Source organism: Burkholderia sp. lig30 (assembly GCF_000687455.2).
Lineage (GTDB): Bacteria > Pseudomonadota > Gammaproteobacteria > Burkholderiales > Burkholderiaceae > Burkholderia.
The window spans coordinates 1-91,541 of record NZ_JGVW01000072.1; the positions used below are offsets into that span (position 1 = coordinate 1).

Genomic DNA, 91,541 nt, shown 5'->3' on the forward strand with positions numbered 1-91,541 from the left:
GGGTTTGCCGAACGCTTACGTACCGACCGCCCGCACCGACAATAAACCAAAAAATTGCCCAGAGCATCGGCAATGCAAGTCGTCCGCCTACCGCCAACGCCAGGATGACCGAGGCTTGGTCAATGACGGTCGAAATTGCGAGTCGTGTGTGCGACGGAGCAGGCATAAATCGCACGGTAAGGTACGTGACAACACTAAATGCGACGTAAAATAAAAAAGCGGCGACCATCGCATTGGCCGCTGCCGTCGGATGAACTATGGCCACAATGCCATAGACGACGAGCCATAGCGGACTCAGTATCATTCGCAGCAGCGCTTGCTCCATCTCGGGCTGATGCTGATATTTCCCCAAGAATGATTGCCACGTTTTGGCATCCGACGTACCCACAGTCGTCGATTCGTTATCGTTCGTCGTAGCGTTGTGCATTTTTTTTGGCGGCTCGTGGCCTTTCGATGCCGCTTCTACGTTGTCTAGCTGAAGCGTGAGGGCGGGCAAATTCGGTGCCTGTCTATTACTCTCCGACGATTTTCACTCGCTATCGTCTCTCAAACCGAGCATCAAAGCCTGCCGCACCGGCACAACCACGTGCGCCTGCGGTCAGCCTCTTGACGATGTTCGGAGTGCGTGAGTGCACAACTTAATGCTCCGAATTTCCCGCAGGAATCCTGGCGGGCAGCCCATCGTACACTTTAACTGGCGATTAAGAACAGTGTATTTCAATCCTCGCAGGCAAGAAAAAAGCCCGCGCTCGGCGGGCCGAAAGCTGGAGGAGACAACGAGACTGCGCTTTGAGTGTATGACCTCGGCAGGGCACCGGTATGAGGGTATACGTGTGTTCTTGGCAAACTAGCGCCAGCGGCGCGGCTAGATACTATCGTCCTTCTCCTGACCGGCGTGATGAATCTACGCGCCTACGCAAGTGAGTTCGGCTTTGCTCGAAGGCACGAGGTCATCAGTGGATGACGAAGGCGGATGTCAGCAGACAAGGAAGTAATCCTGGATTGCAGTAAGGTTTTTGGGGTGTGTATGTCACGTCATGACATACTTTACGCTCTCTCAGGTTCTGGCAATGGCCCTCGGATTTGGCCAGAATCTTTTTGGCCGGCACCTCGTGGTGTCCGGCCTTTTTTCAGTCATCGTCTGGTCACGGTTCCAGAGAGCTCCCGCCCAATTCACCGGATTTCCGGTATGTATCGAAGTGCGGTTCTGCCACCTCGCTGCTATCGGCATCGACGAAACGTAGCGAGGATGCGGTGATAGCGGCGCTGGAGCACATCCCAATCGGCCTATAGGGGCGTATCGACCTCGGGAAACCCCTGCACGTGCCCGGCAGTCCTCAATACCCGATTCGCTCAAACAGATGGCTTGATGCATCCACTACCGACTTTGCCTCCGTCGCGTGCAGCCTGTTTGCTTGGATAAGTGCGTACCGCGCGTGAGCCAATCCTGCGCCGTACGCTTGCTGAGCCAATCGAACCGCATGGCAGAGAAGCCGCTGCGCGTACCAGTTCAGCAAATCGGCGCGCTATTCCATTTCGCCCGGTAGCGCATGGGCTGACAGCACAACATCCTGCCCCCATCAGCAGGGACAACCGCCCCCACAATCGGACCAGCGCCGCATCGGAAAATGCGCCATGACGGCATCGCTGTCAATGACCGTAGTCATGCAATAATTTGTGGAGAAAATTGGCGATATGGTGCAATAGAAAAATTAAATTAATTTAAACGTTTGCTTGTTCAACGAGCACAGCTCAAGCACTGTTAAACTTTGTCAAATTACCGTTAACCCGAACAAACGGTTGGTGTTGCTCAACTTCCCATCGACGCGTCAAGAGCGCGAAAGGTACTTGAAGGGTAGTCGCCGTTTGCCGAAATAGAGCAGCGGCGATTTCAACGCCGACAGAATCAGACGACGTACCGCTTTTGCTCACTCGCTAGAAGTGTCATCGACGGAGTCGAACGTTGCCGGCCGACGACGATAATTCGGCTGCCTATTAGGTGAATTTTCGTCCATGACCGCATCCATTGCCGAATGTATCGAAAGACAGCTGCTGCGTCCCGCGTTCCAGCCCATTGGCGCGCTCACTTCGGGTAACGTTATCGCTTTCGAGGCGCTGATTCGTGGGCCGGCGGGAACGTCCCTGGAGAGCGCAGCGGCATTGTTCGAACGTGCGCAGCTCGAGAGCGCCGCACTCGAGTTGGAGCGTGGCGCCGCGCAAATAGCGCTCACCGCATTCGGGCAAGCGCGGCTGCCAGGCAAGCTCTTTGTGAACTTCAGCGCAGACGCCATCCGCGAACTCGCTGAGCGTCGAGACGAGCTGCTTGCACATCTCTCAACGCTGCAGTTGAGCTCGGACCGTATCGTCATCGAGCTGACCGAGCAAGCGGCCATCGGTGACTTGAGCACCCTCGCGGCTGCCGTCAGCCACTTGCGAGCATCGGGGATGCAGCTCGCACTCGACAACTACGGTTCAGGCAACGCCAATCTGACGTCGTGGAAAGGTTTGAGGCCGGACTACATCAAGATTGCCCGCGCAATTGTTGATGGCGCGGGCAAGTCGCCGGTTCGCATCGAAGTGTTGCGCGCACTGCGCCAAATTGCAGAAGCTGCTCACACTCAGCTCATCGCCGAAGGAATTGAGAACGCAGAAGACCTGATGGCTTGTCGCGACTTAAGAATTGCCTATGGTCAAGGATTCTTTCTGGGCCGGCCAAAATGGGAGCCGGTTGAACACCTGGAGGAGGCCGCACGCTCTGTGATTCGCGACAGGGCGATAACCGTATTTCCGGACGCCACTTCGCAGACCACACGCGCCTTCTCGGTGGGGAAGCTGGTTACCATCGCCCCAACGTTGTCGCCCGATGCGACCAACAATCACGCGTTCGACCTGCTGACGCAATGCCCTGACCTGCACGCGGTTGCCATTGTCGAGGGCGGAAAGCCGGTTGGGTTGCTCAATCGTCGTGCTTTTCAGAATGCCTATGCGCGTCCGTTCCACCGGGAAATCTATGGCCGGAAGAGCTGTATGGCATATGCCAACTTGTCGCCCGTGATGGTCGAGAAGTCGGCCACGACGGATGACTTGGCCGAACTGTTGACGAATGATGACCAGCGGTATCTCGCGGAAGGCGTGATTGTCGTCGAAGACGGTCAATATGTCGGAGTGGCCACGGGAGAATCGCTGGTGCGGGCAGTCACTGAGGTTCGCATCGAGGCGGCGCGGTATGCCAACCCGCTTACCTCGCTGCCAGGGAATATTCCCATCGACATGCACATCAAGCGGCTGGTCGAACGCGGTGCTCCATTTCGAGCGTGCTATTGCGACCTGAACAACTTCAAGCCCTTCAATGACCAATACGGTTACTGGAAGGGAGACGAAATGCTAAAGCTCGCCGCATCCATTCTCAAGGAAGCCTGCGACCCGCGCCGGGATTTCCTCGGCCACATCGGCGGCGACGATTTCCTGATTTTCTATCAGAGCGAAGACTGGGAGTCACGGCTTCGGACTGCAATGCAGCGTTTCAATGAAGGCGTCAGGCAACTGTATACGCCTGCCGACATCAAGGCAGGAGGCATACATGCGGAAGACCGCCACGGCGACCTGCGCTTCTATCCGTTTGTGACCCTTGCCGTGGGTGTGGTGCCGGTCTCTGCGGGACTGGATGTTGATGGTGATGCGATTGCGTCACTCGCTGCAATCGCCAAGCGCGAAGCCAAAAAATCGGACGACAGCTTCCATGTTGCCGACTGTCCTCGTAGTGCCGCTTGCTGCGAGGTTCCGTCCACCTGTTGTAGCTGAGGGCCGGCGCGCCTAGATGGTGCCCAGGCGGACAACTTCAGACAATATGCGTGACATCGGTCAGCGATAGGCTGTTTCAATTTGCTCGCGCACGAGAAGTCGCATCTAATTGAACCTCTACTGTCCGGATACCGCGCATGGGAGGGCATCATGGCTCAGCACAATACGGAAGAACTCGTCCGAGCAATTGCAGCAGACCTGCATACGCCAACCGAAACCGTGTCCAAGATGTTTTCGGACGTGTGGACCGAATTCAGCGACGGTGCAACCATCACGGACTATCTTCCCTTGTTAGTCGCGCGACGCGTCCGTGAAAATCTGCGCTCTAATCCGCCAGACCGCCACTGAGTCGCCCGCCCACTTCGCGGGGCAAGTCAAACGACTGCCATGAGCGTGTTCTACGCTTCCCAGACAGGATGAAGCTGGTAGAGGCGTGCGTTAGCCGTTGGGGGCAGGCCACCGTGGTCTCCTCGCGGCAGGTCAAGATTTCCGCTTCAAGGAGCGAGCCATGAGCGATGTCGCGAAGAGACCCGAGGCTGTGGCGCAAAAGGCGGGGACCGATTTCATGGTCGCGCTATGGGCCACATCGTTCGATTGCCTCGAAAGGCTAGTGACGGCCAATGCGCGGTTTGCTGAATCATCCCTCTTGGCCAGTCACGACGCGCGAACCCTAGTCGGGGCAGCAACGCAGGCACATGCGTCACACCGACAGCTCGCCAATCACGCACTGCAGACCATCGACGGGATTCAGTCCTATTGGTCCGACGTTCGCGATTTGATGTGGGGAGCGCACGCCAAATTCATCGCCGCCGGGGAGGCGCTGCTTGCGCAACACCAATTCGATGCGCTCGATTTCATCGACCGGTTGAGAGAAACGACCGCTGCAGGCGGTCAAATCACCATGACGGCGTGGGGCGCGCTGTTGCGCCCCGCAAATACGAGCACGGCGACAGAGCACGAAATCCCGAACGGTGCCGCGAAACCGGTGCCGCATCGTAAAGCCGGCCATGCCAAGCTCGAGACGCCGGCAGACGACCCGCGCGCTTGATGGCGCACCTTGACGCGCCCACCGGTATGTTGGCGCGATGTCAGAGAGCGACCGAAGGGCTGCCAGATTATCTCGGTAACACCCCAACCATCGGCGTATCACCGGACTATCGGGCCGCCCGCAGCATCTCGTAGGCCCGGTGAATGCGGTGTTTCTTCTGGTCTTGCAAGTAGGCAATAGCTTCGTCGACGGCATCGGGCTGGCCGAATCGGGATGCGCATTCACGCAGCAACGCTTCGCTGGCGACGATGTCGTTCAGCGCGCCCAGTTCGTCCTGAGCATCCTTTAATCGCTCAATCGTTGCTTGATGGCTGACGCCGAGGACGGGCGAGAAAAATTCGAGCAAGTACCGCAACTTCTTTCCCGTAATCCGGACGTCGTGAAGCGCCGCGTAGCCGGACACTTCATGCGAGGTGGCACGTTTTACGCACTTTTCCAGGGCTTTTTCGGCCAGTTTCACCCGGTCCTTGGCGAATTCCGCCAACGGCGGCTTCGAGGCGGCAGAAGCCAGCTGACCGTTGGCGCTGTCCATTGCGCGTTCCAGTATTTCCTTAAGGCCGGCTTCCTGGATGGTGCGGCAACTGAACGAAACCGCTTCGCGACGACGGTCGTCCACACACGTCAGCAACGAAGTGCGTGGGTGCCGGGCCGATTCGTATGCGACGAGCAGTTCGCGCACGATATCCCAGTCGCGCGTTTTGCCGGCAGCGGCCGCGAGCACTTTGAATTGGTCTCGCCAACGCTCGGCATCGGTCTCGTCGAGCAGGGGGCGGTAGGCCCACCAGAGCGACCGCAACCGTCGCAGCGCAACACGCAGCTTGTGAAATACCTCTGGGTCGGCGTGCGAATCGACCTGGTCCGCCCGCCGCACAGCCTCCTGGGCGGTCGCGGTGGCCAATAGCAGAAACGCCTCGTCAACGGATGTGCCCGGCTTCTCCAGGCCCGAAAGCTGGCGGGCGGAGGACAGATGTCGGCAGGACGTTTCGTTCGATTCCCGCCCTGCCGGGCTCGCAGATGGCTGATTCATCGCGTGACCTTCCAGTAACTGGAAAGAGTGAGAAACGTGGAACAGCATCCAATGAGAAAGCCCACCGGCACTTGATGAGCGTCAAGCGCCCCTTTTACTTGGCCATGGAATCGGGGGCGAACCGGAGGTACGCGGGACGCCAGTTCATCCTCAAACACGGAATTCGAGCGCCTTCAATGACCCGAACAAGCGATGCCCGTCAATTCCGGCACGAATCTGGCGCGCCGGCGAGAGGGGGTAGGCCCATTCGGAAAAAGTCCCGCGAATTCCCCGGATTACGGCCCCAATTTACTGCTTATTGCCTTCACCTACCTGACAGTTTGACGAGGTAACTGTGTCCGTTGATTCGCGGAGCAGCGCCCACGACGTGTATTTAACTGTTTGGTGGCCGAAGAATGCTCCTGTCTTTTCCAACCAGGCTCCAGCCACTGTCCGCCGTGCTATTCGGATTTTCTTCCAGAAGCCACCACGTGCCGCACACGGAGCATCGATAGAAGGCGACCTTCACCCGTGCGCTGAACATTGGGCGATGCTTCCGGGCCTGACCGTCCTGAACCAAAGTGGGATGAGCATTGCCATTCGGCCCGGATTGAAGCAATTCTTCACATGCTTTGCAGTGCATTAGATGTTGTCGTGTCACCAAGTTGACACATTTTATATGTGCGCTCGCAATTGGTGTGGCACTTAATGCAGTTTTCGGTTGTTGAGGGCGCCGGCGCTCGGTAGAGGGTGGCGGAGTTTGGCTTAGGAGCCTGCGTCAACAGGTACCGGCGCGTCGGTTGAACCGGGCAACATGGGTCGAAGCATGTTCGCAATTGCGTCCTCGGAGACCGCTGCGCTGTACAGGAAACCCTGGCCTTCGACGCAGCCGTGCTTGATGAGAAAGCGCCGATGAATATCGAGCTCCACGCCTTCTGCGACCACATCGAATTTCAACGCGTTGGCGATTGCGATGACGGCAACCGTCAGCGCCTCGTAACCGGTGTCGCGGCCGATTTCCTGGACGAACGCCCGGTCAATCTTGACACGGTCGATACTGAAGCGTTTCAGGTAGCTCAAGCTTGAGTAACCGGTGCCGAAGTCATCAATTGCGATTTTCACGCCAAGCTCGCGCAAGTCGCGCAACACCCGCGCTACCGCCTCGGCATTGCGCATGAGTGCGCCTTCCGTCACTTCGAGTTCAAGCATTTCCGCCGGCCAGTCGGCGTCGTCCAGCGCGGAGCGCACGATGTTCAACAGGTCGGAATGCTCCAGTTGGAGCGGCGAAACGTTGACCGACACCCGGATGGGCGCCTGGCCCGCGTCGCGCCATTGCCCAGCCTGCAGGCACGCCGTGCGCAGCACCCATTCACCGATGTCCCGAATCATTCCCGTTTCTTCGGCGACAGGGATGAATACGGCAGGCGATACGTTGCCAAGCTCAGCGTCATGCCAACGCAGCAAGGCCTCGACGCCCACGACACGCCCGGTCATCATGTCAATCTGGGGCTGATAGGCTACCCGCAAGCCCTGGGCCTTGACCGTTTGTCTCAACCGGGTCGAAAGCTGCAGTTTCTCGGCGGCTGCACGATGCAACTCCGGTCGGTAGAACTGGTAGCCGTTTCGTCCATTCGCCTTCGCCAGGTACATTGCCGCATCCGCGTTTCGTATCAAGGTGTCGGCATCCTCTCCGTCGAGCGGATAAGTGCTGATGCCAATACTGGCTTCGATATACAGCTCCTGCTCGTCCACATGAAATGGCTCGGCCATCCCGGCAATCAGTCTGTCGAGCATCGGTATCAACTGTCCATCCTTCAACGGCTCGACAACGATGAGGAACTCGTCTCCGCCGTAACGCGCGACCAGGTCTCCGGAGCGTACCAGTCGCTGCAAGCGTTTCGCGACGCGCACCAGAAGCGCGTCGCCTACGCGGTGGCCGAGCGAATCATTGACCTCCTTGAAGCGGTCGAGGTCGAGAAAGAGCACTGATACCTGGTCATCGCTCCCGGCAGCACGCCGAATCATCTCCGTCAGGCGCTCGTCGAGATGAGTGCGGTTTGGCAGGTCAGTCAATGCGTCGTACCGCGCCTGATGCTGCAGGCGAGTCTGATATTCGACCAATGCCGTGACGTCGCTCATGACACAGACATGGTGAGTGACCGCGCCACTCTCGTCGCGCACCGGGGCGCCGAGGACATTGACCCAAAACTGTTCACCACTTTTGCGTGTACAGAACAGCGTGACGTTCGCTTCGGTGTTGCTGTCCATGGCCTGGCGCACGTGCTCCCACGTCTGCGCCTCACCTGCCCCCCCAAAGAGCGTATTGCAGTCGGCACCGGCTACGTCTGACGGCGAATAGCCGGTGATGCGTTCGAAGGCCCGGTTCGCGAACGTCACGATATGACGGTCATCCCGTCGTTCCGCGATGATAATTCCGTTGATGCTTGCGTCTATCGCCCTGGCTTGCAGGCGCAGAGCCAACTCGGCATTGCGTCGGGCCGTGATGTTTTCGTACGCGATAAGTACGCCAGTGATGGCGCCGCTCTGGTCTTTCAGCGGCAACTTGGTTTCCGAAATCCAGACTTCCGAGCCATCGACGGCAACCGCCGCACGTTCATAGTGCTTTTTGGTCACTCGGCCACGCATCACGCGCGCATCTTCATTCAGGACCTCCTGCGGGTCGTCACCCCAGTGCAACTCCCAGTCGGTCAGACCAATCAAGGCACTTCGGGACGGCAGCCCCGCATCCCGCGCATAAATCTCATTGCCGCCGGCATAGCGATGGTCGGCGTCTTTCCATGCAATGCCCTGCGGAATATGGTCGAGTACATACTCGAGGGTTTGCTTCGACTTGAACAACTCTGCCGTGGCCATCGTCTCGGTGGTGACATCCACCATGACAGCCATGGTGGACGGGGAACCTTCGAATTCCACGTTCAGGTAATGAACGTCCATCGAGCGACGTTCCCCCGCCTTCGTCTGATGCACCCATACGCCGATTGACTGCGTTTCGCCGTAGACCCCTTCAGGTTTCGATGCGCGAGCGTCGGTCAGGCGTGCGAGCTCATCTGCCGGGCACACATCCCGCATCGACATGTTCAATAACTCAGATTCGGAATAGCCGAATGCACGTAACGCAGCACCATTGACGGCAACGATGCCCAGAGAGGCATCGTCAAATATCCAGATAGGCAATGGATGTTCGTCAAAGAATCGCTGGTACTTCGCCCGAGACGTGTCGGCCGAGTGCAGGGCTGTTCTCAGTTTACGTGAGATGAGCGAGTTCCAGCGAATCAGTGCAAGCAGCAGAATCGACGCCGTCGCACCGCAGACCAGTACGGCATCCGTGACCCATTTTGCATCCGATGAGGACTTGCCTACAGTGGAGCCAATGGTGGCGTCGGCCGCCAACGTCCCCAAACATCCGGGCTTGCCAAAGAGTCGATAGGTGACGCCGTCGCTCGTCTTCGCGCGCATCACTTGACGGTTGGATGAGGCGAGAACCTCCATCGTTCTGCTGTATCGATGCGGTTGTCTCCAAGGGGAGTCGATGTGCGACAGCTCCTCGGAAGCATGCATCTTCCGCGAAGCGACTATTGTATACGTTTACGCAGTATATGTTTGTAAAGTATACGTTTGCGAAGTAGACGGAAAGGTCATGTTGCGCCAACCTCCGGGCCATGACCGAAACCGACAGCAAAGACATCGACCCGTACCTCCGACGCCGGCTGGCAGAACATGTCCGGCGCCTGCGCTCGGAAAAAGGCATCTCCCAGGAAGCGCTCAGCGTCCAGTGCGGCTTCCACCGAACGTATGTGAGCCATATCGAACGGGCTGCGACTAACATTACGCTTGACAACCTGCAAAAGCTCGCCTCTGGGCTCGGGGTAGACCCAGCGGAGTTACTTGGCCGTTAGGCGAGTCGTGAGTTCAGCTCGAGTGAGCTCGTCGAAATTGCTTGCTGGTGATGGGTTTCGGGTTCTCGGCAGAGAACGTTGTGTCGACTTCTCACGCGTAACAAGAACCGCTGCACCGGCGGCGCTCATACAAATGCCGTGTACCGAGTCCCGGCAACGCCGAACCTCCGGCTCCTTCGTGGCAAACAAGGCATGTCCCAAGAAAAACTTGCGGACCGTGCTGGCTTGCATCGCACTCAGGTCAGCGCAATCGAGCGCGGACGGTCGAACGTCATGGTCGACACTCTTGTATCGTTGGCCCCCCCGCTCGGCGTCGATTCGGTGGAGTTGATTATTGAGCGGGACGAAGAACCGGTGCCGAGGAAGGGGACCGCAAGAAGACGCGGGATAAGCGAGCTGGTGAGTAGGCGCGCAAACGGCTGGCACCGGTCGGCTGAATCGTAAAGTGGTGGATGCGACCTCGTGTCGAAATGGCCTGACGGTGGACTCCCGGTATCGCATCAATCCAACGGGCGAGACCCGCAAAAGTCGAAAAGTTCAGAAACGACTTGAAATTCTCGTTAGGAGCCGGTCGTGCCACTTCCCCGTGTGCACAACTCTGCTGCCCACACCAAAAGGTGTGGACAGCCGCCCTGCGGGCGGTTCCAGAGTTGCACACACTCGAACGTCTGACGCGCCGGCTTCGCCGGCTTGCCCCATTTATAAAAAAAGCACTGCAACCGTTGCCCGTAATTTCACGCTAGAAAGCGAACAGAGTCACAAAACCACTTGCTGTACCAGTTCCTGCCGAACGTCGCGAAGCGCGAGATCTCGTTGTGTCTGTACATCCGCAGCAATGACGTCGGGCTCGGCACGCCGTTCAACCTGACCGAAGGGGCCGCGCTGCTGTCGCTCGTCGGCCGCCTGACCGGCTACACGCCGCGCTGGTTCACCTACTTCATCGGTGATGCGCACATCTACGAGAACCAGCTCGACATGCTGCAGCAGCAGCTCGCGCGCGAGCCTTACGAGAGCCCGCGGCTCGCGATCGACGCGCGCGTGCCGGACTATGCGCAGACCGGCGTGTATGCGCCGGAGTGGCTGGAAAAGGTGGAGCCCACGGACTTCTCGCTCGTCGGCTATCGCCATCACGAGCCGCTGACCGCGCCGATGGCGGTCTGATCGCGCGTGCCGGCGCAGCGCGGCCGGCGATCCGCTGCATGCCGCGACGCGGCCCGATCGGCGTAAGCCGGCCGGGCCGCTTTTTCATGCGCCGGACCGGTTATTCGTGGTGCCGGTTCGCGTGGCTGTCGTCGTGCGCGGCTGGCGGAGGCGGTGTGGCTGGCGCGTGCTGTTGCGGCGGCGGTGGCGGCGGCGCAAGGCGTGGCGGTGGCGGTGGCGGCGCGGGGCGTGGTTGCGGCGGTGGTTGCGGCGGTGGTTGCGGCGCGGGGCGCGGCTCCACCCGGGGCGCCTGCATCTGCGGCCGGGGTTCCATGCGCGGCGCCTGAACTTGAGGTTGCGGCTGCGGGCGCGGCGCTTCATGAACAACCGGCGGCCGGTATTCGTTGTTCACGCGGGGCGGCGCATATTCCTGACGCGGGGCCGGCGCCGTGTACTCGGCGTGCGGGCGGGGTATCGGCGCGGCGGATTCCGGGCGCGGCTGCGGCTGAGGCGCCGGCGCGCTGTAGTCCGGACGAGGCTGCGGCCAGGTACGCATCGCGGGTGCTGCGCCGGCCTCGCGTGCGACCGGCGCAACCTGCATGCGTCCTTGAGGCGGGGGCGCGGCGTCCGGGTGCGGCATTGTCGCGTCGCGCGCACGCGGTGGTGGTGCGGCCGGTGCGGCCGGAGGCGCGGCTGGCGGCAAGCCGGACGGCCTCGTTGCCGGCTGTTGCCGGTCAAGCGGCGGGTGGGGTTGCATCCACGCCGGCGCGGAACGCGCGTCACCGCGGAGGGCGGGCGCGTCACCCGGAGACGGCGGGCGCGGCACGCCGCGCTCCTGCACGATGGCCGGGCGCGTTGCGCCGCCGTTCGCGGGCTGCCGTGCGTCCGGCATCGCGCCGCTCATCGGGCCGCTTGTGCCGGGAGCTGCGCCGTTCATTGGCCGGGCGCCATTCGGTATTTCGCCGGTCGCGGGCCGGGGCACGTTCGACGCGGCGCCGAGGCCGGGCTGCGGTGCGCCAGGCAGCCCGGCGTGCGCGCCGCCGGGCTGACCTTCGCGCGGCGCATGCGACGGCTGCATGACCGGGCCGTGTGGATTGACGAGCTGCACGTTGCGCATCGCCCAGCCGCCGGCCTGCGGATTACCGGGCACACGCACCGGGCGCGGCGTGTAGTCGGGCGGCGGCGTCGTCTTGACCACGGGGGCGCCCGCGCCGGGCACCTGCCTGCCTTGCCGGGCGAGGTGCGCGGCCGCCTCGTCGCGATAGGCGGGCGGCACGGCCGGATTGCGGGTCGCGACGACCGGCCGCTGCGCGACGACGGCCGGCGGCTGGTACGCGGCGGCGCGCAAGCCGCTCGTGAAGCTCTGGCGCACCGGCGCGATGCCCGGCGTGCCGGGCGACACGCGCGCACTGCGCCACTGTTGCGGATCGACGTGCTGCGAGAAGTGCGCGACCGGCTGGCCGTGCACGAACGCGGTGGCGGGGATCGCGGTGATCGCGCCGGGCGCGCGGTAGTTGACGTAGGTGTTGTGGATGTTGGTGATGTTCACGTTGTTCACCACCACGGTCCGGTTGACGCGGTCGTAGTAGTGCGGGCTCCAGCCGCCCCAGCCCGGCCGCCAGGGCTCGCCCGGGCCGAGCGGGAACCACGCGACGCCGGCCGCGGCCGCGCCGCCCACCGCGAGGCTCACGCTCCAGTCGGCGCCGTCGTCGCCTCCGCCCACGAATGCGACGAGCGCCGGCGCGTAGACCGGGGGCGCGCTGACGACGAGCGGGCCGGGCACCCAGGCCCAGCTGTCGTCGACGTATGCCCAGCGACCGTAGTGGTACGGCGCGAAGCCCCACGGCTCGTCGTCGACCCACGTCCAGCCCCAGGGCGCCTGCCAGATCCAGTGCCCCGTGTGGTACGGCGCCCAGTCCGACGGAACGTCGTTCGGCACCCACATCGCACCGTAGGCCGGGTCCTCGCGCCAGGTGCCGTTCACGTCGAGATCCTGATAGCCCGGGATGTCGCGCGACACGTAGCGGGCCGACACCGAGCGGTCCTCGGCCGCGTCGCGGCCCGCCGCCCACCGGTCGAACGGATCGTAGCCGGGGGCGGGCGACTGCTGCGCGACCTGCAGGCCGGTGCCGGTGAACGTGACCTGCTGGCCGGGCGACAGCGGGAACTGGCCGGCGTCGCCGTAGACGGTCGCGCTGCCGCGCCGCACCGTCACCGTCGTGCTGGCGCCGTCCGGCGCAACGTCGACGCGATAATCTCCGGGCGCGTCGATGCCGAGCGCGAGGTTCGGCGTGTCGATTTCGTATGACGTGCCGGGCGGCAACGCGCGCACATGCGTCGACAGCGTGCCGAGGCCGATCTTGAGTTGCGTCGTCGCGTCGTCGAGGTTCAGGATCGACAGGCTCGTCGATTCGCCGAGCCGCACCGCGGTCGAGCCGATGTGCAGCTCCGAGTGCGCGCGCGTGTCGTTCCAGAGTTGGTCGCCGGTCGTGAGCGGCCGGTTAACGGCCGCGTACGACCAGCTGTCGGTGCCGGCCGGCTCGGTCGTCACCGCGCCGGACAGGAAATTGAGCCGTGCGATGCGTCCGGGCGGATCGCCGCCCGGCTGCCGGGCAGCCGCATACGGCGGGCTCCCGGACGATTGCGCGAAGGCGGGAGGCAAGGCGGCCAGCACGGCGAACGCGAGCAGCGTGAAGCGGGTGGTGCGCTTGAGGGAGAACAGGGGGGCCATGATGAGCGTCTTCGTCTCGTGATCGCGGCGCGTCGATTCGTGCCGCTGAACTCACTCTATCCGTTCGGCCTGTTTCCGGAACCGGTGTTTTGTAAGGCGGGACGCCCACCGTGTAACAAATCTTGTCCGCGAACCGGCGCGTGTCGCGACGGTTCGGCACACGACGCACGGCCGATCGTGCACCGCCGTCGCTGCCGCGGTGGCTGAGCGGTGGCGGTCCGTGCCCATGCTCACGCGCTGCGACGCGATGCCGCAGCCCGCCGTATAATCGCCGCATCATACCAATCCCCGCGCAGCCTGGAGCCAAGATGTCCGTCTCGTCCCCCGCCCCCCTCGATCGCACCGAAACCGTATTCCGTTTCCTCGCCGAGCCTACGTCCGTGAATTTCGGCGGCAAGGTGCACGGCGGCGCGCTGATGAAATGGATCGACGAGGTCGCCTACGCATGCGCGGCGGTATGGTCGAGCCGTTATTGCGTGACGGTCAGCGTCGGCAACATCCGCTTCCAGCGGCCGATCCTCGTCGGCAACCTGGTCGAGCTGAAGGCGCGTGTCGTGGCCACTGGCCGCACCAGCATGCACATCCACGTGTCCGTGCACGCCGGCGACCCGAAGGGTGGCGTGCTGCGCCAGACGACCGACTGCCTCGTGGTGTTCGTCGCGGTCGACGAGAACGGCAACCCGGTGCCGGTGCCGCCGTTCGTGCCCGAGACCGACGAGCAGAAGCGCCTCGCGAAATACGCGGGGGACGTGCGCGCGGCGCTCGACAAGATCGTCGAGCTGAAGCCGGAGGAAGTCGCGAAGGGCGAAGTCTGACGCGCGCTGCGCGTTGTTGCCGCCGGGACGAAGCCCGGCGCCGCGCGTTGATCTCGTGAAGGTGCGCCGACGCGTGTTCGTGTGCGTTGCCGGCATGTTGCGCGCGCCGATGTCCGCCGCCGGCGCGCGTGTCAGCCGTCAGCGCGAGCCGGTCATCTGTTCCGGACGCACCCACGCATCGAATTCGGCGTCGGTCAGATAGCCGAGCGCGAGCGCCGCGGCCTTCAGCGTCGTGCCTTCCTTGTGCGCCTTCTTCGCGATCTGCGCGGACTTGTCGTAGCCGATGTGCGGATTGAGCGCCGTCACGAGCATCAGCGATTCGTTCAGCAGCGCGTCGATGCGCGCGCGGTTCGGCTCGATGCCCACCGCGCAGTGGTCGTTGAAGCTCTGCGCGCCGTCGGCGAGCAGCCGCACCGACTGCAGCACGTTGTGCGCGATCATCGGCCGGAACACGTTCAGCTCGAAATTCCCGCTCGCGCCGCCGACGTTGACCGCGACGTCGTTGCCGAACACCTGGCAGCACAGCATCGTCACAGCCTCGGACTGGGTCGGATTCACCTTGCCCGGCATGATCGAGCTGCCCGGCTCGTTCTCCGGGATCGACAGTTCGCCCAGCCCGCAACGCGGCCCGCTCGCGAGCCAGCGCACGTCGTTGGCGATCTTCATCAGGCCGGCCGCGACGGTCTTCAGTGCGCCGTGCGCGAACACCAGCGCGTCGGCTGCGGCCATCACCTCGAACTTGCTCGCCGCGGTCACGAACGGCAGCTGCGTCAGGCGGCCGATTTCGTCTGCGACCCGCACCGCGAATTCCGGATGCGCATTCAGCCCCGTGCCGACCGCGGTGCCGCCCAGCGCCAGCTCATATAAATGCGGCAGCGCCGATTCGACGTGGCGGATGCCCTGGTCGAGCTGCGCGACATAGCCGGAGAATTCCTGGCCGAGCGTGAGCGGCGTCGCATCCTGCAGATGCGTGCGGCCGATCTTCACGATGTCCGCGAACGCGCGTGCCTTGCCGTCGAGCGTCGTGCGCAGCGTGCGCAGCGCGGGCAGCAGATGGCCGACGATCGCGCACGCGGCCGCGACGTGCATCGCGGTCGGGAACACGTCGTTCGACGACTGGCCTCGGTTCACGTCGTCGTTCGGGTGGATCTTGCGCGCCTCGCCGCGCACGCCGCCCAGAAGCTCGCTCGCGCGGTTCGCGATCACCTCGTTGAGGTTCATGTTGGTCTGCGTGCCGGAGCCGGTCTGCCAGACGGCGAGCGGGAATTCGCGCGGATGCTGGCCGGCGATGATCTCGTCGGCCGCGGCGATGATCGCGCCGGCCTTGTCCTCGGCCAGCACGCCGAGCGACTGGTTCACCGCCGCCGCCGCGCGCTTGACGATCGCAAGCGCGTGAATCAGCTCCGGCGCCTGCTTTTCGGTCGAGATCCGGAAGTTCTGCAGCGAGCGCTCCGTCTGCGCGCCCCAGAGCCGGGCGGCGGGTACGGCGATCTCGCCGAACGTGTCGCGTTCCATCCGAACTGCTTCGTTCATGATGCACTCCTTCGTGAGAGAGGAAGGGCCGCGCATGCGCGGCAGCGGGTGTATCGGGGGAAAGCAGTCGCGCCGCTCGCGCGCGGCGTCTTCAACGGACAAGCATAGCGCCGCCGGCGGATTCGCGGCGGCCCGCGCTCACGCGCGCGCGGCGAGCGACGCGCTCTTGCGGTGGAACCGCCACGCCATCAGCGCGGCGACGCTCGCGAGCCCGGCGGCCAGGCCCCACCAGAGGCCGCGCGCGCCGAGGCCCGCGTGAAACGCGAGCCAGTAGCCAGTCGGAAAGCCGATGCCCCAGTAGCCGAAGGTCGCGGCGATCATCGGGATGCGGGTGTCCTTCAGGCCCCGCAGGCAGCCCGAGCCGACCGTCTGCATGCCGTCGACGATCTGGAACACCGCGGCGATGCCGAGCAGCGACGCGGCGAGCGCGACGGTGGCGGCGTTGGCCGGATCGTCGAGGTTCAGGTAGAGGCTGACGATCGCACGAGGCGCGGCGATCATCACGAGGCCGGACAGCGACATGAACGCGACGCCGAGCCCGAGCGCGACGAAGCCGGCGTGCCGCGCGGCCACGGGCGCGCCGGCGCCGACCCAGTAGCCGACCCGGACGTTGGCCGCCTGGCCGATCGCGAGCGGCACCATGAACGAGACCGACGCGACGTTCAGTGCGATCTGGTGCGCGGCGAGCGAGGTTTGCCCGAGCACGCCGACCGTCAGGCCGGTGGCGAGGAACAGCGTCGCTTCGACCCCGTAGGTGATCGCGACCGGCCAGCCGATGCCGAGCAGCTCGCCCATCAGCGGCAGCTTCGGGCGCGCGGCGGTCACGAAGTGCCGGAAGCGCGTGCGGCTGTGCAGCAGCCAGACGAGCGCGAGCGCGGTGAGCCAGATCGTGATCGTGGTGGCGACCGCCGAGCCGAGAAAGCCGAGGCGCGGCAGGCCGAACGCGCCGTGGATCAGCCCGTAGTTGAGCACCGCATTGATGCCGACGCTGCCGATCGAGACCCACAGCAGCCGGCGCGCGGCGCCGATCGCGGGCAGGAACGCGCGCATCAGGCCGACGCCGATCAGGCTGCCGAGCGCCGCGAAGCGCAGCACGTCCGAGTATTGGCCGACGTCGCGCGCGAGCGTCGGCGGCTCGTGGAACAGCAGCAGCATCGGCTCGGCCAGCGACAGCGCGACGATCGCGGGGATCGCGAGCAGCAGCGACAGCGCGAAGCCGGTCCAGTAGATGTGCGGCACGCGATGGTCGGCCTGTGCGCCGCGCGCGTGCGCGACGCTGACGCTGACCGACGACAGCACGCCTTGCAGCACCGTCACGACGACGAAGAACAGGTTCGCGCCGAGGCCGCCCGCCGCGAGCGCGTCGGGGCCGAGCGAGCCGAGCAGGATGGTGTCCGTGACGCTCATCGCCATTTGCGAGAGCTGCGCAATCGCGAGCGGGGCCGCGAGGCGCGCGGTGTCGGCGGCGTGACGGGAGAGCGACGGCGGCGTGGCGGCCGTCCGCGTGAGACCGGAATGCGACATGCGATGGGCTTGCGCGGGTGCCGGCCCGCGCTGTGGTTATTTTGAGAGAAAGCTAGCTTACGGTTTTCCGCGCACGCTGTCGATCAAGCGCCCGATGGCCCTGTCGCCGGGAGGGGCGGCTACGCGTCGTGCACCGCGATGCGCGTGTCGCCGAGCAGCACCACCTGGCCCGCGCGGATCTTGCAGGTCTTGCGAAGCTCGACCGCGCCGTCGACTTTCACCGCGCCGGACGCGACGATCATCTTCGCGGAACCGCCGCTGTCGGCGAGGCCGGTGATCTTGAGAAGGTTGTGCAACTCGACGAATTCGCCGGTCAGCGTGAAATCCAGATTGGGCATGACGCAAAGGGTGCGCGGGGCGCGAGACAAATCGTTTCGCATCATACGGCACGGCGGGCCGGTACGCGAGCGCGGTGGGGGCGGCGCGGGGGGCAGTCGGTCACGCGCGGACGGCCGGAGGTGTAAGCGAGTGTGAGCGATTCGTCAGCAAATGAAACGTCGGGTAACAGTCTGCGAGATTCGCGAACCGGCGGCGCAGCGGCCGGGTCTCTAGCCATACCTGCCGCATGTTGCGGCGGGGCAGGCGGCGGCCCGTGTTCCAGCGGGCCGCGCCAACAACTTCCAAGAGGAGCTTAGCGATGTCCAGGATTCATACGATGCTGATCGGTGCCGCGCTGGCGGCGTTCGCCACCTCGGCTGCCTTCGCGCAGACTGCCCAGACGGGCGCGCAGGGTTCGCTGGGCGCCGGCGCGCACGTTCAGACGCCGGTCGGCGGCGTGGGCGCGCAAGCGCAGGCGGGCGCGGGCGCCGATGCGTCCGGCAACGACGCCGGTGCCGCTACGGATGCGGTGAAGGACGGCGCATCGGCGACCACGCACGCGGCGAAGAAGCACGTCAAGCACGCGTCGAGCGCGGCGAAGCACCACACTGCGGCGGCGAAGGCGAAGACTGGCGAAGCGCTCGACGGCGCGGCGTCGGTGCAGGGTGGCGCGGCGGCCGGCGCGAACGGTGCGGCGCAGGCGCCAGGCGCCGCGCAATAAGTGCCGAAGCCGGTGCCGGCATGACGGTTCGCCCCGGAAGGCCCGTCGTGCCGGCGGCGGCTCGGCAACGGCCCGGTTCGCGTCAGGCGGACCGGGCCGTTTCGCATGCGCGGGCCGTCAGGGCCGGCGCTGCTGCTGCGTGCCCGGCCGGGCCGGCACGCTCGTGAACATGCTGCGCAGCCAGGAGGCGAGGCGCGCGAAGACGTCATCCGGCTCGTCGACGAAGATTTCCGGCTTCAGGAGCCGAAGGTATTCCATGATCTGCTGCGCTTCGGGCTTCTGGAACGAGCCGTGCGCGAGTCCCAGCCGCAGCAGGCCACGCAACTCGCCGAGCTTGTCGCGCGCGGTGCTGCCCGAGCTCATCTCGCATGCGAGCTTGGCTTCGTAGATCCGCTGGCGCAGCGATTCGGCGAGCCGCCACGCGGGCGTCTGCATCCGCTCCTCGAGCGTCTGGATATCCAGCACCGCGCTCTTGATCTGCGCGGCGAGGGGATCGACGAGCTCCTCCTCGCCCTGTGCCTCGGAGACGATTGCCCGCGCCCAGTCGCGGCACGCCTTCGCGAGTTCGTCCGGCGTCCATTCGGAGCGCGACGCGAAGCCGAAGCCGAATTCGCCGGCTTGCCGCATCAGGATGGCGACGACGTCCGGAAATTCCTTGTCGAGCGCGCGCTTCGCCCATGCGTACTGGCCGCCTTGCAGCATCCGCTGCACGGCGTGCTCGGTGAGCGGCACCATGTTGTCCAGCAGCTTGGCGCGCAGGAAGTCTTCGAACGACGGCGTCGCGAAATGCGGGTCGAGCTTCTGCGAGACGCGCACGAACGCGTCGTAATCCTTGCGCAGCGACTCAACAGTGTCGTCCTTGAGGGAAAGAGTGATCTGGCCCATGAATCGTCTCGATGGCGGCCCGGGTCTGCCGGATGCCGACGGATCGCCCGCCGGCGGCGCGGGGACGCGCCGGGCATGCGAGACGGGCCAGTGCGCCCGCAATCGTCGACAGACCGGAAGTCGCCAAGGCTGATGGCGGGTCTTCAATCGTTTATCGGCGGCGCGGCGCGAAACTTGAGCGGCGCGCGCACGGGCGGACATTCGGGGGCGCTGGCCCGGCCCGCGGACGTCGGAACGTCAGGACCTCAGGACCTCCGGACGTCAGGCCGGCAGCCAGCCGTGCGGCAGCACGATACCCTGCCAGAAGAAGAACACCGCGAGCCCGGCGGCGATGGTCACGAGCGGGCGGCGCGTCGCGGCCGACACCAGCACGGCGGCCAGCGCGCCGACGAGCTGCGGATTGCGCCAGGTCAGCTCGGCCGCGCCGCCGTGCGGCGAGACGGTCATCGGCACGATGATCGCGGTGAGCACCGTCACCGGCACGAAGCCGAGCGCGGTGCGCACGAGCGGCGGGAATGTCAGGCGCTCGCCGAACAGGAACAGCGTGGTGCGAATCGCGTAGGTGATGATGGCCATGCCGGCGATCAGAAGCGCGTAGCTCACGAGGCGGCCTCCGTGCGCGATCCGGCGCGCGAGCGGTCGTAAAGCGTCAGCGCGACGCCGACCGCGACGCCGGCGGCGACCGCGCCGAGCAGGCCGAGCTTGTACGGCCAGGCTTGCCAGAACCAGGCGAGGGTGCCGGCCGTCGCGGCGGCCGCGAAATAGCGCAGCGTCCCGAGCTGCGGGACGACGATCGCGATGAAGGTGGCCGCCATCGCGAAATCGAGACCGAGGGACTGGAGCCCCGGGAACGCCGCGCCGAACCACAGGCCGGCGATCGTCCAGAGCTGCCAGTTCAGGTACATCGCGACGCCGGAACCGAAGAAATAGTGCGGCCCGATCGTGCCGGGCGGGAAATGCCGGTAGTGCGTGTACGCGACGGCGAACACCTCGTCCGTCAGCAGCGCGCCGAGCGTCGCGCGCCAGCGAAGCGGCAGGTGGGCGACGTACGGCGCGAGCGTGGCGCTGTACAGCAGGTGCCGCAGATTGACGATCAGCGTGGTCGCGAGCACGACGGCGAAACTCGCGCCGCCCGCGATCAGGCCGAGCGCGATGAACTGCGCGGAACCGGCGAAGACGGCGACGGACATCAGCGCGCCATGCCAGCCCGTGAGCGGGCCGGCCGTGACCAGCGTGCCGAAGATCACGCCGAACGGCGCCGCGCCGACCATCATCGGGATCGTGTCGCGCGCGCCGTCGAGCCACTCGTTCAGTGGGCGGCGGGGGGACGGGTTGGACGGGTGATTCAAGAACTGCTCCTCCATGAGACATGGAGGATAGCCCCCGGAGGCGCGCGCGGCTTGTACGTTCTTGCGCCGAATGCGGGATTTTTCGTGGCGGCTACGATCGCGTGCGCGCGCCCGGCTCGTTGCGGAGTCGCGTTGCCGATGCGCGGCGCTCGAAGGCAGGGGGGATGGCCGTATCGGCATGGGCGCAGCCGGCACGCCAATCCGCGTCAGCGCGCCTGCCAGCGCCCGGGCGGCACGCCGAACATGCGCTTGAAATGCCGGGTGAAATGACTCTGGTCGACGAAGCCGCTCGCCGCTGCGACGTCGGCGACGGGCACGCCGGCACGCAGTGGCGCGAGCGCGCGCTGCAGCCGCAACTGGTTGCGCCATGCATGCGGCGGCATGCCGGTCGTGCGCGAGAAGAGGCGCGCCGCGTGGAACGGCGACAGGCCGGCCGCCTGCGCGACCTCGTCGAGCGTTACTGCGTTCGTCAGGTCCGCGGCGAGCCGCGCCTGCATCGCTTCGACGCGCGGCTCGTCGGTGGCAAGCGGGGGTGGCCGCGGATGCGTGTCGGCGTGGCGGACGATCAGCGTCGAGAACGCATCGAGCATGGCGGTCTGCGCGGCGAGGGGATCGTAGATTCGCCGCGCGCCGCCAACGGCCGCGTCGGCCACCGTTGGCCCATGTTCGTGCTCGTGCGACGCCGCCGCCCGCTCGCTGCCGGCTTCCATCAGCCGGTGCGCATGCGCGACGCGCGCGGCGAGGTCCGGATCGCGGATCACGTCCGGTGGAAACCACGGGGCGTCCTGCGGGTGGCCGGTGATTGCGCGCGCGAGCGAGCGGATGAATTCGACCGGCACGTAGCTGACCCGGTAGCGCCAGCCGTCGTCGGTCGCGCGCGAGCCGGTATGCACTTCGCCGGGATTGATCACGGGCACGGTGCCCGTCTCCGCGACGTAGCCGGTGCCGCGACAGGTGTAGCGCTCGGCACCTGCCTCGATGACGGGGATCGTGTACGCGTCGTGCCAGTGTGGCGCGAACGCATGGTCGCGATAGGTGGCCGTGACGAGATCAGCGCCCGGCAGGAGCGGGGTGCGCCAGTAGCGGGCGGAGTCTCGGGAGCGGGCGGCGGGCATGGCGGGGCGCGGAAACGGTCGGGCCGATAGTGTAGACCGGCGCGCGGCCGGCCCGCTTACTTGACCGGGATCGGCGTGTCGGCGGGCACCGGCACCGCGGTGACGCTGTTCTTCGGGCTGCCGCTGACGACCCGGTCGCTGTAGGTCAGGTAGACGAGCGTGTTGCGCTTCCTGTCGACGATGCGCACCACGTGCAGCGTCTTGAAGACGAACGACATCCGCTCGCTGAACACGTCGCTCTGCTGCCTGAGCGGCTCGCCGAAGCGGATCGCGCCGACCTGCCGGCAGGCGATCGATGCTTCGGTCGGATCTTCGGCGAGGCCGAGCGAGCCCTTGATGCCGCCGGTGCGCGCGCGCGACACGTAGCAGGTCACGCCGGCGACGAGCGGATCGTCATAGGCCTCGACGACCACGCGGTCGGAGCCCGTCAGGTGGAAATTGGTGTTGACGCTGCCGACGTCCTCCGCGTGCGCGAGCGGCGCGACGGCCAGCGCCGCGAGGACGGGGAGGGGCGACACGGCGGTCATGAGGCGGCTCTTCATCGGCGGGTCGGAAGCGAGGTCTGCGGGAGACAGACTCTAGCACGCGCGCGGCGGCATGCCGGAAAAACAAAAGGCCCGTCGAATGACGGGCCTTTCGCTGTTTGGCTCCCCGACCTGGGCTCGAACCAGGGACCTACGGATTAACAGTCCGGCGCTCTACCGACTGAGCTATCGGGGAATAAAAACGGTTCTGCGTCTGTCTACCATGTAAAAACCCGTCCAGCGGGCTTTTGCATTTTTTTGGCTCCCCGACCTGGGCTCGAACCAGGGACCTACGGATTAACAGTCCGGCGCTCTACCAACTGAGCTATCGGGGAACAAACAGCAGAGAAACGAGATTTTATTGGGTGTTGGCTAGCCTGTCAACACCTTTGATGCGTGGCCGCTCACTTTTTCGGGCGCGCGGCCGTGCGATCAGCGCTCGAGCAGGTGCAGCTTGTCCTGCACGTCCTTCCACTCGTCCGCGTCGGCCGGCGCCGGCTTCGTCTTCGTGATCGACGGCCAGGATTTCGCCAGCTCCGCGTTCAGCGCGGTGAACTGCTGCTGGTCGCCCGGAACGTCTTCTTCGGCATAGATCGCATTGGTCGGGCACTCGGCCACGCACACCGCGCAGTCGATGCACTCGTCCGGATCGATGGCGAGAAAGTTGGGACCTTCACGGAAGCAATCCACCGGGCACACATCGACGCAGTCCGTGTATTTGCACTTGATGCAGCCTTCGGTCACAACGTGAGTCATTCAAAACGCTCCTGCTTGGCGGTGTATATGGGGTGGCGTGGGCGCCAAAACGCGCATTGTAACTGATGAGCAAAACCCGTCTATCACACTCGGCTTTTCGGCTTATACCGTTTCGTGATTAGTTTATGGCCGCAGGCGTCAGCGACGGCCATCCGGATGGTCCGGCACGCATTCGGGTAACATGGCCGCAGGCCGGGCGGCGCGCGGTGCGCCGAGTCCTGCCCCGATTCTGGCGGTTCCGCAATCATGATCATCACTTCGCTGCTCGACACCGACCTGTACAAATTCACGATGATGCAGGTCGTCCTGCATCACTTTCCGGCCGCAAGCGTCGAGTACCGCTTCAAGTGCCGCACGCCGGGCATCGATCTCGTGCCGTACATCAACGAGATCCGCGACGAGGTGCGCGGCCTGTGCGCGCTGCGCTTTTCCGACGACGAGCTCGACTACCTGCGCCGCATGCGCTTCATCAAGAGCGATTTCGTCGATTTCCTCGCGCTCTTCCACCTGAACGAGAAATACATCTCGATCGCGCCGTCGCCGAACGGCAACGGCGAGATCGACATCGCGATCAGGGGGCCGTGGCTGCATACGATCCTGTTCGAGATCCCGGTGCTCGCGATCGTCAACCAGGTCTACTTCCGCAACACGCAGCGCGATCCCGACTACGGCGAGGGTCGCGAGCGGCTGCGCGAGAAGATCGCGCTGCTCGGCGCGCGTCCCGAATTCGCCGACTGCAAGATCGCCGATTACGGCACGCGGCGGCGCTTCTCGAAGGAGTGGCACGAGGAGGTCGCGCTCACGCTGCGCGACGGCCTCGGCCCGCAGTTCGCCGGCACCAGCAACGTGCTCTATGCGATGAAGCACGGCATCACGCCGCTCGGCACGATGGCGCACGAGTACCTGCAGGCATGCCAGGCGCTCGGCCCGAGACTGCGCGACTCGCAGACCTACGGCCTCGAGATGTGGGCGAAGGAATACCGCGGCGACCTCGGCATCGCGCTGTCGGACGTCTACGGGATGGATGCGTTCCTGCGCGACTTCGACATGTACTTCTGCAAGCTGTTCGACGGCGCGCGCCACGACTCGGGCAACCCGTTCGAGTGGGGCGAGCGGATGATCCGGCATTACGAGGAGAACCGCTGCGACCCGCGCACCAAGGTGCTGGTGTTCTCCGACGCGCTCGACATCCCGAAGGTCATGCAGCTCTACGAACGGTTCCGCGGGCGCTGCAAGCTCGCGTTCGGGGTCGGCACCAACCTGACCAACGACCTCGGCTACGTGCCGCTGCAGATCGTCATCAAGATGGTTCGCTGCAACGGCCAGCCGGTCGCGAAGCTGTCCGATTCCCCGGGCAAGAGCATGTGCGACGACAAGGCGTATCTCGCCTATCTGCGCCAGGTGTTCGGCATCGCGCAGCCGGCCGACGACGCGTCGCAGTAATCGCCCGCCGGCCGCCTGGCCGAGGGTGTGCGCGGGGAGGGCGGCCGGTATAATCCGGGCGGTATCGTTGGCCAACGTCACAAGGATCGTTCCATGGACACTTCCGCCGCCCGTCGCAACATCCTGGCGCGCATCCGTGCGGCGCAGGGGCGCACGGCCGAACCCGACGCTGCGGAGCGCGACAGTGCCGCCGATTACGTGGCCCGTCGTCCACAAGGGCCGCGCCCGCCATCGCCCGCCGATCTCGTCGCGTGGTTCGTCGACGAGGCCACCCAACTCTCGACCACGGTCGACGAAGTCGCGACCCTCGACGACGCGCCCGCCGCAGCGGCGCGTTACCTGTCCGCGCACGGCCTGCCCACGCGGGCGGCCGCATGGCGCACGCTGGCCGGCCTCGACTGGGCGCAGGCCGGCCTCGATGTCGAATTCCGCAAGCCCGGCGACGGCGATCTCGTCTGCGTTACCGGCGTTTTTTGCGCGACGGCGGAAACCGGATCGTTGGTTCTGCTGTCTAGTCCCGATACCTATGCGTCGGCCGGCCTGCTGCCGGAGACGCATATCGCAATCGTGCCCGCGTCGCGGATCGTCGCCGGCCACGAAGATGCGTTCGCGCTGATCCGCTCGGAGCGTGGCGAGCTGCCGCGCGCGGTCAACTTCGTGTCCGGCCCGTCGCGCACGGGCGACATCGAGCAAACCATCGTGCTGGGTGCGCACGGCCCGTATCGCGTGCACGCGATCGTCGTGCGCGGCGCGTGACGCGTTAGGCGCCTGCACCCGCCGCATCTCGAAAGGAAGTCACCATGAAACGACATGCCGCCTGGGCGGGCATGGCGTCGGGGGCTGCGCTTGGCGCGGCTCCCGCGCTCGCGTCGGCCGCGACACTCGACGGCGCCACCCTGTCCGCACTCTGGGGTGTCCCGTTCGCCGGGGTCCTGTTGTCCATCGCGCTGTTCCCGCTCGCCGCGCCGGTGTTCTGGCATCACCACTTCGGCAAGATCGCGGCCGCGTGGGCGACCGCGTTCCTGATCCCGTTCGCCGCCGTGTTCGGCGCCGGCACCGCGTTCGGCACGCTCGTGCATGCGCTGCTCGACGAGTACATCCCGTTCATCGTGCTGCTGACGGCGCTGTACACGGTGGCGGGCGGCATCTGCGTGAACGGCAACCTGCACGGCACGCCGCGCCTCAACACCGCCATCCTCGCGCTCGGCACGGTGCTCGCGAGCGTGATGGGCACGACCGGCGCGGCGATGCTGCTGATCCGGCCGCTGCTGCGTGCGAACGACAACCGCAAGCACGTCGTGCACGTCGTGATCTTCTTCATCTTCCTCGTCGCGAACGCGGGCGGCTCGCTGTCGCCGCTCGGCGATCCGCCGCTGTTCCTCGGCTTCCTGAACGGCGTGAGCTTCTTCTGGACGACCGCGCATCTCGCGCTGCCGATGCTGTTCATCTGTGCGGTGCTGCTGACGGTGTTCTACCTGCTCGACACGCATTTCTACCGGACGGGCGGCGAGGCGCGTCCGGCCGCCCTCGACCCGACGCCCGACGACGCCGCGCTGTCGATCGACGGCAAGATCAACTTCGTGCTGCTCGCCGCGGTGATCGCGCTCGTGCTGATGAGCGGCATCTGGAAGCCCGGTGTCACATTCGATGTGTGGGGCACGCGCGTCGCGCTGCAGAACGTCGTTCGCGACGCGGCGCTCGTCGGCGTCACGTTCGCGTCGCTCGCACTCACGCCGCGCTCCGCGCGCGAGGGCAACGCGTTCAACTGGGCGCCGATCGAGGAGGTCGCGAAGCTGTTCGCGGGCATCTTCGTGACGATCGCGCCGGTGATCGTGATCCTGCGTGCGGGCGCCGACGGCGCGTTCGCGACGATCGTCCATCTTGTCACCGGGCCGGACGGCAAGCCGGTCGATGCGATGTACTTCTGGGCGACCGGCCTGCTGTCGTCGTTCCTCGACAACGCGCCGACTTACCTGGTGTTCTTCAACCTCGCGGGCGGCGACGCGGTGTCGCTGATGACCACGGGGGCGACGACGCTCGCCGCGATTTCCGCGGGCGCGGTGTTCATGGGCGCGAACAGCTACATCGGCAATGCGCCGAACTTCATGGTGAAGGCGATCGCCGAGTCGCGCGGCGTGAAGATGCCGAGCTTCTTCGCGTATGTCGGCTGGGCGGTGGCCGTGCTGGTGCCGGTATTCCTGCTGACGACGTGGATATTCTTCCCGGCGTAAGCTGGCGATTTTCAACGATGGGCATGCGGCACATCGCGCGATGCGCGCCGCATGCGGGACAGGGAGAGGATGATGCAGAAGATCCTGGTTGCGCGGGCGATCTTTCCGGACGTGGTCGAACGGCTCAGGCAGCATTTCGACGTCGACTGGAACAACGGCGACGCGCTCGCGCCCGATGCGCTCGCCGCGCGGCTCGCCGACAAGGATGGCGCGCTGACCGCGGGCGACCCGATCGGCGCGTCGACGCTGGCGGCCGCGCCCCGGCTGCGCGTCGTGTCGAACATGGCCGTTGGCTACAACAACTTCGACATGGCCGCGTTCAACGCGGCGAACGTGCTTGGCACCAATACGCCGGACGTGCTGAACGAATCCACCGCCGATTTCGGCTGGGCGCTGATGATGGCCGCCGCGCGCCGCATCTCGGAGTCCGAGCACTGGCTGCGCGCCGGGCGCTGGCAGAAGTGGGAATACGACGGCTTTCTCGGCAGTGACGTGCATGGCGCGACGCTCGGCATCATCGGCATGGGCCGCATCGGCCAGGCGCTCGCGCGGCGCGCGCGCGGCTTCGACATGCAGGTGATCTACCACAACCGCTCGCGGGTCGCGCCCGAGATCGAGGCGGCGCTGAATGCCGAATACGTGTCGAAGGAAGCGCTGCTCGCGCGTGCCGATCACGTCGTGCTCGTGCTGCCGTACACGAAGGAAAATCACCACACGATCGGCGCGGCCGAACTCGCACTGATGAAGCCCACCGCGACGCTGACCAACATCGCGCGCGGCGGGATCGTCGACGACGCGGCGCTCGCCGCCGCGCTGCGCGACAAGCGGATCGCCGCGGCGGGCCTCGACGTGTTCGAGGGCGAGCCGAAGCTGAACCCGGCGCTGCTCGACGTGCCGAACGTCGTGCTGACGCCGCACATCGCGAGCGCGACCGAGAAGACGCGCCGCGCGATGGCGAACCTTGCCGCCGACAACCTGATCGCCGCGCTCGGCGAGGGGCCGCGCGCGGGGCGCCCGCCGAATCCGGTCAACCCCGAGGTCATCGGGAAGGCGCGCGCATGACGACGACGTTGTTGATCGCGGCGGTCATCCTGCTGGCCGTCGCGCTGGCGGTGGCGCTCGTCATCGTCGCGCGCGGCGCGGGCCGCAACGACGACGCGGCGCTGCTCGGCGAGCAGATCGAGGACGCGGCGCACGAGCAGGCGCGCGCGTACGAGCGGCTCGAACGCGAGCTGCGCGGCGAGATCGTCGAAAGCTCGCGCGGCTCGCGTACCGAGATGGCGGGCAGCTTCGCGCGGCTGCAGCAGACGCTCGCCGCGCAGCTTACGAGCGTCGCGACCGTGCAGAACAACCAGATCGACGGGTTCGCGCAGCAGCTCGCGAAGCTCGTCGCCGCGAACACGCAGCATTTCGACGCGATGCGCGAGAGCCTGCACCGGCAGGCGCAGCAGGCGCGCGACGAGCAGGGCACGGCGCTCAGGCTGTTCGGCGAGACGCTCAACCGCCAGCTCACCCAGCTCACCGAGGCGAACGACCGGCGCATCGGCGAAGTGCGCGCGACGCTCGAGCAGCGCCTGAAGGAAATCGAGACGAACAACGCGGCCAAGCTCGAGGAAATGCGCCGCACGGTGGACGAGAAGCTGCACGCCACGCTCGAGCAACGGCTCGGCGAATCGTTCAAGCTGGTGTCCGACCGGCTCGAGCAGGTGCATCGCGGGCTCGGCGAGATGCAGACGCTCGCGGCGGGCGTCGGCGACCTGAAGAAGGTGCTGACCAACGTGAAGACGCGCGGCACCTGGGGCGAAGTGCAGCTCGAGGCATTGCTCGAGCAGATGCTGACGCCGGACCAGTACGCGAAGAACGTCGCGACCGTGCCGAAGAGCAGCGAGCGGGTCGAGTTCGCGATCCGCCTGCCGGGGCGTCAGGAGGGTGGCGGCGACGCGCAGCCGGTCTGGCTGCCGATCGACGCGAAATTCCCGCGCGAGGACTATGAGCGGCTGATCGACGCGCAGGAGCGCGCGGATGCGGCTGCGGTCGACGAAGCGGCGCGCGCGCTCGAGGCGCGCGTGCGGGCTGAGGCGCGCACGATCGCCGAGAAGTACGTCGCGCCGCCGCACACGACCGATTTCGCGCTGCTGTTCCTGCCGACCGAGGGCCTGTACGCGGAAATCCTGCGCCGCCCCGGGCTGACCGACCTGCTGCAGCGCGACTATCGCGTGACGGTGGCCGGCCCGACGACGCTGACCGCGCTGCTGAACAGCCTGCAGATGGGGTTCAGGACGCTCGCGATCGAAAAGCGCTCGAGCGAGGTGTGGCAGGTGCTCGGTGCGGTGAAGACGGAGTTCGGCAAGTTCGGCGACGTGCTCGCGCGCACCAAGTCCCAGCTCGAGACGGTCACGCGCTCGATCGAGGCGGCCGAGCAGCGCACGCGCGTGATGAACCGCAAGCTCAAAGAGGTCGAAGCGCTGCCCGGCGACACGGCGGCGGGCCTGCTGGGCGCCGACGGCGCGGACAACGACGACGCGTGATCCGTCTCGCGCGCATGCCGGCCGGCGCGCGTGTGCGAAAAGTGCAAGGGGCGCCGAGGCGCCCCTTGTCGCTGAATGAGCCGCGCGGCCGGCGTCAGCCCGCGAGCGTGGCGAGCGCGTCGCCCGTCACGCGCACGATGCGCCAGTCGGGCATCACGGTCGCGCCCATCTTCTGATAGAAGTCGATCGCCGGCTGGTTCCAGTCGAGCACCGACCATTCGAAACGGGCGCAGCGGCGCTCGACGGCCAGCGCGGCGAGCCGCTTCAGCATCGCCGTGCCGAGGCCGGTGCCGCGCTGCGACGGCTGCACGTAGAGATCTTCCAGATACAGGCCGCGGCGGCCCAGGAAGGTCGAGTAATTGTGGAAGAACAGCGCGTAGCCGACGATCGCGCCGTCGCGCTCGGCGACGAGCGCCTCCGCGGACGGGCGGGGGCCGAACAGTGCGTCGGCGAGGTCGTCCCCGGTGGCGACGAACAGGTGCGTGAGCTTCTCGAAATCGGCCAGTTCGCGCATCAGCGCGAGGATCGCGCCGACATCGCGGGCCTCGGCCGCGCGGAGGGTCGCGGCGCCGCTCATGCTTCCTCCGGCGGGTCGGACAGCACGATCTCGATGCCGCCGAAACGCGACGCGACCCAGTTGTACGCATGGCACGCGATCCACAGCAGCACGAATCCCAGGATCGCGTTCAGCAGCAGCGCGCTCAGGATCGTGCTGAGCTCGACCATCCCGTAGCGGATGTACGCGACGAGAATGCCGAGCAGCACGATCGGCACGCTGAAGGTCAGGTAGACGAGGATCAGCGCCTTGGCGGTCTGCCCCGCGGCGATCGAGGAAATTTGTTTCTTCATGTTCGTATTGCCCCGTAGAAATGTGCTGGGATTGGAATTCAGATCGTGCCGTCGAACGGCAGGATGTCGACCGGCATGCCGGCGTCGATGGCCGCCGCATCGTGCCCGAGCACGATGAAGCAGTTGGCCGCGCTCAGGCCGCTCAGCGACGCGGAGCTTTGCGACCCCGCCGGCGCGACGTGCCAGCGGCCGTCGGCGGCGCGCGTGGCGATGCCGCGCAGATATTCGGTGCGGCCCGGGCGCTTTTTCAGCGCATGCGTGCTGAGCGCCGTGTACATTGCGGGCGATGGCGTCTGTGCGCCGGCCATTGCCAGCAGCGCGGGACGCACGATTGCGTCGAACGTCACGGCGGCCGCGACCGGGTTGCCGGGCAGGCCGAAGAACGGCACGCCGGGCGCTACGGCGCCGCACGCGAGCGGGCGGCCGGGGCGCAGCGCGAGGCTGGCGAACGTGACGTCGCCGAGCCGCGCCATCACGTCGCGCGTGAAATCCGCCTCGCCGGCCGACACGCCGCCCGACGTGACGATCGCATCGGCGCGCGCGGCGGCGTCGCGGACCGCCGCCTCGAGCGCGGCGGGATCGTCCCGCACGATGCCGAGGTCGAGCGGCTCGACGTTCAGGCTGGCGAGCATCGCGAGCAGCATCACGCGATTGCTGTCATAGAGCATGCCGGGAGCGAGCGGCTCGCCCGGTGCGCGCAGCTCGTCGCCGGTGGAGAACACGGCGACGCGCAGGCGGCGGCGGACGGCGATCGCGGCGATGCCGAACGACGCGAGCAGGCCGAGATCCGCGGCGCGCAGGACGCGGCCGGCGGCGAGCGCGCAGGCGCCGCGCGCGAGATCCTCGCCCGCCTTGCGGCAGTTCGCGCCTCGCGGCACGTCGCGCACGGCGAAGCGAATCGTGCCGGCTTGCGCGTCGACGCGCTCCTGCGGAATCACCGTGTCGCATCCGGCCGGCACCGGCGCGCCCGTCATGATGCGGATGCAGCCGCCCGCGGGCACGGCGCCGTCGAAAGGATGGCCGGCGAACGCGGCGCCCGCGATCGCGAGCGTGACGCTGCCGTCGGGCGCGCCGTGCGCCAGTTCGACGCCGTCGAACGCATAGCCGTCCATCGCCGAGTTGTCGTACGCGGGAATGTCGAACGGTGCCTGGACGTCGTGAGCGAGCACCCGGCCGAGCGCGTCGTGCAGCGGCACGGTATCGCACGCGCCGACCGGCACGGCGAAGCGAAGCGCCAGGGCCTGGGCATCGGCGAGCGTCAGCGGCGCATCGTGGCCGGGAGCGGGGCGGGAATCGGACGAGGTCTGCGTGGTCATGAGTCGGGCGGCGCCGCGAGGCGTATCGTGTTCATGGCCGGCATGCCGACAGCGGCGCGCGGGCGCGGCGTCGCATGCGGCGAGCGGCGCGCAGGAAGCGCACGCGGCCCGTCAGCGACGGGCCAGCGCGGCGAGTTCCTGCCAGGAGTTGGCATTGTAAAACGCACGCTCGTCGCGAAACTCGACTTCGACGGTCTTGTGGCGTGCGTACCACGCACGCACCTTGCGCTCGCCCGCCGCGAGCGACGCGGCGAGGTCGTCGGCGAGGGCGGTTCGCAACAGCGCGAAGGTCGGCTGCGGCGCGCGATGCGCGTGTGCGTCGACCGTGACCGCCATCGCGATGTCAGCCTGTTGCGCGTCGAGTGCGGCATGGAGCCGGGCGACCAGCTCGGCCGGCAGGAACGGCGTGTCGCACGGCGCGCACGCGACGAGCGGCGCGCGCGCGGCGCGCATGCCGGCGAGCAGGCCCGCGAGCGGCCCGGGGAAATCCGGCGTCGCGTCCGGCACGACGCGTGCGTGGTACGGCGCGCCCAACTCGGCGTAGCGGTCGAGGTGGCGGTTCGCGCTGACGACGATTTCATCGACTTGCGGCGCGAGGCGGCGCAGCACGTGCAGCGCGAGCGGCGCGTCGTGCAGCGTCTGCAGTCCCTTGTCGGCGCCGTCCATGCGCGTCGCGCGGCCGCCTGCGAGCAGCAGGCCGGTAATGGCGGGAGAGGGGGCGTGAGTCATCGGGCAGGGTTGGCTGGCGGCGTTCAGCCGCCGATGTACGACATTTCGATGCGCTTGCCCGCGGCTTCGGCGGCCTCGGCTGACGTGCCGCCGCGCAGCAGCGAGTAGCGGTCGGTGCGGCGTTGCCAGATCCGTGCGATGGCGGTGGCGATCTCGGCATCGCTCGCGCCGCCGCGTACGAGCGCGCGCAGATCGTGCCCGGCCGTCGCGAAGAGGCACAGGTACAGCTTGCCCTCGGTCGACAGGCGCGCGCGCGTGCAGTCGCCGCAGAACGCCTGCGTGACCGAGGAGATGACGCCGATCTCGCCACCGCCGTCCGCATAGCCCCAGCGCTGCGCGGTTTCGGCGGCACTGTGGGCTTCGAGCGGGACGAGCGGAAATTCCCGATCGATTCGCGCGACGACGTCGGCGGACGGCAGCACCTCGGCCATGTTCCAGCCGTTCGACGTGCCGACGTCCATGTACTCGATGAAGCGCAGCACGACACCCGTGCCGCGAAACCGCCGCGCCATCGGCAGGATCTCGCCGTCGTTCGTGCCGCGCTTGACCACCATGTTGACCTTCACCGGCGCGAGGCCGGCGTCCTGGGCGGCGAAGATGCCGTCGAGCACGTCGGCGCTCGCGAAGTCGGCGTCGTTCATGCGCTTGAACAGCGCGTCGTCGAGCGCGTCGAGGCTCACCGACACGCGTGACAGGCCGGCATCCTTCAGCGCGCGCGCGTTGCGGGCGAGCAGCGAGCCGTTGGTGGTCAGGGTCAGGTCGAGCGGGCGTCCGTCGTGCGTCGTCAGCCGCGCGAGGCGCTCGATCAGGAATTCGAGGTTCTTGCGCAGCAGCGGCTCGCCGCCGGTGATGCGGATCTTCTCGACGCCGTGCGCGACGAACAGGCGCGCGACCCGTTCGATTTCCTCGAAGGTCAGCAGCGCGCTGTGCGGCAGAAATGGATAGTCCTTGTCGAACACCGCGCGCGGCATGCAGTAGACGCAGCGGAAGTTGCAGCGATCCGTCACCGAAATGCGCAGATCGCGCAGCGGCCGCGCGAACGTGTCGCGCAATGTCCCGTCGGGAGTGTGCGCCGCGCCGGAGACGTCCGGAACCGCGCTGACGTCGGCGAGGGGAATGATGCGTCGGGACATGATGATAGAAGTGCGAGCCAGGCTTGTATTTTAGCCGCAGGCATCCGGCTCGGCCGGTGAGCGGAAACCCGGAGCACGGACGAAAAAAATCCCTGCCCGGCGTGGTCCGCCGGGCAGGGATCGGGCTGGTCGTCCGATCAAGGCCCGCCGAGGCGGGCCTTGCGTCGCGTGCGCGACGCGATCAGTGATGCGTTTCGACCTGCTGCATCGGCGTCGAGTCGACCGCCGGCAGCGCCTTGCGCTCGCGCGGCACGCGCGTCGCCTGCGGGAGGTGCGCAGCGGCGTCCTGGGCCGCGCGGAACTTGTCGGCGTCCGTGTTCACCCAGACGAGCCCGGCTTGCTCGAGCACCGTATCGAGGTTCGCCGCCGCCGGTGCGGCCGCGGCCGGCTGCACGCGTTCCGCAACGGGTGCGGGCGCGACGGCTTCGACGGGTGCCGGTTCGGCGTGGGCCGGTTCTGCTTCGACGGCAGGCGCCGGAGCTGCTTCGGCGACAGGAGCCGGCGACGTTTCCGCGATGGCCGGAGCGGCCGGGGCCGGCGTCGGCTCGGCTGCTGCGGCGGGTTGGACCGCGACCTCGGCCGCGACAGGCGCGGCTTCGCCGGCGCGTGCCGATTCAGGCTGCGCGTCGGCGGCAGCCGGCGTGCTTGCCGCAACCGGCTCGACCGTCTCGGCATGCACGGCTTCGGCCACGACGGCGCCAATGGCTGCCACCGCAACCGGTGCGGCCGCGTGGATGGCGGCTTCACCTGCCGTTGCGTGCGCCTCGGACTCCGCGCCCGGCGCGGCGATCGACTCGCCTTCGTCGCCTTCCGCGGCATGGGCGACGAGTGCGCCTTCCTCTTCACGCTCGCGGCGACCGCCACGGCGGCCGCGGCGGCGGCGGCGGCGCTCTTCGCCGTCGCGTGCGGCGGCTTCCGCGTCTGTCATCACTTCGGCGCCGGGCAGGGCCATGTCGTTCTCGACGGCTGGCTCGGCGTGCGGCGCGCTTTCGCCACGGGTGACGGTCTCGAGCGTTGCGGCATGCTGGACCGGCTTGCGGCGCTCGCCGCGCTCACGGCGTTCGCCGCGTTCCTGACGCTCGCCGCGTCCGGCCTCGACGGCTTCCGGCTGCTCGCGCACTTCGCGCGGCTCACGAGCTTCGCGCGGTTCACGGGCCTCACGCGGTTCGCGACCCTCGCGCGGCTCACGGGCCTCACGCGGCTCACGGGCCTCACGCGGTTCGCGACCCTCGCGCGGCTCACGGGCCTCACGCGGTTCACGAGCTTCGCGGGCCTCACGCGGCTCACGACCCTCGCGCGGCTCACGGCCTTCGCGAGCTTCACGACCCTCGCGTGCCTCACGATTGCCGCGGCCTTCACGGCCTTCACGGCCTTCGCGTGCTTCGCGTGCTTCGCGCGGTTCCTTGCCTTCGCGTTCCGGGCGTTGCGGCTGGCCGCCGCGGCCGGCAGCTGCCTGCTCTCGGCCGCCTTGCGGCTGCTGCGTGCCGCCGCGGCGGTTGCGGTTGCGATCACCGCCGCGCTCGGTGCGCTCGGTCTTCTCGGTACGCTCGCGGGCCGGGCGTGCGGCCTGCTCCTTCGCGGGTTCCGGGGCGGGCTGCGGCGCTGCCGGCTGCATGCCGAACAGGTTCTTGATCCAGCCCATGATGCCGCCGCGCGCGGGGGGCGGCGGCGCAACCGGCGCCGGCTCGGGGGCGGCCGGGCGCTGCGGGGCCGGGCTCGGCGCCGGACGCTCCGGCGTGATGCCCTTGACCACGGCTTCCTGCTTCGGCTTCACTTCCGCGGCACGCTTGCTGTAGCCGGTTTCCGACTCCATTTCGCGGGCGGCTTCCTCGGCCATCTTCCACGATGCGCGCGGCTCGTCGAGGCGCGCGTCGTCGTGGCGCAGGCGCTCGAGCTTGTAGTGCGGCGTATCGAGGTGCTTGTTCGGGATCAGCACGACGCCGACCTTGAAGCGCGACTCGATCTTGTTGATTTCCTGACGCTTCTCGTTGAGCAGGAAGGCGGTCACTTCGACCGGCACCTGGCAGTGGATCGCCGCGGTGTTCTCCTTCATCGCCTCTTCCTGAATGATCCGCAGGACCTGCAGCGCGGACGATTCGGTGTCGCGGATGTGGCCGGTACCGTTGCAGCGCGGGCAGGTCACGTGGCTGCCTTCGGACAGTGCCGGGCGCAGCCGCTGGCGCGACAGCTCCATCAGGCCGAAGCGGGAGATCTTGCCCATCTGCACGCGGGCGCGGTCGTGCTTGAGCGCGTCCTTCAGGCGTTGCTCGACCTCGCGCTGGCTCTTCGACGATTCCATGTCGATGAAATCGATCACGATCAGGCCGCCCAGGTCGCGCAGGCGCAGCTGGCGGGCCACTTCGTCGGCCGCCTCGAGGTTCGTGCGGGTCGCCGTTTCCTCGATGTCCGCGCCCTTGGTCGCGCGCGCCGAGTTCACGTCGATCGCGACGAGCGCCTCGGTGTGGTCGATCACGATCGCGCCGCCCGACGGCAGCGGCACCGTGCGCGAGTACGCGGTCTCGATCTGGTGCTCGATCTGGAAGCGGGAAAAGAGGGGCACATCGTCGTGATAACGCTTCACCTTGGAGACGTTATCCGGCATCACGATGTCCATGAATGCGCGGGCCTGATCGTAGATCTCGGTCGTGTCGATCAGGATTTCACCGATGTCCGGCTGGAAATAGTCGCGGATCGCGCGGATCACGAGGCTCGATTCCAGATAGATCAGGATCGGCTGGCCCGGATGGCCGCTTTGCGACGCCGCTTCGATCGCGCGCCAGAGCTGCAGCAGGTAGTTCAGGTCCCACTGCAGTTCCTCGGCGCTGCGGCCGATGCCCGCGGTGCGGGCGATCATGCTCATGCCGTCGGGGATCTGCAGCTGCGCCATCGTCTCGCGCAGCTCCTGGCGCTCGTCGCCCTCGATGCGGCGCGACACGCCGCCGCCGCGCGGGTTGTTCGGCATCAGCACCAGGTAGCGGCCGGCGAGCGAGATGAACGTCGTCAGCGCCGCGCCCTTGTTGCCGCGCTCTTCCTTCTCGACCTGGACGATCAGCTCCTGGCCTTCGCGCAGCGCATCCTGGATGCGCGCCGAGCGCATGTCGATGCCTTCCCGGAAATACTGGCGGGCGACTTCCTTGAACGGCAGGAAGCCGTGGCGATCCTCGCCGTAATTGACGAAGCACGCTTCGAGGGAGGGTTCGATGCGGGTGATGACACCTTTGTAGATGTTGCCTTTGCGCTGTTCGCGGCCGGCGGTCTCGATGTCGATGTCGATGAGCTTCTGCCCATCGACGATGGCGACGCGCAATTCTTCCTGCTGCGTCGCATTGAACAGCATGCGTTTCATGAACGACTCCAGGCGGCTCTGCTGCGGGTGCCTCGCGGGTGTCAGCCGCAAGGGCGGGGTCGACGGCAGGCCGCGCCTTGTTGTGTTGTCACAAGCACGCTGGAGCGAGAACGATGGCGGGAGAATTGCCTGACGGGGCCGGGGCCCGAACGACGGGGCCGGCGGCCATGGGGCACCTGCGAATACGGCTTCAAAGCACGGCGTCGACACTCCGCGCGCTGCAAAAGCGCGCTAAGCCTGTGACCGGGCATTGCCGCCGGCGCGGCGCCATGATTCGTGCGCGGCGCCGTCTGGCGGCAGATGCTGCGGCTGGGCCGCAGCGGGGAGTATCGAATCCAGCCCGACTTTCCCGCCTGGGGTGTTCTTCCCTGGTTTGACGTCGCCAGATCCCGCACTCTTCGCGGGAGAGCATCCGGGCGCACGCCGTAATTTTCGCAACTGGCAGCCCGGCGGGGCGCGCATCGCGCGCCGCCGGGCTGCCCACTGAATTCTTTTCGACCAACATTCCGTTACCGCGGCGTCTTGCCGACCGAATCCGCCTGTGGGCGCGATCCTTGCCTGCTTGCAGACACCGTGCGTGCAACTTGCTGCTTCTCGTTTATACGGGGCGAGCAGCGCGCCCCCGGCGCAAGTAAAATAAGCGTTTGCGCTTGCGCCTCGCTCAGTCCGCCCGGAATCGGCCGATCAGGTCGTCCACCGCGGAAGGCTGGGCAAAATTATATTCAGTATGAAAGAGTTAGGCAAAACATCCCGTAATCCAGTTGCAAGCGGTCAGGTCTCGATGATCGAAATCGACGAGGGCTCGGCCGGTCAGCGGATCGACAATTTCCTGTTGCGCGTCTGCAAAGGCGTGCCGAAAAGCCATATTTACCGGATCCTGAGGAGCGGCGAGGTCCGCGTCAACAAGGGCCGGATCGACGCGCAGTACCGGCTCGCGCTGGGCGACGTCGTGCGCGTGCCGCCGGTGCGCGTGGCGGCCGCCGACCTCGCGCGGGCGGACACGCCGATCGTGCCGCCCGGCCATTTCGACGTGCTGTACGAGGACGACGCGATGGTCGTCATCGACAAGCCGGCCGGCGTCGCGGTGCATGGCGGCAGCGGCGTCGCGTTCGGCGTGATCGAGCAGATGCGCCAGGCGCGCCCGCACGCGAAGTTCCTCGAGCTGGTCCATCGTCTCGACCGCGAGACGTCCGGCATCCTGATGCTCGCGAAAAAGCGCTCGGCGCTCGTCGGCCTGCACGAGCAGATCCGGGAGAACCGGATGGACAAGCGTTACTATGCCTGTGTGCACGGCGAGTGGCTGTCCGACTGGGGCCGCCGCCGCGCGGTGAAGGTGCCGCTTTTCAAGTATTCGACCCCGGAAGGGGAGCGCCGGGTGCGCGTCCAGGACGACGGGTTGCCGTCGCATACCGTGTTCAACCTCGTCGAGCGCTGGCCGGAATACGCGCTCGTCGAAGCGGAACTCAAGACGGGGCGTACCCATCAGATCCGCGTGCATCTCGCGCACCTCGGCCTGCCGATCGTCGGCGACGCCAAGTATGGCGATTTCGCGCTGAACAAGGCGCTGGCGCGCGCGAACGCGCAGCCGTCGCTCAAGCGGATGTTCCTGCACGCACACCGGCTGCGGCTCGCACACCCGCTGACAGGCGAGGCGCTGCAGTTCGACGCGCCGCTGCCGGACGAGTGCCGGCGTTTTCTCGACCAACTGAACGCATTGCGCGACACAGCATGATACGCATGGCTCGACAGCAATTTGACCTGATCGTCTTCGACTGGGACGGCACGCTGATGGATTCGACGGCGCACATCGCCTACAGTATCCAGGCCGCGTGTCGCGATCTCGGTTTGCCCGCGCCGTCCGACGAGGCCGCCCGTTACGTGATCGGGCTCGGCCTGCGCGACGCGCTGCAGATTACCGCTCCGACCCTCGATCCGTCCGACTATCCGCGCCTCGCCGAGCGCTATCGTTACCACTACGTGATCAAGGATCAGCGCATCGAGCTGTTCGCCGGCGTGCGCGAGTTGCTGGTGGAGCTGCGCGACACCGGCTACCTGCTGGCGGTCGCGACCGGCAAGGGGCGGGTCGGGCTGAACCGCGCGCTCGACCAGGCGAAGCTGACGAGCCTGTTCGACGCGACGCGCTGCGCGGACGAGACGTTCTCGAAGCCGCATCCGGCGATGCTGCACGAGTTGACCCGTGAATTGGGGCAGGATCTTGCGCGCACCGTGATGATCGGCGACACGACGCACGACCTGCAGATGGCGGCGAGTGCCGGAGCGGCCGGAGTCGGCGTCGCATACGGCGCGCACTCCGCCGACGCGCTCGCGGCGCTCGAACCGCGCTTCGTCGCGCCCGACGTGGAGGCGCTGGCCGTCTGGCTGCGCGAGCACGCATGAGCGGCGCGACCGGTGTCGCGCCGGTGCGCGTGTGCGCGTCGGACGCGCTGGCCGATGGTGGCGCCGGCGTGCGTGTCGACGCGACGCTGCGCGGCGAGCAGGCGGTCGTGTTTTTCGTGCGCTACGAGGGCCGCGCGTACGGCTATCTGAACCGCTGCGCGCATGTGCCGATGGAACTCGACTGGGCCGAAGGGCAGTTCTTCGAATCGTCCGGCTTATACTTGATGTGCGCGACGCATGGCGCGATTTATGCGCCGGACACCGGCAAATGCGTCGGCGGCCCGTGCCGCGGTGCGCAGTTGCGGCCCGTCGAAGTCGACGAGCGCGACACGCCCGACGGTCGGGCGGTGTTCTGGTCGCCCGACCAGGACCTGCGTCCCGCGACCCCTGACTGACGAAAACAACACATGGCCGATCAACCGATTTCTCCCGATTCCTCTTCCCGTTCCGACAGCTGGGAGCGCGCCGCGCTCGAGCGGATCGCGCTTGCGGCGATCCGGGAGCAGCGCGCGGCGCGGCGCTGGAAGATCTTCTTCCGCTTCGCGTTCCTGGCGGTGCTGCTCGTGCTGGCGTTCGCGGTGATCGATTTGTCGGGCGAGTCGAAGATCTCGACCGGCCGCCACACGGCGCTCGTGACGATCGACGGTGAAATCGCGGCGGGCGGTCAGGCGAATGCGGAGGACATCACGTCCGCGCTCGACGACGCGTTCGACGACGACGGCACGGTGGGTGTCGTGCTGCACATCAACAGCCCGGGCGGCAGCCCGGTGCAGGCCGGCATCGTCTACGACGAGATCCGCCGGCTGCGCGCGAAGTATCCGAAAAAGCCGCTGTACGTGGTCGTCGGCGACATGTGCGCGTCGGGCGGCTACTACATCGCGGCGGCGGCCGACCGGATCTACGTCGACAAGGCCAGCATCGTCGGCTCGATCGGCGTGCTGATGGACGGCTTCGGCTTCACTGGCCTGATGAGCAAGCTCGGCGTCGAGCGGCGCCTGCACACGTCGGGCGAGAACAAGGGCTTTTACGATCCGTTCTCGCCGGAAACGCCGAAGATGGACGCGCACGCGCAGCAGATGCTCGGCCAGGTGCATGCGCAGTTCATCAAGGCCGTGAAGGACGGCCGGGGCGCCCGCCTGCGCGAGACCCCGGACATGTTCAGCGGCCTGTTCTGGACCGGCGAGAAGAGTGTCGAGCTCGGCCTCGCGGACGGCTTCGGCACGACCGACACGGTCGCGCGCGACGTGCTGAAGGCACCCGACCTCGTCGACTACACGGTGAAGGAGAGCCTGAGCAACCGCGTCGCGCGCCGTTTCGGCGCGGCCGTCGGGAACGCCGCGATGAAGGCGCTTTCGTCGGGCGCGCAGGTGAGCCTGCGCTGACGCGCGCCCGCTCCGGGGCGCGCTCGGCGAAGGGTCAGTTCGCGAGCAGCAGGAAGATCGCAGGGCGCTTGTGCAGATCGGGCACCGGCGCCTTTTTCCATTCCGCCACCGTGCGGCTCGCGATCGTCTCGCTCGCGAGCGTCAGGTCGGCCGCGACGCAGATCAGCGTGGACGGCGCGCAGGTCGCGACGAGCGTGTCGAGCATCGCGTGGTTGCGATAGGGTGTCTCGATGAAGATCTGCGTCTGGCGCGCCTTGCGCGAATGCTGCTCGAGCTCGCGCAGGCGTTTCGCGCGCGCGGCGGCGTCGACGGGCAGGTAGCCGTGGAACGCGAAGCTCTGGCCGTTCAGGCCCGACGCCATCAGCGCGAGCAGGATCGAGCTGGGGCCGACGAGCGGCACGACCTTCACGCCGCGCTCGTGCGCGCGGCGCACCAGCAGCGCGCCCGGGTCGGCGACGGCCGGGCAGCCGGCCTCGGACACGAGCCCGGCGTCCGCGCCTGCCAGCACCGGCGCCAGCAGCCGCTCGATCTCGCCCGCCGGCGTGTTGACGTTCAGCTCGCGGATCTCGATCTCCTGGATCGGCCGCGTGGTGCCGATCTTCTTCAGGAATGCGCGGGTCGTCTTCGCGTTCTCGCCGATGTAGTAGCCGAGCGTGCCTGCGCGCGCCTGCACGGCGGCGGGCAGCACCGCGGCCAGCATCGACGCGTCGCCGTCGCCGAGCGTGTTCGGGACGAGGTAGAGGGTGCCGGCCGTCATGCGTGCTCTCCGTGCGCGGCGAACAGCGGATAGCCGGCGGCGCGCAACATCCGTGTGAGCGCGATCAGCGGCAGGCCGACGAGCGCGGTCGGGTCGTCCGAGTCGATCGCGTCGAGCAGCGCGATGCCGAGCCCTTCGGATTTCGCGCTGCCTGCGACGTCGTAGGGCGTCTCGGCGCGCAGGTAGGCGTCGAGCTCGGCCTCGGGCAGCGTGCGAAAGCGCACGCGGGTCACGATGTCCTCGCTCTGCGTCGTGCCGGTGCGGCTGTCGAACAGGCTGAGCGCGCTATGGAATTCGACCTCCCGGCCCTGCATCGCGACGAGCTGCTCGAGCGCGCGCGCATGGGTGCCGGGCTTGCCGATCTGTTGCCCGTCGAAGGTGGCGACCTGGTCGGAGCCGATCACGAGCACGCCGTGCGGCGCGTCGGCGCCGGCGGCGACCGTGCGCGCTTTCGTGGCGGCGAGGCGCAGCGCGGTGGCGGACGGCGATTCGCCCGGCAGCGGCGTCTCGTCGAGGTCAGGCGACACGACGTCGAACGGCACGTGAAGCCGCTCGAGCAGCGAGCGCCGGTAGCGGGAACTGGAGGCGAGAATCAGCCGCGGCGGGCTGGAAACGGTGTCCTGCATGGTCGGAAAGAGTCGGTGAGTCGTAAAAATGCGACGCCGCGGTGCGCGGGCGAGGGCTTTAAGTAATTGACCGGAAAAGATAAAAACGGTATGCTTTCCCGCTTTTCATCGATGGGTTTCGTTCGGCGTACCCGTCGAGTCTTCGGATGTTCTCGGTGCAGAGCCGAACCGACACGCAGGAGCGCACATGAATCCCTCTTCTGGCAAACCTGCAGTTACGCTTGATCCGCACGCGGTCGATCTGTTCGAATTCGCCCGCAGCGGGCGGCAGGCAGCCGGCGCGGTGCGTCTCTCGCAACTGCCGCGCATGTTAAACGAAGTACCGGCGGACGCGCCAGACCGCGACACGGTCTTCACGTGGCAGGCGGAAGGGTTCGTCCAGTCCGAGTTGCAGGACGACGGCACCGACGGGCAGCAGCCGTATCTGCGGCTCGCGCTGCACGGCAGCGCGTGGCTCGAGTGCCAGCGCTGCATGACCCCGTACCAGCAGGCGTTCGACGTCGACATGGTGTACCGCGTCGTCGCCACCGAAGAAGAAGCTGAAGAATTTTCGCTCGAAGACGATGAAGCCGATGTGATCGTGGGCTCACGCCAGTTCGATCTCGTCGACTTGATCGAAGAGGAATTGCTGCTTTCGCTGCCGCTCGTGCCGAAACACGAGGTTTGCCCGGCGGTTCACGAAAGCCTCGTATCGGGCGTGAGCGGTCCCGAGGCCGAAACGGATGACGAATCCGGCGAGGCCGAGGACGAAGGCAAACGGCCGAATCCGTTCGCGGCGCTCGACGCGCTGAAGAAGGGCGGGGACGGCGGCAAGCAACATTAAGCAGTGTGGCGCGGGAAGGCGTTGAGGCCGTGGGGCCAGGGTAGTTAAGCGCCGGATCGGGCTGTGTTAGAATCCGGAAAATTTTTAGGAGTTAGTCATGGCAGTCCAGCAAAACAAGAAGTCGCCGTCGAAGCGCGGCATGCATCGTTCGCACGATTTCCTGACGGCAGCGCCGCTGGCAGTCGAGCCGAGCACGGGTGAAGTGCATCTGCGTCACCACGTCAGCCCGAACGGCTACTATCGCGGCAAGAAAGTCGTCAAGACGAAGAACGACTAAGCGTATCGTCGCGTGTGCCGGGCTTCGGTCGATGGCGTTTCGCGCGACAACGGATTCGCTTGACACTTTCCTGGCTCAACAAAAAGGCGGCATTTCACTGCCGCTTTTTTGTGCCTGAAATTCGTCGCATTCCATGACTGTAAAGCTCACAATCGATTGCATGGGAGGCGACCACGGCCCGTCCGTGACCGTTCCCGCGGCAGTCAAATTCATTCGCTCGCATCCTGATGCGCACCTGATGCTCGTCGGCATCGAAAGCGCGATCCGTGCGCAGCTGAAAAAGTGCAAGGCGCTTGACGACCCGGCGCTGACCGTCGTGTCCGCCACCGAGGTCGTGGCGATGGACGATCCCGTCGAAGTCGCGTTGCGCAAGAAGAAAGATTCGTCGATGCGCGTCGCCCTCAATCAGGTGAAAGAGGGGCAGGCCCAGGCCTGCATCTCGGCCGGCAACACCGGCGCGCTGATGGCCGTTTCCCGCTATGTGCTGAAGACGCTGCCCGGCATCGAGCGGCCCGCGATCGCATTCGCGCTGCCGAACCCGACGGGTTACACGATGATGCTGGACCTCGGCGCGAACGTCGACTGCGAGCCGCAGCACCTGCTGCAGTTCGCGGAGATGGGGCACGCGCTGGTGGCGGCGCTCGAGGGCAAGGAGCGTCCGACGATCGGCCTGCTCAACATCGGCGAAGAGGTCATCAAGGGCAACGAGACGATCAAGCGCGCCGGCGAGCTGCTGCGCGCGAGCACGCTCAATTTCCGCGGCAACGTCGAAGGCAACGACATCTACAAGGGTACCGTCGACGTGATCGTCTGCGACGGCTTCGTCGGCAACGTCGCGCTGAAGACGTCCGAAGGGCTCGCGCAGATGCTGTCCGACATCATCCGCGAGGAATTCGGCCGCTCGCTGCTGTCGAAGCTGATGGCGCTCCTCGCGCTGCCGGTGCTGCTGCGCTTCAAGCGGCGCGTCGATCACCGCCAGTACAACGGCGCGGCGCTGCTCGGCCTGAAGAGCCTCGTGATCAAGAGCCACGGTTCCGCCGACGCTTACGCGTTTGAGTGGGCGATCAAACGCGGGTATGATGCCGTCAAAAACGGCGTGCTGGAGCGTCTCGCGCGCGCCATGGCGGACAATGCGGTACCGCTCGGCGCAGGCGATCACGACGCGCACGGCGCGGGCAGCGCAAGCCCGGCCGCCGGCCAGCCAGCCGAGCCCTCTGCTGCGCTATCCTCTAAAGCATAATGGCCCAATCGACTCTCTATTCCCGCGTGCTCGGCACGGGCAGCTATCTGCCGCCCGACCGCGTCACGAACCAGCAACTCGCCGAACGTCTCGCGAAGGACGGCATCGAGACGAACGACGAGTGGATCGTTGCCCGCACCGGCATCCATGCGCGTCATTTTGCCGCGCAGGACGTCACGACGAGCGACCTCGCGTTCGAAGCGTCGAAGCGCGCGATCGAGGCCGCGGACGTCGATCCGCAATCGATCGACCTGATCATCGTCGCGACTTCGACCCCCGATTTCGTGTTCCCGAGCACCGCCTGCCTGTTGCAGGACAAGCTCGGCATCAAGAGTGGCGGTGCGGCGTTCGACGTGCAGGCCGTGTGTTCCGGCTTCGTGTATGCGCTCGCGATGGCCGACACGCTCATCCGCAGCGGCCAGCACCGCACGGCGCTCGTCGTCGGCGCGGAGACGTTCTCGCGCATTCTCGACTTCAAGGACCGCACGACCTGCGTGCTGTTCGGCGACGGCGCGGGCGCGGTGGTCCTGTCCGCGTCCGAGGAGCCGGGCCTGCTCGGCAGCGCGCTGCATGCGGACGGCAGCTATTCGCGCATCCTGTGCACGCCGGGCAACGTCAATCGCGGCGTGATCGAAGGCAGCGCATTCCTGCAGATGGATGGCCAGGCCGTGTTCAAGCTCGCGGTCAACGTGCTCGAAAAGGTGGCCGTCGAGGCGCTCGCGAAAGCGAACCTCGCCCCCGAGCAGATCGACTGGCTGATTCCGCACCAGGCGAACATCCGCATCATGACAAGCACCTGCCGCAAGCTCGGGCTGCCGCAGGAGCGCATGGTCGTGACGGTCGGCGAGCACGGCAACACGTCGGCCGCGTCGATCCCGCTCGCGCTCGACGTCGCGGTGCGCGACGGCCGCATCAAACGGGGCCAGCACGTGCTGATCGAAGGCGTCGGCGGCGGCTTCACCTGGGGCGCGTCGGTCTTCCGCTTCTGATCCGGGGCACGCGATCCCGACCGGCGCGCGGTTCTCGCGCGCCGTCCAAATCGATTCAATTGGGGACGATATGAAATTTGCGTTCGTTTTTCCGGGGCAGGGCTCGCAGTCGGTCGGCATGCTCAACGCATTCGCCGATCTGGCCGTCGTGCGCGAGACGCTCCAGGAAGCGTCCGACGCGCTGAACCAGGATCTCGGCAAGCTGATCGCCGAAGGTCCGGCCGAAGAACTGAATCTCACGACCAACACCCAGCCGGTGATGCTGACGGCCGCCTACGCATGCTATCGCGCATGGCAGCAGGCGGGCGGCCCGGCGCCGGCGATCGTCGCCGGCCACAGCCTCGGCGAATACACGGCGCTCGTCGCCGCCGGCGCGATCGCGTTCAGCGACGCGGTGCCGCTCGTGCGTTTCCGCGCGCAGGCGATGCAGACCGCGGTGCCGGTCGGCCAGGGCGGCATGGCCGCGATCCTCGGCCTCGACGACGACACGGTCCGCGCAGTGTGCGCGGAAGCTGCGGAAGCGGGCGTCGTCGAAGCGGTCAACTTCAACGCGCCGGCACAGGTCGTGATCGCCGGCGACAAGGCGGCGGTCGAGAAGGCTTGCGAAATCGCGAAGGCGAAGGGCGCGAAGCGCGCGCTGCCGCTGCCGGTGTCGGCGCCGTTCCACTCGTCGCTGCTCAAGCCGGCGTCGGATCAGCTGCGCGACTACCTCGCGGGCGTCGACGTGAAGGCGCCGCAGATCCCGGTCGTCAACAACATCGACGTCGCGGTGGCCAGCGATCCGGCCGCGATCAAGGACGCGCTGGTGCGCCAGGCGGCGGGCCCGGTGCGCTGGGTCGAGTGCGTGAAGCACATCGCCGGCACGGGTGTCACGCACGTGATCGAGTGCGGCCCCGGCAAGGTGCTCGCGGGCCTGACCAAGCGCATCGACGGCAGCCTGACGGGCGCATCGGTGTTCGATCCGGCATCGCTCGACGAAGCGCTCAAGCTGGTCGCCGCGTGACGCGGCGGCGCATTCCTCAAGAAGACGGATACTGGATTCATGGACAAGACTCTCGATAAACAGGTTGCGATCGTGACCGGCGCATCGCGCGGCATCGGCCGGGCGATCGCGCTCGAGCTGGCGCGCCAGGGCGCGACGGTGATCGGTACGGCGACGAGCGAAGCCGGCGCCGCCGCGATTACCGCGGCGTTCGCGGAAGCGGGTGTCACGGGCCGCGGCGCGGTGCTGAACGTCAACGACGCAGCGGCTGCCGAAGCGCTGATCGATGCGGCGGTGAAGGAGTTCGGCGTGCTGAACGTCCTCGTCAACAACGCGGGCATCACGCAGGACCAGCTCGCGATGCGGATGAAGGACGAGGACTGGGACGCGGTGATCGACACCAACCTGAAGTCGGTGTTCCGCCTGTCGCGCGCGGTGCTGCGCCCGATGATGAAGGCCCGTGGCGGCCGCATCATCAACATCACGTCGGTGGTCGGCTCGGCCGGCAACCCCGGCCAGGCGAACTACGCGGCCGCCAAGGCCGGTGTCGCGGGCATGACCCGCGCGCTCGCGCGCGAGATCGGCAGCCGCGGCATCACCGTCAACTGCGTGGCGCCGGGCTTCATCGACACCGACATGACGAAGACGCTGCCGGAAGAGCAGCAGGCCGCGCTCAAGACCCAGATTCCGCTCGGCCGCCTCGGCAGCCCGGAAGACATCGCCCATGCCGTCGCGTTCCTCGCATCGCCGCAGGCCGGTTACATCACCGGCACGACGCTGCACGTGAACGGCGGCATGTACATGTCGTAACGAATTTCGTTTACCATCCGCGCCGTGCCTCGCTTTCAGCGTCGCGGCGCTTGATCCGCCGTAAGGCCAGCGCGCGTTTTTGGCGGCACCAAACCTGATAAAATGCGCGCACTTGTAAATTTGAACTTTCCCTCGGAGGGGTAATGGACAACATCGAACAACGCGTCAAGAAGATCGTCGCCGAGCAACTGGGCGTCGCTGAAGCCGAGATCAAGAACGAAGCTTCGTTCGTGAACGACCTGGGCGCCGACTCCCTCGACACGGTCGAGCTGGTGATGGCTCTGGAAGACGAGTTCGGCATGGAAATCCCGGACGAAGAGGCCGAGAAGATCACGACGGTTCAGCAAGCGATCGACTACGCTCGCGCGAACGTCAAGGCCTAAGCGTCGTCTGCCACTTCCGCATACGCCGCGCTTGACGCGCCATCCTGCCGGCATCGTGGCCGGACAGGCCAACAGCCACATGGCACGCAGGGCTGGTTCCTGTGGCCACTGTGGCTTTTGTTTTAGTCATCCAATGAAAAAGAGGTTACCTTGAGCCGCCGTCGTGTTGTTGTTACAGGCCTTGGGCTGATTTCGCCTGTTGGCAATAATGTTGCCGACGGCTGGGCCAATCTCGTGGCCGGCAAGTCCGGCATCGCTACCGTCACCAAATTCGATCATTCTGCTCTGTCCGTGCATTTCGCCGGCGAGGTCAAGGGCTTCAACGTCGAGGAGTACATCTCGGCCAAGGACGCCCGCCAGATGGATACCTTCATCCATTACGGCATCGCTGCGGGCGCGCAGGCGCTGAAGGACAGCGGCCTGGAAGTGACCGAGGCCAACGCCGAACGTGTCGGCGTGCTGGTCGGCTCCGGCATCGGCGGCCTGCCGATGATCGAGGACACCCACCAGACCTACGTCGATCGCGGTCCGCGCCGGATCTCGCCGTTCTTCGTGCCGGGTTCGATCATCAACATGATCTCGGGCCACCTGAGCATCATGTTCGGCCTGAAGGGCCCGAACCTCGCGGCCGTGACGGCCTGCACCACCGGCCTGCACAGCATCGGCCTCGCCGCGCGCCTGATCCAGGCGGGCGACGCCGACGTGATGGTGGCGGGCGGCGCCGAGTCGACCGTGTCGCCGCTGGGCATCGGCGGTTTCGCCGCGGCGCGCGCGCTGTCGACGCGCAACGACGATCCGGCCACTGCGTCCCGCCCGTGGGACAAGGATCGCGACGGCTTCGTGCTGGGCGAGGGCGCCGGCGTGATGGTGCTCGAAGAGTACGAGTCGGCGAAGGCGCGCGGCGCGAAGATCTACGCGGAAGTCGTGGGCTTCGGCATGAGCGGCGATGCGTACCACATGACCGCGCCCAACATGGACGGCCCGCGCCGCTGCATGGTCGCGGCGCTGCGCGACGCCGGCATCAACGCCGATCAGGTGCAGTACCTGAACGCTCACGGCACGTCCACGCCGCTCGGCGACAAGAACGAGACCGAAGCCATCAAGGCCGCGTTCGGCGATCACGCGCACAAGGTCGTCGTGAACTCCACCAAGTCGATGACCGGTCACCTGCTGGGTGGCGCGGGCGGCCTGGAATCGGTGTTCACGGTGCTGGCGCTGCAACACCAGGTCTCGCCGCCGACCATCAACATCTTCAACCAGGATCCGGAGTGCGATCTGGACTTCTGTGCGAACACCGCGCGTGACATGAAGATCGATGTGGCCGTGAAGAACAATTTCGGCTTCGGCGGGACTAACGGGACGCTGGTCTTCAAGCGCGTCTGAAGCGGAATCGCTTGACGAGTCCTCTCGATGTCGCGGCCGCAGGCCCGCAGCAGATGACGCTGCGGGCCTCGGCCGCGCTTTGCATGGTGCTTGCCGTATTCGTTTGCGCTGCCGCGTGCGCGGTGTACGCTTTCATCGGGCCGCGCGCCTCGACGTTCACCGGTCTGGCCGGTGCCGTCGTGGCGGCTGCGGCGCTTGCGGCGTGCGCACGCCGGGCCTGTGCGCGGCGGGTGCCGGCCGGCTTGCAGGTCGCCGCGGGCGGCGCGCGCGTGACTGCGTTCGGCCGCCGTGGCGAGACGCTGGCCGACGGGCAGGTGCTGGCCTGTACGCACTGGAGCGATCTGCTGCTGGTGCTGACGGTCGGCCGCCGCGGCGGGCGCGCCGTGTCGCTCGTGATCCCGGCCGATGCGCTCGATTCGGCTGTGTTTCGCGCGCTGTCGGTCGTGGGGCGCGGCGCCCGGGCGTGAAGCGCGGTGTGGCCGGCGCGGTGTGGCCGGCGAGGCGTGCCGGGCCGGCGCGAACGGACGGTTACGGATCGTAACTTGAGGCCAGGGCTGGAACGTTACAATAGCGTTCCGCGTTGCATCCCTAGTTAACGGATTTGTCAGGTGAGTGAAAAAGAAATCGATCAGGTACTGGTCGAGCGCGTACAGAAAGGCGACAAGGCGGCGTTCGAACTCCTGGTCTCCAAATACCACCGCAAGATCATTCGGTTGATCTCGCGCCTCGTGCGGGATCCTGCCGAGGTCGAGGATGTGGCCCAGGACGCGTTCATCAAGGCGTATCGCGCGTTGCCGCAGTTTCGCGGCGAATCCGCGTTCTATACGTGGTTGTACCGCATTGCCGTGAACACGGCGAAGAACTACCTTGCGACGCAAGGCCGCCGCGCGCCGACCTCGACCGAGGCGGATGCCGAAGAAGCGGAAACTTTCTCGGACGCAGACCAACTAAGGGATATCAACACGCCTGAGTCGATGTTGATGAGCAAGCAGATTGCCGAGACGGTCAACGCCGCAATGGCCTTGCTGCCTGAGGAACTGCGCACGGCGATCACGCTGCGCGAGATCGAAGGGCTGAGCTACGAGGAAATCGCGGAAATGATGGGCTGTCCGATCGGCACCGTTCGTTCGCGGATTTTCCGCGCGCGCGAGGCCATCGCGGCAAAGTTGCGTCCGCTGCTCGATACGCCCGAAGGCAAGCGCTGGTAAGCGCCGCGGGCGGAGCAGGCCGGACGGGGTCTATTACGAATAGAGTCGTGAGAGCACGACGGGGTGTCAAGATGGGGAGCATCATGGGGTCGGTCAATACGCAGTCGCACGCGTGCTCGCGCGGCGAGCGCCTTTCCGCTCTGGTCGACGGCGAAACGTTCGACGGCCCGGACTACGGGCAGTTTGTGGCTGAGCTCGACCGCGTCGATCGCGCTGCGTGGGCCCATTACCACCTGATCGGCGATGCGCTGCGCTCCGACGAGCTGACGCTCGCGCCGGCGCGCAGCGAATCGTTCATGACGCGCTTGTCGGCGCAGCTCGACAGCGAGCCGCATCTGCTCGCACCGGTCGCCGCGCCCGTCACCCGCAAGCTGCTGGCGCTGCGCCGCCGCGTCGTGCCCGCGTTCGCGGTGGCGGCTGCCGCCGCCACGCTGACGTGGGTCGTCGTGCCGCAGCTGCAGGGCGTGAACGGCCCGGGCGGCGTACAGGTCGCATCGGTCGGCGCACCGGAGCAGAACGGCCTGCAACGCGTGACGGTCGCGCAGGCGCGGTCGCAGCCGGGGCTGCAGGACGTCAACATCATTCGCGACGCGAGTCTCGACCAGTATCTCGAAGCGCACCAGCAATTCGCGCAGCAGCCCGTCGTCACGGGTTCGATGCCGCTGATCCGCGCTGCCGTGACCACGACGCCAGGCCAATAACCCGATGCGGACATTGCGGTTGAATCACACCATCTCCGGATGGAAGCGGCTGCCGGCTCTCCTGCTTTGCGCAGCCGCATTGTTGTCCGTTCAGTCTCTCCAGGCGCGCGCGCAGCAGCCGGACGATCCCGTCGCGACCCGCAAGGCGGCGGCCGACTGGCTCGATCGCATCCAGCAGGCCGCCCAGCAGCAGAATTACGAAGGCACGTTCGTCTATCAGCGTGGCGGATTCGTGCAGTCGTCGCGCATCGCCCACTACGCCGCGCGCGGCGAGGGCGAATTCGAGCGGATCGAGAGCCTCGACGGCAAGCCGCGCAAGCTGCTGCGGCATAACGACGAGCTGTACACCTTCGTACCCGAGCGCAAGCTGTGCGTCGTCGAGCGCCGGCAGGCCCGCGACTCGTTTCCGGCGTTGCTCGGCGCGAGTGGCGAGCACGTGCTGTCCGTCTACGACGCGAAGCTGCTCGGCAAGGACCGTGTGGCCGGGGTCGACGCGCAGGTCGTCGAACTGATGCCGAAGGACGCGTATCGTTTCGCGTACAAGCTGTGGGCCGACGCCCGCACCGGCCTGCTGCTGCGTTCGCAGACGCTCGACGCGGACGACCGCGTGCTCGAGCAGATCGCCTTCTCGCAACTGCAGGTGGGCGCCGCCGCGCCGGGTGAAAAATCGGCGATCGCGACCGGCATGCGCAACCTGAATGGCTGGACGGTCGTCCGGCCGCCCGTCGCGCCGGTCGACATGGTGGCGCAAGGCTGGCAGATAGCGCCTGGCGTGGCCGGCTTCAAGAAGATCCGCGAGGTGCGGCGGCCGATGGCCGCGCGCGATGCGGGCGATCCGCCGATCCCGGTCGACCAGGCCGTGTTCACCGACGGGCTGGCGACGATCTCCGTGTTCATCGAGCCGGCCGAGAAGAACACGCGCAAGGAAGGCGCGGGCAGCACCGGCGCGACCCACGTGCTGGTCAAGCGCCGCGGCGATTTCTGGATCACCGTGCTGGGCGAAGTGCCGCCCGCGACGTTGCAGCAATTCGCGTCTGCCATAGAATACAAGGCTTCCAAGTAACGCTTCCGTTTCCGACATGATGAAACTCACGCTGCGCAAATGGCTGGCCGCTGCGGCGATGGCGGCTTGCCTTCCGTTCGTGCCGCACACCGCGGCCGCGATGCCCGCGGGCGCGGGCCTGCCTGATTTCGCGGATCTCGTCGAAAAGGTCGGCCCGGCCGTGGTCAACATCCGGACGACCGCGAACGTGCCGTCCGCGGCGCGCGGCGTGCTGCCGCCCGGATTCGACAACGGCGACATGTCGGAATTCTTCCGGCGCTTCTTCGGCATTCCGCTGCCGCAGGCGCCCGGCAACCCGAAAAACGCGCCGGCGCCCGACGCCGCGCCGGATACCGAGCAGAACCGTGGCGTCGGCTCCGGCTTCATCCTGTCGGGCGACGGCTACGTGATGACCAACGCGCACGTCGTCGACGACGCGGACACGATCTACGTGACGCTGACCGACAAGCGCGAGTTCAAGGCGAAGCTGGTCGGCGTCGACGAGCGCACTGACGTCGCGGTGGTCAAGATCCAGGCGTCGAACCTGCCGACCGTCGCGATCGGCGATTCGAACAAGGTGCGCGTCGGCGAGTGGGTCGTCGCGATCGGCTCGCCGTTCGGCCTCGACAACACGGTCACGGCCGGCATCGTCAGCGCGAAGGGCCGCAACACCGGCGATTACCTGCCGTTCATCCAGACCGACGTGGCCGTGAACCCGGGCAACTCGGGCGGGCCGCTGATCAACATGCAGGGCGAGGTGATTGGCATCAACTCGCAGATCTACAGCCGCACCGGCGGGTTCATGGGCATTTCGTTCGCGATTCCGATCGACGAGGCGATGCGCGTGGCGGACCAGCTGAAGTCGTCGGGCAAGGTGACGCGCGGCCGCATCGCGGTCGCGATCGGCGAGGTGACGAAGGAAGTCGCCGATTCGATCGGCCTGCCGAAGGCGGAAGGCGCGCTCGTCAGCAGCGTCGAGCCGGGCGGCCCGGCCGACAAGGCGGGCATCCAGCCGGGCGACATCATCCTGAAGTTCAACGGCCGTCCGGTCGAGACCGCGTCGGATCTGCCGCGCATGGTCGGCGACCTGAAGCCGGGCGCGAAGGCGGCCGTCACGGTCTGGCGCAAGGGCCAGGCGCGTGAGCTGCCGATCACGATCGCCGAGACGCCGGTCGATGCGGTCGCGAAGGCCGATCCGCGCAAGAACGCGCCGCAGAAGTCGCGCCAGAGCAATCCGCTCGGCCTGACGGTCAGCGACATTCCGGCGGATCAACTGAAGGCGCTGAAGCTGCGGAACGGCGTGCAGGTCGACGGCGTCGACGGGCCTGCCGCGCGTGCGGGGCTGCAGCGCGGCGACATCGTGCTGCGGGTCGGCGATACCGATATCACGAGCGCGAAGCAGTTCGCCGACGTCACCGCGCAGCTCGATGCGCAAAAGGCGGTCGCGGTGCTGGTGCGGCGCGGCGACACCACGCAGTTCATCCCGATGCGTCCGCGTCAGAGCCAGAAGTGACGCGGCGGCGATGCTGACGCTTTACGGCCGGGGCTGGTGCCATCTGTGCGACGACATGCGCGACGCGCTGGCGCCGGTTGCTGCGGAATTCGGCGTCGCGGTCGAGTATGTCGACATCGATGCCGACGCGGCGCTCGTCGCCCGCTACGACGAGGACGTGCCGGTGCTGCTGCTGGACGGTGCGGAAGTGTGCCGCCACCGCTTCGACGAGGCGCGGTTGCGGTGCGCGCTCGCGGCCCGGCGCTGAAGGCGCGGCGGGCCGGCTGGCAAAATGCCGCCCCGGCCGGGGCTTTTCGGCTAAAATGGGCTGTTTTTTCACCGACTTACAAGGCGTGCTCCGCAGTCGTCGAGCGCGCCTTTTTCGCTTGTTCGGCACTGAATGGATCATATTCGCAATTTCTCGATCATCGCCCACATCGACCATGGCAAGTCGACGCTCGCGGATCGCATCATCCAGGTATGCGGCGGCCTGACCGACCGTGAAATGGAAGCGCAGGTGCTCGACTCGATGGATCTCGAGCGCGAGCGCGGCATCACGATCAAGGCGCAGACTGCTGCGCTGTCGTATCGTGCACGCGACGGCAAGGTGTACAACCTGAACCTGATCGACACACCGGGGCACGTCGACTTCTCGTATGAAGTGAGCCGCTCGCTGTCCGCCTGCGAGGGCGCGCTGCTCGTCGTCGACGCGAGCCAGGGCGTCGAGGCGCAGACGGTCGCGAACTGCTATACGGCGATCGAGCTCGGCGTCGAGGTCGTGCCGGTCCTGAACAAGATCGACCTGCCGGCCGCGAACCCGGAAAACGCGATCGCCGAGATCGAGGACGTGATCGGCATCGACGCGACCGACGCGACGCGCTGCAGCGCGAAGACGGGCCTCGGCGTCGAGGACGTGCTCGAATCGCTGATCGTGAAGGTGCCGCCGCCGAAGGGCGATCCCGACGCGCCGCTGCAGGCGCTCATCATCGACTCGTGGTTTGACAACTACGTCGGCGTCGTGATGCTCGTGCGGATCGTCAACGGCACGCTGCGCCCGAAGGAAAAGATCAAGCTGATGGCGACCGGCGCGCAGTACCCGGTCGAGCACGTCGGCGTGTTCACGCCGAAGTCGCGCAACCTCGAATCGCTGTCGGCCGGGCAGGTGGGCTTCATCATCGCCGGCATCAAGGAACTGACGGCCGCGAAGGTCGGCGACACCGTCACGCACGCGACGAAGGCGGCCGCCGAGCCGCTGCCGGGCTTCAAGGAAGTGAAGCCGCAGGTGTTCGCGGGCCTCTATCCGGTCGAGGCAAACCAGTACGACGCGCTGCGCGAGTCGCTCGAGAAGCTCAAGCTCAACGACGCGTCGCTGCAGTACGAGCCGGAAGTGTCGCAGGCGCTCGGCTTCGGCTTCCGCTGCGGCTTCCTCGGGCTGCTGCACATGGAAATCGTGCAGGAGCGGCTCGAGCGCGAATTCGACATGGATCTCATCACGACCGCGCCGACCGTGGTCTACGAGGTCGTGCAGAGCGACGGTTCCACGATCCGGGTCGAGAACCCGGCGAAGATGCCGGAGCCCGCGAAGATCGCCGAGATCCGCGAGCCGATCGTCACGGTGAACCTGTACATGCCGCAGGACTACGTCGGCTCGGTGATCACGCTGTGCGAACAGAAGCGCGGCTCGCAGATCAACATGCAGTATCACGGCCGCCAGGTGCAGCTCACGTACGAGATCCCGATGGCGGAAATCGTGCTCGACTTCTTCGATCGCCTGAAGTCGGTGTCGCGCGGCTATGCGTCGATGGACTACGAGTTCAAGGAATACCGCTCGTCGGACGTCGTGAAGGTCGACATGCTGATCAACGGCGACAAGGTCGACGCGCTGTCGATCATCGTGCACCGCTCGCAGTCGCAGTATCGCGGCCGCGAAGTCGCGGCGAAGATGCGCGAGATCATCCCGCGCCAGATGTACGACGTGGCGATCCAGGCCGCCGTCGGCGCGCACATCATCGCGCGCGAGAACATCAAGGCGCTGCGCAAGAACGTGCTCGCGAAGTGCTACGGCGGTGACATCACGCGCAAGAAGAAGCTGCTCGAAAAGCAGAAAGAAGGTAAGAAGCGGATGAAGCAGGTGGGTTCGGTCGAGATCCCGCAGGAAGCGTTCCTGGCGATCTTGCGTGTCGAAGACAAATAACAGGACTGATCCTCTATATGAATTTTGCGCTGATTCTTTTTGTGCTCGTCGCGTTGACGGGCGTGGCGTGGGTTGCAGACAAGATGGTGTTCCTGCCGCAGCGGCGGCGGGCGGCGGACGCGGCGATCGAGGAGTTCGACCGCCAGCAGTCGCGTATCGACAAGCGCTTCGCCGACGAAAATGCGCCGCAGACCCGTTCGAAGCTGCGTGACGACAAGCTGCGCCAGCCGTGGTGGCTCGAATACACGGCGAGCTTCTTCCCGGTGATCCTCGCGGTGTTCGTCGTGCGCTCGTTCATCGTCGAGCCGTTCAAGATCCCGTCGGGCTCGATGGTGCCGACGCTGCTGGTCGGCGATTTCATCCTCGTCAACAAGTTCGACTACGGCCTGCGCATGCCGGTCAGCAACACGAAGCTCACGCAGGGCCGTCCGCTCGAGCGTGGCGACGTGGTGGTGTTCCGTTATCCGAAGGACGAGTCGGTCGACTACATCAAGCGCGTGATCGGCCTGCCGGGCGACACGATCGCCTACCAGGACAAGCAGCTGACGATCAACGGCAAGCCGGTGGCCGAGACGGCGATGCCGGACTACTTCGACGAAGAGCGGATGAACTACGCGAAGCAGTTCGAGGAATCGCTCGACGGCCGCACGAACGCGATCCTCAACAATCCGGCAGTGCCGCCGTTCGTGATGGGTGCATACGACTACCCGTATCGCGACAACTGCACGTACAACAGTCGCGGCGTGATCTGCAAGGTGCCGCCGGGCCACTACTTCATGATGGGCGACAACCGCGACAACAGTGCGGACAGCCGCTACTGGGGTTTCGTGCCGGACAAGAACATCGTCGGCCGCGCGTTCTTCATCTGGATGAACTTCAGCGCCCTGAAGCGCATCGGCTCGTTCAACTGATCGGCCGACACACCGGCGGGACGCAGCGCACGGGCCGTGCCGCGTCCCGCCGAAAAAAACCAAGAACCGGCGGACACACCGCCTCGTCACGCCTTTTCGGGGCCGGCAGCGTCGCTTCGACGTAACCGGCGCCCGCGTTATACTCCTGCACATGCCCCTATCTCAGTTGGAAAGCCGGCTGCGCTATGAATTTCGCAATGCGGAATTGCTGCGCCAGGCTTTGACCCATCGCAGTCACAGTGCCACGCACAACGAGCGGCTCGAGTTTCTCGGCGACTCCGTTCTCAATTGCGCGGTGGCCGCCCTTTTGTTCCAGCGTTTCGCCAAGCTGGACGAAGGCGATCTGTCGCGGGTGCGGGCGAATCTCGTCAAGCAGCAGTCACTGTACGAAATCGCTCAGGCCCTGAATATTTCCGACGGGTTGCGGCTTGGTGAGGGCGAGTTGCGCAGCGGCGGATTCCGCCGCCCGTCGATTCTCGCCGACGCGTTCGAGGCGATCATCGGCGCGGTGTTCGTCGACGGCGGCTTCGACGCCGCGCAAGGGGTCATCAAGCGCCTGTACGTGCCGATCCTCGACCATATCGATCCGCGCACGCTTGGCAAGGATGCCAAGACGCTGCTGCAGGAGTACCTGCAGGGCCACAAGATCGCGCTGCCGACCTATACCGTCGTCGCGACGCACGGCGCGGCGCACAATCAGCAGTTCGAAGTCGAGTGCACGGTGCCGAAGCTGGACGTCAAGGTGTCCGGCTCTGGCGCGAGCCGCCGCGCGGCCGAGCAGGCCGCGGCGAAGAAGGCGCTCGACGAGGTGATGGCCGCCGCGCCGATGCTCGGCGCGAAGCCGAAGCGCTCGAAGGGCACGCGCGCGGCGAAGCACGTGGAGCCGGAGATCGTGCCGGGTGTGAAGGGGATTCAGGAAGCGCTCGACTTGCGCTCGCCCGAGCGGAAGGAGCGCGCGGTCGCGCGCGCCGCCGCGAAGGCCGGCGGGGCGGCCGAGCCGGCCGCACGCGCCGGCGAACCGGCGGAGCGGGCGGCGTTGCCGTCGGCGGGCGCGATCCGTCGCGTCGAGCACGGGGCCGACAGGGCCGAACGGAACGCGAAGCCGGCGGCGGACAAGCCGGCCGATAGCGCCGACAGCCTGGCCGGGCGCGTCGATACCGCGCCGCAGGCGGGCGACCAGCCGGCCGAGCGCCCCGACGCGACGCCGCGCGCGGGCGACCAACCGGCCGAACGCAGCGACACTCCGCCGCGCGCCGCGGACAAGCCGGCCGGGCGCAGCGTGCTGCGGGTGCGCGACGTCCCCGCCGAGACGGGCGCTTCGTCGCCCGGCGAACCGGATCCGGCCGCCGCGCACGCGCGGATCGCCGATGCCGGCCACTGAAACGCACATGCACCGTGCCGCGCATCGCGCGGCCGGTTCCGAACCTGTAGTACACACGATATGAACGCTACCGCTCCCACTGGTTTCCGCTGCGGCATGATCGCGATCGTCGGCCGGCCGAACGTCGGCAAGTCGACGCTGATGAATGCGCTCGTCGGCCAGAAAATCAGCATCACGTCGCGCAAGGCGCAGACGACCCGTCATCGCATCACCGGCATCAACACGACCGAAGACGCACAGTTCATCTTCGTCGACACGCCCGGCTTCCAGACCCGTCACAGCACCGCGCTGAACCGCTCGCTGAACCGCACGGTCACGTCGACGCTGACGTCCGTCGACGCGATCCTGTTCGTGATCGAAGCCGGCCGCTTCGGCCCGGACGACCAGCGGGTGCTCGACCTGATTCCGCCCGGCACGCCGACGATCCTGATCGCGAACAAGCTCGACTGCGTCAACGACAAGGCGACGCTGTACCCGTTCATGCAGCAGGTGAGCGCGCTGCGCGAGTTCGCGCAGATCGTGCCGCTGTCCGCGAAGCATCAGGACGACATCCTCCGCCTGATGGAGACGCTCAAGCCGTACCTGCCGGAAGGCGAGCCGATCTACGGCGAGGACGACCTGACCGACCGCAGCTCGCGGTTCCTTGCCGCCGAGATCCTGCGCGAGAAGGTGTTCCGCTGGACCGGCGACGAGTTGCCGTACACGAGCACCGTCATCATCGACAAGTTCGAGGAAGAAGGGCGGCTCAAGCGCATCTTCGCGACGATCCTCGTCGAGCGCGATTCGCACAAGGCGATGGTGATCGGCAAGAAGGGCGCGAAGCTCAAGCAGATCAGCACCGAGGCGCGGATGGACATGGAGAAGCTGTTCGACGGCCCCGTGTACCTGGAAACCTTCGTCAAGGTGAAGAGCGGCTGGGCCGACAACGAAGCGGGGCTTCGTGCCTATGGGTACGAATGACGCGCTGACGTCGACCGAAGACACGGCGGCGCCCGGCGCGGACGATCCGCCGCCGCCGGCCGCGCCGCCCGAGCGGCCGCGCAAGCCGCGCCGCGCGGCCGCGCGCACGTCCGAATTCCGCGTCGCCGAGCAGCCGGCATTCGTGCTGCACAGTTATCCCTATCGTGAAACGAGCCTGATCGTCGACGTGCTGACGCGCGATCACGGCCGGCTCGCGCTCGTCGCGAAAGGCGCGAAGCGCCCGCATTCCGCGCTGCGCGGCGTGCTGCAGACGTTCCAGCCGCTGTTGCTGTCCTGGTCCGGCAAGTCCGAGGTGCGCACGCTGACGGGCGCCGAATGGGTGGGCGGCATGCTGCCGCTCGGCGGTGACGCGCTCCTGTGCGGTTTCTACGTCAACGAACTGCTCGTGAAGTTCTGCGCGCGCGAAGATCCGCAGCCACCGCTGTTCAATCACTACGTGGTGACGCTCACGCGCCTCGCGCACGGCGAGCCCGCAGTGCAGGTGCTGCGTTCGTTCGAGCGCGTGCTGCTGCGCGAGACCGGCTATGCGCTCGCGCTCAACCGCACGGTCGCGCGCCGCGCGGTCGAGCCCGACCGGCAGTACGTGTTCGATCCCGAGCGTGGCGTGCGCGACGCGAGCGGCGAGGTGCCGTCGCACTGGCCGGTGATTGCCGGGCAGACGTTGCTCGACATGGAGCAGGACGATTACCATCGACCCCAGACCGTCGCGCAAAGCAAGACGCTGATGCGCTTTCTGCTCAACACCTATCTCGGCGGCACGCCGCTCGCGACGCGCCAGATCCTGATCGACCTGCAAAACCTATGAGCTTCTTCCTGACTTCGCCCACCGCCATCGACCTCGGCGTCAACATCGATCACGTCGCGACGCTGCGCAACGCGCGCGGCACGCGCTATCCCGATCCGATCCGCGCGGCGCTGGCCGCCGAGGAAGCGGGCGCCGACGCGATCACGCTGCATCTGCGCGAGGATCGCCGGCACATCGTCGATGCGGACGTGCACACGCTGCGGCCGCTGTTGAAGACGCGCATGAATCTCGAATGCGCGGTGACGGCCGAGATGCTCGACATCGCGTGCGCGGTGCGGCCGCACGACGCGTGTCTCGTGCCGGAGAAGCGCGAGGAGCTGACCACCGAAGGCGGGCTCGACGTCGCGGGCCGCTTCGAGGCGGTGCGCGCCGCGTGCAGGCAGCTCGCCGATGCCGGCGTGCGGGTGTCGCTGTTCATCGATCCGGACGATACGCAGATCCGCGCCGCGCAGGAAGCGGGCGCGCCGGTGATCGAACTGCACACGGGCCGCTATGCCGACGCGCACGATGCCGCCGAACAGCAGCGCGAATACGAGCGCATCGTCGCCGGCGTGCAGACGGGCGTGCAGCTCGGCCTGAAGGTCAACGCGGGCCACGGCCTGCACTACACGAACGTCCAGCAGATCGCCGCGATCGACGGCATCGTCGAGCTGAACATCGGCCACGCGATCGTCGCGCATGCGATTTTCGCCGGCTGGGACAACGCGGTGCGGGAAATGAAGGCGATCATGGTCGCGGCCCGCGTCGCGGCGCTGCACGGGGCGCACTGAAGATGCATTGCCTCCACGTTCTCGTCGTTCGCTGCCCCCAAAGGGCGCCGTCAGCCCTCCTGGGGCGGCCCGGCGGGTGCTGACATGGCGATCTACGGCATCGGCACCGACATCGTCCAGTTAAGCCGCGTCGCGGCCGTGCTCGAGCGCACCGGCGGGCGTTTCGCCGACAAGGTGCTGGGGCCGGACGAGCTGCGCGTGTTCCATGCGCGCCGCGCGCGTTCCGAGGCACGCGGCATCGCGTTTCTCGCGACGCGCTTCTCCGCGAAGGAAGCGTTCTCGAAGGCGATCGGGCTCGGGATGCGCTGGCCGATGACGTGGCGCGCGCTGCAAACCCTCAATGCGCCGAGCGGCGAGCCGTACGTCGCCGCGTCCGGCGAACTGGCCGACTGGCTCGCGGCGCGCGGGATCACGGCGCGCGTGACGGTCAGCGACGAGCGCGACTACGCAGTGTCGTTCGTGATCGCCGAGACGCTCGCACCGGCGCCCTGACTCTTCCACTGACAGACTTCTCGCTTCGATGAAACAGACTCCCGGCCCGGTCATGCTCGACATCATCGGCACGACCCTCACGCGCGACGATGCGCGGCGTCTCGCGCATCCGCAAACCGGCGGCGTCATCCTGTTCGCCCGCCATTTCCAGGATCGTGCGCAACTGGTCGCGTTGACCGATGCGATCCGCGCGATTCGCGACGATCTGCTGATCGCCGTCGATCACGAGGGCGGACGCGTGCAGCGCTTTCGCACCGACGGCTTCACGGCGCTGCCCGCGATGCGCCGGCTCGGCGAGCTGTGGGACAAGGACGTGCTGCTGGCGACGAAAGTCGCGACCGCGGTCGGCTATATCCTTGCCGCCGAGCTGCGCGCGTGCGGGATCGACATGAGCTTCACGCCGGTGCTCGATCTCGACTACGGGCATTCGCAGGTGATCGGCGATCGCGCGTTCCATCGTGATCCACGCGTCGTGACGCTGCTCGCGAAGAGTCTCAACCACGGGCTCGCGGTCGCCGGCATGGCGAACTGCGGCAAGCATTTCCCCGGCCACGGATTCGCCGAGGCGGATTCGCACGTCGCGTTGCCCACCGACGACCGTCCGCTCGACGAGATCCTCGCGAACGATGTCGCGCCTTACGACTGGCTCGGCATCGCGCTGTCGGCGGTGATTCCGGCACATGTGATCTACACGCAGGTCGACAGTCAGCCCGCGGGGTTCTCGCGCATCTGGCTACAGGACATCCTGCGTGACCGCCTCGGGTTCACGGGGGCGATCTTCAGCGACGATCTGTCGATGGAGGCGGCGCGCGAAGGCGGCACGCTTACGCAGGCGGCTGAAGCGGCGCTCGCGGCCGGCTGCGACATGGTGCTCGTCTGCAACCAGCCGGACGCGGCGGAGGAGGTGCTGAACGGGCTGAAGGCGCTCCCGTCCGACGAGTCGGCGCGGCGCATCAGGCAGATGCGCGCGCGCGGCAAGGCGCTCAAGTGGGACAAGCTGATGCAGCAGCCGGACTATCTGCGCGCGCAGGCGCTGCTGCAAAGCGCATTCGGTTGAGCGGCGCGGCCGCGCGTCGCGGCTGTCCGCCGCTCAATCCGTCTTCATCCGCTGCAGCTTGTTGTACAGCGTCTTCGGGCTGATGCCGAGCAGCGTCGCGGCGCGGTGGCGCGTGCCGCCGACCGCGTCGAGCGTCGCGCGGATCAGCAGATCCTCGACGTCCGCAAGCGGCGTGCCGACCTTGATCTGCACGCTGCTGCCGTTCAGCGCGGCACCCGCCGCAATGCCGGCTTCGTCCCCGCGCAGCGTCTCGACGAAGTCGCCGGACGCGTCGTAGGCGGCGCGCACCCGCTCCTGCAATTCCCGCACGTTGCCAGGCCATTCGTATGCGAGGCATTCGCGCACGAAGCCGGGTGCCGCGCGCTTGTCGGTCGTGCCGCGGCCGGTCGCGCGTGCGGCGCGGTTCAGCGCGTCGATCAGTGCGTCGGCGATGTGCAGCGCGTCGTCGTCGCGTTCGCGCAGCGGCGGCAGCGCGATCGACGCCGCGCCGAGACGCAGCCACAGATCTTCCCGCAGCGTGCCGTGCGCGACCGCCTCGCGCGCGGGGCGCCGCGTCGTGGCGATCAGCCGGAAATCGACCGGAATCGGGGTGGTGCCGCCGACGCGCATGAAGCTCTGCAAATCGAGCGCATGCAGCAGCGCTTCCTGCAACACGAGCGGCAGTGCGGCGATCTCGTCGAGGAACAGCGTGCCGCCGCCCGCCTGCTCGAACAGGCCCGGCTCGCGCCGCTCGGCGCCGTCGAACGCGCCGCGCTCGTGGCCGAACAGCACGCTGCCGAGCGCGGCACCGTGGCGCTCCGCGTGTGCGAGCGAGCGGCAGTCGAACGCGACGAATGGCCCCTTGCTGCGCCGGCTCAGATCGTGCAGCGTGCGCGCGGCGATCTCCTTGCCGGTGCCGGCCTCGCCGGTCAACAGCACGGTCTCCTCGGTGCGCGCGTTCTGCTCGATCAGGTCGTAGACCTGCTGCATCGCGTCGCTGCGGCCGACCATCGCGCCGAAGCGGCCGAGGCTGCGCAGCGACGCGCGCAGCGACTGGACCTCGTCGATCAGTTCGGACGGGCGCGGAATGCGCGCGAGCAGGCTGCGCAGGCGCGGGATGTTGATCGGCTTGACCAGGTAATCCCAGATGCCGTGGCGCAGGCCCTCGATCGCGCTTTCCACCGTCGCATTGCCCGTCAGTGCGATGACCGGCAGCGAGCCGTCCTGCTGCGGCGGCAGGTGCTGCAGCAGGTCGAAGCCGCTGCCGTCCGGCAGGTTCAGGTCGACGAGCGCGACGTCCGGAATCGAGCGGCCGAGCGCGGCGCGCGCTTCGGCGAGCGACGTCGCCGTATCGACCGAGAAGCCGTCCGCGGCGAGCAGCGCGGCGAGGCCGGACAGGCTATCGGGATCGTCTTCGACAATCAGGGCATGTGGCATGGTGGACGCGTGTCTGCGAGGCGGCGGGACTTCGGCCCAAAGTCTGCCGCCCAATATTGAGATTAATGACGGATTTTATGCTCCGCCGAACGCATGACGCACGTTATTTCTCTGACGTTATAAAAGAGTTACCAAAGATACAAATTGAATGATTTCATCGGCGAAGCGTGGCTCGCCGGTTCACTGCGTTGCCGCCCGGCCTTGTGCGCGTTTTTTGCGCACATAAACAAAAAGCGCCCCGAAGGGCGCTTTTGTCTGGCACGAAATGCGTCCGCGATTATGCGCGGCTGCGATATTCGTTCGTGCGCGTGTCGATTTCGATCTTGTCGCCGGTGCTGCAGAACAGCGGCACCTGCAGTTCGAAACCGGTCGCGAGCTTGGCGTTCTTCAGCACCTTGCCCGACGACGTGTCGCCCTTGACGGCCGGCTCCGTGTAGGTGATTTCGCGCACCAGGATCGTCGGCAGTTCGACCGAGATCGCCTTCTCGTTGTAGAACACGACTTCGCACGTCATGCCGTCTTCGAGGTAGTTGAGCGCGTCGCCCATCATTTCCGCTTCGACTTCGAACTGGTTGTAGTCGGCGTCCATGAACACGTACATCGGATCCGCGAAGTACGAGTAGGTCACTTCCTTGCGGTCGAGCACGACGACGTCGAACTTGTCGTCTGCCTTGTAGACTGATTCCTGGCCCGAGTTGGTCAGCAGGTTCTTCAGCTTCATCTTGACGACGGCGGCGTTGCGGCCCGATTTGTTGTATTCGGTCTTCGAAACGACCCAAGCGTCGTTGCCGACCATCACGACGTTACCTACGCGGAGTTCCTGTGCGGTTTTCATAAAAAAGCGATCCTGTACAAATAAAAAGTGCCTGAGCGTTGCGCAACGGCGGACGGCGCAAGCGGGTTCGTTCCGTGGGCGCCAAAAGCGAGCGCGCTTGCGTGGTCGGCCGTCGGATAACCGCTTATTTTAACTGAGATTTTGCGTATTCGGCCAGATTTCCGGCGAGGTCGCCAGCGGCCGCGAGCGCGCCCGCCCAGCGGGCCGCGTTCGCCCGCAGCGCGTCGCGGTGCTGCCAGAAATCCGCCCAGTCCGGCGTGCCCGCGCCGTTCCACGCATGCCAGAAGCGTTCGAGCGCGCGGCGCGGCGCGTCGGCGAGGCCGGCCGCCAGGTGCGCGAGCGCGGCGTCGAGCTTCGGCAGATGGGCGTCGTCGGCCTGCGGATAGATGTGCCAGACGAACGGCCGGCACGCCCATTGCGCGCGCACGAACGAATCCTCGCCGCGCACGAAGTTGACGTCGCTCGCCCACAGCAGCGGGTCGTAGTCGGCCTGGGGCACGAACGCGAGGCCGTGGGCGGTCAGGTTGCCGGCGCTCGCCCGCGCGTGCGCGCCGAACGACGCGATGCCGAAGAAGCGGGCGACGGCCGCCGACACGCGCCCCTCCGGCACGAGCAGCACGACGGGCGATGCCGCATCGCGCCATTGCGCGAGCAGCGCGTCGACGGCAGGGTTCTCGTACGCGAACAGGCTCACGACGGTTGCGCCCGGCGGGGGGGGCGCGTCGCCGGTCGCTTGCCGCCACCACGCCGCGCGGGCCGCCGGGTCGGCTTCGAACGCCGCGCGGCGGGCGTCGAGGTCGCGCTCCTTGAGCACGCCGCCCGTGCCGGCGGACAGACCCGGGAAGAAAAACGTCTTGACGAGCGGGTAGCGCGGGTGCGGCGACGGCCGCAGATGGAAGTCCGCGACCCAGTCCTCGGCGCTCAGGTATTCGAGGTTGATCCACACCGGCCGCCGCGCGCGGCGCGCCATCGCGGCGAGATACGCGGGCGGCAGTTCGCACGCGAACGCCTCGATCACGACGTCGGCGATCTCGATCGCTTCGCCGGCCTGCGCGTGCCAGTGCTCGATCACGATACCGTCGACCGTCTGCCGCACGGCGTCGGCGCGCACGCCCGGCTGCAGGCGCACGAACGTGTGCAGGTCGTCGACGAACAGCCGCACCTGCCAGCCGTGTTCGTGCGCGAGCTGGCGGGCAAGCCGCCAGCACACGCCGATGTCGCCGAAATTATCGACGACCGCGCAGAAGATGTCGCAGGCAAGCGGTTCGCCCGGCGCTGGCGGCGCGGGCGGGGAGGGCGGACGGGAGGCGGCGTGTGGCATCGAAACGGTCGGGTGGAATGCTCTAAACTGGCGATTCTAATAGACCCGTTCGCGCGCCTCGCGGCGCCCGGATCACGCATGACATCCCCAGACGCCACCGAAGCCCCGTTCGAGCCGAAAAAGATCCTCGCACAACTGCCGCATCTGCCGGGCGTCTACCGCTACTACGACGTGGCGGGCGCCGTGCTGTACGTCGGCAAGGCGCGCGACCTGAAAAAGCGCGTGTCGAGCTATTTCACGAAGACGCAGCTGTCGCCGCGCATCGCGATGATGGTCACGCGCATCGCGCGTGTCGAGACGACCGTCACGCGCTCGGAAGCGGAAGCGCTGCTGCTCGAGAACAACCTCATCAAGGCGCTTGCGCCGCGCTACAACATCCTGTTTCGCGACGACAAGTCGTATCCGTACCTGAAGCTCACCGCGCACCGTTTTCCGCGGATGGCGTACTACCGTGGCGCGGTCGACAGGCAGAACCAGTATTTCGGGCCGTTTCCGAGCGCGTGGGCGGTGCGCGAGAGCATCCAGATCCTGCAGCGCGTGTTCCAGTTGCGTACCTGCGAGGATTCGGTGTTCAACAATCGCACGCGGCCGTGCCTGCTGCATCAGATCGGGCGCTGCACCGCGCCGTGCGTCGGCGCGATTTCCGACGAGGACTACGCGCGCGACGTGTCGAACGCGTCGCGCTTCCTGCTCGGCCGGCAGACCGAAGTGATGAAGGAGCTCGAGCAGAAGATGCACGCGTTCGCCGCGGAGCTGAAGTTCGAGCAGGCGGCGGCGGTGCGCAACCAGATGAGTTCGCTGTCCACTGTGCTGCATCAGCAGGCAATCGACGTGGGCGGCGACAGCGACGTGGACGTGCTTGCCGTCGTCGCGCAGGGCGGGCGCGTGTGCGTGAACCTCGCGATGGTGCGCGGCGGCCGCCACCTCGGCGACAAGGCGTATTTCCCGGCGCACGTCGAGAGCGCGCTGACGCTCGTGGAAGGCGGGATCGGCGACGAAGCGGAGCCGCCGGCCGACGGCCTGTCGAGCGCTGTCGCTGCGGAACCGGCCGGCAGTGAACAGCCGGCTGGCGACACACAGTCGGCCGGTGACGCGCAGCTGGCTGGTGACGCACAGCCCGCCGGCGACGCGCCCGGCGCGCGGGAGGCGGCGGCGTCGATCGAGGCGGAGGTGCTCGACGCGTTCATCGCGCAGCATTACCTCGGCAACCGCGTGCCGCCCGTGCTGGTCGTGAGCCATGCGCCGGCGAGCCGCGACCTGCTCGAGGTGCTGTCCGAGCAGGCGGGCCACAAGGTGTCGCTGGTGCGGCAGCCGCAAGGGCAGCGGCGCGCGTGGCTGTCGATGGCGGAGCAGAACGCGCGGCTCGCGCTCGCGCGCCTGTTGTCGGAGCAGGGCTCGCAGCAGGCCCGCACGCGCATGCTCGCGGACACGCTCGGCCTCGAAGGCGACGACCTCGCGCAACTGCGGATCGAGTGCTTCGACATCAGCCATACGATGGGCGAGGCGACGCAGGCGTCGTGCGTTGTCTATCACCATCACAAGATGCAGTCCGGCGAGTACCGCCGCTACAACATCACCGGCATCACGCCGGGCGACGACTACGCGGCGATGCGCCAGGTGCTCACGCGACGCTACGAGAAGATGGTCGAGCAGGCTGCGCAGGCGGCGTCCGCCGACGACGCGGCCGGCATCGACGGCGAATCGACGCGCGAGGCCGCGGCCGCGAGCCTGCTGCCGAACATCGTGCTGATCGATGGCGGCAAGGGCCAGGTCGAGATCGCGCGGCAGGTGTTCACGGAGCTGGGCCTCGATTGCTCGATGCTGGTGGGCGTCGCGAAGGGCGAGGGGCGCAAGGTCGGGCTGGAGACGCTGGTGTTCGCCGACGGCCGTGCGTCGCTCGAGCTCGGCAAGGAAAGCGCGGCGCTGATGCTGGTCGCGCAGATCCGCGACGAGGCGCACCGCTTTGCGATCACCGGGATGCGCGCGAAGCGCGCGAAGGCTCGCCAGACCTCGCGGCTCGAGGAACTGGAGGGCGTCGGCGCGAAGCGGCGGCAGCGCCTGCTCGCGCGCTTCGGCGGGCTGCGCGGCGTCGTCGCGGCGAGCGTCGACGAACTCGCGAGCGTCGAGGGCATCTCGCACGCGCTCGCCGAGCAGATCTACAGGCAGCTGCACTGACCCGCGCCGCGCGACCGGGCGCTTGCCGGACCCGCGTCCCGGCTTGTGGCAGGGCGGTCGACGCGGCACAATTGCGAATCCTTCATCAGTCCCGGATACCATGCCGTTCAATTTTCCGATTTTCCTGACGTGGGTGCGAATCGTGCTGATTCCGCTCGTCGTCGGCGTGTTCTATCTGCCGGACACGATGATGGGGCCCGGGCACCGCAACCTCGCGGCGGCGCTGATCTTCATCCTGGCCGCGCTGACGGACTGGTTCGACGGCTTCCTGGCGCGCAAGTGGAACCAGACCTCGTCGTTCGGCGCGTTTCTCGATCCGGTCGCGGACAAGCTGATGGTGACGGCGGCGCTGCTGATGCTCGTGCAGCTCACGCGGATCGACGCCGCGATCGCGCTCGTGATCGTCGGCCGCGAGATTGCGATCTCGGCGCTGCGCGAATGGATGGCGCAGATCGGCGCGTCGAAGAGCGTCGCGGTGAATTCGCTCGGCAAGTTCAAGACCGCGTGCCAGATGGTCGCGATCCCGATGCTGCTGTACTACGGCCCGCTCAGCGCGGGTGGCGTGACGATCGACACGCGCGTGTGGGGCGTGTGGCTGATCTATCTCGCCGCGGTGCTGACGATCTGGTCGATGCTCTACTACATGAAGCTCGCGTGGCCGCAAATCCGCGAGCGCAGCGGGGCGTGACGCGGTCGCGAACGAGGTTGCAGAAAGTTTTTAAAAAAAGCTGTAGAAACGCTTGACACCCAGATCTGGTTTCTACATAATCTCATTTCTCCGCTGCACGACAAAACGAACGCAGCGAAGCAGCAGTAAAAAGTAGTGGCAGCAAGGCAGTACCACGCGGGAGTAGCTCAGTTGGTAGAGCGCAACCTTGCCAAGGTTGAGGTCGCGAGTTCGAGACTCGTCTCCCGCTCCAGATTTTTCTGCGGCGTGTTGTACGGCAAGACGCTGCGTGTAGCAGGACAATGCGGGAGTAGCTCAGTTGGTAGAGCGCAACCTTGCCAAGGTTGAGGTCGCGAGTTCGAGACTCGTCTCCCGCTCCAGACAATGGGGAAGCAGCGCTTCCCTTTTTGTTTGATGGGCCATTTGGCCTTCATTCGAATCTGTCGATCGTCACGATGCAATTTTCGCGATGATCGCACAGTCCGCTTTTGGCGCGATAGCAAAGCGGTTATGCAGCGGCCTGCAAAGCCGTTTAGGCCGGTTCGACTCCGGCTCGCGCCTCCAGGTAAGAAGAGAAAAAGCCCCGATCATTCGGGGCTTTTCTTTTTTCCGATTCCTTTTCTTCCAATGCCGGTTCGCCGCGATCGCCGCGTCATCCCGCATGCAGCCGCACTTGCGCCTGCTGCATGCGAGTGCGTATCGCGATTCGTGCGGCGCGCGTCACCGGCCGCGTGTGGCCCAGGCGTGCTGCACGAACACGCGGCACAGCGCTTCCATGCCCTTCGCGTCTTCGTCGTCGAAGCGTGCCGCAACCGGGCTGTCGACATCCCAGACGCCGATCAGCGTGCCGTCGTCGGCGACGAGCGGCACGACGATCTCGGATTCCGACGCCGCGTCGCAGGCGATATGCCCGGGAAACGCGTGGACGTCGCGCACGACCTGGGTCTGGCGCGTCAGCGCCGCCGTGCCGCATACCCCCTTGCCGAGCGCGATCCGCACGCATGCGGGCTTGCCCTGGAACGGGCCGACCACCAGTTCCTGCCCGTCGAAGAAATAGAACCCCGCCCAGTTGAGCCGATCCAGCGAGTGATAGATCAACGCGGAGAAGTTCGCTGCGTTGGCGACGAGGTCGCGCTCGGTTTCGACGAGCGCGCGCGCCTGCTGGACGAGCGCTGCGTAGTGCTCGGCCTTTGACGCATGGGAGGTGTCGGAGAGTGTGAACATGAGGGCAGGTTGGATCGAATGACAGTCAGGGGCGCGCAATGCGCGTTTCGCAGTCTAAAGCAAGTGCGGCCGGCGCGATGCGAATGCCGGATGGGCGATCTCGCGGCACAGCGCATCGAACTGCACGATGCGCCGGCTCGGCTCGGCTCGGCTCGGCTCGGCTTCGGCTGCGGCTTCGGCATGTTCGGCACGTGGCCGGCCGGCGCGAAGCCGCGGTGGCCGACCGCTTGCACGAAGCCGCAGGCCATCGTTCGTCAAATGGAACGCTGAGTGTGATTTTTGCCGTCTACCGGATGAATCGTTCTGCTTCTATATTCATTCCCGTAGCGCGAAACGCGTGTTTCGCCGCCATTTGGAGAGGAAGATGAAGAAGGTTCGGGGTGTCCACAGCGCGCCGCGCATGCATTGGGTCGGCGATGGTTTTCCGGTGCGCTCGATGTTCAGCTACCAAAACCACGGCGCGCAACTGAGCCCGTTCCTGCTGCTCGACTACGCGGGGCCCGCGCAGTTCGAGCCGGCAGCCCGGCCGCGCGGCGTCGGCCAGCATCCGCACCGCGGTTTCGAGACGGTCACGATCGTCTACCACGGTGAAGTCGCCCATCGCGACTCGACGGGCGCGGGCGGCGTGATCGGTCCGGGCGACGTCCAGTGGATGACCGCGGCGGGCGGCGTGCTGCACGAGGAGTTTCACTCGGAGGCGTTCACGCGTCGGGGCGGCATGCTCGAGATGGTGCAGCTGTGGGTGAACCTGCCAGCGCGCGACAAGATGGGCGAGCCGGCCTACCAGACGCTGATGAACGCGGACATCCCGGTCGTCGAACTGCCGGACGGCGCGGGGCGCGCGCGGATCATCGCGGGTGAGCTCGACGGTCGCCGCGGCCCGGCGCGCACGCACACGCCGATCGACGTGTGGGACGTGCGGCTCGCACAGGGCGCGCGCGTGCGGCTCCCGGTCGCCGAAGGGCGTACGCTCGCGGTCGTCGTGCTGCACGGCACGGTGCTGGTGAACGGCGAGACAGTCGCGCGCGAAGCGCAGTTCGTGCAGCTGAGCCGCGACGGCAGCGACGTCGAGATCGAGGCGAACGGCGACGTCACGCTGCTCGTGCTGAGCGGCGAGCCGATCGACGAACCGATCGTCGGCTACGGGCCGTTCGTGATGAACTCGCAAGCGGAAATCCGTCAGGCGGTCGACGACTTCAACAGCGGGCGCTTCGGCAGCATGTCGGCCTGACGTGCGGTCCACCCGGCGGGCGAGGTCTGCCCGCCGGGCGTGGCCGGTGTGTCGTCGCGCGCGCTTCGCGGCATAATCGACGGTCGCGCGCCACGTGGCGCGCCTGATTCAGGACCGCTCATGAACGCACCCACGACCGCCGTCTCCCCGTCCGCCACCGATGCGCTGACGTGGCGCTGGCAGCCCTTCGACGCGTTGTCGGCGCGCGAGGTCTACACGATTCTCGAGGCGCGCAGCGCGGTGTTCGTCGTCGAACAGCAATGCGTGTACCGCGACATCGACGATGCCGACCAGCACGCGTGGCATCTGGCCGCCTACGATGACGCCGGCCGCCTCGCAGGCTACCTGCGCGTGCTGCTGCCGGACGCGCAGGAACCGGACATCCGCATCGGCCGCGTGCTGACGACCGCTGCGTTTCGAGGCGCGGGCCTCGGCAATGCGCTCCTCGCGCGTGCGCTCGACCACATCCGCGCGCAGTGGCCCGGCACGCCGGTCAGCCTGCATGCGCAGGCGCACCTCCAGCGCTTTTACGGCGCGTTCGGCTTTGCGCCGAACTCCGACGTGCACGACGACGACGGCATCCCGCACGTGTGGATGCGCGCCGCGCACGTGTGACGCGGCGGCGCGTGCCGCATCACGTCATCACGGCGTGACGGTGTCGCGGGTGACGGGCGCGGCGCTTTTCCGCGCGGCCACGCGCTCGTCGATCAGCCGCCCGCGCGCCGACAGCCTGAGCCAGTGGCGCAGCGCGATCAGCGCGCCGATCACGCTCATCATCGAACCAGGTATCCACAGCAGCAGCCCGCCGATCTGCTGGTCGCGCAGCGGGCTCAGCCAGGTGAACGCGCGTCCGCAGATCGAGTAGATCGGATACAGCTCGCGCGGGGTGAAGAAGATGAGCGCGCCGAGTGCGATCTGCGGCGGAATTGCCGCGACCACGATCAGGATCCGGCGTCCGGGCGCGAGCCGCGCGGGCGGCGCCGGGCGTGGATCGACGACGAGCCACCAGAACAGCAGGCCGTCGATTACCATGCTCCAGTTCATCAGGCGATACAGGCGCCAGTCGAGCATCGCGACGAAGTGAATTGGCGACAGCAGCCAGAAATAGATCAGGCCGACGAACAGCACGACCGCGACGACCGGATGGAACACCAGATCGAGCGTCGCGCGCACCGGGGCGCACGCGAGCGCGGGGCGCATGAAGCGCTGCCGCCAGCGAAACGGGATGCCGGCGCGGATCGCCGCGCCGGGATACGCGAGCGCGATGAAGAACGGCCCGAGATGATGCAGCACCAGATGCTGCGCGCGATGCATGAAGAACTCGTGCTCGAAGAAATAGTCGAGCCGGGTATGCAGCGCCACGTAAAGCGCGGTCAGCCCGAACCAGAACGAGAACTGTCGCAGCGGCGTGACCTTCGCTTTCTTCGCGCCGCGCGCGAACAGCACCGCGGCAGTCAGCACCGCGACGACCACGGTCGGCGACGGCTCCCACGGTTCGAGCCAGTACAGGAGATTCATCGCGCGCCGTTACTTGACCTGCGCGGGCGACTTGACCGCGAACGGCGTGTCGAGCGTCTCGCCGTCGGAGAACTTCAGGCGCAGGCGCACGGTGTCGCCGGGCTTGATCGCATGCTTCGGTTCCTCGAGCATGAAGTGGTAGCCGCCCGGCGCGATGTCGACCTTGCCGTGCGCGGGGATCGTCAGCTTGTCGACCATCTCCATCTTCTGCGTCGAGCCGTTCGACACGGTCTGGTGCAGCATCGCCATGCCATAGTCGGGGCTGTCGACGTCGACGAGATCGACCGGCTTGTCGCTCGCGTTGACGAGCGTCACGTAGCCGGCGGCGGGCAGCTTGTTCGGCAGCCAGCGTACCCACGGGTTCTGCGCGGCGAGCGCGCCGGCCGCATGGGCGTGCGCGCCGAGCGACAGGGCGGCGAGGAGGGCGAGGGTCTTGAGTTTCATCTTCATGAGTGGGGTCAGGTGGATGAAGCGGGGTCGATGATCCGGCGCACATCGGCGGCGATGGCGTCGGGCGTGTCGCGGTCGGTCGCGAGCAGGCGCGCGTGGCCGTGCGCGTCGAAGATGTAGACGGCCGAGCTGTGCGTCACTTCGTATCCGCCTGACGGATCGCGCTGTTCCATCTGATACGCGACCCGGTAGCGTTTGGCGAGCGACTCGATCGCGCGCGCGGAGCCGGTCAGGCCGCGCGCATGCTCGGCGTCGAACGCGGCGACGTACGACTGCATGGCCTGCGGCGTGTCGCGCGCCGGATCGACCGACACGAACAGGATGCGCACGTCGCGCGCCTGCGGGCCGAGCTTCCCGAGCACTTCCATCAGCCGCGCCATCGTTTCCGGGCACACGTCCGGGCAGTGCGTATAGCCGAAGTAGACGAGCGCGACGTGGCCCTTGAACGCGGCGGCGTCGACCGGCCGGCCGTCGCCGCCCGTCAGCGAGAACGACAGGTCGGGCAGGTGGCCGGTGACGTCGGTCAGGTGCCAGGGCGGCTCGTTGCGCGTGCAGGCGGCGAGCGCAACGGCGACGAGCGCGGCGCCTGCCACGCGCAGCAGGCGCCGGCGCGGTGCGCCCGGCGCGGAAAACGGGAACGGCATCCAGAAGCTCGGTCGGACAGGAATGAGGGGCTTGCCGCGGCGGCAACGGGGGCGGCCGGGCGCGGCTAGCGGATGCGACTGTAACGTACTTTGATCGGGATCGCCCTTTCGAAAGCCGTTCGGCGCGCGCGATCGGGGCAAAATGTCGCAGATGGAGCGGGCGTCGGACGCGCCGCCCGGCATGGCGGATTCGCCCATAAAGGGGCACAGGCGCGGTAAGATGCGCACAATTCCTTCAGTGGCGGCCTTGCGGGCCGTCCAACCGTTCACCGAATCGATGCAATCTGTCCCGGCTTCCCTGTCACTGACCGAAACCGCGTTCTTCTTCGACTTCGACGGCACGCTCGTCGAGCTGGCGCCCACCCCGGACAGCATTCACGTCCCGTCTTCGCTGATCGCGCTGATCGACGAGCTGCGCCGCCTGTCGCACGGGGCGGTCGCGATCCTGTCCGGGCGCGGCATCGACAGCATCGACACCTACCTGAACATGCCCGATCTGCCGATCGCGGGCCTGCACGGCGCGGAGCGCCGCGACGCGAACGGCGACACGCAGCGCGTCGGCTTCAACGACGCGCGCCTGTTGCGCATCGAGCGCGAGCTGGCCGGCGTGGTCGAGCGCCATCCGGGCATGCTGCTCGAGATCAAGGGCGCGGCGGTCGCGCTGCATTACCGCAACGCGCCGGAGTGCGAGCCGGTCGCGCGCGCCGCGACCGAGCGGCTCGTCGCCGACCATGCGGACGCATACGTGCTGCAGCCGGGCAAGATGGTGTTCGAGATCAAGCCGAAGGGTGTCGACAAGGGGCGCGCGCTCGCGGCCTTTCTTGACGAGCCGCCGTTCGCCGGCCGCATGCCGGTGTTCGCCGGCGACGATCTCACCGACGAGAAGGGCTTCGGGGTCGTCAACGCGCATGGCGGACTGTCGATCAAGGTCGGTGCGGGCGAGACGTCGGCACACGCGCGGCTCGAGTCGGTCGATGCGCTGCACGCGCAGCTCGCGCGCTGGCTCGCGGCGGGACGGCCCGTCGCATGAGCCGCCTGATCATCGTTTCGAACCGCGTCGCGCCGATTTCCGAAGGCGAGCCGGCGGCGGGCGGCCTTGCGATCGGCGTGTACGACGCGCTGAAGGAAACCGGCGGCATGTGGTTCGGCTGGAGCGGCGAGGTCGTCGCGTCGGGCGCGCCGCAGATGCGCGTCGAGGAGCACGGCCCGGTGACGTTCGCCACCATCGGTCTGTCGCGGCGCGACTACGACCAGTACTACCGCGGCTTCTCGAACGCGACGCTGTGGCCGGCGTTCCACTATCGCACCGACCTGATCCAGTACGACCGGCACGAATTCGAAGGTTACGGCCGGGTCAACGTGTGGCTCGCGCAGCAGCTCGTGCCGCTGCTGCAGGACGACGACGTGATCTGGGTGCACGACTATCACCTGATCCCGTTCGCGCGCGCGCTGCGCGCGGCCGGCGTGAAGAACCGCATCGGCTTTTTCCTGCACATCCCGTTTCCGGCGGCGCAGGTGCTCGTCAACGTGCCGCCGCACCGCGAGCTCGTCGAGGCGCTGTGCGCGTTCGACCTGCTCGGCTTCCAGACCGGGCCGGACCTGCGCGCGTTTTGCGACTACATCGAGTCCGAGGCTGGCGGGAGCGTCGAGCACGGCGCGCGCACGGCGACCGTGCGCGCGTTCGGCCAGACGTTGCACGCGGCCGCCTATCCGATCGGCGTGTATCCGGACGAGATCGCGTCGCTCGCGCAGGCGGGCGAGCACGGCAAGGCAGTGCGTACGCTCGCCGCATCGCTGCGCGGCCGCCAGCTGATCATGAGCGTCGATCGGCTCGACTACTCGAAGGGGCTCGTCGAGCGTTTTCGCGCGTTCGAAAAGCTGCTCGAGCACGAAACGTCGTTCCGCAATCATGTGTCGTTTCTGCAGATCGCGCCGTCGACGCGCGCGGATCTGCGCGCGTACCAGGACATCCGCGTGCAGCTGGAGGCCGAATCGGGGCGCATCAACGGCCGTTTCGCGGAGCTGGACTGGGCGCCGATCCTCTACATCCACCGGCATTACGACCGGCAGCTGCTCGCCGCGCTGTACCGGCTCGCGCGCGTCGGCTACGTGACGCCGCTGCGCGACGGGATGAATCTCGTCGCCAAGGAATACGTGTCCGCGCAGAACCCGGACGATCCGGGCGTGCTGGTGCTGTCGCGCTTCGCCGGCGCGGCGCGCGAGCTGACCGGCGCGCTGATCGTCAATCCGATCGACATCGGCGGGATGGCCGAGGCGCTGTCGCGGGCGCTGTCGATGCCGCTCGCCGAGCGGCGCGCGCGCTACGAGGACATGATCGCGCAGCTGCGCGAGAACAACGTGTCGGTGTGGCGCGACAATTTCCTGCGCGACCTGCAGGGCGATTAGGGCCCGTTATTAGCGTGAACAGGCCCTAGCGTGAAGCGGGTATGCGGCCGGCGAATGCGCGCCGATCCGCCGCCAGCATGAAAAAAGCCGCAGCGCGGCGATGCGCTGCGGCTTTTTGCCGTTTGCGGCAAGGCGCGCCGGATCAGGCGACGCGCTCGCCGCCCGCCGCGCCGCTGTCGGGCGCGGCATGGTGGCGGCCGTGCTGCTTCGCGAGCAGGTCCCGGTAGAGGCCGGGGCGATTGCGCAGCACGTCGGGGCTGCCGTCGTCGATCACCTTGCCGCTGCTCATCACGATGATCCGGTCGAAGTTGCGCAGCGTCGACAGACGGTGCGCGATCGCGATCACCGTGCGGCCGACCATCAGCCGGTCGAGCGCGCTCTGGATCGCTTCCTCGGACGCGCTGTCGAGCGCCGACGTCGCTTCGTCGAGCAGCAGGATCGGCGCGTTCTTCAGGATCGCGCGCGCGATCGCGATGCGCTGGCGCTGGCCGCCCGACAGCTTGACGCCGCGGTCGCCGACGATCGTGTCGTAACCCTCCGGCATCGCCTCGATGAATTCGGCGCAGCGCGCGTCGCGCGCGGCGGCGAGCACTTCGTCGCGCGTCGCGTCGGGGCGGCCGTATGCGATGTTGTCGTAGATCGAGCGATGCAGCAGCGAGATGTCCTGCGGCACGAGGGCGATCGCATGACGCAGGCTGTCCTGCGTGATCGCCTTGACGTCCTGGCCGTCGACCTTCACGGCGCCGTCCTGGGTGTCGTAGAAGCGTTGCAGCAGCGCGAGGACGGTCGACTTGCCCGCGCCGGACTTGCCGATCAGGCCGACGCGCTGGCCCGGCTCGATGTGGAGCTCGAAGTGGTCGAGGATCGGCCGGCGGTGCGGATACGCGAAGCTCACGCGCTCGAAGTCGACGCGCCCGCCGCCGGGCGCGAGCGGCACCGCGTCCGAGCGGTCCGGCATCCCGTGCGGCTCGAGCAGCGTCTTCACGGCCTCGGCGAGGCGCGCGACGTGCTGGGTGACGTCGACCAGTGCGACCGCGAGGTCGCGCGTGCCGTGCAGGATCGTGAAACCGAGCGAGCTGACGAGCACGATGTCGCCCGACGTCACGCGGCCCTGGTCCCACAGCCACAATGCCCAGCCGAGCAGGCCCGCGGACAGCATCGCGGTGATCACCGCGTGCAGCAGGCGCAGTTTTTCCAGATACAGCAGGCTTTGCTGGCGCGCGTCCATTTCGGCCTTGACCGTCGCGCCGAAGCGTTTCTGCTCGCGCAGCGTCATGCCGAACGCGCGCACGAGGCCCATGTTGCCGATCACGTCGACGAGCTCGCCGTCGACCGCGGCGGCCTTCGCCGCGAACGTGTGATGGCGGGCGGAGCCGCGCCCGGCGAGCCGGAACAGCACGACGGCGAGCACCGCCGAGCAGCCGAACAGGCCCGCCGCCATCAGCGGATTGACGACGATGATCATCAGGATCGCGCCCATCACCGCGATGCACGGCGGCAGCACGTTCCACGCCATCGTGTTCTCCGCCGTGTAGACGGCGTTCGACGTCGCGGTGATGCGGCTCGCGAGGGTGCCGGGCTGCTTTTCGGCGTAGTACGTCGGCGAGTGCCCGCTCAGGTACTGGAACAGGTCGCGGCGCAGGTCGCCCGTGACCGCGACGAACGTATGCGCGGCCACCCAGCCGCCGACGCGCCAGAGCAGGTTGTCGGCGGCGATCAGGCCGACGAGCAGCGCGAACGCGCTCCACAGCGGGCCGGGATGGTGGCGGCCGGCGGCGAGCACGTCGATCAGGTGCTTGATCGCGAATTGCGAGCCGAGCGCGCAGCCGACGGCGGCCAGCACGCTTGCGAGCACGATGAGGTGCGCGAGCGGATGCAGGCGGATGTAGCGGAACAGGAACGCAAGCGGCCGGTGCGCGTAGCTCGACAGCTTCGCGTTGTAGGCGTTGCGCTGGGCAGGGGTGAGAGCTTCCAAAATCGTGCGTGCGGTGAATCGGTGGTTGGGCGTCCCGGCCGGATCGCATGCCGACTTTCGCCCGGACGTAATCCGGCATTGTAAACAAGGCCGTGCGTCGCGCTGTGTCAATCTTGACGCCGGCACGGGGCACGCACGTCATTTTGAGATAAAATCCGGCATCCCGAGCCGCGCCGCATGTGCCGCGCCTGCTGTTCAGCAGGCGGCAGAGTGCAATGACGGCTGCCGGAGCGGCCTTTCACTCTAGATTGGTCTCGATTATCCGGGCGTGGCAAAGTGTTGCCGTTTTGTAACAAAGTAAAGCGATTGAAATGTTGCGCGTCCGATCGGGAATCCCCCTAGATAATCGGCTCCGGGTTCGTCATCGGGAATTTTACGAACCCCTGTCAACGGGTCTTCGCTTCAAACGTTCTATGCCTGTCGCGTCGCTGCTGTCATTTCAGACAGGTTCGACGCCGCCAGCCAGCCGGGCGCCGATCGCCTGATGCGCACCGGGGCCGAATGGCCGGGCTGCCGACCCAATGCTTTGTTAATTGCCGATTTTTTAGGAGTTACACATGCGAATCGCTCAAATCGCTCCGTTGCACGAAGCGGTTCCCCCGAAACTGTACGGCGGTACCGAACGGGTGGTGTCCTATCTGACTGAAGCGCTCGTCGAGATGGGGCATGACGTCACGCTCTTCGCGAGCGGCGATTCGCAAACCTCCGCGAAGCTCGAAGCCGTCTGGCCGCAGGCGCTGCGCCTCGACCCGACGATCCGCGACACGATGGCGCCGCACATGCTGCTGCTCGAGGAAGTGCGCCGCCGCGCGGACGAATTCGACGTGCTGCACTTCCACATCGACTACTATCCGTTCCCGCTGTTCTCGCGCCAGCCGGTGCCGCACCTGACGACGCTGCACGGCCGCCTCGACCTGCCGGAACTGCAGCCGATCTTCAACACGTTCAGCGACGTGCCGGTCGTGTCGATCTCGGACAACCAGCGCATTCCGCTGCCGCAGGCGAACTGGCTGTCGACCGTGTACCACGGCCTGCCGGAGAACCTGCTGAAGCCGATCCCGGACGTGAAGCCGGGCTACCTCGCGTTCCTCGGCCGCATCTCGCCGGAGAAGCGCGTCGACACGGCGATCCGTATCGCCGAGCAGGCCGGCATGCCGATCAAGATCGCCGCGAAGCTCGACAAGGCCGACCGCGCGTACTACGAAGAGAAGATCAAGCCGCTGTTCGCGCTGCCGCACGTCGAGTACATCGGCGAGATCAGCGAAGCGGAGAAAGCCGAATTCCTCGGCAACGCGCACGCGCTGCTGTTCCCGATCGACTGGCCGGAGCCGTTCGGCCTGGTGATGATCGAGGCGATGGCATGCGGCACGCCGGTGATCGCGTTCAAGCGCGGCTCGGTGCCGGAAGTGATCGAGAACGGCGTGTCCGGCTTCGTCGTCGAGGACGAGCTGTCGGCCGTGGCCGCCCTCAAGCGCCTGCACACGCTGCCGCGCGAGCAAGTGCGTGCCGCGTTCGAAGCGCGCTTCTCGTCGAAGGTGATGGCCCGCAACTACGTGAAGGGCTACGAGGAACTGCTGCGCCAGAAGCGCCGCACCGTGCTGCGCGAAGTCGCGGCCGGCTGAGATCCGCCGGCGGCGCTGCCGCCGGACGCGTTCATCTGCGCCCCGCCCGGGTCTGCCGGCGGGGCGTTTTCGCATCTGCGGCGCAATCTGTTGTATCCTCGCCGCGCCCGTCGCCGCGAAAGCCCCCCGAAAGCGGCGAATGGCGCCGGGCAATCATCTGCCGAAGCGGTAATGTCCCTATAATGGCCGTGCCGAAAAATCCGGCACCGGCACGATCATCGATAGGAGAGCAGTCTTGGCGAGAACCAAAACCACGCGCGCGACCCCGGCCCCTGGCGCCGGTGTGATCTTCGCCCTGCGCGCGATCGGTCTCGTCCTGTTCGCCCGCTGGGCGTTCTCGATGTCGGAGATGGGGTATCGCGCGTCGCTGTCGGCAATGGCGTCGTCGCCGCTGGCGTGCGTCTATCTCGTGCTGATGTTCCTGCTGATCGCGCTGCCGGGCGCGGCCGCGCGCGCCGAGCGCCCGTTCCACCCGCTGCCGCAGTGGCTGCGGCAGGCGCTGCGGCTCTTCTCGCTGATCGGTTTCCTGTTCGCCGTCTGGTCGATCGGCATGTTCGCGTGGATGGCCGGCTGGCATCGCGTGCTGCATGCGCTGGCCGCGACCAATGGCTGGCTCGTCGCGTCGCCGGCGCTGTATGCGGCGGTCGTCTGGATCTGTCGGCCGCGCGCGCTGTGGCGCACCAACGTCGCCGCGCGGCGCTTCGCGGTCGGGCGTTTCGCGATCTCGCTCGACACGATGACGCGCACCACGATCGTCTGGATGGAAAGCCGCAAGGTCGGCCAGTACGACGCGCGCGAGCTGTCCGTGCGCTGGCCGGGCCGCGCCGCCGCCGTGACGGGCGACGATCCGCCGGCGCCGCCGCGCGCGGGCTGGTTCAAGCGGCCGAAGGTCGAGTTGCTGTGGGATTCGCCGGCGGCGGTCGGCCATAACCGCCAGATCGTGATGCGGGTGCCGTTGGTGACCGACGGCGACCGCGTGGCCGTGCTCGCACTCGACGCGGCGCTCAAGCAGATCGTCTGACACGCGGCGTACCGCCGTCGGCAGACCCGTCGCACGGCGGAATGCCGCCATCACCTCGCAGGTCGGTTAGCCGATTAGCCGGTTATCACGACAATGAAATCGCGCCGCCTGCCATCATCGGTCGTCGGACGACTTGTGACGCATTATAATGGTCTGACGGCTTTCGCTCGAACCCTCGGATACCCGACACGATCATTCAATCAACAAGGAACCGGCCTCATGTCCGTGCCCACGCTCCCCGTCGTGCCGCGCCGCCGCGCGCGCAGTCTGGCGCAAGATGTCGTCGACGCGCTGACCGCGCAGATCGAAAACGGCGCGCTGCGCCCCGGCGACAAGCTGCCGACCGAAACCGAAGTGATGGCGCAGCAGGGCGTGAGCCGCACGGTCGTGCGCGAGGCGATTTCGCGGATGCAGGCGAGGGGGCTCGTCGAGACGCGCCACGGCATCGGCAGCTTCGTGCTCGAGCCGGCGCGCCGCGACACGCTGGGCATCGACCCGGCGACGATCACGACGCTGCGCGACGTGATCGCCGTGCTGGAGCTGCGCATCAGCGTCGAGAGCGAGTGCGCGAGCCTTGCCGCACAGCGCGCGAACGACGCTGACCTGGCCGCGCTGCGGCGCGCGCTCGATGCGATCGCGGCCGGTTCGGGCGGTGGCCGCGATACCGCGCAACTCGATTACCAGTTCCATCTGCAGATCGCGCAGGCGACCGGCAACCGCTATTTCGTCGACATCATGACGCAGCTCGGCGCGTCGATCATCCCGCGCACGCGAGTGAACTCGGCACGCTTGGCCGGCGACGACCTGGAACGCTACGTCGGCCGCCTGAATCACGAGCACGAGGGCATCTACGAGGCGATCGTGCGTCACGACCCGGAGGCCGCGCGCGCCGCGATGCGTACGCACCTGACCAACAGCCGCGAGCGGCTGCGCCGCGCGCACGAAGCGGCCGAAGCGGAGCGCGAAACGCACGGCGGGTGACGCCGTCCGGCGCGGGCGGCCCCGGATGGCGAGCCCGCACGCGGCAGCGCGATCGCGCATCGCCGGTAATGTCGGTTATCGTACAACGTCGGTGCGCGGCGGGACGGACATCGAGCGGCATCCCCCTGGGGTGAGCCGCGCCGCGACCCGCGTGGCGCGGGCAGCGGCGCGGCGGCGCGCATTGCGCGCGCCGCTGCCGGGTCGGCCCGGAAGGGTCCGTGTATCAGCCCCCCTTCGTCACGATGGTTTTCCACGAACCGCTCTTCACCTGATAGAGCGTCGACATGCCGCTCTTGAGCGAGCCATCGTTCGCGAACGCGATGCGGCCGGTGATGCCTTCGAAGTCGATCTTCTTGAGTGCCGGACGATACTGGCCCGGTTCGGTCGAGCCGGCTGCCTGCATCGCCTTGATCGCGGCCCAGGTCGCGTCGTAGCCGAACTGCGCGTACGACAGGACGTCGACGCCGAAGCGCTTCTTGAAGCGTTGCTCGAAATCCTTGCCCTGCGGCAGCTGGTCGAGCGGGCGACCGTATTCCCAGGCCATCGCGCCTTCGGCGGCAGGGCCGGCGATCTTGATGAACTCGGCGTCACGCACGCCGCCGCCGCCGACGAACTGCGCGTTCAGGCCGAGCTGGCGCATCTGCTTGATAAAGTTCGCGGCAAGCGAATCGAGGCCGCCGAAGAAGATCAGGTCGACGTTCTTGCCCTTGAGGCTCGTGATCTGCGCGCGGAAATCGACCGCCTGGTTGTTGGTGAATTCGCGTGCGACGACCGCGCCGCCGGCCGCCTTGACCGCCTTCTCGAACTCGTCCGCCTCGCCCTGGCCGAACGCGGTGCGGTCGTCGACGATCGCGATGCGCTTCGGCTTCGTCACGTCCACCGCGTACTTGCCCGCGTTGCCGGCGTTCTGGCCGTCGGTCGCGATCACCATGAACATGTTCGCGAGCCCGCGGCTGGCCAGCGTCGGGTTGGTCGCGGCGGGATCGATGACGGGGATGCCCGCCTTGTCGTAGACGACCGACGCGGGAATCGTCGTGCCCGAGTTGAAGTGGCCGACGACGACCGACACGCTCTTGTCGACAAGACTTTGCGCGGCCTGCACGCCGACGCGCGGGTCGGCCTGGTCGTCCTGCACGACGAGTTCGAAGCGGGCCGGCTTGCCGGCGATCTGTACCTTCTGCGCGACGGCGTCGTCGAGCGCGAGCTGGACGCCGTTTTGCAGATCCTTGCCGTAGCCGGCGTTCACGCCGGTCAGCGGCCCGGCGAAGCCGATCTTGACGGCGGTTTCGTCCGCCGCCTGCGCGGCCTGAAGGGCAAGGGTCGAGAGCGCGGATGCGAGCGCGACGGACAGCAGCGACTGGCGAAGATTCATATTCATTCCTCTTGGCGACACCTGCAAATAAGACGGAGCGCGCGTCCGGCAAGCCGGCGCGCATGGCTGACGGGCGGTTTGGCCGCTTCTCGCAATCGGGCGGACTTCCTGGGCCTTCCCAGGACGGCGTCCCGGTCTGACCCGTGATGGCGTCCCGATTGCCTCAATTTATAGGGCGCCAATTTCGACGAGTCTTGTCAATTTTGGACATGTTCGATGCGGATTTCTGCATAGCCGGTCGCGGCCGCGGCCGCTGCGGCATCGCGTCGGGTGATCCCCCACGTGTGCCGCCGACTGTTTCATTTTCGTTGACGATGCTTTTCATTTTGTAATATAAATGCGAACGAGTCGCATTCGTATTAATGAGGTGTCCCGAAACGGGAAGCGAGTCGCCGGACAGCGGGCGGCCGGAACCGCGCGGGGCCGACGACAGGAAGAGGAAACGTCAACGATGATCAGCAGCCGGCCGGGCCGTGCCCGTGTGCACACGCATTGGGGGCGCCCGCTTGCGCGGGCGCTGGTGGCGTCGGGGTGGGCGAGCGCGGGCGGCGCGGAGCAGGTGCTCGCGCCCGTCGAGGTGACGGCGGCGCGCGCCGGCGCGCACAGCTTCGCGCCCGCCGACGTCGGGGTCGGCCCGTATCGCGGCCAGGACATCGTCGACGTGCCGGCGAGTGTCAACGTGGTGACGCGGGCGGTGCTCGACGCGCAGGGCGATCGCGGCCTGTACGACGCGCTGCGCAATGTGCCCGGCGTGAGCCGCCAGCAACTCAACGGGCTCGCGTACGACAACCTGTCGGTGCGCGGCATCCCGCTCGACAACCGCTCGAGCTATCGGATCGACGGCGTGCTGCCGTTCGACAACAATATCGCGATCCCGATGGAGGACAAGGAGCGCGTCGAGGTGCTGAAGGGTGCGTCGGCGTTGTATTACGGCTTCGTGCCGCCGGCGGGCATCGTGAACCTGGTGATGAAGCGCGCGGGCGCGAAGCCTGTGACCCGTCTGACGCTCGGCACCGACACGAACGGCTCCGCGCTCGTGCACGCGGATCTCGGCCGTCGCTTCGGCGCCGACCAGCAGTTCGGCATCCGGATCAACGCGGTCGGCAATCATGTCGAGGCGCCCGTCGACGGCGACCGCGGCCATCGCAACCTGTTCTCGGCCGCGCTCGACTGGCGCGTGACGAACCGGCTGAAGCTGGCGTACGACTTCGAGCAGATCGATCAGCGGATCGTCGAGCAGGCGGGCATCGTGCCGCTCGCCGCGAAGAACGGCGCGATCACGCTGCCCGTGCTGCCCGATCCGTCGCGCCTGCTCGTGCCGGGCGACCAGAAGACCCACGCGTCGGCGACGACGCACCTGCTGCGCGCGGACTATGCGTTCTCGGACGACTGGAGCGCGACGCTGACGGCCGGGCAGTCGACGACCTGGCGCGACCGGCGCCTGTGGATGTTCCAGAAGTACAACGTCGCGACGGGCGCGGGCACGCTGCAGGAAAGCGTGCAGGACGGGCAGCAGTACGAGAACCGGAACCTGCGGCTCGACGTGAACGGCGCGTTCCGCACCGGCTTCGTGTCGCACGACCTGACGCTCGGCGTCGCGCAGAACTGGCTGCACCAGCCGAGTTTCACGACTGACTACTACACCGCGAAACAGAACCTGTACGCGCCCGTCGCCGTCACGTCGCTCACGCCCGCGGGCTCGAAGGACTTCAACGAGCAGAACGTCGTCGACCGCGGCGCGTATGCGTTCGACCGGATGTCGCTGACGCCGCGCCTGGACGTGATCGCCGGCGCGCGCCATGGGCGCTTTCGAAGCACGCAGCTCGGCTCGCCTGCGTCGGCGGTGAGCCGGGTGACGCCGACCGCGAGCGTGATCTACAAGGTGCTGGCGGACACGAGCGTCTATGCGAGCTACGTCGAGGGGCTCGAGTCGGCCGGCACCGCACCCGCGACCGCGGCGAACGCGTACCAGATGTTGCCCGCCGCCGTGAGCCGTCAGCAGGAAATCGGCGTGCGCAGCCGGATCGCCGGCGACGCGCTCGCGTCGCTCGCGTTCTTCAACCTGCGCCGGGCATCGGCGGGAACGGACGCGAACAACGTGTATGCGATCAACGGCAGCGCGCGTTTTCGCGGCGTCGAGTTCTCGCTGCAGGGCGACGTGACGAAGCAGCTTTCGATGCTCGCGTCGGCGGTATGGCTGAACGCACGACAGGTGGACTCGACCGACGCGGCGCTCGTCGGCCGGGTGCCGGAGAACACGCCGCGCGTGATGGCGAGCCTGTTCGCCGAGTACCGGATCGCGGCGGTGCAGGGGCTGTCGCTCAACGGTGGCATCTACTACACCGGGTCGCGCGCGGTGAACAACGCGAACCAGGCATGGATCGGCGGCTATACGCTTTTCACGGCGGGGGCGCGCTATGCGACGACGCTGCTCGGCAAGCGTGCGACGTTCCAGGCCAATCTCGAGAACGCGACCGACAAGCGCTACTGGAGCGCCGCGGGCTCGAACCAGCTCGGCGTCGGGCTGCCGCGCACGCTCGCGCTGTCGTCGACGCTCGAGTTCTGAGCAACTGTCCTCGAGAGTCGAGCGGGATGAAGCGCCGGATTCCAGTCCGAACCGTGTTCGGCGATTGCGTCGAGCGCGTCAGCCGCTGGCGCATGCAGGCGGCGCGGGCGCCGGCCGGCATCCTTCCAGCCCCGGAGGTTCGCGCGGCGGGCGTCAGGAGGTCGCGATCAGCGGGTCGCTCGCGCTCGGGCGGCCGGTCTCGACGTGGCCCGCGAAGCGGCGCAGGAAACCGTCCGGCGTGCCGTCGGTCACGCTGAGGTCGTACCAGCCGTGGCTGCCGCGCAGGTCCCACCCGTCGTCGACCTGCTGGCCGGGCTGCAGGTCGTAGACGCGCGGGCCGCCGCTGCGGTATGCGTTCGTCACCGTCAGCCGCACCGGCGCGGCGCCCGGGTTCGACAGGCGCAGCGTGACATTGCCGTTCGCGGTGTCATGGTCGTAGCGAGCTTCCGGGTGGTGGCGCGCGTGCGTGGCGCCGGACCGGAATGCGCCGCGGAACCGGCACAGAAAGCCGTTCGGGCCGTGCACCGACAGATCGTAGACGCCGGGTGACGGCGATGCCGGCCAGGTGTCGGACAGCTGCTTGCCCGCTTCGACCGTGTACGTCCACGGCCCCGCCGCGCGGTTCGCCGAGTGGACGTTGAATGCCGCGCCCGCTCGGCCGGCATTCGCGAACGTGAGCCTGAACGTGCCGCTCGCGCCGTCGAGGCGGCCGTGCACGAACAGCGCGTACGGCAGCGGCCGGGCGGGGCGCAGGCCCGGCTCCTGTTTCGGCAGCGCCTGCACGGCGGGCGGCACCGGCACGTAGCTCGGGTGCCGGTCGCGGTCGGCGGGCGCGTAGCCGCTCGTGTCCGGCAGCCGCGGCCAGCCCGCGTCGGGATTCGCGAAGTCGAACGCGGACGTCAGGTCGCCGCACACGGCGCGGCGCCACGGCGACACGTTGCCCGCCCGGATCGCGTACTGCGCGCCGAAGCGCGCTTCGATGAATTGCAGCAGCGACGTGTGATCGAAGGTCTGCGAGCACACCCAGCCGCCCTTGCTCCACGGCGACACCACGAGCATCGGCACGCGCGGGCCGAGGCCGCACGGGCCGGCCATGTGGTTCGCGTCGCCAGCGAACGTCTCGCCGGCGGTCGTGACCGTCGACAGGCCGTCGTCGCGCGACGGCGGCGCATACGGCGGCGCGACGTGGTCGAAGAAGCCGTCGTTTTCGTCGTAGGTGATGAAAAGTGCGGTCCTGCTCCACACCTCCGGATTCGACGTCAGCGCGTCGAGCACCTGTTCGATGTACCACGCGCCATAGTTGGCCGGCCAGTTCGGATGCTCCGAATACGCTTCCGGGGAGCAGATCCACGACACCTGCGGCAGCGTGCCGTTCGCGACATCCCGCCGCAGCACGTCGAACAGCGTGCCGCCCGCGCTCACGTTGGTGCCGGTGCGCGCCTTCTCGTAGAGCGGCGAGCCGGGCTGCGCGCGGCGGTACGCGTTGAAGAAGAGCAGCGCGTTGTCGCCGTAGTTGCCGATGTACGGGTTCTGTGTCCAGCCCCACGCGCCCGCCGCATCGAGCCCCATGCCGACGTCCTGGTAGATCTTCCATGACACGCCGGCCTGCTCGAGCACCTCGGGGTAGGTCGTCCAGCCGCAGCCGGACGTGTCGTTGCCGAGCGCCGGGCCGCCGCCCGCGCCGTCGTTGCCGATGCAGCCCGTCCACATGTAGTACCGGTTCGGGTCCGTCGAGCTCGGGATCGAGCAGTGATAGGCGTCGCAGATCGTGAACGCGTCGGCGAGCTGGTAGTGGAACGGGATGTCGCCGCGCCGCAGGTACGCCATCGTCGTCGTGCCCTTGTTCGGCACCCACCGGTCCCAGCGGCCCCGGTTCCATGCCGCGTGCATGTCCTGCCAGCCATGGGGGAGATCCTGCAGGAACTGCATGCCGAGGTCGTCCGCGCCCGGATGGAACGGCAGCAGGCAGGCCGCGCCGTTCGGCTGGTGGAATACCGGCAGGCCGCCAGGCAGCATCAGCGGACGCGGATCGCCGAAACCGCGCACGCCGCGCAACGTGCCGAAGTAATGGTCGAACGAGCGGTTCTCCTGCATCAGGATCACGATGTGCTCGACGTCCCGGATTGTCCCGGTGCGGCGGTTTGCCGGAATCGCGAGCGCGGCGCGGATCGCGGGCGGGAACAGGTTCAGCGCCGCGGCGCCGGCGGCAAGCCGCAGGAAGCCGCGGCGATTCGCGTGGGTCATGTGTCGGTATCGGTGCGGAAGGGAAGGGCGCCGGGCGATGCCGGCCGCGCGCGGGCCACGTTACGCGGCGTCGGTCACCCACGCGCCGAACCACTCGCTCGGGCTGGCGATCTCGTCTTGCGCGGCGACCAGCTCCAGCTCGTAGCGGCGCGCGTCGTAGGTCGCCTTGACGACCGCATGCACGGCCGCGAGCGTGTGCTCGAACGCGGCGCGCACCGAGTCGCCGCGCAGGCGGCGCGCGACGAAGATCGCGCTCGTCAGGTCGCCAACGCCGACCGGATGGCGCGGAAACGCGTAGAGCGGCCGCTGGCCGATCCACGCCTCGGTCTCGGTCACGGCGAGCATGTTGAAGCGGTCGGCCGGGCTGTTGCGGTCGTGCAGGTGCTTGACGAGGATCAGTTTCGGGCCGCGGCGGATCAGCGCGCGGCACGCGTCGACCGCGTCGGCGACCGTCTCGATGTGCCGCCCGGCGAGCTTTTGCAGTTCGGTGTGATTGGGCGCCATGCCGTCGGCGAGCGTGGGCATCTCGTGGACGATGAATTCCTCTACGCCCGGCTCGGGGCGGATGCCGCCCGTCTGGCCCATCGCCGGGTCGCAGAAATACCACGCGTTCGGGTTCATCGCCTTCACCGCGCGCACGATCTCGACGGTCGCCCGCGCCTGCGCGGGCGAGCCGAGAAAGCCCGAGAGCACCGCGTCGCAGCGCTTGAGTGCGCCGATCGCCGCGATGCCGTCGACGAGCTCTTCCATCTTCGCGGCGTCGATCGCGCTGCCGGCCCAGTGGCCGTACTGCATGTGGTTCGACAGCTGAACCGTGTTGAGCGGCCAGACATTGACGCCGAGCCGCTGCATCGGGAACACGGCCGCGCTGTTGCCGGCGTGGCCGTAGATCACGTGCGACTGGATGCTGAGGACGTTTTTCATGGGGCGCTCGCCTGCATGCGGTTCGGGGTCACGTCAAACGATACCCGAGTTCAGCATCCACGAGAAAGCGGCTCGCGCGGGCATGTTGCGACGCCGTCAACGCGTACCGCGTAGAATCCCGTGTGGCACGGGGCTGCCCGCCGCCGCCGTGCGTCACTCGTCATCGTCACCGCCATGCTTCCGATTCGCAAGATGTCGTCCGCTTCGCGCGCCGCCGTGCTCGGCGCGATTCTCGCCGCTTGCGTGGCGCCCTGGGCGGGGGCCGCGTCCCCGGCGCCCGGCGGCAACGAAGGGCCGGCCTACGGCCCGCAACTGGAGGGCTTCGCCTATCCCGCGCCGGTGCATCGCTACGCGTTCGCATCGCAGCGCCAGACCCTCGAGATGACGTACATGGACGTGCATCCCGTGCATCCGAACGGCCGCACGGTGGTGCTGCTGCACGGCAAGAACTTCTGCGCGGCGACCTGGGAGGAGACGATCGCCACGCTCAGCCACGCCGGCTACCGCGTGATCGCGCCGGACCAGATCGGGTTCTGCAAGTCGACGAAGCCGGCGCGCTACCAGTACAGCTTCCAGCAGCTCGCGCACAACACGCACGCGCTGCTCGAATCGCTCGGCATCCGGGCGGCCACGATCGTCGGCCACTCGACCGGCGGCATGCTGGCGATTCGCTACGCGCTGATGTATCCGAACGCGACCGAGCAGCTGGTGCTCGTCAACCCGATCGGCCTGGAGGACTGGAAGGCGCTGGGCGTGCCGCCGCTGTCGGTCGACTACTGGTATGCGCGCGAGCTGAAGACGACTGCCGGCGGGATACGGCGCTACGAGCAGGCGAGCTACTATGCGGGCGAGTGGTCGCCGGCATACGAGCGCTGGGTGCAGATGCTGGCGGGCATGTATCGCGGCCCGGGCAAGGACGCGGTCGCATGGAACTCCGCGCTCGTCTACGACATGATCTTCACGCAGCCGGTCGTCTACGAGCTGGGCGCGATCCGCGTGCCGACGCTGCTGATGATCGGCGACAAGGACACCACCGCGATCGGCAAGGACGTCGCGCCGCCCGACGTGCATGCGAAGCTCGGACATTACGCGGAGCTCGCGAAGCGCACGCAGGCGGCGATTCCGGGCGCCACGCTGGTGGAGTTCGCCGCGCTCGGCCACGCGCCGCAGATACAGGACCCGGCGACGTTCCACAAGGCGCTGCTGGACGGGCTCGCCGCCGTGCATCCGCGCTGACCGGCGCCGTGGCCCGGCGCGTGGCCAGCGGGTGCTCCGAGGGCAATCAGCGGGCAATCAGCGGGCAATCAGCGGGCAATCAGCGGGCGGCCGGACGCGCGTCGCTCGCCAGATCGTCGCGGATCTCCGCGGCAATCTCGAACGAGCGCAGCCGCGCGGCGTGATCGTGGATCTGCGCGGTGATGATCAGCTCGTCCGCGCCCGTCTGCGCGATCCGGTCGCGCAGTTGCTCGCGCACCGTGTCGCGCGAGCCGACCGCGGCGAACGACAGCGAATGCGCGACGTTCGCGAGTTCCAGCTCGCTCGCGTCGAGCGTGTCGACCGGCGGCGGCAGCTTGCCGGGCGTGCCGCGCCGCAGGTTGATGAATTGTTGCTGCAGCGACGTGAACAGGCGGCGCGCCTCGTCGTCGGTTCCCGCTGCGAACACGTTGACCCCGACCATCGCGTACGGCTTCGGCCATGCGGCGGACGGCCGGTATTGCGCGCGGTACAGTTCGAGCGCGCGTGTCAGGTAGTCCGGCGCGAAATGCGACGCGAACGCGAACGGCAACCCCATCATCGCGGCGAGCTGCGCGCTGAAGAGGCTCGAGCCGAGCAGCCAGACCGGCACGTCGAGCCCCGCGCCGGGCACCGCGCGCACGCGCTGGCCGGACGCCGGCTCGGCGAAATAGCGCAGCAGCTCGGCGACGTCGTCGGGAAACGCGTCGGCGCTGCCGACGAGGTCGCGACGCAGCGCGCGGGCGGTCGTCTGGTCGGTGCCCGGCGCGCGGCCGAGGCCGAGGTCGATGCGGCCGGGATAGAGCGACGCGAGCGTCCCGAACTGTTCGGCGATCACGAGCGGCGCATGGTTCGGCAGCATGATGCCGCCGGAGCCGACCCGGATCGTGCGCGTGCCGCCGGCGACGTGGCCGATCACGACGGCGGTCGCGGCACTCGCGATGCCGGGCATGTTGTGATGCTCGGCCAGCCAGTAGCGGCGGTAGCCCCAGCGCTCGGCATGCTGCGCAAGGTCGAGCGTATTACGGAATGCCTGGGCCGCATCGGCGCCGGCGGGAATCGGGGCAAGATCGAGAACGGAAAATGAAGTCATCGCGGTGAAACCTTCGAACGAGAGGCGCGCGGTGATGCGCGGACGCAACAGATGCCGATAATTTTGCCAAAGGGTTCCGGATCGCGCTGACGCTGCGCGGATACCCCTGCCATCGAAATGGATGCCGCCGCGGCCGATTGCCCCATCCGACGAAGCTGGTTCGATTGTTGCGAAATTTGGTGTAATGATTTGAAAATTACGAATTTTTACGAGAATTTCCTGCGAATGGGGTCGCGCTTACACCAATCCGCGCAAGCTTGCTTCGACGAGGCTGCAATTCGCCTTCATCGCGCTTACGTTCGGGTGAACGAGATTGCACCGGAATGGTTCGCCGCGACATGGATTTGCCGATTTCGCACCAGTGCGTTTCATCGGAGTACCGAGCGCACGATGCCGCACGCTGCTAAAATTCGGCGTTTACCCATATCGTGCTGACGGTTTCCGTTCAATCTTCCTGCGTTTTGCTGAAACGTCACGCGGGGAGCGCCCCGAAAGAGGGGCTTGGCCGCTTTCGTGCACGTTGAGTGCCCCCAATCAGACGCAGCCGGAACAAGGAGTCGGGTCGTGCCCGCGTTCGTCCCAGTCGGATCATCCATCTCTCGCTCAATCGATCGCCGCCGCGGCCCGGCTGCGGGAGGGTGCAGCGCATGACGCCAGGCATCTCCCTCCTCGAGTGGCTGCTGGTCGCGTTCACGCTGGTCGCGGCCGGATATGCGCTTGTCGCGGCGTTCGCGCCGCGTCCGCGCACCCCGCGTACGGCCGCGCGCGACGGCTTCGAGCCG

82 protein-coding genes, 5 tRNA genes and 2 pseudogenes are annotated in these 91,541 nt (G+C 67.2%); 54 read left to right on the top strand and 35 right to left on the bottom strand.

All coding sequences use genetic code 11. The annotated features are described in order from the left end of the window. Positions 1–496: pseudogene (locus LIG30_RS11085) on the bottom strand (hypothetical protein); the annotation flags it as partial. A gap of 1,517 nt (positions 497–2,013) precedes the next feature. On the opposite strand from LIG30_RS11085, the gene LIG30_RS11095 reads away from it, so the two are divergent. The 3 genes from LIG30_RS11095 to LIG30_RS11100 all read left to right on the top strand — a co-directional run bounded on the left by LIG30_RS11095 (position 2,014) and on the right by LIG30_RS11100 (position 4,849). Further along, positions 2,014–3,801: a GGDEF domain-containing protein gene (locus LIG30_RS11095; RefSeq protein WP_038712090.1), complete on the top strand. Its 1,788-nt coding sequence runs from the start codon at positions 2,014–2,016 to the stop codon at positions 3,799–3,801. Positions 3,802–3,951: 150 nt separating this feature from the next. Continuing rightward, on the top strand, positions 3,952–4,149 hold the full coding sequence (locus LIG30_RS25245; RefSeq protein WP_083493990.1) for a DUF3562 domain-containing protein: 198 nt from the start codon (positions 3,952–3,954) through the stop codon (positions 4,147–4,149). A 160-nt stretch (positions 4,150–4,309) separates the two neighbouring features. Further along, positions 4,310–4,849: a hypothetical protein gene (locus LIG30_RS11100; RefSeq protein WP_038712091.1), complete on the top strand. Its 540-nt coding sequence runs from the start codon at positions 4,310–4,312 to the stop codon at positions 4,847–4,849. Positions 4,850–4,955: 106 nt separating this feature from the next. On the opposite strand, the gene LIG30_RS11105 is transcribed toward LIG30_RS11100, so the two are convergent. Together LIG30_RS11105 and LIG30_RS11110 are read right to left on the bottom strand one after the other, a co-directional pair. After that, positions 4,956–5,876 carry a CHAD domain-containing protein gene (locus tag LIG30_RS11105; RefSeq protein ID WP_160326692.1) on the bottom strand — a complete coding sequence of 307 codons (921 nt, stop codon included), beginning with the start codon at positions 5,874–5,876 and terminating at the stop codon, positions 4,956–4,958. A 744-nt stretch (positions 5,877–6,620) separates the two neighbouring features. Further along, the gene (locus LIG30_RS11110; protein ID WP_051994970.1) at positions 6,621–9,365 is read right to left on the bottom strand and encodes a sensor domain-containing protein; all 2,745 of its coding nucleotides are present in this window, start codon (positions 9,363–9,365) and stop codon (positions 6,621–6,623) included. 170 nt (positions 9,366–9,535) lie between these two features. Between LIG30_RS11110 and LIG30_RS11115 the strand changes: the two genes are divergently transcribed. The 3 genes and pseudogenes from LIG30_RS11115 to LIG30_RS11120 all read left to right on the top strand — a co-directional run. Further along, positions 9,536–9,772: a helix-turn-helix domain-containing protein gene (locus LIG30_RS11115; RefSeq protein WP_038712093.1), complete on the top strand. Its 237-nt coding sequence runs from the start codon at positions 9,536–9,538 to the stop codon at positions 9,770–9,772. Between the two features lie 138 nt (positions 9,773–9,910). Continuing rightward, positions 9,911–10,216, top strand: a complete 306-nt coding sequence (locus LIG30_RS25250; protein ID WP_268760698.1) for a helix-turn-helix domain-containing protein — start codon at positions 9,911–9,913, stop codon at positions 10,214–10,216. 321 nt (positions 10,217–10,537) lie between these two features. Then, positions 10,538–10,933: pseudogene (locus LIG30_RS11120) on the top strand (thymidylate synthase); the annotation flags it as partial. Positions 10,934–11,033: 100 nt separating this feature from the next. Here LIG30_RS11120 and LIG30_RS26790 read toward each other — a convergent pair. After that, entirely contained in the window at positions 11,034–13,643 is a 2,610-nt protein-coding gene (locus tag LIG30_RS26790) for a DUF6600 domain-containing protein (RefSeq protein ID WP_038712095.1), read from the bottom strand. A 308-nt stretch (positions 13,644–13,951) separates the two neighbouring features. On the opposite strand from LIG30_RS26790, the gene LIG30_RS11130 reads away from it, so the two are divergent. Beyond that, a complete protein-coding gene (locus LIG30_RS11130) occupies positions 13,952–14,458 on the top strand; it encodes an acyl-CoA thioesterase (protein ID WP_038712096.1) in 507 nt (168 codons plus the stop codon). 138 nt (positions 14,459–14,596) lie between these two features. Here LIG30_RS11130 and fumC read toward each other — a convergent pair whose 3' ends face one another. From fumC to LIG30_RS11145, 3 genes are all read right to left on the bottom strand, one after another. After that, complete coding sequence (gene fumC, locus LIG30_RS11135; protein ID WP_038712097.1) at positions 14,597–15,991, bottom strand: class II fumarate hydratase; 1,395 nt, start codon at positions 15,989–15,991, stop codon at positions 14,597–14,599. A gap of 138 nt (positions 15,992–16,129) precedes the next feature. Next, the gene (gene norM, locus LIG30_RS11140; protein WP_038712099.1) at positions 16,130–17,515 is read right to left on the bottom strand and encodes a multidrug efflux MATE transporter NorM; all 1,386 of its coding nucleotides are present in this window, start codon (positions 17,513–17,515) and stop codon (positions 16,130–16,132) included. Positions 17,516–17,634: 119 nt separating this feature from the next. Continuing rightward, entirely contained in the window at positions 17,635–17,853 is a 219-nt protein-coding gene (locus LIG30_RS11145; protein ID WP_038712100.1) for an RNA-binding S4 domain-containing protein, read from the bottom strand. Between the two features lie 299 nt (positions 17,854–18,152). On the opposite strand from LIG30_RS11145, the gene LIG30_RS11150 reads away from it, so the two are divergent. Next, positions 18,153–18,554 (top strand): hypothetical protein, encoded by a 402-nt coding sequence (locus LIG30_RS11150; RefSeq protein ID WP_038712101.1) that lies wholly within the window; start codon positions 18,153–18,155, stop codon positions 18,552–18,554. Positions 18,555–18,671: 117 nt separating this feature from the next. Here LIG30_RS11150 and LIG30_RS11155 read toward each other — a convergent pair whose 3' ends face one another. The 8 genes from LIG30_RS11155 to fdxA all read right to left on the bottom strand — a co-directional run bounded on the left by LIG30_RS11155 (position 18,672) and on the right by fdxA (position 23,183). Then, the gene (locus LIG30_RS11155; RefSeq protein WP_038712103.1) at positions 18,672–19,439 is read right to left on the bottom strand and encodes a DUF4088 family protein; all 768 of its coding nucleotides are present in this window, start codon (positions 19,437–19,439) and stop codon (positions 18,672–18,674) included. Between the two features lie 261 nt (positions 19,440–19,700). After that, the gene (locus LIG30_RS11160) at positions 19,701–20,042 is read right to left on the bottom strand and encodes an AzlD domain-containing protein (protein WP_038712104.1); all 342 of its coding nucleotides are present in this window, start codon (positions 20,040–20,042) and stop codon (positions 19,701–19,703) included. Beyond that, complete coding sequence (locus LIG30_RS11165) at positions 20,039–20,803, bottom strand: AzlC family ABC transporter permease (RefSeq protein WP_038712106.1); 765 nt, start codon at positions 20,801–20,803, stop codon at positions 20,039–20,041. The genes LIG30_RS11160 and LIG30_RS11165 overlap by 4 nt, the downstream gene beginning before the upstream one ends. Positions 20,804–20,994: 191 nt before the next feature. Next, the gene (locus LIG30_RS11170; RefSeq protein ID WP_038712108.1) at positions 20,995–21,903 is read right to left on the bottom strand and encodes an AraC family transcriptional regulator; all 909 of its coding nucleotides are present in this window, start codon (positions 21,901–21,903) and stop codon (positions 20,995–20,997) included. A gap of 56 nt (positions 21,904–21,959) precedes the next feature. After that, on the bottom strand, positions 21,960–22,445 hold the full coding sequence (locus LIG30_RS11175; RefSeq protein ID WP_038712109.1) for a CreA family protein: 486 nt from the start codon (positions 22,443–22,445) through the stop codon (positions 21,960–21,962). A gap of 102 nt (positions 22,446–22,547) precedes the next feature. Beyond that, positions 22,548–22,623, bottom strand: a tRNA-Asn gene (locus LIG30_RS11180). A gap of 63 nt (positions 22,624–22,686) precedes the next feature. Beyond that, positions 22,687–22,762 (bottom strand) — tRNA-Asn (locus LIG30_RS11185). Positions 22,763–22,859: 97 nt separating this feature from the next. After that, positions 22,860–23,183 (bottom strand): ferredoxin FdxA, encoded by a 324-nt coding sequence (gene fdxA / locus LIG30_RS11190; RefSeq protein ID WP_038712111.1) that lies wholly within the window; start codon positions 23,181–23,183, stop codon positions 22,860–22,862. A 246-nt stretch (positions 23,184–23,429) separates the two neighbouring features. Here fdxA and pncB point away from each other — a divergent pair, with 246 nt between their 5' ends. The 5 genes from pncB (at position 23,430) to rmuC (ending at position 29,385) form a co-directional block, all read left to right on the top strand. Further along, positions 23,430–24,626 carry a nicotinate phosphoribosyltransferase gene (pncB, locus tag LIG30_RS11195; protein ID WP_038712112.1) on the top strand — a complete coding sequence of 399 codons (1,197 nt, stop codon included), beginning with the start codon at positions 23,430–23,432 and terminating at the stop codon, positions 24,624–24,626. A gap of 93 nt (positions 24,627–24,719) precedes the next feature. Continuing rightward, positions 24,720–25,382 carry a LutC/YkgG family protein gene (locus LIG30_RS11200; protein WP_038712113.1) on the top strand — a complete coding sequence of 221 codons (663 nt, stop codon included), beginning with the start codon at positions 24,720–24,722 and terminating at the stop codon, positions 25,380–25,382. Positions 25,383–25,426: 44 nt separating this feature from the next. Further along, positions 25,427–26,857 (top strand): sodium:proton antiporter, encoded by a 1,431-nt coding sequence (locus LIG30_RS11205; protein WP_038712114.1) that lies wholly within the window; start codon positions 25,427–25,429, stop codon positions 26,855–26,857. Positions 26,858–26,929: 72 nt separating this feature from the next. Beyond that, the gene (locus LIG30_RS11210) at positions 26,930–27,919 is read left to right on the top strand and encodes a 2-hydroxyacid dehydrogenase (RefSeq protein WP_038712197.1); all 990 of its coding nucleotides are present in this window, start codon (positions 26,930–26,932) and stop codon (positions 27,917–27,919) included. After that, entirely contained in the window at positions 27,916–29,385 is a 1,470-nt protein-coding gene (gene rmuC / locus LIG30_RS11215; RefSeq protein ID WP_038712116.1) for a DNA recombination protein RmuC, read from the top strand. Before LIG30_RS11210 ends, rmuC begins: the two co-directional genes overlap by 4 nt. A gap of 94 nt (positions 29,386–29,479) precedes the next feature. Here rmuC and LIG30_RS11220 read toward each other — a convergent pair whose 3' ends face one another. The 6 genes from LIG30_RS11220 to LIG30_RS11245 all read right to left on the bottom strand — a co-directional run bounded on the left by LIG30_RS11220 (position 29,480) and on the right by LIG30_RS11245 (position 36,758). Then, entirely contained in the window at positions 29,480–29,962 is a 483-nt protein-coding gene (locus tag LIG30_RS11220; protein ID WP_038712118.1) for a GNAT family N-acetyltransferase, read from the bottom strand. Continuing rightward, on the bottom strand, positions 29,959–30,234 hold the full coding sequence (locus LIG30_RS11225; RefSeq protein WP_006476519.1) for a hypothetical protein: 276 nt from the start codon (positions 30,232–30,234) through the stop codon (positions 29,959–29,961). Before LIG30_RS11225 ends, LIG30_RS11220 begins: the two co-directional genes overlap by 4 nt. Positions 30,235–30,272: 38 nt before the next feature. Further along, on the bottom strand, positions 30,273–31,550 hold the full coding sequence (gene moeA / locus LIG30_RS11230; RefSeq protein WP_038712120.1) for a molybdopterin molybdotransferase MoeA: 1,278 nt from the start codon (positions 31,548–31,550) through the stop codon (positions 30,273–30,275). Positions 31,551–31,661: 111 nt separating this feature from the next. After that, the gene (gene mobA / locus LIG30_RS11235) at positions 31,662–32,279 is read right to left on the bottom strand and encodes a molybdenum cofactor guanylyltransferase MobA (RefSeq protein WP_038712121.1); all 618 of its coding nucleotides are present in this window, start codon (positions 32,277–32,279) and stop codon (positions 31,662–31,664) included. Between the two features lie 23 nt (positions 32,280–32,302). Further along, positions 32,303–33,412, bottom strand: a complete 1,110-nt coding sequence (gene moaA / locus LIG30_RS11240; RefSeq protein WP_038712123.1) for a GTP 3',8-cyclase MoaA — start codon at positions 33,410–33,412, stop codon at positions 32,303–32,305. A 181-nt stretch (positions 33,413–33,593) separates the two neighbouring features. After that, positions 33,594–36,758 (bottom strand): Rne/Rng family ribonuclease, encoded by a 3,165-nt coding sequence (locus LIG30_RS11245; RefSeq protein ID WP_038712124.1) that lies wholly within the window; start codon positions 36,756–36,758, stop codon positions 33,594–33,596. A gap of 727 nt (positions 36,759–37,485) precedes the next feature. Between LIG30_RS11245 and LIG30_RS11250 the strand changes: the two genes are divergently transcribed. The 4 genes from LIG30_RS11250 to LIG30_RS11265 are packed head-to-tail and all read left to right on the top strand — an operon-like array spanning position 37,486 to position 40,537. Next, positions 37,486–38,490 carry an RluA family pseudouridine synthase gene (locus LIG30_RS11250; protein ID WP_038712126.1) on the top strand — a complete coding sequence of 335 codons (1,005 nt, stop codon included), beginning with the start codon at positions 37,486–37,488 and terminating at the stop codon, positions 38,488–38,490. 5 nt (positions 38,491–38,495) lie between these two features. Then, on the top strand, positions 38,496–39,155 hold the full coding sequence (locus LIG30_RS11255) for an HAD-IA family hydrolase (RefSeq protein ID WP_038712127.1): 660 nt from the start codon (positions 38,496–38,498) through the stop codon (positions 39,153–39,155). After that, positions 39,152–39,550 carry a Rieske (2Fe-2S) protein gene (locus LIG30_RS11260; protein ID WP_038712128.1) on the top strand — a complete coding sequence of 133 codons (399 nt, stop codon included), beginning with the start codon at positions 39,152–39,154 and terminating at the stop codon, positions 39,548–39,550. The genes LIG30_RS11255 and LIG30_RS11260 overlap by 4 nt, the downstream gene beginning before the upstream one ends. 12 nt (positions 39,551–39,562) lie before the next feature. After that, positions 39,563–40,537 carry a S49 family peptidase gene (locus LIG30_RS11265; RefSeq protein WP_038712130.1) on the top strand — a complete coding sequence of 325 codons (975 nt, stop codon included), beginning with the start codon at positions 39,563–39,565 and terminating at the stop codon, positions 40,535–40,537. Between the two features lie 34 nt (positions 40,538–40,571). Here the strand turns inward: LIG30_RS11265 and LIG30_RS11270 are convergent, their stop codons facing one another. Both LIG30_RS11270 and LIG30_RS11275 read right to left on the bottom strand, forming a co-directional pair. Beyond that, positions 40,572–41,294: an SAM-dependent methyltransferase gene (locus tag LIG30_RS11270; RefSeq protein ID WP_038712131.1), complete on the bottom strand. Its 723-nt coding sequence runs from the start codon at positions 41,292–41,294 to the stop codon at positions 40,572–40,574. Continuing rightward, positions 41,291–41,920 (bottom strand): Maf-like protein, encoded by a 630-nt coding sequence (locus LIG30_RS11275; protein WP_038712133.1) that lies wholly within the window; start codon positions 41,918–41,920, stop codon positions 41,291–41,293. The genes LIG30_RS11270 and LIG30_RS11275 overlap by 4 nt, the downstream gene beginning before the upstream one ends. Before the next feature lie 187 nt (positions 41,921–42,107). Between LIG30_RS11275 and LIG30_RS11280 the strand changes: the two genes are divergently transcribed. The 22 genes from LIG30_RS11280 to nagZ all read left to right on the top strand — a co-directional run bounded on the left by LIG30_RS11280 (position 42,108) and on the right by nagZ (position 61,841). Then, positions 42,108–42,743 (top strand): DUF177 domain-containing protein, encoded by a 636-nt coding sequence (locus LIG30_RS11280; RefSeq protein ID WP_038712135.1) that lies wholly within the window; start codon positions 42,108–42,110, stop codon positions 42,741–42,743. A gap of 97 nt (positions 42,744–42,840) precedes the next feature. Next, positions 42,841–43,020, top strand: coding sequence for a 50S ribosomal protein L32 (gene rpmF / locus LIG30_RS11285; RefSeq protein WP_006051932.1), 180 nt, complete (start codon positions 42,841–42,843; stop codon positions 43,018–43,020). A gap of 133 nt (positions 43,021–43,153) precedes the next feature. Beyond that, positions 43,154–44,260 carry a phosphate acyltransferase PlsX gene (gene plsX, locus LIG30_RS11290; RefSeq protein ID WP_038712136.1) on the top strand — a complete coding sequence of 369 codons (1,107 nt, stop codon included), beginning with the start codon at positions 43,154–43,156 and terminating at the stop codon, positions 44,258–44,260. Next, positions 44,260–45,249: a beta-ketoacyl-ACP synthase III gene (locus LIG30_RS11295; protein WP_038712137.1), complete on the top strand. Its 990-nt coding sequence runs from the start codon at positions 44,260–44,262 to the stop codon at positions 45,247–45,249. Before plsX ends, LIG30_RS11295 begins: the two co-directional genes overlap by 1 nt. Positions 45,250–45,319: 70 nt before the next feature. Continuing rightward, positions 45,320–46,252, top strand: a complete 933-nt coding sequence (fabD, locus tag LIG30_RS11300) for an ACP S-malonyltransferase (RefSeq protein ID WP_038712139.1) — start codon at positions 45,320–45,322, stop codon at positions 46,250–46,252. 39 nt (positions 46,253–46,291) lie between these two features. Then, positions 46,292–47,041, top strand: coding sequence for a 3-oxoacyl-ACP reductase FabG (gene fabG / locus LIG30_RS11305; RefSeq protein ID WP_038712141.1), 750 nt, complete (start codon positions 46,292–46,294; stop codon positions 47,039–47,041). 143 nt (positions 47,042–47,184) lie between these two features. Beyond that, entirely contained in the window at positions 47,185–47,424 is a 240-nt protein-coding gene (gene acpP, locus LIG30_RS11310; RefSeq protein WP_004197638.1) for an acyl carrier protein, read from the top strand. A 150-nt stretch (positions 47,425–47,574) separates the two neighbouring features. After that, complete coding sequence (gene fabF, locus LIG30_RS11315) at positions 47,575–48,807, top strand: beta-ketoacyl-ACP synthase II (RefSeq protein ID WP_038712142.1); 1,233 nt, start codon at positions 47,575–47,577, stop codon at positions 48,805–48,807. A gap of 53 nt (positions 48,808–48,860) precedes the next feature. Further along, complete coding sequence (locus LIG30_RS11320; RefSeq protein ID WP_235510283.1) at positions 48,861–49,274, top strand: hypothetical protein; 414 nt, start codon at positions 48,861–48,863, stop codon at positions 49,272–49,274. A gap of 141 nt (positions 49,275–49,415) precedes the next feature. Continuing rightward, complete coding sequence (gene rpoE / locus LIG30_RS11325) at positions 49,416–50,015, top strand: RNA polymerase sigma factor RpoE (RefSeq protein ID WP_038712145.1); 600 nt, start codon at positions 49,416–49,418, stop codon at positions 50,013–50,015. 83 nt (positions 50,016–50,098) lie between these two features. After that, positions 50,099–50,716: a sigma-E factor negative regulatory protein gene (locus LIG30_RS11330; protein WP_038712199.1), complete on the top strand. Its 618-nt coding sequence runs from the start codon at positions 50,099–50,101 to the stop codon at positions 50,714–50,716. 4 nt (positions 50,717–50,720) lie between these two features. Next, the gene (locus tag LIG30_RS11335) at positions 50,721–51,779 is read left to right on the top strand and encodes a MucB/RseB C-terminal domain-containing protein (RefSeq protein ID WP_038712147.1); all 1,059 of its coding nucleotides are present in this window, start codon (positions 50,721–50,723) and stop codon (positions 51,777–51,779) included. Between the two features lie 16 nt (positions 51,780–51,795). Then, complete coding sequence (locus LIG30_RS11340; RefSeq protein WP_038712148.1) at positions 51,796–53,271, top strand: DegQ family serine endoprotease; 1,476 nt, start codon at positions 51,796–51,798, stop codon at positions 53,269–53,271. Positions 53,272–53,281: 10 nt separating this feature from the next. Beyond that, positions 53,282–53,518 (top strand): glutaredoxin family protein, encoded by a 237-nt coding sequence (locus LIG30_RS11345; RefSeq protein ID WP_038712150.1) that lies wholly within the window; start codon positions 53,282–53,284, stop codon positions 53,516–53,518. 132 nt (positions 53,519–53,650) lie between these two features. Continuing rightward, positions 53,651–55,444, top strand: a complete 1,794-nt coding sequence (gene lepA, locus LIG30_RS11350) for a translation elongation factor 4 (protein ID WP_038712151.1) — start codon at positions 53,651–53,653, stop codon at positions 55,442–55,444. Positions 55,445–55,461: 17 nt separating this feature from the next. Continuing rightward, positions 55,462–56,355: a signal peptidase I gene (gene lepB / locus LIG30_RS11355; RefSeq protein ID WP_038712152.1), complete on the top strand. Its 894-nt coding sequence runs from the start codon at positions 55,462–55,464 to the stop codon at positions 56,353–56,355. A gap of 151 nt (positions 56,356–56,506) precedes the next feature. Further along, positions 56,507–57,736, top strand: a complete 1,230-nt coding sequence (gene rnc, locus LIG30_RS11360; protein WP_038712154.1) for a ribonuclease III — start codon at positions 56,507–56,509, stop codon at positions 57,734–57,736. Between the two features lie 60 nt (positions 57,737–57,796). Continuing rightward, a complete protein-coding gene (gene era / locus LIG30_RS11365; RefSeq protein WP_038712155.1) occupies positions 57,797–58,696 on the top strand; it encodes a GTPase Era in 900 nt (299 codons plus the stop codon). Next, on the top strand, positions 58,683–59,522 hold the full coding sequence (recO, locus tag LIG30_RS11370) for a DNA repair protein RecO (RefSeq protein ID WP_038712156.1): 840 nt from the start codon (positions 58,683–58,685) through the stop codon (positions 59,520–59,522). The genes era and recO overlap by 14 nt, the downstream gene beginning before the upstream one ends. After that, entirely contained in the window at positions 59,519–60,292 is a 774-nt protein-coding gene (gene pdxJ / locus LIG30_RS11375) for a pyridoxine 5'-phosphate synthase (RefSeq protein WP_038712158.1), read from the top strand. The genes recO and pdxJ overlap by 4 nt, the downstream gene beginning before the upstream one ends. An 84-nt stretch (positions 60,293–60,376) precedes the next feature. Next, a complete protein-coding gene (gene acpS / locus LIG30_RS11380) occupies positions 60,377–60,784 on the top strand; it encodes a holo-ACP synthase (protein ID WP_038712159.1) in 408 nt (135 codons plus the stop codon). A 28-nt stretch (positions 60,785–60,812) separates the two neighbouring features. Next, positions 60,813–61,841, top strand: coding sequence for a beta-N-acetylhexosaminidase (gene nagZ, locus LIG30_RS11385; RefSeq protein WP_038712161.1), 1,029 nt, complete (start codon positions 60,813–60,815; stop codon positions 61,839–61,841). Positions 61,842–61,874: 33 nt separating this feature from the next. On the opposite strand, the gene LIG30_RS11390 is transcribed toward nagZ, so the two are convergent. The 3 genes from LIG30_RS11390 to earP all read right to left on the bottom strand — a co-directional run bounded on the left by LIG30_RS11390 (position 61,875) and on the right by earP (position 65,413). Next, the gene (locus tag LIG30_RS11390) at positions 61,875–63,257 is read right to left on the bottom strand and encodes a sigma-54-dependent transcriptional regulator (RefSeq protein WP_038712162.1); all 1,383 of its coding nucleotides are present in this window, start codon (positions 63,255–63,257) and stop codon (positions 61,875–61,877) included. Positions 63,258–63,534: 277 nt separating this feature from the next. After that, a complete protein-coding gene (gene efp, locus LIG30_RS11395; RefSeq protein ID WP_038712163.1) occupies positions 63,535–64,092 on the bottom strand; it encodes an elongation factor P in 558 nt (185 codons plus the stop codon). A gap of 124 nt (positions 64,093–64,216) precedes the next feature. After that, a complete protein-coding gene (gene earP / locus LIG30_RS11400) occupies positions 64,217–65,413 on the bottom strand; it encodes an elongation factor P maturation arginine rhamnosyltransferase EarP (RefSeq protein WP_038712165.1) in 1,197 nt (398 codons plus the stop codon). Positions 65,414–65,491: 78 nt separating this feature from the next. Here earP and uvrC point away from each other — a divergent pair, with 78 nt between their 5' ends. From uvrC to LIG30_RS11425, 5 genes are all read left to right on the top strand, one after another. Continuing rightward, complete coding sequence (gene uvrC / locus LIG30_RS11405; RefSeq protein ID WP_038712166.1) at positions 65,492–67,588, top strand: excinuclease ABC subunit UvrC; 2,097 nt, start codon at positions 65,492–65,494, stop codon at positions 67,586–67,588. A 100-nt stretch (positions 67,589–67,688) separates the two neighbouring features. Beyond that, positions 67,689–68,276 carry a CDP-diacylglycerol--glycerol-3-phosphate 3-phosphatidyltransferase gene (gene pgsA / locus LIG30_RS11410; protein ID WP_038712168.1) on the top strand — a complete coding sequence of 196 codons (588 nt, stop codon included), beginning with the start codon at positions 67,689–67,691 and terminating at the stop codon, positions 68,274–68,276. Positions 68,277–68,432: 156 nt separating this feature from the next. After that, positions 68,433–68,508, top strand: a tRNA-Gly gene (locus LIG30_RS11415). A 51-nt stretch (positions 68,509–68,559) separates the two neighbouring features. Then, positions 68,560–68,635, top strand: a tRNA-Gly gene (locus tag LIG30_RS11420). 110 nt (positions 68,636–68,745) lie between these two features. Then, positions 68,746–68,819, top strand: a tRNA-Cys gene (locus LIG30_RS11425). Between the two features lie 156 nt (positions 68,820–68,975). Here LIG30_RS11425 and LIG30_RS11430 read toward each other — a convergent pair. Further along, complete coding sequence (locus LIG30_RS11430; RefSeq protein ID WP_038712169.1) at positions 68,976–69,479, bottom strand: GAF domain-containing protein; 504 nt, start codon at positions 69,477–69,479, stop codon at positions 68,976–68,978. A gap of 90 nt (positions 69,480–69,569) precedes the next feature. Here LIG30_RS11430 and LIG30_RS26795 point away from each other — a divergent pair, with 90 nt between their 5' ends. The 3 genes from LIG30_RS26795 (at position 69,570) to LIG30_RS11445 (ending at position 71,325) form a co-directional block, all read left to right on the top strand. Next, positions 69,570–69,749, top strand: coding sequence for a hypothetical protein (locus LIG30_RS26795; protein ID WP_038712171.1), 180 nt, complete (start codon positions 69,570–69,572; stop codon positions 69,747–69,749). Positions 69,750–69,843: 94 nt separating this feature from the next. Continuing rightward, positions 69,844–70,710: a pirin family protein gene (locus tag LIG30_RS11440; protein ID WP_038712172.1), complete on the top strand. Its 867-nt coding sequence runs from the start codon at positions 69,844–69,846 to the stop codon at positions 70,708–70,710. Positions 70,711–70,830: 120 nt separating this feature from the next. Further along, positions 70,831–71,325 carry a GNAT family N-acetyltransferase gene (locus LIG30_RS11445; protein ID WP_038712173.1) on the top strand — a complete coding sequence of 165 codons (495 nt, stop codon included), beginning with the start codon at positions 70,831–70,833 and terminating at the stop codon, positions 71,323–71,325. Positions 71,326–71,352: 27 nt separating this feature from the next. Here the strand turns inward: LIG30_RS11445 and LIG30_RS11450 are convergent, their stop codons facing one another. From LIG30_RS11450 to LIG30_RS11460, 3 genes are read right to left on the bottom strand one after another with little or no spacing between them, the layout of a single operon-like run. Beyond that, positions 71,353–72,228, bottom strand: coding sequence for a cytochrome c oxidase assembly protein (locus LIG30_RS11450; RefSeq protein ID WP_038712174.1), 876 nt, complete (start codon positions 72,226–72,228; stop codon positions 71,353–71,355). A 9-nt stretch (positions 72,229–72,237) separates the two neighbouring features. Next, complete coding sequence (locus tag LIG30_RS11455; protein ID WP_038712175.1) at positions 72,238–72,678, bottom strand: copper chaperone PCu(A)C; 441 nt, start codon at positions 72,676–72,678, stop codon at positions 72,238–72,240. 8 nt (positions 72,679–72,686) lie between these two features. Further along, the gene (locus LIG30_RS11460; protein WP_038712177.1) at positions 72,687–73,322 is read right to left on the bottom strand and encodes an SCO family protein; all 636 of its coding nucleotides are present in this window, start codon (positions 73,320–73,322) and stop codon (positions 72,687–72,689) included. 277 nt (positions 73,323–73,599) lie between these two features. Here LIG30_RS11460 and otsB point away from each other — a divergent pair, with 277 nt between their 5' ends. Both otsB and otsA read left to right on the top strand, forming a co-directional pair. Further along, positions 73,600–74,352 (top strand): trehalose-phosphatase, encoded by a 753-nt coding sequence (otsB, locus tag LIG30_RS11465; protein ID WP_038712200.1) that lies wholly within the window; start codon positions 73,600–73,602, stop codon positions 74,350–74,352. Continuing rightward, a complete protein-coding gene (gene otsA / locus LIG30_RS11470) occupies positions 74,349–75,728 on the top strand; it encodes an alpha,alpha-trehalose-phosphate synthase (UDP-forming) (protein WP_038712178.1) in 1,380 nt (459 codons plus the stop codon). The genes otsB and otsA overlap by 4 nt, the downstream gene beginning before the upstream one ends. A 142-nt stretch (positions 75,729–75,870) precedes the next feature. On the opposite strand, the gene LIG30_RS11475 is transcribed toward otsA, so the two are convergent. Next, complete coding sequence (locus LIG30_RS11475; protein WP_038712180.1) at positions 75,871–77,703, bottom strand: ABC transporter ATP-binding protein; 1,833 nt, start codon at positions 77,701–77,703, stop codon at positions 75,871–75,873. Between the two features lie 557 nt (positions 77,704–78,260). Here LIG30_RS11475 and LIG30_RS11480 point away from each other — a divergent pair. The 3 genes from LIG30_RS11480 to LIG30_RS11490 all read left to right on the top strand — a co-directional run bounded on the left by LIG30_RS11480 (position 78,261) and on the right by LIG30_RS11490 (position 81,327). Continuing rightward, positions 78,261–79,325 carry a glycosyltransferase family 4 protein gene (locus LIG30_RS11480; protein ID WP_038712181.1) on the top strand — a complete coding sequence of 355 codons (1,065 nt, stop codon included), beginning with the start codon at positions 78,261–78,263 and terminating at the stop codon, positions 79,323–79,325. Between the two features lie 235 nt (positions 79,326–79,560). Then, entirely contained in the window at positions 79,561–80,346 is a 786-nt protein-coding gene (locus tag LIG30_RS11485; protein WP_038712183.1) for a hypothetical protein, read from the top strand. Between the two features lie 219 nt (positions 80,347–80,565). Beyond that, complete coding sequence (locus LIG30_RS11490; protein ID WP_038712184.1) at positions 80,566–81,327, top strand: FadR/GntR family transcriptional regulator; 762 nt, start codon at positions 80,566–80,568, stop codon at positions 81,325–81,327. Between the two features lie 223 nt (positions 81,328–81,550). On the opposite strand, the gene LIG30_RS11495 is transcribed toward LIG30_RS11490, so the two are convergent. Beyond that, positions 81,551–82,699 (bottom strand): branched-chain amino acid ABC transporter substrate-binding protein, encoded by a 1,149-nt coding sequence (locus LIG30_RS11495; protein WP_038712186.1) that lies wholly within the window; start codon positions 82,697–82,699, stop codon positions 81,551–81,553. 451 nt (positions 82,700–83,150) lie between these two features. On the opposite strand from LIG30_RS11495, the gene LIG30_RS11500 reads away from it, so the two are divergent. Next, entirely contained in the window at positions 83,151–85,265 is a 2,115-nt protein-coding gene (locus LIG30_RS11500) for a TonB-dependent siderophore receptor (protein ID WP_083493989.1), read from the top strand. Between the two features lie 153 nt (positions 85,266–85,418). On the opposite strand, the gene LIG30_RS11505 is transcribed toward LIG30_RS11500, so the two are convergent. Together LIG30_RS11505 and pdxY are read right to left on the bottom strand one after the other, a co-directional pair. After that, positions 85,419–87,509: a phosphocholine-specific phospholipase C gene (locus LIG30_RS11505; protein WP_038712187.1), complete on the bottom strand. Its 2,091-nt coding sequence runs from the start codon at positions 87,507–87,509 to the stop codon at positions 85,419–85,421. 60 nt (positions 87,510–87,569) lie between these two features. Beyond that, positions 87,570–88,433, bottom strand: a complete 864-nt coding sequence (gene pdxY / locus LIG30_RS11510) for a pyridoxal kinase PdxY (RefSeq protein ID WP_038712189.1) — start codon at positions 88,431–88,433, stop codon at positions 87,570–87,572. Between the two features lie 174 nt (positions 88,434–88,607). On the opposite strand from pdxY, the gene LIG30_RS11515 reads away from it, so the two are divergent. Continuing rightward, a complete protein-coding gene (locus LIG30_RS11515; protein ID WP_038712191.1) occupies positions 88,608–89,669 on the top strand; it encodes an alpha/beta fold hydrolase in 1,062 nt (353 codons plus the stop codon). 79 nt (positions 89,670–89,748) lie between these two features. Here the strand turns inward: LIG30_RS11515 and LIG30_RS11520 are convergent, their stop codons facing one another. Further along, positions 89,749–90,759: an LLM class flavin-dependent oxidoreductase gene (locus LIG30_RS11520; protein ID WP_038712203.1), complete on the bottom strand. Its 1,011-nt coding sequence runs from the start codon at positions 90,757–90,759 to the stop codon at positions 89,749–89,751. Between the last annotated feature and the right edge of the window lie 782 nt (positions 90,760–91,541).

Coding starts and splice junctions, on each gene's coding strand:
- LIG30_RS11205 (WP_038712114.1), top strand. CDS start 25,427: ATGAAACGACATGCCGCCTGGGCGGGCATGGCGTCGGGGGCTGCGCTT.
- acpS (WP_038712159.1), top strand. CDS start 60,377: ATGGCGATCTACGGCATCGGCACCGACATCGTCCAGTTAAGCCGCGTC.
- pncB (WP_038712112.1), top strand. CDS start 23,430: ATGATCATCACTTCGCTGCTCGACACCGACCTGTACAAATTCACGATG.
- LIG30_RS11320 (WP_235510283.1), top strand. CDS start 48,861: ATGACGCTGCGGGCCTCGGCCGCGCTTTGCATGGTGCTTGCCGTATTC.
- LIG30_RS11275 (WP_038712133.1), bottom strand. CDS start 41,920: ATGCAGGACACCGTTTCCAGCCCGCCGCGGCTGATTCTCGCCTCCAGT.
- LIG30_RS11175 (WP_038712109.1), bottom strand. CDS start 22,445: ATGAAGAGCCGCCTCATGACCGCCGTGTCGCCCCTCCCCGTCCTCGCG.
- moaA (WP_038712123.1), bottom strand. CDS start 33,412: ATGTCCCGACGCATCATTCCCCTCGCCGACGTCAGCGCGGTTCCGGAC.
- moeA (WP_038712120.1), bottom strand. CDS start 31,550: ATGACCACGCAGACCTCGTCCGATTCCCGCCCCGCTCCCGGCCACGAT.
- LIG30_RS11110 (WP_051994970.1), bottom strand. CDS start 9,365: ATGGAGGTTCTCGCCTCATCCAACCGTCAAGTGATGCGCGCGAAGACG.
- pdxJ (WP_038712158.1), top strand. CDS start 59,519: ATGAGCTTCTTCCTGACTTCGCCCACCGCCATCGACCTCGGCGTCAAC.
- LIG30_RS11280 (WP_038712135.1), top strand. CDS start 42,108: ATGAATCCCTCTTCTGGCAAACCTGCAGTTACGCTTGATCCGCACGCG.
- LIG30_RS11430 (WP_038712169.1), bottom strand. CDS start 69,479: ATGTTCACACTCTCCGACACCTCCCATGCGTCAAAGGCCGAGCACTAC.
- LIG30_RS11520 (WP_038712203.1), bottom strand. CDS start 90,759: ATGACTTCATTTTCCGTTCTCGATCTTGCCCCGATTCCCGCCGGCGCC.
- recO (WP_038712156.1), top strand. CDS start 58,683: ATGGGTACGAATGACGCGCTGACGTCGACCGAAGACACGGCGGCGCCC.
- LIG30_RS11455 (WP_038712175.1), bottom strand. CDS start 72,678: ATGAAGATGAAACTCAAGACCCTCGCCCTCCTCGCCGCCCTGTCGCTC.
- LIG30_RS26795 (WP_038712171.1), top strand. CDS start 69,570: ATGGGCGATCTCGCGGCACAGCGCATCGAACTGCACGATGCGCCGGCT.
- LIG30_RS11115 (WP_038712093.1), top strand. CDS start 9,536: ATGACCGAAACCGACAGCAAAGACATCGACCCGTACCTCCGACGCCGG.
- fumC (WP_038712097.1), bottom strand. CDS start 15,991: ATGAACGAAGCAGTTCGGATGGAACGCGACACGTTCGGCGAGATCGCC.
- fdxA (WP_038712111.1), bottom strand. CDS start 23,183: ATGACTCACGTTGTGACCGAAGGCTGCATCAAGTGCAAATACACGGAC.
- mobA (WP_038712121.1), bottom strand. CDS start 32,279: ATGACTCACGCCCCCTCTCCCGCCATTACCGGCCTGCTGCTCGCAGGC.
- LIG30_RS11340 (WP_038712148.1), top strand. CDS start 51,796: ATGATGAAACTCACGCTGCGCAAATGGCTGGCCGCTGCGGCGATGGCG.
- LIG30_RS11225 (WP_006476519.1), bottom strand. CDS start 30,234: ATGAAGAAACAAATTTCCTCGATCGCCGCGGGGCAGACCGCCAAGGCG.
- LIG30_RS11260 (WP_038712128.1), top strand. CDS start 39,152: ATGAGCGGCGCGACCGGTGTCGCGCCGGTGCGCGTGTGCGCGTCGGAC.
- rpmF (WP_006051932.1), top strand. CDS start 42,841: ATGGCAGTCCAGCAAAACAAGAAGTCGCCGTCGAAGCGCGGCATGCAT.
- LIG30_RS11170 (WP_038712108.1), bottom strand. CDS start 21,903: ATGCCCGCCGCCCGCTCCCGAGACTCCGCCCGCTACTGGCGCACCCCG.
- lepA (WP_038712151.1), top strand. CDS start 53,651: ATGGATCATATTCGCAATTTCTCGATCATCGCCCACATCGACCATGGC.
- lepB (WP_038712152.1), top strand. CDS start 55,462: ATGAATTTTGCGCTGATTCTTTTTGTGCTCGTCGCGTTGACGGGCGTG.
- LIG30_RS11255 (WP_038712127.1), top strand. CDS start 38,496: ATGGCTCGACAGCAATTTGACCTGATCGTCTTCGACTGGGACGGCACG.
- LIG30_RS11270 (WP_038712131.1), bottom strand. CDS start 41,294: ATGACGGCCGGCACCCTCTACCTCGTCCCGAACACGCTCGGCGACGGC.
- LIG30_RS11450 (WP_038712174.1), bottom strand. CDS start 72,228: ATGAATCTCCTGTACTGGCTCGAACCGTGGGAGCCGTCGCCGACCGTG.
- fabG (WP_038712141.1), top strand. CDS start 46,292: ATGGACAAGACTCTCGATAAACAGGTTGCGATCGTGACCGGCGCATCG.
- pdxY (WP_038712189.1), bottom strand. CDS start 88,433: ATGAAAAACGTCCTCAGCATCCAGTCGCACGTGATCTACGGCCACGCC.
- LIG30_RS11335 (WP_038712147.1), top strand. CDS start 50,721: ATGCGGACATTGCGGTTGAATCACACCATCTCCGGATGGAAGCGGCTG.
- otsB (WP_038712200.1), top strand. CDS start 73,600: ATGCAATCTGTCCCGGCTTCCCTGTCACTGACCGAAACCGCGTTCTTC.
- LIG30_RS11490 (WP_038712184.1), top strand. CDS start 80,566: ATGTCCGTGCCCACGCTCCCCGTCGTGCCGCGCCGCCGCGCGCGCAGT.
- LIG30_RS26790 (WP_038712095.1), bottom strand. CDS start 13,643: ATGGCCCCCCTGTTCTCCCTCAAGCGCACCACCCGCTTCACGCTGCTC.
- LIG30_RS11265 (WP_038712130.1), top strand. CDS start 39,563: ATGGCCGATCAACCGATTTCTCCCGATTCCTCTTCCCGTTCCGACAGC.
- LIG30_RS11500 (WP_083493989.1), top strand. CDS start 83,151: ATGATCAGCAGCCGGCCGGGCCGTGCCCGTGTGCACACGCATTGGGGG.
- LIG30_RS11495 (WP_038712186.1), bottom strand. CDS start 82,699: ATGAATCTTCGCCAGTCGCTGCTGTCCGTCGCGCTCGCATCCGCGCTC.
- nagZ (WP_038712161.1), top strand. CDS start 60,813: ATGAAACAGACTCCCGGCCCGGTCATGCTCGACATCATCGGCACGACC.
- LIG30_RS11095 (WP_038712090.1), top strand. CDS start 2,014: ATGACCGCATCCATTGCCGAATGTATCGAAAGACAGCTGCTGCGTCCC.
- LIG30_RS11155 (WP_038712103.1), bottom strand. CDS start 19,439: ATGGGCCAGATCACTCTTTCCCTCAAGGACGACACTGTTGAGTCGCTG.
- otsA (WP_038712178.1), top strand. CDS start 74,349: ATGAGCCGCCTGATCATCGTTTCGAACCGCGTCGCGCCGATTTCCGAA.
- LIG30_RS11345 (WP_038712150.1), top strand. CDS start 53,282: ATGCTGACGCTTTACGGCCGGGGCTGGTGCCATCTGTGCGACGACATG.
- fabD (WP_038712139.1), top strand. CDS start 45,320: ATGAAATTTGCGTTCGTTTTTCCGGGGCAGGGCTCGCAGTCGGTCGGC.
- pgsA (WP_038712168.1), top strand. CDS start 67,689: ATGCCGTTCAATTTTCCGATTTTCCTGACGTGGGTGCGAATCGTGCTG.
- LIG30_RS11390 (WP_038712162.1), bottom strand. CDS start 63,257: ATGCCACATGCCCTGATTGTCGAAGACGATCCCGATAGCCTGTCCGGC.
- LIG30_RS11150 (WP_038712101.1), top strand. CDS start 18,153: ATGTCCAGGATTCATACGATGCTGATCGGTGCCGCGCTGGCGGCGTTC.
- plsX (WP_038712136.1), top strand. CDS start 43,154: ATGACTGTAAAGCTCACAATCGATTGCATGGGAGGCGACCACGGCCCG.
- rmuC (WP_038712116.1), top strand. CDS start 27,916: ATGACGACGACGTTGTTGATCGCGGCGGTCATCCTGCTGGCCGTCGCG.
- LIG30_RS11210 (WP_038712197.1), top strand. CDS start 26,930: ATGCAGAAGATCCTGGTTGCGCGGGCGATCTTTCCGGACGTGGTCGAA.
- earP (WP_038712165.1), bottom strand. CDS start 65,413: ATGCCACACGCCGCCTCCCGTCCGCCCTCCCCGCCCGCGCCGCCAGCG.
- era (WP_038712155.1), top strand. CDS start 57,797: ATGAACGCTACCGCTCCCACTGGTTTCCGCTGCGGCATGATCGCGATC.
- uvrC (WP_038712166.1), top strand. CDS start 65,492: ATGACATCCCCAGACGCCACCGAAGCCCCGTTCGAGCCGAAAAAGATC.
- LIG30_RS11445 (WP_038712173.1), top strand. CDS start 70,831: ATGAACGCACCCACGACCGCCGTCTCCCCGTCCGCCACCGATGCGCTG.
- LIG30_RS11505 (WP_038712187.1), bottom strand. CDS start 87,509: ATGACCCACGCGAATCGCCGCGGCTTCCTGCGGCTTGCCGCCGGCGCC.
- LIG30_RS11145 (WP_038712100.1), bottom strand. CDS start 17,853: ATGCCCAATCTGGATTTCACGCTGACCGGCGAATTCGTCGAGTTGCAC.
- LIG30_RS11105 (WP_160326692.1), bottom strand. CDS start 5,876: ATGAATCAGCCATCTGCGAGCCCGGCAGGGCGGGAATCGAACGAAACG.
- rnc (WP_038712154.1), top strand. CDS start 56,507: ATGCCCCTATCTCAGTTGGAAAGCCGGCTGCGCTATGAATTTCGCAAT.
- LIG30_RS11515 (WP_038712191.1), top strand. CDS start 88,608: ATGCTTCCGATTCGCAAGATGTCGTCCGCTTCGCGCGCCGCCGTGCTC.
- LIG30_RS11295 (WP_038712137.1), top strand. CDS start 44,260: ATGGCCCAATCGACTCTCTATTCCCGCGTGCTCGGCACGGGCAGCTAT.
- LIG30_RS11220 (WP_038712118.1), bottom strand. CDS start 29,962: ATGAGCGGCGCCGCGACCCTCCGCGCGGCCGAGGCCCGCGATGTCGGC.
- LIG30_RS11440 (WP_038712172.1), top strand. CDS start 69,844: ATGAAGAAGGTTCGGGGTGTCCACAGCGCGCCGCGCATGCATTGGGTC.
- LIG30_RS11130 (WP_038712096.1), top strand. CDS start 13,952: ATGTCCGTCTCGTCCCCCGCCCCCCTCGATCGCACCGAAACCGTATTC.
- acpP (WP_004197638.1), top strand. CDS start 47,185: ATGGACAACATCGAACAACGCGTCAAGAAGATCGTCGCCGAGCAACTG.
- LIG30_RS11330 (WP_038712199.1), top strand. CDS start 50,099: ATGGGGTCGGTCAATACGCAGTCGCACGCGTGCTCGCGCGGCGAGCGC.
- LIG30_RS11480 (WP_038712181.1), top strand. CDS start 78,261: ATGCGAATCGCTCAAATCGCTCCGTTGCACGAAGCGGTTCCCCCGAAA.
- LIG30_RS11245 (WP_038712124.1), bottom strand. CDS start 36,758: ATGAAACGCATGCTGTTCAATGCGACGCAGCAGGAAGAATTGCGCGTC.
- norM (WP_038712099.1), bottom strand. CDS start 17,515: ATGTCGCATTCCGGTCTCACGCGGACGGCCGCCACGCCGCCGTCGCTC.
- LIG30_RS25245 (WP_083493990.1), top strand. CDS start 3,952: ATGGCTCAGCACAATACGGAAGAACTCGTCCGAGCAATTGCAGCAGAC.
- LIG30_RS11460 (WP_038712177.1), bottom strand. CDS start 73,322: ATGCCGTTCCCGTTTTCCGCGCCGGGCGCACCGCGCCGGCGCCTGCTG.
- LIG30_RS11165 (WP_038712106.1), bottom strand. CDS start 20,803: ATGGAGGAGCAGTTCTTGAATCACCCGTCCAACCCGTCCCCCCGCCGC.
- LIG30_RS11250 (WP_038712126.1), top strand. CDS start 37,486: ATGAAAGAGTTAGGCAAAACATCCCGTAATCCAGTTGCAAGCGGTCAG.
- LIG30_RS11200 (WP_038712113.1), top strand. CDS start 24,720: ATGGACACTTCCGCCGCCCGTCGCAACATCCTGGCGCGCATCCGTGCG.
- LIG30_RS11100 (WP_038712091.1), top strand. CDS start 4,310: ATGAGCGATGTCGCGAAGAGACCCGAGGCTGTGGCGCAAAAGGCGGGG.
- efp (WP_038712163.1), bottom strand. CDS start 64,092: ATGAAAACCGCACAGGAACTCCGCGTAGGTAACGTCGTGATGGTCGGC.